Here is a 114,161-nt window from a genome sequence, read left to right on the forward strand (position 1 = left end):
CCGGGTTCACCGTCGCCCACCGCGCCGGCCTGGTGAACGTCGGCGGCGAGGGCCAGCTCTGCGCCGGCGGGGTCGCGGGCGCGGCGGCCGGCCTCGCACTGCCCGCGGGGACGCCCCCGGTGCTCGGGGTCACGGCCGTGCTGGCCGCGGGCTGCGCGGCGGGCGCCCTGTGGGCCTGGGCGGCCGGACTGCTGCTGGTGCGGCGCGGCACCAGCGAGGTCATCACCACGCTGCTCCTGAACTTCGTCGGCATCGGGCTCGTCTCGCTCGCCGTGCACGAGGAGGCCCTGCTGCGGCAGCCCGCCACCTCCACCGAGACGCTCCCGCAGTCGGCGCCGCTGCCCGAAGCCGGCCGGCTGCCGCTGCTCGGACCGGCGGACTCGCCCGCCACCGCGATCGTGGCCGTCGCCCTGCTGGCCGCCGTGGTGACCGCGCTCGTCCTGCACCACTCCCCGACCGGACTCCGGCTGCGCGCCGTCGGGCACTCGCGCCCGGCCTCGCTGCGGCTGGGCGCCCCGGTCGACCGGCTGCGGGCCGGCTCACTGGCCGTCGCGGGCGGCCTCGCCGGGCTGGCGGGCGCCGCGCTCATGGCGACCGCGCCCTTCGTGCTGGCCGAACACTTCTCGTCCGGGTACGGCTTCTCGGGACTGGTGGTCGGCCTGCTGGCCCGGGGCTCGCTCACCGCCGTCGTGGGCGTCTCGCTGCTCTTCGGCTTCCTGACGAACGGCGGCATCAACCTCCAGCTGGCCTCCCAGGTGCCCGCCTCCTCCGTGCAGATCGTGCAGAGCCTGCTGGTGCTGTTCATCGCCGCCTCGATGCTGTGGAAGGAGAAGCGCCCATGAGCACCGAGCAGGTCCTCACCGAACTCGCCTCGGGCGGGGTGCGGCTCGCCGTGCCGCTGCTGCTCGCCTCGTCCGGGGAGCTGGTCAGCGAACGGGCCGGCGTCCTGAACCTGAGCGTCGAGGGCATGATGCTCACCGGCGCCTTCGCGGGCGCGGCCGGCTCGTACACCACGGGCAGCGCGGCCGCCGGGGTGCTGTGCGCGCTGATCGCCGGCCTCCTCTTCGCCGCCGTCCAGGCGCTGCTGAGCGTGACCCTGCGCGCCGACCAGATCGTCACCGGCATCACGGCCAACGCGCTGGCCCTCGGCGCGACCACCTACGGGGCGCGGCTGCTGTTCCCGGAGGGCACCGGGGACTCGGTGGCGGGCTTCGACCCCGTCGCCGTGCCGCTCCTCCACGAGCTGCCGGTCCTCGGTCCTGCCCTGTTCGAGCAGACCGCCCTCGGCTATCTGGCGTTCGCGGTGGCCGGGGCCCTGGCCCTGCTGCTGAGCCGCCGCACCGGCCCGGGGCTGATGGCCGACGCGATCGGCGAGGACGCCACCGCCGCCGACCGCAGCGGCCTGCCGGTGGCGGCGGTCCGGTACGCGGCGGTGCTCCTGACCGGAGTGACCGCCGGGCTCGCCGGGGCGCAGCTCTCGCTGGCCGAGGTGCACGCGTTCAGCGACAACATGACCGGCGGGATCGGCTACCTCGCCGTCATCGCGGTGATCGCGGGCCGCTGGCGGGGCGGTCCGACGATCGTGGCGTGCCTCTTCTTCGGCCTCGCGCAGGCGCTCCAGTTCGTCGCTCCCACGCTGGGTCTGCACCTGCCGTCGCCACTGCTGGTGACGCTGCCGTACGTCATCGCGCTGCTCGCGGTGAGCGGTCTGGTGGGACGCAGCCGGGCCCCGTCGGGCCTGACCGTCCCGTTCGTCCGCGGCGCCCGCTGACCGCCCCCTCCGACCGCTCGCAGAACGGATTCCGTATGACTCTGGTCCTGACCCGCTCCGACATCCTCGCGATGCTCGACCACGAGGAGACCGTGGCGGCGGTGGAGGAGGCGCACACCGATCTCGCCCGGGGGACGGCGGTGCTGCCGGTGCCCCCGGTGATGCGGCTGCCCGGCGGGGAGGGCGGGGCGTTCCTCGCGATGGCCGCCGCCTCCGCCCGGGCGGAGCTGGCGACGGTGAAGCTGCTGGCCGATCTGCCGGCGAACCGGGAACGCGCCCTGCCCGTGCAGCGCTCGGCGATCCTTGCGGTGTCGACGGCGGACGGCGGGTGCGCGGCGCTGCTGGACGGCGGGGCGGTGACCCGTTTCCGTACGGCGGCGGCCTCGGCGGTGGCGACCCGGGCGCTGATGCGGCCGGATGCCCGGGTGCTCGGCCTGATCGGCACCGGCCCGCTCGCGCCGGCCCACGCCCGCGCGCTGCGGACGGTGTGGTCGTACGAGCGGGTGGTCCTCTGGGGACGTACCCGCGACCGGGCGCTGGAGCTGGCCCGGCGGCTCACCGACGAGCTGGGGGTGGCCGTCGAGGTGGCGGCGGGGCCGCGCGAGGTGACCGTGGCCGCCGATGTGCTGTGCACGCTCACTCCGTCCCGGGAGCCGCTGGTGCGGGGGGCGTGGTTCCGGCCGGGTCTGCACGTGAACGCGGTGGGGGCGCCGCCCCGGCCGGACCACCGGGAGATCGACACCGAGGGGATGCGGCGCTCGGTGGTGGTCGTGGACGCGTACGACACGGCGGTGACCAAGTCAGGCGAGGTGGTGATCGCGCTGGCGGAGGGAGCGCTGCGCGAGCAGGACGTCCGTCGTGAGCTGGGGGACGTGCTGACGGGGGCGTGCGCGGGACGCACCTCCCCCGAGGACATCACCCTGTTCGGCTCGGTGGGCATCGGCCTCCAGGACCTGGCCGCCGCACGGCTGCTCATCGACCGTGCGGGGGAACGGGGGCTCGGCACCCGGATCGATCTGACGGCCTGAGCGTCCGCCCCGAGGCCCGGGCGGTCCGACCGCCCGGTCGCGGCCTCCGGGCCGCCCGGCGGACAACGAACTGAGCGGTTGCTTAGAAAAGAGGCCCGCATCACACGCCCCGTCGGGTGACCTCGGCCGTACGTCCGGGTAACTTCCAGAGCAGTCCTGCCCGACAGCCTTCCAGCCCTCATGGAGCCGCGTGATGCCCGAAGCCGTGATCGTCTCTGCTGCCCGTTCGCCCATCGGCCGGGCCTTCAAGGGTTCGCTGAAGGACCTGCGCGCGGACGACCTGACCGCCACGATCATCCAGACCGCCCTCGCCAAGGTGCCCGAGCTGGACCCCCGGGACATCGACGACCTGATGCTCGGCTGCGGCCTCCCCGGCGGCGAGCAGGGCAACAACCTGGGCCGCATCATCGCCGTGCAGATGGGGATGGACCACCTTCCCGGCTGTACGGTCACCCGCTACTGCTCGTCCTCCCTGCAGACCAGCCGCATGGCGCTGCACGCCATCAAGGCCGGCGAGGGCGACGTCTTCATCTCGGCCGGTGTCGAGATGGTGTCCCGCTTCGCCAAGGGCAACTCCGACAGCCTGCCCGACACCCGCAACCCGCTGTTCGCCGACGCCGAGGCGCGCACCGCGGCCCGTGCCGCGGAGTCGGGCGCGAGCTGGCACGACCCGCGCGAGGACGGCCTGGTCCCGGACGCGTACATCGCGATGGGGCAGACGGCGGAGAACCTGGCCCGGATCAAGGGCGTCACCCGTCAGGACATGGACGAGTTCGGCGTCCGCTCGCAGAACCTCGCCGAGGAAGCCCTGAAGAACGGCTTCTGGGAGCGCGAGATCACCCCGGTGACGACCCCGGACGGCACCGTGGTCTCCAAGGACGACGGCCCCCGCGCGGGCGTCTCCCTGGAGGGCGTGCAGGGCCTGAAGCCGGTCTTCCGCCCCGACGGTCTGGTCACCGCGGCCAACTGCTGCCCGCTCAACGACGGCGCCGCGGCGCTCGTGATCATGTCCGACACCAAGGCGCGCGAGCTGGGCCTGACCCCGCTGGCCCGGATCGTCTCCACCGGCGTCTCCGGCCTCTCCCCCGAGATCATGGGCTACGGACCGGTCGAGGCGAGCAAGCAGGCGCTGAAGCGGGCCGGGCTGACGGTCGACGACATCGACCTGGCCGAGATCAACGAGGCGTTCGCCGCCCAGGTGATCCCGTCCTACCGCGACCTGGGCCTGCCGCTGGACAAGGTCAACGTCAACGGCGGCGCCATCGCCGTCGGCCACCCCTTCGGCATGACCGGCGCGCGGATCACCGGCACGCTGATCAACAGCCTGCAGTTCCACGACAAGCAGTTCGGCCTGGAGACCATGTGCGTGGGCGGCGGCCAGGGCATGGCGATGGTCATCGAGCGGCTGAGCTGAACCGAGCCGAACTGAACTGAGAACCGAACTGAACTGAACCGAGCCGGTCCGGGTCCGATCGACCGGAGCGAAGGGCCGGGGCGGCACATCGCCCCGGCCCTTCGCAACTCCCCGGATTTCCGTCACCCTCCGGATGCGCCGGATCACCCGCCTGCGGCGTCCGCCGGGCCCACGCCGCGTTCCGGGCTCTCCGGCCGGACGAAGTGGCCGGTTCCGAGCCCCGACCGTGACCGAATCTCCCCCAGGATGTGACCTATCTCCCCTGGAAGAGACATACCCGCAGGTCACACCCGCATCAGGGTTAAACCCCAGGCACAAAGACCTGTCCAATTCGTGACGTAATGCACTGACACAGGGTGCCGGTACAGGACAAGCTGATGTAGGAAGTCGGGGGATCGATTGAAACCGGGAGTATGTCAGTGAGCGCCATGCCTCTTGCCCTGTTGCTGACCACCGCCGCTGCCACGGCCGTGGGCGCTGCTGCTCTGCACGCCGCTCACGGGCTGCGTCACCAGGTAGCCGCCCTGCGAAGGGAGCTGGCCGACGGCCGCGCCCGTACCGCTGCCGTACCGGCCCAGAGCCGCAACGACGCCACCCCTGCCGCCGAAATACGCGCGGCTGTCGCCGAGGCGCTGGCCGAGGAGCGGGAGCGCGAGCTCGCCGAGGCCCGCGCCTTCTGGGCGACTCAGGAGGCGCGCGACGCCGCCGACGCCCCGTCCCTGCTGGGCGGGCTGGCCGGGCTCGGCGAGGACGCCCCCTTCTTCGTGCCGCGCCAGAGCGACTTCGTCGGTCTGGAGTCGATGGACCTGGACGCCACCGAGGCGTTCGAGGAACTGTCGGAGCTGGCCGAGCTGACGGAACTGGCCGACATGGCCGAGCTGCCGGAGACCGCCGAGTTCGCCGAGGACTCCCCCGAGCTCGCCGCGGCCCGCCGCCGGCACCCCTCGCACCCCGACTTCGTGCCGGTGCAGACGCCCGTCGTCACCGACCACGAGCGCACGGTGAACCGCCTGGAGGAGCTGGCCGACAGCCGGACCGAGCTCTCCGACGTGCGCCCCGGCCCGCTCGGCACGCTCGACGTGTACGTCTTCGCCGACGGCACCACGCTCTGTATGACCCCCGGCCACCGCGAGACGGCCGAGCGTCTGGCCACCTCACTGCGGGACGGCGAGCACCCGGTACTGCTGGGCGGCTCCGGTGTCTCCGGCGCGTACGCGCTGACGTTCTCGTGCGGCAGGGAGAACGTCTACATACTGGCCGACCGGGTCATCGCGAGCTTCTAGCCCGCGGACCGGTCTCCGGCCCCACCCCCGGTACAGCGGCTCTCGCCGGCCGCTGCCCCAGGACCGCGCGCACGGTGATCCGGCGCGCACCGGCTGCGCGTACCGCCTAGGCGAACGCCCGTACCGCCGCTTCCTCGACGAACTGCACGGCCTCGTCCAGCTCCGCGGACGGGGCCATTTCCAGTGCCACGGCCAGATCGCGCCCCGCGACGGCGAGTTGGTCCCCGATCGCGAAGATCCCGGCGTCCGGCATGGTCCGCGGTTCCCGGCCCGGCGCCTCGGCCCGCTGGGCCCGCACCGCCAATTCCCTGGCCGCGGCCAGCCCTTCGGCCGCCGCTCCCCGCTGCAGCCTGCTCTGCGGGGCGGCGCGCAGCCGGTCGGCGAATCGGTCCACGGCGGTGATCAAAGGCGTCGTATCGAGCACTCCGCGACCCTACGCGCCCCTCCCGAGTGGTTGCCAACGAGCCGTTGCTCGGGCACGGTGTCGGGAAGGACCAGCAACGCGCACAACGCGTCGGAGGCGCCGATGTCCCAAGTCTTGTCCGAAGAGACCCACCGCAATCTGCTCTCCAGAATTCCGCACTGCACCGGTCGTGAGATCTCCGACTGGCTCCGCACCGTCGAGGACGGACCCGCTCTCCGCTTCGAGGAGAAGGTCAGCTGGCTGCGGAGTGAACACGACCTCGCCTATGGCCACGCGAAGGCACTCGTCCACGAGTGCGACCTGAGAAGAGCCGCTCGCAAGCTCCTCTAGGGCGTGTTTCGAAAGTCCCGCCCGGCCAGGGCCCCGTCGCCCGGCCCCGTCCCCGCGTCAACGGAAACGGCCCGCAGGCTCCGTCCGGAGCCTGCGGGCCGTTCACCTGACCGACGGCGGTGACTAGTCGTCGCCGCTGAGGATGGAGAGCAGGCGCAGCATCTCCAGGTAGATCCACACCAGGGTCATGGTGAGGCCGAAGGCCGCCAGCCAGGACTCCTCGCGCGGAGCGCCGTACGCGATGCCGTCCTCGACCTGCTTGAAGTCCAGGGCCAGGAAGCACGCGCCGAGAACGATGCCGATGACACCGAAGAGGATGCCGAGGCCGCCGCTGCGGAAGCCCAGGCCGTCGCCGCCGCCGAACGCCGCGAACAGCAGGTTGACCACCATCAGGAGCATGAAGCCCATGGCGGCGGCCATCACGAAGCCGTAGAAGCGGCGGGTGACGCGGATCCAGCGCATCTTGTACGCGAGCAGCACACCGGCGAAGACACACATGGTGCCCATCACCGCCTGCATCACGACGCCCGGTCCGATGTAGGTGCTGACCGCGCTCGAGATGACCCCGAGGAACACGCCCTCGAAGGCCGCGTACGAGATGATCAGCGCCGGGACGGGCTTGCGCTTGAAGGACTGGACGAGCGACAGCACGAAGGCGATGATCGCGGCGCCGATGGCGATCCCGTACGACTTGCCCAGGTTGGCCTCGTCGACCGGCAGCAGGGCCCAGGCGAGCGCGGCACCGAGCACGACCGTGCCCAGTGTCAGCGCCGTGCGGGTGACGACGTCGTCGATCGTCATCGCCCCGGTGCGCGCCGGCGCCTGCGGGGCGCCGTACTGGGTGTCCTGCTGGGCGTAGGGGTTGGTGGCGTACGGGTTCGGGGCGGTGCCCTGCGCGTACGGGTTGGCACCCGCTGCGGGGGCCCCGGCCTGCGGTGACGCGTTGAAGCCCGCGTAACCGTTGTCGCGGCTGAAGCCCCGTCGCGAGAAGACCGGGTTGCTGCTCCTCATCTCACTCCTCCATGGCCACCCAGCGTGGCCTTGGAACAAGAGTAATGGGTAGGCAAAACAATCTGCCTAGTGCCAGGGGAGGATCTTTCCTCACACTCCGTCCGCCCCGCCCCCGGCTCTCCGCAGCCTCCCGCCCCCTTCAGCCCGCCGCCGCCTCCCGCGCCGCCCGCTCCACCCGGGCCCGGTGGTCCGCCCACCGTGCGGCGTCTCCGGGGGCCATGTTGCGCCCCTTCTCCCGCTGCCCCGTGGCCCCGTCGATCAGCTCCCGCACCACGTCGGCGTGCCCGGCGTGGCGCTGGGTCTCGGCGACCATGTGGACGAGGGCCCGGTGGAGGGTGATCTCCCTGCCCTCTCCGCCGGGGAGCCGGCCCGTCGTGTCGAGGTCCAGCGCCTCGATCGTCTCGTCGGAGTGGGCCCACACCCGGCGGTACTGCGCGACGATCCCGTCACGGGTCTCGTCGGCCGTCGCCCAGAGGTCCGCGTCCGGTTCGGCGTCACCGGCGATCCAGAGCTCCGGCGCGTCGACCGGGCGCCCGAAGACGCCGCCGAAGTAGAACCCCTCGGCTCCGGTGACGTGCTTGACCAGCCCCAGCAGGTTGGTGCCGGTAGGAGTCAGGGGGCGCCGGATGTCGTACTCCGACAGCCCCTCCAGCTTCCACAGGAACACGTCGCGGGCATCCTGCAGGTACAGCCGCAGGTCCTGCTTGTGTTCCGCCCCGTGCGCTGTCCCGTGCGCTGCCCTGTGCTCTGTCCCAGCATCTGTTCCGGTCATGGCACCAACGTGCCGGTCGCGCGCTCCGCGATCAACGGCTTATCCACCCGCGGTCGGCTCCCATCAGACTGGAGAGGTACACCAAGTACCGCTGTGGAGCGATGTGTTGGGACCGGCCGGCGGCCTAGCGTCGACTGCGTGAACACCAGACGCCACAGAGCCGCATCGGCCATCCTGCTCGCCCTCGCCCTGTCCGCCCCGCTGCTGGGCGCCGCACCCGCCGCCTCCGCCCACCAGGGCACGCGGGCTTCCTCCCCGGTTCCGCACACGAGCGGGCCGGCGCTGCCGGTCCCCACCGGTCCGTACGCGGTGGGCCGCCACACCCTGCACCTGGTCGACAGGCACCGCACCGACCCGTGGGTGCCTGCGGCGGGGAACCGGGAGCTGATGGTGTCGGTGTTCTACCCGGCGCGCGGGACGAGCGGTTCACCGGCCGCGTACATGACCGCCGCCGAGGCGGAGCTCCTGCTGGAGGCCAGAGGGGTCGGTGGTGCGGTGCCCGCCGCGACGGTCGCGGGGACGCGTACACATGCCCGGGACGGCGCGCACCCGGCGGCGGGGCGGTTCCCCCTGGTGCTGCTCTCGCCGGGGTTCTCGATGCCGCGCTCCACCCTCACGTCGCTGGCCGTCGAACTCGCCGGTCGCGGCTATGTCGTCGCCGCCGTGGACCACGCGTACGAGTCCGTCGGGACGGTGTTCCCCGGAGGGCGCATGCTGCCCTGCGTGGCCTGCGAGCAGGCCGGCACGAAAGAGGAGCTGGCAGGTGTCGTACGCGGCCGGGCGAAGGACCTGTCCTTCGTGATCGACGAGCTGACGAAGGGCCGGCGGGCGGGGGCGCTGTCGCGCGCGATCGACCCGGGCCGGATCGGAATCGCCGGGCATTCGATCGGGGGCGCGAGCGCCGCGGCGACCATGGCCGCCGATCGCCGGGTACGGGCCGGGGCCGACCTGGACGGTGACTTCTTCGTGGACCCCGCCGCCACGGGGCTCGGCCGGCGCCCGTTCATGATGCTCGGCGCCGAGTCGACGCACGGCCCCGGCAGCGCGGACAGCGACTGGCCCGCGGCATGGCGGCATCTGGACGGCTGGAAGCGCTGGCTGACGGTGACCGGCGCCGAGCACTTCTCGTTCACCGATCTGCCGTGGCTCGCCGCCCGGCTGGGCCTGGAGGATCCCGCCGCACCGCTCTCCGGGGAGCGCAGCTGGTTCCTCACCCGCGACTACGTGGCCGCCTTCTTCGACCTCCACCTGCGGGGCCTGCCTCAGCCGGTACTCGACGGGCCGGCGGCCGCGTATCCCGAGGTCGTGTTCCGGCAGCCGTGAGGCGCTACTCCACCACCGCCGACGCCGCCGTCTCCGACGCCTCGGCCAGGCGCTCGAACGTCGCGTTCAGCACCTTCCGGCGCTCATCCTTGTATGCCTCGTCCGGCTCCAGGCCGTCGATCGTCCGCTCCCACACCCCCAGGAACGTCTCCTGCCAGGACCGGATCACCCCGGCCGGCGGGAGGGTGACGCCCACCCAGCCCTGCCGGTCCAGGAGGAGCAGCAGTTCCAGGTTGCAGGGGACGGTCACGCCCCAGTACTCGTCCGGTTCCAGCTCGACCGGGTCCCCGGCCATCGCCTCCGTCACCTCGGCGACCAGCCGGGCGGCCAGGTCCCCGAGGTGGTCCGCCGCCGTGTCGCTGTCGAAGTTGCCCGCGCCCCACGTGCCCACTGTTCCGCCTCCGCGCTGTGCGTCGTCGTCGCTTCTCCGCGTCATCACAGCAGGAGGCACTGACAACCGGGCCGGTCCGCCCGGGAATCCGGGCGTCAGCGGAACAGGTTCTCCGGGAAGTCCGTGAGGAACATCAGCAGCACCAGTCCCATCAGCAGCAGGGAGACCGCCCCCTCGGCCAGGGCGGCCCGCGGGCTGCCCGCCAGGGTGGCCGTCCGGTGCGGGTCCGCGGGGTCGTAGCGCACCGTGACCCGCGCGCCCTCGACGAAGCGCTTGTTGCCGCCGTTGCGGAACTCGACCCATTCCCCGCTCTGCGCGGTGAACGCGAAGACGTACCAGGACCGCCGGTCGCCCGAGGAGCCCGTGGCCGTGTCGCGCTCGTGCACCCGGACGCAGCGCGCCGGAGCGGAGACGCCGGAGCGTGTGCCGCGCAGCTGCTGGGCGGTCCGGCCCAGGGATCTGAGCGCCACCAGCCCGACCACACCGGTGATGACGAGCGACGTGTCCATGGAGAACCTTCTAACCGTTGCGCAGCCTGTCGACGAGGAAGCCCACCGCACAGCCAACCACCAGGACCACCAGCTGCACCAGGAACGTGAGCACGGTGAGGTCGCTGCCCTGGGAGAAGAAGATCAGCAGCTGCAGGGCGACGGCCGGGGTGAACGCGGCGATGCAGTGCCGGACCAGGGACTCCCTCGACGCGCCCTGGTGCACGGCCGCCGACGCCCAGGTGGCGAGGGCGATACAGGCGGCCGACGGCAGGTGCAGCAGCAGGATCGTGCGGACCGGTGAGGCCATGGTGGACACGTCGTCGCCGGTGATCACGTCCCAGACGAGTATCGCCAGGGCCAGCTCCGTCATCAGCATCACGACGATGCCCGCCGCCCACGGCAGCATGAAGTTCATCAGCCGCGGCCGGTCCTGGCCGGGCGCGGGGGCGGGGGCGTACCCGCGGGGTGCGTCATATCGGGACATGGGGCTGCCTCTTCGTCGTCGCCCGGCGTACGGGAGCTACTTCACCTGGATGCTGTCGACGATCTTCGTCCGGTCCGCCTCGGTGAGCTTGCCCTCCTGGGCGTCGATGCGGACGGAGTAGATCTTTCCCTCGGAGTCGACGCCCGTGATGACCACGCCGTCGACCGTCGCACCCTTCGGGGGCGACTGCGGCACACCCGTACCGGTGTAGGTGAAGTCGATGCGCCTGGCATCCTCCGCACCCTTGATGTCCGCCTTCTTCGTGCCCTTGACCTCGGTGGTCGCCATCAGGAGCGCCCGGCCGACCGAGGCGGCGTCGTCGCCCGTCGAGGCGTCGGCGAAGCCGCTCTGGATCGACACCTTCACGGTCGGCCGGCCGCCCTCGCTGCGCAGGGCCGAGGCGTCGTTGAGCTTGCCGCGCTCCGCCGCGCTCTGCTCCGTGAGATCGGACGGGTAGGCCAGCGACACCGTGGGCCCGGTGAGCTTCTTCCAGCCGCTGGGCGTGGCGGACTCGGCCTTGTCCGCGCCCTCCTCGCCACCGCACGCGGCGAGCATCAGACCGGCGGTGAGCACAGCGGTCGTGACGGCGACAGTCCGCACCGTCCGCCGGACGGAAAGCTTGGTCATGATCACGTCTCCTTGTACCTGTGGATCACTTGGCACAGTAGCTGTACGGGAAGAACGAACGCTGGCCGCCGGAGGGAGCCCCCAGGAACTCGGCCTTCGTCAGGCTCTTCTGCGACTCCGAGCTGGTGTAGGCGCCGTTGATGCCGGCGACCTCCAGGTTGATGTCGAGACCGATCTCCTCGGACGAGGACGAGCCGTCGTACTCCTGCTTGCTGACCTGGCCGTGGTTGAACGCGTAGTGGCCGAACGGGTCGCCGGCGCCGGGGTCCTCGGTCGGTACCGGCGTCCCGGTGAAGAGGTAGTTGAAGGCACTGTTCATGCCCTGGCCGGAGAACATCTGGGCCTTGATGGCATCGGACTCGGCCTTGGACATGTTCTTGTCGTCCAGCGGGACGGTCGTGGTGATGACCTGGGTGGTCGTCCCGCCGCCCTTCTCGTTGCCGTTCACATCGCCCTTGAGACCGGCGCTGGCCTCCGCCTTGCCCTCCAGGGTCCGCGTCATCGTGATGCTCTTCACCTTGCCGGTCTTGCTGTCGACCGTGACGGTGATGGCGCCCGCCGCCGAGCCGGAGGCCTCCGCACCGGCCTTGGCCGGTCCCGCCTCGCCCTTCGCGTACGCCCCGCCGGTGGCCTTGGCCTGGTAGGTGTACGCGTCGGTGTTGTTGATGTGGTTCTGCGTGAGCGTGACTTCCTGGGCCTCGGAGATCTTGAGGCCGGCCTCGACGGTGGCGCCGGGCTTGGGGGCCGGGGTGGTCGTGCCGTCCGCGTTGGTGGTGTCCGGGGCGTTCATCCCCGCGCCGAACTGGAAACCGGCCTGGGCGGCGACTTCGAGGCTGACCTTCTGGGTGGTGATGTGCTTGTTGCCGAGCCGGTCCTCGATGTTCTGCTTGAGGCGGCTCTCCTTGGCCTTGGGCCCTTTGCCGAACCAGCTGGCCACCTCGGTGGAACCGCCCACGATCGGGCTCAGGTTGGAGAGCTTGTTCAGCCGGCTGAGCTTCTTGTACTCCTGGAGGTCCTTGCGGAACTGGTCCGCCTCCTCCTGGCTGTCGAAGACCCAGGTGTCGCCCGTGGTGACGGTGAGACCGGCGGCGATCTCCACCTTGTCCTTGCCCACGTCACCGATCTTGATACGGCCCTTGGGCTTCTCCGTGCCCTTGACCGAGCCGGCGTCCGTGAAGGTCAGCGAGACCTGCTCGTCGTTGTCATCGATCTTGCCGTCCTTGTTGACGTCCGTCTTGGCCTTGGACGTCGTCTCCTCGAAACCGAACTCGCCACCGAACTCGATCCCGAGCGTCTCGAACGAGACCCCGAACTTCCCGCCCTGCGTTCCGGACTTCGTCACCGTGGCGCAGGTCAGCGGCTCGAACTCGGCGTTGGGGTCGCCGCCCGCATCGTTCCCGGCGCCGCCGGTGCAGCCCCCGCCGCCCATGACGGACGAGATCGCGCACGAGAACCTCTCGCTGACCTTGCCGCCGAGACCGGTCACCAGCAGGGCACCCACGATGGCCACCGCGACCATGACCATGCCGACGTACTCCAGGGCGGTCCCGCCCCTGTCACCCCATCCACTGCGCGAGGATATGGGCCCCCGATACCTCGTCCGCGGCATGATTGTCGTCCTCCCCGATGGCCTTAGGGGTCGGAGGTTACGAGAGGTGCGCACGTTCCGGCACGGGCCCGTGGGCCCAAATGCAGGGCCTCATTCCGGACGTACGGGCGAACGGCGGTGGGCCCAGTGGGTCCGGGCGGGGCCTGCGGAGATTTCGCGGAGCCGGGCCGCGCGCCGGCGGCCGCTCACTACACTCCCCCGATGAACAACATACGGTGCACCCAGTGCGGTGCGGTGGGGCTGGAACCCGGCTTCGTCGAGGACTCCGGGCAGGGGTCCCGGGGTTACGCACGGTGGATCGCCGGCGCGCTCGAACGCGGCCTGTTCGGCGGCGCGCGAAGGATGGGCCGCCCGCACTGGCAGATCGACGCCTACCGCTGCCCCACCTGCTCGCATCTGGAACTCTTCGCCACCGAGCGCGTCAACTGACGGCGCACCGACGGGGGCCGGTCCTACGGTGCCCGGTGCGGGGCACGGCGTACCGCGAGGACCGCCAGGTCATCCTGTTGCACCCCGGCGGTGAAGTCCCTCACGTCGTCGACCAGTGAACCGATCAGCCGGCCGGCGGTGATGTCGACGCGGCCACCGAGGCGCTCCTCGAGCGGATAGAAGGCGCCGTCGCGCGAACGGGCCTCGGTCAGGCCGTCGGTGCACAGCAGCAGCGTCGCCCCGGCGGGGAAGGCGAACCATGACACCGTGCGTGGTTCGTCGACCAGATTCGCCAGGCCCAGCGGTACGTGCTCCTCCCCCGCGCCGACGGCGGTGGCGACGCCGTCGTGCAGCAGGTAGGGCGGGATGTGGCCGCAGCCGACGACCTGGGTGTCGGTCCCCGCGTCCACCACCAGGACGAGCGCGGTGACGAACCGTTCGGGCTCACCGCGCTGTCCGGCGTAGTCGTTGTGCCGGACGACCGCAGCCTCCAGCGCGTCGACGAGGGCGGTCGCCGTCGGCTCACGGTGGGCTGCTTCCCTGAACGCCCCCACCACGTCGATGGCCATCCCGATGGCGGCCAGCCCCTTCCCCTGGACATCACCGATCAGGACCCGGGTGCCCCACGGAGTGGCGACCACGTCGTAGATGTCGCCCCCGACGAGCTTGTCCTCCTGCAGGGGCTCGTACACACCGTCCACCAGGACATCGTCGGTGAGCAGCGGCAACGGCCGCAGGATCTGCCTCTGCATCGCCGCGGCGGTGGACCGCAGCCGCACCAGGGCGCCCTCGCGCGCGATGCGCATCCGGGCACCGTAGACGGCCAGGGTGCCGAAGCCGACGGCGAACAGCGCCAGGATCACCCGGTCGAGGATCCGCTCCCCGGACTGGAGGACGACCGGCGCGATGACGACGAGGCTCACCCAGGCGGAGACCATCGCCGTCTGGCGCGGGCTGCACAGGGCGGCGGCGAACGCCGGCAGGAACACCAGCAGCCCGAGAAGGAGCACCGCGGTCCCGGTCAGCAGACCGAGGACGACCACCGCGGCCGTCGTCGCCAAGGTGGCCAGGACTACGTCGCGGGTGGCGGGCGTGCGGATGGCCGTGATGTCGTCGTGGTCCGTCGAACCGTGTGCCGAGGACATCGCCGCACGCAGCGGACGGAACATGCGGGCACCTCCGTCGGCGATGTGGTCGCGCCTGCGCGTGCCGCCCGTGGTGGCGGACCCGGGGCATCGATCATCCACTCCCGTCGGGGGTCCGCAGGGAGGCTGGCCGCCACCCCGCCGAAGTGCGCCCGTACGAGTACGGCACCCGGGTCGTTCCTGCGTCCGCACACGGAAGACCGGGCGGTCCCCTGTCGAGGGGACCGCCCGGCCGGGGCAGTGCGGTTACCGCACGTCGTAGGCGCGGGTGATGGTCTGCGTGACTGGGTTGTGGCGGGAGTCGGTGAGGCCGCGTGGGAGACCCGTCGGCGAGGAGGCGGCCCAGCGAGAACGGCCGGCCGGAAACGGCAGGCGAACCGCCACGGACATGCACTGCAGGGCCGGACGCCCCCGGCGGATCCGGACGCCTACAGACGGGGCTGTTGCTGCTGATTGCTGCGCGCCGCCATGGCCAGCGCGACGATCCAGCCCACCACGGTCCAGCCCAGGAAGAGATTGATCACGAACACGGATCCCTTGTTCGGCACGCCTCGCGAAAAGGCGACAAAGGCCGGCACGAAATAGGCCAACAGCAGAACTATCAGCCCTAACACTCCGAGCAGAGCACCACCACTCACAAGATCCCCCCAAGCCCCTGGATGTGAAGGCCCATTCTCCCTGCGGGTGAATGGATGTCCACAGGGCGTCGGCCGGGACCGCCGCGCCGCTCCGCCCGACCTGCCGGGCCGCACCACTACCGTCCGTGACGTCGCATCCGTGGCCCTTCGCCCGGCCCCTCCGTCACCGCCGGCCGCCGGCCCCGTTCACCGCGTTCCCGAAGGCCTCGGCAGAGGGCTCGTCCTCGAATGGGGTACCCGGGCGAACCGGTCGATTCGGCCGGTCGGGCCGGTGAGCGCGATGGTGCCCGGAACCGGACTCGAACCGGTACGCCCCCGAGGGGCAGCGAGGTTTAAGCTCGCCGTGTCTGCATTCCACCATCCGGGCTTCGCGCGGCTCCGCGTTGGCACATGACCCTATCCGGGGGCACCCGCCGAGCAGACGGACAGTGGCTCGATGTTGTCTTATTTTATTGATCGCTTGAGGGTCCGTCAGCACACGCAGAAGGCATAGTCACATGCCTGGGCGGGGTGTCGGGCACGGCGGCCGGGTATCCGAATTGACGGAAAGTCGCCGCACCCGCACAGCCGATCCGCCAGGCGCGCGCCACTGATCGCCAGGGGCGCGCCACCCCCGCCGCAACTACCGCGTCGCGACGCCGTCGTTGACGCACCGCAGCACCGGCCGGGAGCCCAGCGCGTCCGGGTCCGGGAGCACCGCCCCTGTGATCATGAACACGGCGCTCTCGCCGGGCAGCAGCGTGACGAGCATCTCGTCCGCCACGGCCGCCGGGTCCAGCCGGTCGGGGAAGAGCGCGAGGTCCCGCAGCAGCGTGCGGGCGGTCACCTCGACGCGGTATCCGGGCGCCTCGCCCTCGCTCTCCGTCACCGTGACGTCGTAGCGGGCCGGCGGCAGCGCGAGACGGGTGTCCTCCTCGTAGAACTCCACCGCCCTGGTGTCGCCGAGGCGCGCGACCAGGACCTCACGGGTGGGGTCGGCCGGTTCGGCCACCGACCGCGGCAGCGGGACCCGGGTGACCGAGCGCGCGGCCGTGCTCACCGCCACCTCCTCCTCGGCCAGCACCGCCCCGTCCAGGCCGTACCGGGTCAGCCGCAACGTGCCGGCCCAGGGTGCGGGGGCGTCGTTGACGAGGTGCGCGGACCCGTCGCGCACGGCGATCAGACGGTCGGCGTACACGGCCCGCAGGGCGTACCAGAGGGGTTTGCGGCGGCCGTCGCCGTCGACGGCCGCCCAGGAGACGACCGGCCAGCAGTCGTTGAGCTGCCACACGATCGTGCCCATGCAGTACGGGGTGTGGGAGCGGAAGTGGCGGATGCCGAAGGCGACGGCCCGGGCCTGGTTGAGCTGGGTGAGCCAGTGCCAGTCGTCGAAGTCCGCGCCCGGCAGCGGCAGGTGGTCGCCCAGGCCGCGGAGCAGTTTCGCGTTGCCGTCCTCGGCCTTCTGGTGGTGGGCCAGGAGCGGGGCGTCGGGGGTGAGCGGGCCGCTGACGGCGCGGCGCAGGGTGGCGTACGCGGGCGGGCCCTGGAAGCCGAACTCGGCGACGAAGCGCGGCACCCGGTCCGCGTAGGCGCGGTAGTCGGCCCGGTTCCACACGTCCCAGATGTGGATGGTGCCGTGGGCCGGGTCCTGCGGGTGGATGTCCTCGGTGCCGGAGTAGGGCGAGCCGGGCCAGTAGGGGCGGGTGGGGTCCGTCTCCGCGACGACGGCGGGGAGCAGCTCGTGGTAGTAGCCGTGGCCCCAGGTGCGGTCGCCCAGCTCCTTCTGCCAGCCCCAGTCGGCGTGGCCCTCCAGGTTCTCGTTGTTGCCGCACCACAGGACGAGGGAGGGGTGCGGGGCGAGGCGGGTGACGTTCTCCCGGGCCTCGGCCGCGACCTCGTCCCACAGCGGCTGCTCCTCCGGGTAGGCGGCACAGGCGAAGGGGAAGTCCTGCCAGACCAGCAGTCCCTTCTCGTCGCACAGTTCGTAGAAGTCGTCGCTCTCGTAGAGGCCGCCGCCCCAGACCCTGATCAGGTTCACTCCGGCCGCGACCGCCTGGTCCAGGCGGTCGGAGATCCGCTGCCGGGTGAGGCGGGCGGGGAAGCAGTCCTCGGGGATCCAGTTCACGCCCCGTACGAAGACGGGTTCGCCGTTCACCGAGATGCGGAACGCCTCGCGTTCCAGGGTGACGGCGCGGAATCCGGTCCTGAGCCTGCGGACGTCGTCGCCCACCCGGACCGTCACGTCGTACAGCGGCTGTTCGCCGTGGCTGTGCGGCCACCAGGGCTCGGCGTCGGGGACGGAGAGGGTGACCGAGACGCGGTGCTCGTCCTGCGTGGCGATGAAGACGGTGCCCGCCCCGACCACCCCGACCTCGCCCGACAGCGCCTTCAGACCGTCGTGCTCGACCTCCAGCTCGGCGGTCAGGCGCGGTACGCCGTCCGCGTCCAGGTCCGGGAGCAGTCTCACGGACGCGATCCGCGGACCGCTCCACGTCTCCAGGGCCACCGGCCGCCAGATGCCGGACGTGACCAGCGTCGGCCCCCAGTCCCAGCCGAAGTTGCACGCCATCTTGCGGATGAAGGCGTACGGCTCCGCATAGGCGCCGGGCCGGTCGCCGAGCCGCTCGCGCAGCTCCTCGGCGTAGGTGTACGGGGCGGTGAAGCGTACGGCGAGGGTGTTGGTGCCCTCGACGAGGAGCGGGCGGACGGGGAAGCGGTGGCTGCGGTGCTGGTTGGCGGTCCGGCCCACCTCGGTGCCGTTGAGCAGGACGGTGGCGACGGTGTCGAGGCCGTCGAAGCACAGGGCGGCGTGGTCGTGCCCGTCCGGAGTCCAGTCGAACGTGGTGCGGTACGTCCAGTCGGTGCGGCCGATCCAGGTCAGCCGGTTCTCGTTGTCGTCCAGGTACGGGTCGTCGATCAGGCCCGCCGCGAGGAGGTCGGTGTGGACGCAGCCGGGCACGGTGGCGGGGACGCCCCCTGGGGGGAGCCCCACGGGCACGTCACCGTCCGCGGTGAGCGTCCAGCCTTCGTGCAGGGGCAGGTGGCGAAGGGTCACGCGGGGGTCCTTCCGCAGTCGGGGAGCTGGGCGCAGGCGACGAAGTGGTCCGGTTCGGTCTCGTACAGGTCGGTGTCCGTGGGACCCGCCTCGTGGAAGGCGCAGTCACGCAGGGGCTCGGGCGGGTCCCACGGGGTGTTGAGCCGGGGCACCGCGGCCAGCAGGGTGCGGGTGTAGGGGTGCAGCGGGTTGCCGAACACCTTCTGGGTGTCGCCCCGTTCGACGACTCTGCCGCGGCGCAGCACCACGGTCTTCTCGGCGAGGTAGGTGCCGAGCGCCAGGTCGTGGGTGATGTAGAGGACGCCGAGGCCGCGTTCCTTGAGGCCGGCCAGGAGGTTGAGGACGTCGATGCGGGTGGAGGCGTCGAGCATGCTGGTGATCTCGTCGGCGACCAGGAAGCTCAGGTCGAGCAGGAGGGCGCGGGCGATGAGGAGGCGTTGCAGCTGGCCGCCGCTGAGCTGGTGCGGGTAGCGGCCGAGCACCTGGCCGGGGTCAAGGCGCACGTCCCGTACCGCCTTCTCGACGCGGTCGGCCCACTCCCTGCCGGGTACGCCCGGGTGGTAGGCGCGGCGGATCAGGTCGAAGACGCGGTCGGCCCGGAAGACCGGGTTGTAGCAGGAGAAGGGGTCCTGGAAGACGCCCTGGACGCGGCGGTAGAAGTCCTTTCCGGGGCGGACCGGCCGGCCGTCCAGGGTGAGGCTGCCGGCGCTGACCCCGGTGAGGCCGAGGATCATCCGGCCGATGGTGGACTTCCCGCTGCCGCTCTCGCCGATGAGGGAGACGACCTCGCCGGGTGCGGCGGTGAAGGACACCCGGTCGACGGCGGTGACGGATCCGCCGCCGAAGGCTCCGGCGCGGTAGGTCTTGGTGACGTGGTCGAGGGTCAGCATCAGGCCTTCCAGCATGCGACGGAGTGACGGGGGGCGATCTCCACGACCGGGGGCTCATCGGCGCACCGCTCGTCCGCGATCGGGCAGCGGTCGCGGAAGCGGCAGCCGGCCGGCGGGTCCAGGAGCGAGGGCGGGGCGCCCGCGATGCCCTTGAGCGGCTTGTCGGCGTACCGCGCGCCGACCTCGGGGAGCGAGCCGAGCAGGAGCTTGGTGTACGGGTGGCGGGGCGCGGTCGTCAGGACCTTCGTGGGCGCTTTCTCGGCGAGCCTGCCCGCGTACATCACCATGATCGAGTCGGCGATGTGCGAGGTGAGGCCGAGGTCGTGCGTCACGAAGATCATGCTGGTGACCAGGCCCTTGTCGCGCAGCCCGGTGAGCGCGCCGACGACGGCTCGCTGGGTGGAGACGTCGAGGGCGGAGGTGACCTCGTCGGCGATGAGGACGGACGGGTCGAGGAGGGTGGAGATCACCATGACGGTGCGCTGCTTCATGCCGCCGGACAGCTCGATCGGGTAGCGGTTCAGGACGTCGTGGTCCAGGCCCACCAGGTCGAGCCTGCGGTGCAGTTCGGCGGTGTCCACGCCGGCGCCGCGCGAGGCGAGCAGTTCGCGGATCATGCGTCCGATGCGCCGGGTCGGGTTGAGTGCGCTCATGGAGTACTGCGGGACGAGCGATATCCGGTGGAAGCGGAAGGCGTTCATCGCACGGTCGTCGGCGACCGGCACGTCGTCGCCGTCGAGGGTGACGGTGCCGCCCGCGTGCCGCATCCGGCCGTCGAGGCGGATCAGCGACTTGCCGAGCGTCGTCTTGCCGCAGCCGGACTCGCCGGCCAGGCCCAGGATCTCCCCGTCGGCCAGGTCGAAGGAGACGCCGTCCAGGGCCCGGACCTCGCCGCGCAGGGTGCGGTAGTGGACCCGTAGGTCGGTCACGGTCAGGGTCATGTGCGCGGGCCTCCGGGAAGAGCGGTCGGGGTCATGTGCTCAGGCCTCCCGGAGTTTCGGGTTGAAGACCTCGTCGAGGCCGACGTTGGCGACGTACAGCGCGCCGACGATCGCGGTGATCCCGGCGCCCGGCGGGACGAACCACCACCACATGCCGAGTTGGAGCGCGCTCCACTGCTGGGCGCTCTGCAGCATCATCCCGAGCGAGACGCCCTCGGTGGGGCCGAGCCCGATGAAGTCGAGCGAGGAGGCGATCAGGACGGAGCCGCCGAAGAGCAGGATGAACATCATGAAGAGGTACGAGCTCATGTTGGGCGCGATCTCGCGGAAGACGATCCGCCAGGTGCCGCTGCCGCTGAGCCGGGCCAGGTCCACGAACTCCCGGGTGCGCAGCGAGAAGGTCTGGGCCCGGATGGCGCGCGCCGCCCAGGGCCAGGAGGTGAGCCCGATGAACAGGCCCTGCACGGGTACCGAGCGGACGCCGAGGTAGGCGTTGATGATCAGCAGGACGGCCAGGGCGGGCAGCACCAGGACCACGTTGGTGAGCATGTTGAGGATCTCGTCGACGACACCGCCGCGGTAGCCGGCCAGGAAGCCGACGAGCATGGCGATGACGGCGGCGATGGCCCCGCCGACGACGCCGACCAGGAAGGTGGCGCGCAGCCCGTGCACGAACTGGGCGTACACGTCCTGCCCGAAGGTGGTGGTGCCCATCCAGTAGGTGCCGTCGGGCGCCGCGGCCTGCGGGCCCACGTATTCGTTCGGGTCGGCGTTGTCGAGCAGCGGCGGTCCCGCGATGCCGACGAGCAGGAGCAGCACGACGACGGTGAACCCGATGATGAGCTTCGGGTTGCGCACGGCGTAGTGGAGGGTCTCCCGGCCGGGGCGGGCGGCGGCGGCCGGTGCCGTCGTGTCGGTGGGGGCGGTGGCCGGTTCGGGCACGGTGCTCATGACTGGCCTCCTGCCATGCCGGTACGGGTCCGGGGGTCGACGACGACGTACACGATGTCGATGAGGAAGTTGGCGATGAGTACGCCGATGACGATGAACAGGAACGCGCCCTGGAGCAGGAAGAAGTCCTGGTTCTGGATCGCGGCCAGGATCAGCGAGCCGAGCCCGGGGTAGGCGAAGACGATCTCGGTGACGAGGGCTCCGGCCACCAGGACTCCGAGTTGCAGGGCGAGTCCGGTGATCTGGGGCAGGACGGCGTTGCGGAAGGCGTAGCGGCGGATGAGCCGCTGCGGTGCGCCGAGGGCCGACAGGTAGGAGGAGTAGTCGGACTCCAGCTCGTAGATGATCATGTTGCGCATGCCGATGGCCCAGCCGCCGAGTGCGACCAGGAACAGCGAGAGGAACGGCAGCACCCAGTGCTGGAGCAGGTCCACGGCGAAGTCCACGGACCAGTTCGGCTGGATGTCGAGGCTGTAGCCGCCGGAGATCGGGAACCAGCCCGCCTTGGAGCCGAGCGCCCAGGCGAGGATGACGGCGATCCACATGTACGGCATCGCGGTGAGCAGGTAGCCGGCGGGCAGCACGGTGTTGTCGAGCACCTTGCGGCGGGCGGCCAGCGCCCCGGCCCAGTTGCCGACGAACCAGCTGAGCAGGACCGCCGGGATCATCAGTCCCAGGGTGTAGGGGAGCGCGTCGAGCAGGACGTCGGCGACGGGCTTCGGGAACACCCAGATGGACAGCCCGAAGTCGCCCTGGAGCAGGGCGCCCCAGAAGTGCAGGTACTGCTGCCAGACGGGTTCGTCGAAGCCGAAGAGGTTGTTGTAGTAGGCGCGCATCGCGTCGACGGCCTCGGGCTGCGAGACGCGGGCCCGGGCCACCATCGCGGCGACCGGGTCGCCGGGCATGAAGCGTGGGATCATCCAGTTCACGGTGACGGCGACGACGAAGGTCAGTGCGTAGATCAGAAGTTTGCGGGCGAAGTAGCGGCGCAAGGGAGCTCCCCGGAGAGAGCCCCGCCGTGCGGGCAGCGGTCAGGGCGCCACGCACGGCGGGGCGGTCATGGAAGGAGAGGGGCCGGCGCGGGGCCGGTCCTTCTCAGAACGGCCGTGTCACTTGGCGGGCTTGAGCTGGGTGAGGGCCTCGAAGCCGCCCATCTCCAGCCAGTTGCGCCACAGCGCGGGGGCGTACTTGGGCGCGCCCGCGGCGTCCGACGGCCAGTTCGTCCAGCTCCCGGTGGTGGACTGGGCCCACAGGCCGTTGTACCAGAGGGGGATGACGGGCATCTCCTTGAGCTGGATCTCCTGGATCCTCGAAATGACCTTCTTCATGCCCTCGGTGTCGTCCGTCCTGACCCCGCCGAGCTCCTGGACGAGTTTCCAGGCCTCCTTGTTCTCGTAGCGGCCGAAGTTGACCGTGTTCTGCTGCTTCTGGACCGGCAGCTGGAACATGTACTCGTAGTACGTCCACGGGGTGTTGGACAGCTGGCGTTCGTTGTTGACGACGAGGTCGAAGTTGCCCTTGCCGCGCTGCTCGTTGAGGGCGTTCGCGTCGGGGAACTCGGTGGTGATGCCGATGCCCGCGGCCTTGGCGGACGAGGCGATGACCTTGGCGGCCTCCATCCAGTCGGTCCAGCCGGTGGGCACGGCCAGCTTCAGGCTGATCTTCGAGCCGTCCTTGTTCTCCACCAGTCCGTCGCCGTCGGTGTCCTTGTACCCGGCGTCGGCGAGGGTCTGCTTGGCCTTCGCGGTGTCGAAGGCGAAGCCCTCACGGGCCACCAGGTCCTGATCGACGAACTGGTTCCACTGCGGGAGCAGACCGGTCGGGTCGGCGGGCTTGACCAGCTCCCCGTACACCCCCTTGACGATCTTCCCGACGTCGACGGAGTCGGCGAGCGCCCTGCGGAACGCCGCGTCGTTCATCGGCTTCCTCGTGGTGTTGGGCACCAGCCAGGCGGTGTTGGCGGAGAGCATGTAGGGCGGCTTGTCGTAGTACGAGACGACCTTCTTGCTCTTGATCAGCGAGGAGGCGCCGGGCAGGAAGTTGTTGCTGAGGTCCAGCTGGCCCTGGCCCAGCTGGCCGATGACGACCTCGTTGCTGGGGTTGGACACGTCGACGATGTAGCGCGGTGCGGGCTTCATGGAGAGCGCCTTGACGCCCCACCAGTCGTCGCGGCGCTGCCAGACGACCCGGTCCTGGGTGTGGCTCTTGAGCGTGTACGCGCCGGAGCCGACCGGCTTGTCGTTGACGCCGTCGAGGATCTCCTTCTCGGAGCGCTTGCTCCAGATGTGCTCGGGGACGACCGGCTGCCCGTAGAGGGTGTAGTCCCACTCCTGGTAGCGGGCCTGCTCGAAGGTGAAGCGGACGGTGGTGGCGTCCACCGCCTTCGCGTCCGAGAGCCAGCTCCACAGGGTGTGGAAGGACGAGGCCTCGATCTTGCCGAGCCCGTAGGAGTACGCGACGTCCTTCGCGGTCAGCGGCTTGCCGTCGGACCAGGTGATGCCCGGACGGAGCTTCAGCTCGTACGTCTTGTCGCCGGTCCAGCTGCCCGACTCCGCCAGCCAGGGCGTCAGCTTGCCCTCGTTGGGGTCGAAGTGGAACAGCGTCTCGTAGACCAGCCCCTTGGTGCCGGTGGCGTGGTCCCAGTTGTGCAGCGGGTTGTAGTTCGCCGGCGGTCCCCACTGCGTGCCGGTGGTGTAGAGCGTCTCGTTGCGCGGGAGCGCGCCGCCGCCCTTCCCGCCCGGACCGCCTGCCGAGGAGCCGCCCCCCGTGCACGCGGTGGCGGCGAGTGCGATCACGGCGAGCGTGGCCGCGATCCGTCGTCCCCGGAATCCCGTGCCCATCGTCCCTCCTTCTCCCCGCCGTCCCTGCCGAGCGGAGTTACTGAACCGGGTAAGTGCCGTGAAGTTAAGGCCGCCGGGAAACCGTGTCAAGGGTGCGGGAGCGCTCCCATTCCGTTACTTTCCAACGGAGTTGAGCGATCATGCTTCTTCGGGAGGGGCCGCGTACGAGGGACGTGTCGGCTAGGATTCCCGTGCAACAGGAACCGGTTAAGCGAGGTCACATGCCCAGACACCGCCCCACGATCGCGGACATCGCACGCCGCGCCGGGGTCTCCAAGGTCGCGGTGTCCTACGCGCTGAACGACCGGCCGGGCGTCTCCCCCGCGACCCGCGCCGCCATCAAGGCCATCGCCGAGGAGATCGGCTGGCGGCCCAACAGCGCGGCCCGCGCCCTGACCCGCGCCCGGGCCGACGCGGTCGGCCTCGCCCTGTGCCGGCCCGCCCGGCTGCTCGGCATGGAGCCGTTCTTCATGGAGCTGATCAGCGGCATCGAGAGCGAACTCTCGCCCCGCGGCTGCGCCCTGCTCCTCCAGGTCGTCACCGATCCGGCGCAGGAGCTGGAGGTCTACCGCCGCTGGTGGGGCGAGGGCCGGGTGGACGGCGTGTTCCTCGCCGATCTGCGCGTCCCCGACCCGCGGATCGAGGGCGTCGCCGAACTGGGCCTGCCCGCCGTGGTGATCGGCCACCCCTCGGCGGCCGGCCCGCTGCCCGCCGTGTGGTCCGACGACCACGCGGCGGTCCGCGACACCCTCACGTATCTGGCCGCGCTGGGCCACCGGTCGGTCGCCCGGGTCGCGGGCCTGCCCGGCCTCAACCACACCGAGCTGCGCGACCGGGCCCAGCGCGAGATCTGCGCCGGACTCGGCCTCGGCGAACCGGTCATCGTCCACACCGACTACTCCGGCGAGGACGGGGCGCACGCAACCCGGCGGCTGATCAGCTCCCCCGAGCGGCCCACCGCCGTCATCTACGACAACGACATCATGGCCGTCGCCGGACTCTCGGTCGCCCAGGAGATGGGACTCGACGTGCCGGGCGACCTCTCCCTGATCGCCTGGGACGACTCCCAGCTCTCCCGGGTGGTCCGGCCGCCGCTGACCGCGCTGAGCCGCGACATCCCGGCGTACGGGAGCCACGCCGCCCGCACCCTGCTGTCCCTGATCACCGACGGTACGGCGACGGGCTTCGAGGACGCGGCGGCCCGGCTGGTCCCGCGCGGGTCGACGGCCCCGCCGCGGTAGCGGACCGGGGCCTTCGGGTCCACCCCGCTCAGGGTCCATGTCATACCGCAGGAGGACGCCGGGGCCCCCGCGGTGCGACTCAAGAGGGCCCCGGGAACGGGCACCGGGAGTGACGACCGGCGGCGGAACGGCGGAGACGATGGAGCAGTGCCCATCCCCCGGCCGCCGCCCCGGCGGGGCCGGCGGGGAACGGGCCCCCGTCCCGCACCAACCCGACCCTGGAGTCTCCCGTGACCACCATGTCCACCGCTCACCGCGCCACCGCGGTGGCCGCCCGCGCCACGGAACTCTCCAAGGTCTACGGGGAGGGCGAGACCAAGGTGACCGCCCTGGACCGGGTCACCGTCGACTTCCCGCAGGGCGAGTTCACCGCGATCATGGGCCCGTCGGGATCCGGCAAGTCCACGCTGATGCACTGCGTGGCCGGCCTCGACAGCTTCAGCGCCGGCTCGGTGCGCATCGGCGAGACGGAGCTGGGGTCCCTCAAGGACAAGCAGCTCACCCAGCTGCGCCGGGACAAGATCGGCTTCATCTTCCAGGCGTTCAACCTGCTGCCGACCCTGTCGGCACTGGAGAACATCACGCTGCCGATGGACATCGCGGGCCGCAAGCCCGACCAGGACTGGCTGCGCAAGGTCATCGACATGGTGGGCCTCGCCGACCGGCTGAAGCACCGCCCCACCGAGCTCTCCGGCGGCCAGCAGCAGCGCGTCGCCGTCGCCCGCGCCCTGGCCTCGCAGCCCGAGATCATCTTCGGTGACGAGCCGACCGGAAACCTGGACTCCCGCTCCGGCGCCGAGGTCCTCGGCTTCCTCCGCAACTCGGTGCGCGAGCTGGGCCAGACCGTGGTGATGGTGACCCACGACCCGGCCGCCGCCTCCTACGCGGACCGGGTGATCTTCCTCGCGGACGGGGCGATCGTGGACCAGATGATGCACCCCACCGCGGACGGGGTGCTGGACCGGATGAAGGCGTTCGACGCGAAGGGCCGCACCAGCTGAGCCCCGGCTCCTCCCGCGCCCCCCCTTCCGGACCCCCTCCCCCAGGACTGACAGACATGTTCCGTACCGCCCTGCGCAATGTGCTCTCGCACAAGGCCAGGCTGCTGATGACCGTCCTCGCCGTGATGCTCGGCGTGGCCTTCGTCTCCGGCACCCTGGTCTTCACCGACACCCTCGGCAACGCCTTCCGCAACCAGTCGGCGAAGAACTACGACGACGTCGCCGTCGCCGTCACCACACACGCCGACCAGCGCGACCCGAAGTCGCACGGCATCGACGCCGCCACCCTGAAGAAGATCCGGGCGCTGGACGGCGTCGGCACCGCCACCGGCCGGGTCGACGGCTTCGCCGGGGTCGCCGACCCCGACGGCAAGCTGATCGGCAACGGCTGGTCCAACACCGGCGCCAACTTCGCCCCCGGCAAGGACGGCAAGGACCCCCAGTACGCCTTCACCGACGGCACCGGGCCCACCGCGGCCGGCACCATCGCCCTGGACGAGGACACCGCGAAGAAGGGTGAGTACGAGGTCGGCGACACGGTACGGGTCGCCACCAACGGGCCGGTGAAGGAGTACACCCTGTCCGGGGTCTTCACCACCGAGGACGGTGCGGTCAACGCGGGCGGCAGCCTGGTCCTCTTCGACACCCCCGTCGCCCAGCAGCTCTTCCTGCGCCCCGGCGAGTTCAAGGACGCCTCCGTCACCGCCGCGTCCGGCGCCTCCGACCAGCAGCTGCTGACCGCGGTGAAGCCGCTGCTCCCCGAGGACGCCGAGGCCAGGACCGGCAAGGCACTCGCCGACGAGCAGGCCGAGCAGATCGAGTCCGGACTCGGCAGCCTCAACAAGCTGCTGCTCGCCTTCGCCGGCATCGCCCTGTTCGTCGGCATCTTCCTGATCGCCAACACCTTCACCATGCTGGTCGCCCAGCGCACCAAGGAACTGGCGCTGCTGCGCGCCGTCGGCGCCTCGCGCCGCCAGGTCAAGCGCTCGGTCCTGCTCGAAGCGGCCGTCGTCGGCCTGATCGCGTCCGTCATCGGCTTCGCCCTGGGCCTCGGCCTCGCGACCGGGCTGCGTTCCGCGATGAGCCTGATCGGAGGGAAGATCCCGGCCGGACCGCTCGTGGTCGCACCGCTCACCGTCGTCGCCGCCTTCGGCGTCGGCGTCCTGATCACCGTCCTCGCCGCCTGGCTGCCCGCCCGCCGGGCCGCGAAGATCCCGCCGGTCGCGGCGATGAACAGCCTCTACGCGGTGGCCACGGTCAAGTCCCTGGTGCTGCGCAACTCCGTCGGCGCCGTCATCACCCTGCTCGGCGGGGCCGCCATCGTGTCCGGCGCGGCGCAGGCCGGTTCGGACGGCCAGCTCCTCATCGCGGGCGGCGCCTTCCTGGCGCTGATCGGCGTCATCGTCCTCATCCCGCTGCTGTCCCGCCCGGCGATCGCCCTGGTGCGCCCGATGCTGCGCAGGATGTTCGGGGTCTCCGGCAAGCTGGCCGCGCAGAACGCGGTCCGCAACCCCCGGCGCACCGGCGCGACCGCCTCCGCACTGGCGATCGGCCTCACCCTGGTCACCGGCATCTCGGTGCTCGGCGTCACCCTCGGCCAGGCGGTCGACAAGATGACGACGGACAACATCAAGGCCGACTACATGGTCTCGATGGCCAGCGGGGACGCGCTCGACGAGTCGGCGCTCACCGCCCTGGAGAAGGCCGACGGCGTGACCGCCGTCTCGCCCCAGCAGGCCGTCTGGCTGGACATCGGCAACACCTCGCTCTCGGCCTCCGGTGTCACCCCCGGCGCTGTGCAGAAGGTCCTGACCGTCGACACCGTCGCGGGTTCGATGGACGCCCTGGAGAAGGGCGAGATCGCCGTCTCGGACAAGACCGCGAAGTCGCACGGCTGGAAGACCGGGGACAGCGTCCCGGTCACGTACGACGACGACAAGAAGGGCAGCCTGAAGGTCGGCGCGCTCTACAAGGACAACGAGTTCCTGTCGCCCGTCCTGATCCCCCGCGACGTCGTGGCCCCGCACGAGGGCCGTGCGGACATCCGCGAGATCTGGGTGAAGACGGACGGTGGTGCGAGCAAGGCCAACGAGCAGGCGCTGGTGGACGCGCTGGGCGACAACCCCGGCATGAGCGTCATGGACCGCCAGGACATCCGTGACATGTTCGGCGGCTCCATCAACCTCGCGATGAACATCATGTACGGCCTGCTGGCGATGGCCCTGATCATCGCGGTGCTCGGGGTCGTCAACACCCTGGCCATGTCGGTCTTCGAGCGGCAGCAGGAGATCGGCATGCTGCGGGCGATCGGCCTGGACCGCCGCAAGGTCAAGCGGATGATCCGGCTGGAGGCCGTCGTCATCTCGCTGTTCGGCGCGGTCGTCGGCATCGGGCTCGGACTGTTCCTCGGCTGGGCGATCGGACAGACGGTGGCGTCCCAGATCCCGCAGTACGTCCTGGTCGTGCCGTGGGGCCGGATCGCGGTCTTCCTGCTGCTGGCCGGACTGGTGGGCGTACTGGCCGCGCTGTGGCCGGCCCGCAGCGCCGCGAAGCTGAACATGCTGACGGCGATCAAGACGGAGTAGTACGCCGCCACGACGGCCGAGGGCCGGTACCCGCGTCAGCGGGTACCGGCCCTCCGTCATGTCCGCGTACCGGGCTCAGCCGGTCGCGGACGCCTTCCAGTCCCGGGCACGCAGCGGCATGCCCGCGCCCCCGCCGTCCGCCGGGCGGACCACCAGGATCTGGTTCACACCGATCTTGTTGTGCTCGAAGGAGAGTGCGGAGGCGGCCATGTAGAGCCGCCAGACTCTCGCCCGGCCGGGAGAGGTCATCCGGACCGCGCTGTCCCAGTCCCGTTCCAGGTTGGCGACCCAGGTGCGCAGGGTCAGGGCGTAGTGCTCGCGGAGCGACTCGACGTCGCGGGCCTCGAAACCGGCTTCCTCCAAAGTGGCGACCGTGCGGCCCACCGGGGCGAGTTCGCCGTCCGGGAAGACGTAGGCGTCGATGAACTCGTCCACGTGGTAGGCGGACTCGTCCTTCTCCGGGCGGCGGGCGATCTGGTGGTTGAGGAGCCGCCCGCCGGGCCTGAGGAGTGCGTAGAGGTCGTCGGCGTACTCGCGGTAGCGGACGGAGCCGACGTGCTCGGCCATGCCGATCGAGGAGATGGCGTCGTACGGGCCGTCCCTGACGTCCCGGTAGTCCTGGACCCGGATCTCGATCCGGTCGGTCAGCCCTTCCTCCGCGATGCGCTTCCTGGCGAAGGCGGCCTGCTCCACGGAGAGGGTCACTCCGGTGACCCGGGCGCCGTACTCGCGGGCGGCGTGGATGGCCATGGAGCCCCAGCCGCAGCCGACGTCCAGGAGGCGGTCGCCCTCCTTCAGGGCGAGCTTGCGGCAGACCAGGTCGAGCTTGTCGCGCTGGGCGTCCTCAAGGGTCCCGCCGTCCTCCCAGTAGGCGCAGGAGTAGACCATGGACGGGCCGAGGACCAGTGCGTAGAAGTCATTGCCCACGTCGTAGTGGTGGCTGATGGCCTCCTTGTCGCGGCGCTTGGTGTGCAGGGTGCCGGTGCGGCGCCGTACCTCCTCGGGCGGCGGCGGGGGCGGCGGCCAGGGGCCGGCCAGTTGCACCAGCCCCTTGGCGGCGGCCCGCAGCTTCGGGTCGCGGACGGGGTGGACGCTGTCCTTGGCGTCGGCCCCGCGGTCCCAGATCAGCCCGGCCATCAGGTCCAGGGCCGCGTACAGATCGCCTTCGATGTCGAGCTCGCCGGCCACCCAGGCGCGGGCCAGGCCCAGTTCGCCCGGCTTCCACAGCAGGCGGCGCAGGGCACGGCGGTTCCTGATGACGAGGACGGGGGCACCGGGCGGTCCGGATTCGCTGCCGTCCCAGGCCCGGATGCGGACCGGTAGGGGTTCTCCCAGCAACTCCTGGGCGAGAGCGGTCAGCCGCGACGCGGCGTCTGCCATGGCGCACACCTCCGTGATGGTGTTTCCCGACGTGCCCGGACATGCCCACACATGTCTCGGACCACGCCCCGGCACCCTTGGCGCCAAGGCGAGGTACACCCCCCACAACAGTTTCCGGCGGCCGGGCCATCCCGCTACCGCGCAATGGAACGGCAAAATACTTGTACGGCACATGCATCCGCCGGGGGTCCGGCCCGCACCCCTTCCCGCTGACCACCGTGCCGACCTGCGCCGATACGCCGAAGGGGCCGTCCGCACCACGGATGGCGGACGGCCCCTTCGGGCGTTGTGCGACGTACCTGAAACGAATCCGGGAGCTAGGAGGCCTTGGCCTTCTCGCCCACGGGCTTGGCGGCGGCGGGGGCCGGGGCGGGCTTGGCGGCCTCGTAGAACTCCTCGCGGGGAGTCTCCATGGCGCCGAGCGAGACGACCTCGCGCTTGAGGAACATCGCCAGGGTCCAGTCGGCGAAGATCCGGATCTTGCGGTTCCAGGTCGGCATCGCCATGCCGTGGTAGCCACGGTGCATGTACCAGGCGAGACGGCCCTTGAGCTTGATCTTCACCTTGCCCATGACGATCATCGCGACGCCCTTGTGCAGGCCGAGACCGGCGACCGCACCCTTGTTGGCGTGGCTGTAGTCGCCCTGCGGGAAGCCGCGCATCCCGGAGATGACGTTGTCACCGAGGACCTTGGCCTGACGCAGCGCGTGCTGGGCGTTCGGCGGGCACCAGGCGTTCGGGTTGCCGGCCTTGCGGCCGACCATGTCCGGAACCTGGGCGTTGTCGCCCGCGGCCCAGATGTAGTCGGTGCCCTGCACCTGGAGCTTCTCGGTGGTGTCGACGTGACCACGCGGACCGAGCGGCAGGCCGAAGCGGGCCAGCGCCGGGTTCGGCTTCACACCGGCCGTCCACACGATGGTGTTGGAGTCGACCTCCAGACCGTTCTTCAGCACCACGTGACCGTCGACGCAGGAGTCCATGGAGGTCGAGAGGAAGACCTCGACACCGCGGGACTCCAGGTGCTCCCGGCCCCAGGTGCCCAGCTTCGGGCCGACCTCGGGAAGGATCTTGTCGGCGGCGTCGACGAGGATGAAGCGCATGTCCTCGCGCTTCACGTTCGTGTAGTACTTCGCCGCGTCGCGGGCCATGTCCTCGACCTCGCCGATGGTCTCCGCGCCGGCGAAGCCGCCGCCCACGAAGACGAACGTCAGCGCCCTGCGGCGGACGTCCTCGTCGGTCGTGGAGTCGGCCTTGTCCAGCTGCTCCAGGACGTGGTTGCGCAGACCGATGGCCTCCTCGATGCCCTTCATGCCGATGCCCTGCTCGGCAAGGCCGGGGATCGGGAAGGTACGGGAGACGGCGCCCATCGCGATGACCAGGTAGTCGAAGGGCAGCTCGTAGGCCTCGCCGACGAGCGGCGCAACCGTGGCGACCTTGCGGTCCTGGTCGATGGTCGTGACTCGGCCGGTGAGGACCTCAGCCTTGGGCAGCACGCGTCGCAGCGGGACGACGACATGCCGAGGCGAGATGCTGCCGGCAGCAGCTTCGGGGAGGAAGGGCTGGTACGTCATGTACGACCGGGGGTCGACGACCGTGACGGTCGCCTCTCCATAGCGCATCTTCTTCAGGATGCGCCGAGCTGCGTACAGGCCTACGTACCCACCGCCTACTACGAGGATCCTGGGACGCTCCGTGGTGCTCATGCCATCGAGTATCCACCCCCCTCGGGGGGCACGCTCGTGAGCCCCTTCACAAGGTATGGCCCACCCTCTGCTACACTTCGCCGCCCACGTGACCCAGGTCATGACCCAGCAGGGGAACCACGACACCCCGGCGAACGTTGTTCACCGCTTGTGAGCTGGCCCTTGAGCCGCCGGGCACGGTGGACCACCACGCGGATTCACATACCCGCAACGCGCCCGGAACCCTCCCGCATCCGGGGCGCGGGACCCCGCACACCCTCCCGCAGGCCCGTTCGGAGCAGAAGTCCGCCCCCAGGGACCGAATTCCTTGTGAAGAAGTTCACGAACTTCGTCGCGCCGTGTCCCCGAAGGCACCCCCCGGGTGGCCCCGGGCCTCTCAAAAGTGCAGGCCGGAGTGCGTATGAGCAAGGCCCCCCGACGCCCCCGAAGGGCCCCTAACGGGCCGCGTAGAAGGCGATGCCGTCCAGAATGTCGTGCTCACTGACCACGACCTCACGGGCCCCGGCCCGCTCCATCAGGGCCAGCAGGATCAGCGCCCCGGAGGTGATCACGTCGACCCGCCCCGGGTGCATCGCGCCGATCGCCGCACGCTCGGCGTGGGTCGAGGCGAGGAGCCGCCCGGTGATCTCCCGGACCTGCTCCAGCGAGATCCGGGAGTGGTGGATCGCCCCGGAGTCGTACGCGTCGAGACCCAGCGCGATGGCGGCCACCGTGGTGACCGTCCCGGCGAGGCCGACGAGCGTGCCCGCCGAACCGAGCGGAACGGTCTCCTCGGCCAGGTCCAGAGCGGCCTCGACGTCCGCCCGGATCGCGTCGGCCTGCGCGGCCGTGGGCGGGTCGACGACCGCACCGTCCCGCACGAGGTGCCGCTCCGTCATCCGGACGCAGCCGATGTCCACGGACCGCGCGGCCCGCACCCGGTCATCGCCGACGACGAACTCGGTGGAGCCGCCGCCGATGTCCACGACGAGATACGGCTTCGCGAGGTCGTCGCGCCCGGCGAGCTCCTTGGTGGCCCCGTCGAACGAGAACGCGGCCTCCTGGTCACCACTGATCACCTCGGGCTCGACGCCCAGGATGTCCAGCACCCCGCGGACGAAGTCGTCCCTGTTCTCGGCATCCCGGGAGGCGGAGGTGGCGACGAAACGGATCCGCTCCGCACCGTGCTCCTTGATCACCTCCGCGTACCGCCGGCACGCGGCGAAGGTCCGCTCCAGCGCCTCGGGGGCGAGCCGGCCGGTCCGGTCGACGCCCTGGCCCAGCCGGACGATCTCCATCCGCCGGTCCAGCTCGACGAGCTCCCCCGTACCGGGGTCGGCGTCCGCGACCAGCAGACGGATCGAGTTGGTACCGCAGTCGATGGCAGCTACACGCGTCATGAGAACTCCAGAATCCAGCGAGCGGGGCCCGAGAGCGGAGCCCCCGTCCAGGCCCCTCCGGCGATTGAGGAACGGAGGGGCCAGGGGCAGCGCCACCATCCAAGCCCCTCCGGCGATTGAGGAGCGGGGGTCCGGGGGCAGCGCCCCCGGGTACGGACCGTCAGCCCTCGTCCGGCGCGCCGCACGGCGAGACGCACGGCCCCTTGCGCCACCACTCCGGCAGCATCGCGATCGCCTCGTCCCCGAGCGGGTTCACCCCCGGCCCGGCGGCCAGCGAGTGCCCCACGAGCACGTGCAGACACTTCACCCGGTCCGGCATGCCACCCGCGCTCGGGAAGCCCTCCAGCACCTCGATCGCGTCACGCCGCGCGATGTAGTCCTCGTGCGCGACCCGGTAGGCCGCAGCCAGCTCGGGGTCCGTACCGAGGCGCTCGGTCATCTCCTTCATGACCCCGTTCGCCTCCAGCGTGCCGATCGCGGACGCCGCACGCGGACACGTCAGGTAGAACGTCGTCGGGAACGGCGTGCCGTCCTCCAGCCGGGGCTGCGTCTCGACCACGTCCGGATTGCCGCACGGGCAGCGGTGCGCGATCGCGCGCAGGCCGCGCGGCGGGCGCCCCAGCTGCTGCTGGAACGCGGCGATGTCCGCGTCCGTGGGCGCGGTGGACTCGGTCTGGGGAGGGGGCGTTTCCATGCCTGCCTAGGGTCTGATCGGACTGCTCGAACTGCGGTTCTGCAGATGTACGGAAGGGGGCGCGGCTCAGCCGCGGTCGGCGCTGTCGACGCCGTCCCAGAGGTTGGAGTGCCAGGGCCGGTCGGTCTCCTCCGGCTTCCCGTTGCGCTCCTTGACCGAGTCGGGGTCGACCACGGTGTAGCCGGTCTCCCCGGGAAGAAGGTAGTGCAGGTGCTCGCGGGCCAGCCGCTTGACGTAGGCATCGTCCTGGAGCCGCGCCTTCTCGTCGCGCAGCTCCTCGGTTCGGGCCTCGGCCTCCTGCGCCAGCCGCTCCTGGTCGGCGATCTCGTCGCGCTGCGACACGTACTGACGCATCGGGTACGCGAGCGCGACGACCAGTGAGCACACCACCAGGGCCAGGAAGGCCGCCCGGCCGGTGAGCCGGGAGCGGCGTGCCTGGCGGCGGTTCTGGGACCGGTAGACGCGGGCCGCGGTCTGCTCGCCGAGCAGCCGCAGCCGGGTCGCGGTGGAGAACCGGTCCCGGTCCTTCGCGGCCATGTCTCCGCCTCCCCATTACGCACGTCCGTCCCCGCACACGGTACGGGACCGAGTGCGGGGACGGACGGAGGCCGGGGCACTTGACCCCGCCGGGCTTTACCGGGCCTGCTGTGCGGTCAGCCCTTGAAGCGCGGGAACGCCGAGCGGCCGGCGTACACCGCGGCGTCGTCGAGGATCTCCTCGATGCGCAGCAGCTGGTTGTACTTGGCGACACGGTCCGAGCGGGCCGGGGCGCCGGTCTTGATCTGGCCGCAGTTCACGGCGACCGCGAGGTCGGCGATGGTGACGTCCTCGGTCTCGCCGGAGCGGTGCGACATCATGCACTTGAAGCCGTTGCGCTGGGCCAGCTCGACGGCGTCCAGGGTCTCGGTCAGCGAACCGATCTGGTTGACCTTGACGAGCAGGGCGTTGGCGGAGCCCTCCTCGATGCCGCGGGCCAGGCGCTCCGGGTTGGTGACGAAGAGGTCGTCGCCGACGATCTGCACCTTGGCGCCGAGCTTGTCGGTGATGACCTTCCAGCCGGCCCAGTCGTCCTCGTACAGCGGGTCCTCGATGGAGACCAGCGGGTACGCGGAGACGAGCTCCTCGTAGTACTCGGTCATCTCGGCGGCCGAGCGGGACTTGCCCTCGAACTCGTACTTGCCGTCCTTGTAGAACTCCGAGGCGGCGACGTCGAGCGCGAGCGCGATGTCCTTGCCCGGGGCGTAACCGGCCTCCTTGATGGCCTCGACGATGAGGTCGAGGGCCGCGCGGTTCGACTCCAGGTTCGGCGCGAAGCCGCCCTCGTCGCCGAGGCCGGTGGACAGGCCCTTGGTCTTCAGGACCTTCTTCAGCGTGTGGTAGACCTCGGCGCCCCAGCGCAGGGCCTCGGAGAAGGACTCCGCGCCGATCGGCGCGATCATGAACTCCTGGATGTCCACGTTGGAGTCGGCGTGCGACCCACCGTTGAGGATGTTCATCATCGGGACGGGCAGCAGGTGCGCGTTCGGGCCACCGAGGTAGCGGAACAGCGGCAGGTCCGAGGCCTCGGAGGCGGCGTGGGCGACGGCGAGCGAGACGCCGAGGATGGCGTTGGCGCCGAGCGAGCCCTTGTTCTCGGTGGCGTCCAGGTCGAACATCGCCTGGTCGATCAGCCGCTGCTCGGTCGCGTCGTAGCCGACGAGCTCCGGGCCGATCTGCTCGATCACGGCGAGGACGGCCTTCTCGACGCCCTTGCCCTGGTAGCGGTTGGGGTCTCCGTCGCGAAGCTCAATGGCCTCGAACGCACCGGTGGAGGCGCCGGACGGGACGGCAGCACGGCCCGTGCTGCCGTCGTCGAGGCCAACCTCGACCTCGACCGTGGGGTTTCCGCGGGAGTCGAGGATTTCCCGGGCTACGACGACGTCGATGGACGGCACGAGGCATCTCCTTCTGGGATATGACGCTGGTTGTGCAGGGTCACTTTGGCCTTGCGACAAGAGCCTAACCGGCCCGGCCGCCTCAGTCGGCCGACCGCCCGTCCCCTGGGACGAAAAAGGACCCAAGGGCAGGCATAGCAGGGCAAAGCTCCAGAAATTTACTGGCAAGTAACTACAACAGTTGAACGATCAGCGCCGAAACCGGCCGACCCCGGCCCGGCACGCACGGGGGGAAGGTGCGCGCCGGGCCGGGGCGGCCGGAGTGTTCAGCGAGGAGAGATCGCGACTACTTCGTCAGGTGGAGCTGCTGGCCCGGGTAGATCAGGTCGGCGTCCTTGACGATGTCCTTGTTCAGCTCGAAGAGGTGCTTCCAGCCACCCTCGACCTTGTGGTCGGCGGCGATCTCGCTCAGGGAGTCACCGGTGACGACCTTGTACTCGCCGTCACCCTTCTTGACCTTCTTGCCGGTCGGGGTGGTGACCGTCTTCGACTCGGCCTTGGGGGCGGTCGAACGGTCCGAGCGGTTGGTGGCGGGGGCCTCGGTGCGCTCGGCCTTCTTCGGCTCGGCCTGCTTCGGCGCGGCCTCGGTCTTCGGCGCGGCCTCCGTCTTGGCGGCGGAGGAGCCGGTGTCGACGCCCGGGTCGACACCGTCGTTGCTCAGGTTGCCGGCACCGGCGCAGGACCAGGCGCCCGGGCCCTGCATGTCGAGGAGCTTCTCGGCGACAGCGATCTGCTGCGACTTGGTCGCCAGGTCGGCGCGGGCCGCGTACTGCGTACCGCCGGCGGCCGCCCAGCTGGACTGCGAGAACTGCAGGCCGCCGTAGTAGCCGTTGCCGGTGTTGATGGACCAGTTGCCACCGGACTCGCACTGGGCGACGGCGTCCCACGTGGACACGGAGGCGGCGGAGGCGCCGGTGGCACCCATCAGGGGCACGGCGATGGCGGCACCGGTGACACCGGCGAGCGTGGCGATACGGACGGCCTTGGACGGGCGACGGTGCTTGTTGCCCTTGCTGTTGAGCAGCATCGAGACTTCTCCTCACCGACGCCTACGAGGTGAGCTGTCGGGTTCGGGCCAAGTGAGTTGCCCGGTCGTGCGTCCTAGCGCACGACTTAACCCCTAGCCGTTCCCGATGCGTCGCGTTCGACGACCGGGCCCGGCGCCTACCTGGGTCCCCCGCTCCTGCCTACGGCGCTTTACGCGTCTGTTCCCTTCGACCGACGGCAGGATTCGGCGTGACGGTCGACGGGGCCCGCGGTGCGAGCGGTTCCGACCGTAAACACACGCAACCCCCACATTCAAAGATGGACATACCGGATAAACAGCCCTTACTTGCATCCGAAGAACGACTGTTTCCGCAGGTGGGAACGGATGCGGGCGGACCTCCCGGACAAGACACGCCAGTTCACGCAAAGAGACCCATGTCTCACTTAGTCGAAAGTGGGACATAGGCCTCTTAACTACCCCAGTTTTCAGGGTGTTTTCAGCTGATCATCAGACTGCGCTCATTCGGCCTTCACGCCGAGATCGAGGCTCTGGCCAGGCAGGATGAGGTCCGGATCGGACCCCACCTCGGCCTTGTTGGCCTCGTACAGCGCGGCCCAGCCGCCGGACAGCTTCTGTGCATCAGCAATGGCCCACAGGTTGTCGCCGGCGCGGACGGTGTACGTCCCGTCGGCGGCCGGGGCGCCCGTGTCGCGTGCGTCACCACTGCCGCGCGAGGCATGCCGCCCCGAGTCCCGGTCACTGCCGCCACCGGTCTGCCGCGTCTCCTCGGGGGCCGGAGCGCCGCGGTGCTTGCCGCTCTTCTCCTTCGCCGGGTCCGAGGCGTCGTCCGAGGGCGTGGTGGACGGCGTGGCGGACGGGGACGCCGAGGCGTCCGCCTTCCCGCCGCCGTCCGTCGCGTCGTCGGTCGCGTCGTCCGCCGAGTCCGACGGGTTCATCGCATCACCGGCCGCGTCACCGGCCGCGTCGTCCGACGCACCGGTCCCCGCGGACGGGTCCGTGTCCGCGGACGGGTCGGTGCTGCCGGACGGCTCGGGGGAGGGCGTGGTGCCCGGGTCCACACCCGGCAGGCCGCTGTCCGCGACGAGACCGGAGATGACCGCACAGCTGGGCCACGCCTTCGGCCCCTGGTCCTCCAGGACCTTCTCCGCCACGGCGATCTGCTGCGAGCGGCTGGCGAGGTCGGCACGCTCGGCGTACGACTCGCCGCCGTACGACTTCCAGACCTCCTGCGAGAACTGCAGGCCGCCGTAGTAGCCGTTGCCGAGGTCGGCGCTCCACATGCCGCCGCTCTCGCACTCGGCCACCCGGTCCCAGGTCGAGGCGTCTGCGGCGTGCGCGCCCGCCGCGCCGAGCAGCGGGATGGCGATGGCGGAACCGGTCACGCCTGCGGCGACGATGATCGCGGGTGCCTGCCGAGGGCGACGGTGTCTGCCGTTCGCGGAGCCCATGGGAATGCCTTCCGTGTGACTGACAAGTGACTGGTGAGTCGAACGGTGAACCTAGCGGGACTCGAACGTGTGTCACAAGTCGATGCAGCAGAGATCACGTGAAAGTCACAGAGTTGACAGAGTGTCACCTTGCCCGCGCGCCGGGCCGGGGGTGAACTCCACCGGCAAGGTGCGCAGTCCACGCATGATGAGCCCACCACGCCACCGCAAATCGGCAGGTTCCCCCGCAAGTCGCAGATCCGGAAGGCGCTTCAGGAGCGTGGCGAGCGCGGCCTGCCCCTCCAGCCGGGCGAGCGGCGCTCCCAGGCAGTAGTGGATTCCGTGACCGTAACCGAGGTGCTGATTGTCACGCCGCGCAAGGTCCAGCGTGTCCGGCCCGTCGAAGCGTTCGGGGTCCCGGTCGGCGGCGGCGAGCACAACGAGGACGGGGTCGCCCTCGACCGGCTAGGACTGAAGCCTCCGGAATATTCATGGCGCCCCCCTGCCCTTGGGGGCTTCACTCCGTGCCGACAGCAGGCTGCCACGGAGCTCTCCTGTGACCGTGAGCTGGGGCAGAGTCGGACGCCGATACGCCTCAACGCCCCTGCGGTCCGCACCCAGAACCGCCATGACCTCGGGCCAGGCACCTCTCTTCCACCAGAAGAGCTGACGTTCCCGCATGGGGTCGATGGGCCCCCATGCCTGAGGCATGTCGACCCATGACAGCCCTTGCCGGAGCCGGTGGAGCATGCCGCAGAACTGCGCGCGGATGTCGTACTTCGAGGTGAAGTGCTTCTTCGACTTTCCGGACAGGAGCCTGTGAAGCACCGTGAGGACGGCCTCCCACTCCTCGTCCGTCGGGTCGGGAGGCACGAGGGTGGCCGTTTCGTGGTGCCATCGGGTGATCTCGCACTTGACGCCCGGCTTCGCCGTGTTCTCCATCGTCCCGGGCGTGACACGGATGTTGAACATGTCGAAGACTTCCTTGCGCTCCGCCGGCGTCATGATGTCGAAGCGCTCGCGGGGATTGTTCACGAGGTCGACAAGGTTGCGTGCCTGACGCTCGGACTTCGCGTACGTCTGCAACCACTCTTCAGCGATGCGCTTCTGCTTCCGGTACTCGTCCAGCTCCCGCTGCATCTCTTTCAGCCCCGCCTTGAGCACGAGGGGGTCGATGTCAGCCTTCATGTACGCGGGGACCTGCTGGTGGATGAGGTCCTCCTGCTTCGCGATTCTGTCGCCGAAGTCGGTAACACGCTTCTCGTACTTCCGCTTGTCCCCCGGGAAGCTGCTGACCCACTCGGCCGCCATCACCTGGAGTTGGGATTCTTCCTTGATGAGCTTGGCCATTTCGGCCCAGGCGACACCTTCGATCTCTGCCGCGTTGAAGCACGGCTCTCCGCAGTGCTCCCCCTTCTTCGCCATACCCTTGCAGCGGTAGGCGCGCGCCTTCTCGCGCCGACCGGCGCCGATGTAGACCGAACCGCACAGGCTGTCGATCCGTCCGCTCAAGGGGTAGATCTGGGCGTGGATGCGGCCGTTCTTGAAGCCAATCTTCTTGAGCGTCTCCATAAGACGTCCGGCACGTTCCTGGGGCAGGATGGGCGGCACGCCGATTCTGGCCTGGTCACCGTGGACGGGGGTGCCGTCTTCACGGCACTGGGTGGTGCTCCTGCCGGTGCCTCGGGTGGTCTTTCGGTAGGTGACGTAGCCACTGTGGATGGTTTCGCCGTGGAGGCGGCTGCGGAGGTTCGCAGGCCCCCACGGCACACCGCTTCGGGTGTAGAGCCTGCGCTGGTTGAGCTCGTCGCAGGCCTCGGAGATGTTCATACCGTGGTCGACGATGAGTTCGACAGCGACGAAGAGCACCTTGGATTCGTACTCATCGGTGACCAGCACACTGAACTTCTTCCGGCGGTCGCCCACCACGTAGGTGTCCTGCGCAATCTTGTAGCCGTAGGGGGCTGGGCCGCCGGGCCAGCCCCCGTAACTGATCTTCAGCTCGCGGCCCGCGAAGGTCCGCTCCTTGATGCGACGCCACTCCATCTCGGAGAAGCTGACGTGCTGCATGAACCGGGACCAGCCGGACTCCGTGCTGGTGTCGATGTTCTCGCTGACCGAAATGAAGTGGACGCCGAGGTCCGCCATGTCCCAAGCCCACTGGTACACAGCACGGGCCGTCCGGCCGATGCGGTCCACCTTGGGGACAAGGATGCGGTTGAAGCGTCGTTTACGCGCGTCGAGGACGAGCCGGTCCCTCTCCGGGCGGCTGTCCAGCGCACCGGACACCGCTTCGTCCACGTACGCGTCATAGACGTCGGCCTCCGGATGGCGGGCAAGCCACCCATCGGAGATGGCGTTCTGGTCTTCGAGACCGAATCCGTCGAGCTGGTCGCGGGTGGAAACGCGCGTGTACTTCGCCACCACGATCGTGGCAGATTCAGGCCGGCGCGGGCGTGCCACAATGGGCATGTTCAGTCCTCCGAGACTGTTCCGTCCCCGGGGTGTTGACGCACCGCCGGGAAGGTTCCGGCCTCATAGCGCTCTACCAAGCGTTCTGGGGCCGGTGCCGTTTTTCGGGCAGCCTACCCGTGCCTGATGCCTCAGCGGAGCAGAGTCACCAGGGCCACTGATGTTCGACAGCGAGCCCGCGGGGCACTTCGGAACGGACAGTGTGGAACACCGGCAGCGGCGGCTCACCCGCAGACAGACGCCCGATACCGTCGTCATGTGAACGACACCCCGCCGCCCGAACTCTTCACCTGGGAGTTCGCCACCGACCCGTACCCCGCCTACGCCTGGCTGAGGGAACAGAACCCCGTACACCGGACGACATTGCCCAGCGGCGTCGAGGCATGGCTGGTTACCCGGTACGCGGAGGCACGACAGGCCCTCGCCGACAGCCGTCTTTCGAAGAACCCGGCGCACCACGCCGAGGACGCCCAGGGAAAGAGCAGGACCGGCATCCCTGGGGAGCGCAGCGCCAACCTCATGACGCACCTGCTGAACATCGACCCGCCCGACCACACACGGCTTCGCCGGCTGGTGTCCAAGGCGTTCACGCCCCGGACGATCGCCGCGTTCGGGCCCCGCGTGCAGGAGCTGGCGGATCGGCTCATCGACGATTTCGCGGAGAAGGGGGAGGCCGACCTCATCCATGAATTCGCCTTCCCGCTGCCCATCTACGCCATCTGTGATCTGCTCGGCGTACCCGAGGAGGACCAGAAAGACTTCCGCGACTGGGCGGGCATGATGATCCGGCACGGCGGCGGTCCGCGCGGCGGGGTCGCACGGTCCGTGAAGAAGATCCGCGCCTACCTCGCCGAGCTGATTCACAGGAAGCGGGAGAACCCCGGCGACGACCTGATCTCCGGCCTGATCCGGGCGAGCGACCACGGCGAGCACCTCACCGAGAACGAGGCCGCCGCGATGTGCTTCGTGATCCTCTTCGCGGGTTTCGAGACGACCATCAACCTGATCGGCAACAGCGCCCACGCGTTCTTCCGCAACCCCCCGCAGCGTGCCGTGTTCCAGAGTGCCGTCCAGCGAGGCGACAACCGTCTCCTGGACACGGCCATCGAGGAGCTGCTGCGCTTCGACGGCCCGGTGGAACTGGCCACCTGGCGCTACGCCACGGAACCTCTCGAGATCGGGGGAAAGCTGATCCGCGAAGGCGATCCCGTACTCGTCGTACTCGCAGCGGCCGACCGTGATCCGGACCGATTCGCGGAGCCCGACACACTCGATCTGTCCCGCCGGGACAACCAGCATCTGGGGTACGGGCACGGCATCCACTACTGCCTGGGTGCCCCCCTGGCGCGCCTGGAGGGCCGCACCGCCCTGGAGACCCTGTTCCGCCGCCTGCCGGACCTTCAGCTCGCGGTGGACCCCTCCGACCTGCGGTGGCGGGGCGGACTCATCATGCGCGGTCTGCGCACACTCCCGGTCGAGTTCACACCGCGGTGAGGCCGACCGCTCGTGACGACGACAGCGTGAGCCGGACGGTTCCTCACCCGAGCCTGTCCGCCGCTACCCGACGCCCTCCGCCGCCCTGATGGCGTCCCGGTACGCCCGCCCCGCGGCCCTCAGTGCCGCTTCCGGGTCGATGCCGTCCTCCTGGGCGCGGACGGCGAGGGCGAGGAGCCGGTAGCCGATGTCGTCGCTCTCGTCCTTCCCCTCTGGCAGGGGTACGTCGAGTCCGGCGGTGCGCACCCGGCTCGCGAGCTTCGCGGCGAGTGCCAGGCCGGGCTGGCCGAGCGGCACCCCGTCGGTGACGGACTCGCGCTGCTTCTCGATGGCCTTGGTGCGCAGCCAGTGCGCGTGGACGTCCTCCGGCGTCTCGGCGGTCTCGTCGCCGAAGACGTGCGGGTGGCGGTGGATCAGCTTCTCGACGAGCGTGGCCGCGACGTCGTCGACGGAGAACGGCTCGGTCTCGTCCTCCTCGGCGATGCGCGCGTGGAAGACGACCTGGAGCAGTACGTCCCCGAGCTCCTCGCGGAGTTCCTCGCGGTTGCCGTCCTCGATCGCCTCGACGAGTTCGTACGCCTCCTCGATGGCGTACTTGGCGAGGCCCTCGTGGGTCTTCTGCGAGGTCCAGGGGCATTCGAGGCGGATCCGGTCCATGACCTGGACGAGGTCGAGGAGCCGGGCGCCGGGGAGGTCGTACGAACCGGGCAGCAGCTCAAGGTTCGGCATCCGGACCCGGCCCGAACCGGCCAGCCTGGCCAGTCCGTCGGTCAGCGGCTGGTTGCCCTCGCCGCCGGTGAGGATCACGACGGTCCGGCCGCCGGCGCAGGCGTCCACGAGGTCCTGCGCGTCGGGGACGCCGGGTGTGACGGTGATGCCGGCCTCGCGCAGATACGGCAGCTGCGGCTGGTCCTGCTCCCCGCAGTGCACCCGCTCGGCGGCGTGCAGGGTCTGCCAGGCGGGCCAGGACAGCAGTCCGGGCGCGACGCGGTGGCTGGCGGTGAGCAGGACGATGCGGCCGGGGTCTTCAGCGTTCACGATGCGAATCTACCCCGGCCGTCGGACAGTCCTCAGGCCCCGGCCTCCGCCGCCGCCTGGGCCGGCTTGGTGACCTGGGTGATCCAGGGGGCCTTGAACTCACCGAGCTGGATCTGCTGGTTGTTCCAGGTGCCGAAGCGCGGGTTGACGTCGACCTTCAGCGACTTGGACGCCTTGGTGAGCGCGTCGCCGAGGATCTTCGTGCCGGCCGGGGTCGTCGGGTCGGCGCCGAGTGCCTGGCCGAGCTTGGTCAGCTGGATCTGCTCGCGGAGGAAGGCGTCGATCTGGTCGGGGGCGATCCAGCGCTCCTGGAGGACCGCGGCGCGCAGTCCGGCCTCCCCCTTGTACTGGGCGACGGCCGACTGCCGCATCTGCTGGATCTCGGCGCGGGTGACGGTGACCCCCGCGTCCGCGGACGCCTTGTCCAGGACCCGGTCCAGGATCAGCCCGTGCAGCTTGGCGCGGACGAGCTGGCCGGACTGGTTGGTGATCTGGGCGGCCTGCTTGGAGGTGTCCTGCGCCTGGCGCACGTCCGCGACCTGGCCCTGCACGGTGGCCACCGTGATCCGGTCCCCGCCCACGACGGCCGCGGCGCCCGGGTGGGCCTGGCTGCCGCAGGCGGCGAGGAGCGGCGCTGCGGTGAGCAGGGCGGCGGAGACGGCGAGCGTGGTGCGACGGCGGCGGTGCAAAGGAGCCTCCCGAGGAGATTGTGCGGCGGTGCACAAGGCCTTGCGGTGATCGATGCTAGAGCATCCGGCACTTGGGAGGCGGGTAAAGGAGCGGGTCCGGGTGCGTGCAGCTGCAAGGCGGAGGATTGAGGCATGGCGGAGCCATGGTGATTGACGACAACGCCGCAGATGCGCGGGCCCGGACCCGCGACGCCGCCTCCCAAGTGCCGGATGCTCTAGGGACAGTGGAGGTGGTGCGGGCCACTGATTCGACCAACGATTCGGGAGGAGTTGGGGATGCGGTCGTCCGTCGGCGCGGCTCAGCCGACGCGTTCGGCTGTTTTCGGCGGGGTGTCCGGGCGCAGCATGATCGTGCGCGAGACGGCGAAGGTGATGGGGATGGCGGCCGCGGCGGCGACGAGCGGGGCGTACCTGCTGCTGAATCCGGCCAGGTCGACCAGGAGGTAGACGCCGCCGGTGGTGATGACGAAGTTGGCCGCGTTGGTGAGCGGGAAGAGGAGGAACTTCCGCCAGGTGGGCCGGGTGCGGTACGTGAAGTAGGAGTTGAGGAAGAACGATCCGGTCATGCTGAGGGCGAAGGCCAGTACGTGCGCGGCGATGTACGGCAGCCGGTGCAGCAGGACGAGGTAGCAGCCGTAGTACGTGCCGGTGTTCACGGCGCCCACGAGGGCGAACCGGGCCATCTGTGCCTTGACCGTCATCGGCGTACGAACTCCAGGGGTTCCGGCTCCTGGGCGGGCCGGTGGATCCGGGTGTTGGTGGCCTTCACCAGGAAGTGGGGGCGGCGCTTCACCTCGTAGTAGATACGGCCGACGTACTCCCCCACCACTCCGACCATCACCATCTGGACTCCGGCGAGGGCGGTGAGCACCACGAGGAGGGTGACGTATCCGGGGGTGTCGACGCCCTTCACCAGGGCGACGCCGACGATCCAGGCGGCGTAGACGAAGGCCACGGACATCAGGAGCATGCCGAGGTAGAGCGCGGCGCGCAGCGGTTTGTTGTTGAAGGAGAGGAGTCCGTCGAGGCCGTAGTTCAGCAGCTTGCCGAAGGTCCAGGCGGAGCGGCCCTGTTCCCGGACGGCGTTCTCGTAGCTGAACGTGGTGGTGGGGAAGCCGACCCAGGCGAAGAGGCCCTTGGAGAAGCGGTTGTACTCGGTGAGTTCGAGTACGGCGTCGGCGGCCCGGCGAGAGAGCAGGCGGAAGTCGCCGACTCCGTCGACGAGTTCCACGTCGACGAGGCGGTTGATGAGCCAGTAGTAGGCGCGGGCGGTGAGGGTGCGGGTGACGCGGTCGCCCTTGCGGGTGCGGCGGGCGATGACCTGGTCGTAGCCGCGGGCGTGTTCCTGGAGCATGCGGCCGACGAGCTCGGGCGGGTGCTGGAGGTCGGCGTCCATGATGACGACGGCGTCGCCCTCGGCGTGCTGGAGGCCGGCGAGCATGGCGGCTTCCTTGCCGAAGTTGCGGCTGAAGGAGACGTAGTGGGCGCGGGGGTCGGCGGCGGCCAGTTCCTGGAGGATCGGCAGGGTCCGGTCCGCGCTTCCGTCGTCCACGTACACGAGCTGGAAGGCATGGCCCAGGCGGGTCATCTCATCCGTCACGCGTTCATGGAAGCGTTCGAGGATGTCTTCCTCGTTGTAGCAGGGCACCACCAGCGAGATCAGCACGAAAGTACATCAGCCGGTCAATGTGTCGGGGGCGGATGGCGGGTGTGGCCTGGGGGCGACGATTGGGTGAACTGGCTCCGGGCGCCGCGGTCTCCGTGCGTGTGGCCACCCCATGGCGGTGCGGTCGTGCGGTGGTGTGCGGGCGATGGGGCGGGGTTGATCGCGGCCTGGCCTGCCGATTGGATGAGGCCCCATGACCCACGACAGACTCTCGCGCCCCAGCCGCCGTTCCCTGCTCGCGTGGAGCGGCGCCGGTGCGCTGACGGCGGCAGGCGTGTCCGCAGGCACCGGGACGGCTTCCGCCGCCGTCCACCCCACGCCGGGTTCGGCGCTTCTGGTGCCCTCGCCGCGGCTCGATCTGAACAGTGCTTCGGACAACTGGATACGTCAGAAGCCGACCCGTGACACGACGATCATCCAGTCCTTCGGCTACGACAACGCCAACGGTCACATCTACCTGGCCCAGGTGACGCAGAGCGGCCTGAAGCTCCCGGGCGAACCGGCCCCGGTGAGCAGTGCCGACCGCAACCGGCACGGCGACCTGACGATCACCAAGTGGGACATGTCCGGCAACACCCTGGGCTACATGTATCTGCGCGGCTTCGGGCACGGCATGAGCATCGGGGTCGAGCCGGTCGGCTCCAAGGCCTATCTGTGGACGGAGACCGACGGGCAGGAAGTGCAGGACCCGGTGCACCCGTCGGACCCGACGAAGGTGACCAGCCGCGGCCGGCGGCTGGCCCGTTTCCCGTTCGTCGACGCGCAGGTGCTCGACTACGGATCGGCCGGGCTCACCACGTATCAGCCGGTCCCGGGCACCTCGACGTACACCGCGTCCGTCGACCCGGTCTACGGCCGGCTCGCCATCCGCTTCCGGGACACGGACGGGGTGATGGTCTTCCAGGTCCACGACCTGGACCTGGCCCGCCTCGGCATCTGGAGCCAGCCGCTGGCGAACGTCCGGGAACCGGACATCACGGCGGTGCCCGGCTGGCCGCTCACCACCTACGGCCGGCCGTTCCTCCAGGGGTACGCGGTCGTGGGCCGGTATCTCTACCTGCTGCACGGCAACAGCTACGGCTCCACGCAGAACATCGGCGGGCAGGACCTGGTGGTCTCGCCGCCCGGTGTCGGCAACACGTTCATCACCTCGGTGAACCTCGCCACCGGCGCCCTCGACCCGGCTCCGCCGTCGCCCTTCAAGGAGACCGTCAACCCCGCTCACACGGCGGCCGCGTACTCGCTGGACTACCGGGAGCCGGAGGGCCTGGGCGTCCTCGTCCCGGACCCGGACCGGCCCGGCGACTTCCGCATCGGCATGGGCTTCGCCTCGGGCGTGGCGGGCGCGCGGGTGGCGACGGTCTACGGCAAGGCGGGGCTCGTTCAGCCGTCGTGAGCCGGTGGCGGCGGGACCGGGAGGACCGTCACCGCGGCGTTGTCCCGGTTCTCAGCCGCCCCTGACCTTCAGCCTGCGCTCCAGCTGGCCGCGCAGTTCGACGGGCAGGGGGTGGTGCGGGCCGTACATGCGCTCGGTGTCGTACAGCAGTGCGCGGAGCTGGCCGAGGGCTCCGGCGTGGTCGCCGAGTGCCATCAGCAGGTGGCTGATGCGGTGGCGGATCTCGTAGGAGCGTGCCGGATCGTTGTTCGTCGCGTACTGGTTCTCGTAGTACGGGAGGACGGCCCGGTACTCGGCGAGTGCGGCGGCGGGTTCGCCGAGCTGTTCCAGGCACTGTGCGGCGTCGTAGCGGTACTGGAGGGTCTGCGGGTCGGCCGGTCCGGTCTCCGCGGCGCGGTCGTCGGCCAGCCGGCGCAGTTCGGGCAGGGCGCGGCGGTACTGGCCGTCGTCCATCAGCGTCGCGGCGTACTGCTTGCGCAGGATGCGGACGACCGGGGAGCCCTCGCCGTGCTGTTCGGCGGCGGCCGGGAGGATGCCGCCGAGCATGTCGACGGCCTGGGTGATCCGGCCTTCGCCCAGCAGCCTCTTGACCTCGTCGACGGCGGCCGCGACGTCCGGCCGGGCGGGCATCGGCGCGGGCTGGGCGGGGGGCGGGGTCGTGGCCCGGTCGGGCCACGGGGCGTGCGGGCGCAGGAAGGGGCGGGTCGGGTCGAGGGGGCCCGAGGGCAGGCCGGAGTTGCGGGTGGGCAGCAGCGGGGCGAGGTGTTCGTACACCTCCTGGGCGCTGGAGGGGCGGTGCTGCGGGTCCTTGGCGAGCAGCCGCAGGACGAGTGCTTCGAGGGGTTCGGGGATGTCGGGGCGGATCTGCCGGACGGGCACCGGTGGTTCGTAGAGGTGGCGGTGCAGGACGCCGAGGGCGGTGGAGCCGGCGAACGGCACGTCGCCGCTGAGGAGTTCGTGCAGGAGGACGCCGAGGGCGTACAGGTCGGTGTACGGGCCGACGGCGCCGCCCATGGCCTGTTCGGGGGCCATGTAGGCCGGGGAGCCGATCGGTGAGCCGGTGTGGGTGAGGCGGGTGGTGTCGGTGTCCAGCACGGAGGCGACGCCGAGGTCGAGGACGACGACCGTGCCGTCCGGGCGCACCATCAGGTTGCGGGGCTTGAGGTCGCGGTGGACGATCGGCACGGCGTGCACGGCGCTCAGGACGGCGCAGAGCTGGGCGGCGACGGAGACGGACCACTGCCAGGGGTACGGGTCGTGTTCGGCGAGGTGGTCGCCGAGGTCGGCGCCCTCGACGTACTGCATGACGAGGAACAGTTCGTCGCCGTCGCTGCCCGCGTCGTGGACGGTGACGAGGCCGGGGTGGTCGACCTGGGCGGTGACCCGGCACTCGCGGACGAAGCGGCGGCGCAGCTCGCCCGCGGCGTCACTGCCGATGGGGCCGGTGACCCGGTCGGGGCGCAGCAGCTTGACCGCGACGCGGCGGTCCAGGCGCTGGTCGTAGGCCGTCCAGACCTGGCCCATGCCGCCCTGGCCGAGGATCGTCGCCAGTTCGTACCGCCCGCCGACGAGGCGACCGCTCACCGGCCCTCCTCCTTGCGGAGGTAGTCGCTCAGTTCGTCGAGCTCGGCGCGGACCTGGTCGAGGCGCTGGGGCTGGGGTGCGGTGTGCGGCTGCCGGTCCGGGGGCGGTGTGGGGTTCGGCCCGGGGTACGGGTGCGGCGGGTAGGGCTGCGGCGCCGGGGCCGGGCCGGGCGTCTGGATCGGCACGGTGGGGGCGTATCCGTAACCGGGGACCGGCGGCACGGGTCCGCCGGGCATGCCGGGCCCGCCCATGGTGTGCTGCCGGGTCAGTTCCGCGTAGTGGCGGATGTCGGCGACCAGGTAGTGCGTGGGGGCCGCCACCATCGCCAGCAGCAGCAGCGGGATGAGGACGTAGTCGACGCCGTGGGCGTCGGTGTCGCTGCCGTCCCTGCCGATGACCGGCAGCAGGACGCAGATGAGCACGAATCCGGCCCCGGTCAGCCACCAGTCGGACGTCCTGCGCCGCACGATCGCCAGACGCAGCAGCGGAGCCCACAGGAGCAGGCCGCAGGAGAACACCGAGAGCACGGTGAACAGCACGCGCATCGACACGATCCAGGCCCTCGTGGGGATCCTGCGCGGCGCCGTCGGCGGATAGCCCGGGGCGTTCATGGCTGCTCCTGGATACCTGGTCGGGGGGCGTCCGCGCGCACATGGGCGTACGCGCTGGACCGAGCGTAAAGGGCGACACCGACAAGGGCCCCCGGGTTGTACGGAACTGTTGTGGTTCCGCTCACTCCGGCGTGACCGTACCGTCCGTCAGCCCGTCGTACATCCCCTGGACGAGCCGGCCGCCGAGGCGTCCGGTGAGGCGCAGCGCGTCCTCGAACGCGGCCAGGGCGCGGAAGCGTTCGCCGTACCGCTGCTGCTCGGCCAGGGGCAGCCGGGGCAGTTGGAGGCGGCGGGCGTCGAGCCGGGTGGCGGTGGAGGCGTGGCTGCTGGCCTGGCGGTTGTTGGCGGTGCCGCGCAGGAAACCGGCGAGGAACCAGGGGTCGAGCGCGGCCGGATCGGGGCGCAGCAGCTGGAGGTTGCGGCCGAGCGCGGCTCCCGCGGTGGCGTCGTCGATGACACGGGCGACGGAGCCGCCGCCGAGCACGGGGACGACGACGTCGCCCGGTTCGACGAGCACCGGATCCTCGTGCGGTCCTGCGGCGGGCAGGTTCCCCGACGGGGCGGCGGCGCCGAGGACGTCGTGCTCGGTGAGCACGGGGCCCGTGCCGGTGCCGGTGCCGCCGGTGCGGAGCAGGAGGGCGCCGGCCCTGGCGAGTTCGCCGACGGTGGTGAGCGGCCAGTGGGCGGGGGCGGAGACGTCCACGGGCGGCGGGATGAGGCCGCCGGCGAGCTCCAGGGTCTGCGTCAGCCGTTCCCGTACGCGGATCAGCTCGGCCGATCCGCCCGCGGCGGCCGGGGACGGCAGGTGGCGGGCGGGGGCCAGATCGACGTCGTCGTCGAGGAGTTCGATGACGGGCACGACGCGGCTGACGCCGGGCCGGGCGTCCGTGCCCGTACCCGTGCCTGCGCCCGTTCCGGTACCCGCGGCCGGGTCCTTGGCCGTACGCGCATTCGTGTCCGTTCCGCCGTCCGCGCGGCCCTGATCGCTCTCGTCGCCGAACCGTTGCCAGGCGTCGAGCACCGCGGCGTGCAGGGCCGGCCAGTCGAGGCGGTCGCGGCCGCTCCGGTCGGAGGCGGGTTCGGCGGGCTCGGCGGTGTCGACCAGGAGCAGTTCGGGCGAGGGATGCGGTGCGGTGCCCGGCTTGCGCAGGACCCAGAGGTGGAGGGGGATGCCGTACGGGGGCGCGGCGCCTGCCGGGAGCGCGATGACGGCCCGCAGGGCGCCGCGGCGCAGCAGGTCGGCGCGGATACGGCGGCCTGAGCGGCGGGACGCGGCGGCGGGCGGCATCAGCAGGACGGCGGTGCCGCCCTCGCGCAGCCGGGCCAGCGCGTGCTGCACCCAGGCGAGTTCGGACTCGGTGCGGGCGGGGAAGCCGTACTCCCAGCGCGGGTCGTAGGCGAGCTCGTCGTGGCCCCAGTTGCGCTCGTTGAAGGGCGGGTGGCAGAGCACCGCGTCGACGGTGAGGCCGGGGAAGGCGTCGGCGCGCAGGGTGTCGCCGGTCCGGGCCGCGAGGGTGCACTCGGCGGGGTCGGTGTGCAGGGCGAGGCGGAGGGCGGTGAGAGCGGCGAGGTCCGGGTCGCTCTCCTGCGCGTACAGCGCGGCGGGGCGGGTGACCGCGCCGAGCAGCGCTCCGGTGCCGGACGCCGGGTCGAGGACCGTGCGCGGGGACCGGCCGGCGGTGCCCGCCAGTGCGGCCATCAGCCCGGCGAGGCCGGGCGGGGTGAGGGTGTACTGGCGGGGGTTGGCGTCGAGCTGACGGCCGAGCAGGAACTCGAAGGTCTCCCGCACCCCGGCCTCGGCTGCGAGTTCGGCGGCGCCGCGCAGCAGGGGGACGGACGGCAGGAGTTCGGAGCGGTCCGGGCCGTGAACCGCGCGCCCGGTCCCGTCGGCCGGTCCGAACCGGGCGGTGAGCACCTCGTTCAGCGCGAGGGAGAGCACGCCCGCCATCCGCTCGTCGGACACCCCCGTGATCTCCCGCCAGGCGGAGGGCCGCTCCCGCACGAGGAGCAGCGCGCATCCGACGTGGAACAGTGCGGGGACGGCGCCTGCGGGGTGTCCGGCCAGCTGCTGCCAGACGCGCTCGCGGAGGGGGACCTCGGCGAGCTTCCCCTGGTCGCGCAGCCACTGCTCGATTTCGGGCAGGGCGAAGGACGGGCTTGTCTCGGTACCGCCGACGGGCTTGGGGAAGTCGGCGTGCCGGCGGCGCCAGTTGCTGACGGCGGCGCGCCCCACCCCGGCCAGCCGGGCGATCCCCGCGGCGGTCACCTCTGTCGCGTTCTCCGGCACTTGCTGTCTCCCTGGTGCTCGTACCGCTGCTGGCGCGTCCGTGTTCACTGCTGCGTCCGTGTTCACTGCTGTGCCGGCGAGCATACCGACCTGTTCACAGCACACGATTCACAGCGTGCACCACCCAATCAATCGTGAACAGTGTTGACTCGGTTCACAGGAGATGGTGTGATTGACCTGTCGCTGCAAGAGGCGACATGTGGAACCGCTCACCACTCCTCTCCGCACTTGCCGAAGGGCACAGCCATGTCCCAGTTCACGCAGCCGCCCCAGTCCCCTCAGCACCAGCCGCAGCACCCGTCGCAGCACCAGCCCCAGCAGCCGTACGCCCCCGCCCAGACGCCGGGACTGCGGCCCGCGCGCAACGGGCTCGGTGTCGCGGCCCTGATCCTGGGTCTCATCGGCGCGGTGTCCGGTCTGGTCCCGTTCCTCTTCTGGCTGGCGGGCGTCCTCGGCCTGATCGCGCTGATCCTGGGCCTGGCCGGCCGGGGGCGTGCCAAGCGGGGCGAGGCGACGAACAAGAGCATGGCCACGTTCGGCGCCGTGCTCGGCCTGATCGCGCTGATCCTCTCGGTGGTCGGCGCCGTGATCACGTTCAAGGCGGTCGACGACGCGGTGAGCGACCTCAACAAGGCGGTGTCGGACACGACGGCCTCCGCGAAGCCGAAGGCGGGCGGGGACGGAAGCACCGGTAAGAACGCCGGCAAGAACAACGAGAAGGCCACCGACAAGGCCCTGGAGGCCGGGGACTCGGCGGTCTACGACGACGACCTCACGATCACGGTCGGCGACGCGAGTGCGTACACCCCCGACCCGTACGCCGCCGGGCACACCAAGGGCAACAAGGCCTACCGCGTCGCCGTCGTCATCGAGAACGCGGGCAAGGCCAAGTTCGACGCCGCGCTCGTCACCGTCGGCGCCCGGGCCGGCAAGGACGGTGTCGACGCCGAGCAGATCTTCGACGGCAAGGTCGGCGAGGGCTTCAGCGGCACGGTCCTGCCGGGCAGGAAGGTCACCGTCCTCTACGCCTTCGACGCCCCCGCGGGCGCCAAGGACCTGACCGTCGAGGTCGGCCCCGGCTTCACGTACGACGCGACACTGTGGGACCTGAAGCTCTGACCCGCGCGCAAGCGGCCGCGGAAGTGACCCGCCGACGCGAAGGGGACCCGCCTGGAGGCGGGTCCCCTTCGCGCGTCCGGTCCGCCGGTCAGCCGCCGCACAGCTCCAGCATGACCTTCTTGTCCGCGGTGGTGACCGGGAGTTCGTACTTCAGCGAGACCTGCGCGAACCGCAGCGCGTACGAGCAGCGCACCGGCTTGTACGGCGGCAGCCAGGACGCGGGACCCGAGTCGCGCTTGGCGTTGTTGGCCGGGCCGTCGACCGGGATGAGGTTGAGGGGGTCGTTCGCGATCTGCTGCCGCTTGGCCTCGTTCCAGCGGGCCGCGCCCATCTGCCAGTCGTACGACAGCGGCATGACGTGGTCGATCTGGACCTTGGTGGCCTGCTGCTTGCGCCACTCGATGGTCTCGCCGGTGTAGGGGTCCTTGAGCGTCATGGAGACGACCACGCAGTCCGAGCCGGAGCGCAGTGCGACGTCCTTGCCGTCGCGGGCCAGCAGGTCGTTGCGGGTGTCGCAGCCGTTGTGCGAGAGCGGGACGCTGTCGACGGAGTCCTTCCACGCGTAGCCGAACTTGTCCCGTTCGTAGCCGGTCTTGGGGCCGCGGCCCTTGGTCGCCACCTTCTCGATGACCTTCCGGGCCGCCGCCCGGTCCGCATCGGACGTGAGGGGCGCCAGGCCCGGCTTCGTACCGTCGGCGTTGTCCAGCGGGCTGGCGCCGAAACCGGTGGCGGACTGGCCGCCGCCGTTCGAACTGCCGCCGGAGCGGTCCGTACCGGAGGTCACCTGTTCGGGGTCGCAGCCGGTCAGGGCCAGTACGGCCACCACGCCCAGCGCGGGCACGATCATTCGACAATCGCGGGGAGATATCACTCGAAGCCGTCCTGACGGGGAGAAAGCCGAACCAACCCGGGAATCCTACGGACGTGTTCCCCGTCAGGACGCGTTCATGGCCCGCCTTCACCCCGATGCGGCTCGAATCACACCTTCCCGATGCCCAGCGTCGTCTCCGACGGCAGCAGCCCGGAGCCGATCGCCGCCACCCACAACGGGCCGAGCAGTTCCACGAGCCGCTCCCGCTCCGCGTCGCCGAGCACCCGCCACGGGGCGGCCGCCGCCTCGTCGGTCCCTCGCTCGACCTCGGCGCGCAGCACCCGGCCCGCGTCCGTCGCCGTACCGTCGTCCGCCAACAGCCCGCGCTTCAGCAGCCGTTCGCGGGCGTTCGACCATTCCTCGTCGCCCCATCCCCGGCTCGCGAACACCTCAGGGCGCGCCGCGCCGACGGCGGCGAACGAGACCAGCGCCTCGACCGGGTCGAGCTCCGCGCGGGCGAGCGCCGCGAGATGGCCGTCGCCCCGGTGTTCGCGCAGGACGGTCGCCGCCTGCCAGAGCGCGAGGTGCGGCGCGTCCGGCCAGGGCAGTGCGGCGTTGGCCGCGGCGAGCGGACGGCCCGTCGTGTCGGCCGCCTCCGCGACGCGCCGCAGGAGCGCGGCCGCCTCGGCCGTCCCCGGAGCGGCGACCGCCTCCCCCAGCACGGTCCGGTACGCCCGGTCGACCGCTCGGGTCCGGGCGGCCAGGACCGCCCCCGGCGAGGCGACGGCCCAGCCGGCGGGGACGTACGCACCCACCATCCGCGGGCTGAAGCTGTAGAACGTCTCCGCGACCCGGTCGGCCCCGGCCTCCCCGAGCGGCGCCGCCCGCCAGGCGAAGTAGCTCGGCCACCGCTCGCCGACCTCGTATCCGAGCGCCGCCGCCTCCTCGAAGGCCTCCGGCGCGTAGTAGAGAACAGCGTGCAGGGGCTCCAGCAGGTGCCACATCTGCCGTACGCGACCCAGCTCTTCGGACATGTCTCCGCCTTCCGCAGCGCCTCTATCTAGTCACTGACTAGATATCTCTCGGCCGCCAGAGTGCACCCAGCCCCGCGAACTTGTCAATGACTAGATTCTGCGTAGGGTGCTGTTCATGAGCAGCGACCGCACCTACCACCACGGCGATCTGCGGCGGGCCGTCCTCTCCGCCGCGCTCGACGTCATCCGCACCGAGGGCCCCGCCGCGCTCAGCCTGCGCGATCTGGCCCGCCGGGCCGGCGTCTCCCACGCCGCGCCCGCCCACCACTTCAAGGACCGCACGGGTCTGCTCACCGCCATCGCCACCGAGGGCTACGGGCTCTTCGCCGACGCTCTCGCCGACGCGCCGGACCTGCGGGAGCGGGGCGTGCGGTACGTACGGTTCGCCACCGAGCACCCCGCCCACTTCCAGGTGATGTTCCAGCCGGACCTGTACCGCGCCGACGACCCGGAGCTGCTCGCAGCGAAGGACCGGGCGTCGGGGGAACTGCGCGCGGGAGTCGCCCGGCTCCCCGACGCCGGACGCGGCGACGACCCCCGGCTCGCGGGCGTGGCCGCCTGGTCCCTGGCCCACGGCTTCGCCGGTCTGCTGCTCAGCGGCAACCTCAACGAGGCGGTGGGGGGCCGGGATCCGGAGGAGGTGTTCCGGGCCCTCGCCGCGCTGATCTTCACACCGGCCGGGCCCAACTGACGCCCACCCGGCGGGAATAGCCGGGGCATCCGCGTGATTGGCCATGTCGTGCGCACGTGATCCACGGAACAGGCATCCAGGACAACGAGGGTGGGAACCATGAGAACCACGAACGCGACCCGGCGTGCGGGTGTCGCACTGTTATCGGCACTGACACTGGTGGCGCTGCCGGTCGTCGGCGCAGACGTCACCGGCACGCCCGCGCACGCCGCCTCGGCCGGGCACGGCACCGCGCCCGGGACCGGCCACGGGGGCTGGCAGGGCGGCTGGGCGGCCTCGCCGCAGGCACCGACCGAGATCTTCACGCCGAACTGGTCGCGACAGGGCTTCGCGGACCAGACGGTCCGCCAGGTGATCCGGGTCAGCACCGGCGGCACCCGGGCCCGTGTCGAACTGTCCAACCGCTACGGCACCGGCCCGCTGCGGATCACCGGAGCGACGGTGGCCCGCACGGACGCCGGGGCGTCGGTCGAGAAGGGTTCGGTGCGGCAGCTGTCCTTCGGCGGCAGCCGCTCGACGACCGTCCCGGCGGGCGCCGACGCGACCAGTGACGCGCTGGCGTACCGGACCGGGGCCCTGGAGTCGCTGACCGTCACGCTGTATCTCGCCGCGCCGACCGGTCCCGCCACCTTCCACATGATGTCGTCGGCCACGAGCTACCGGGCCCGGGGCGATCACCGGGCCGACCGCGGCGGCGCCGCGTTCACGGAGACCAGCGAGTCCTGGTACTACCTCACCGGCGTCGAGGTCGGCGGCGGCGCCCCGCGCCGGAACGGGGTGGTGGCCTTCGGCGACTCCATCACCGACGGCGTCGGATCCACCCCGGACACCGACAGCCGCTACCCCGACGAACTGGCGGAGCGCTTCGCGGCCACCGGGCATCCGCGCAGCGTCCTCAACCACGGGATCGGCGGCAACCAGGTCACCAACGACACGGACTGGGCCGGGGAGAAGGGCGTGACCCGGTTCGCGAAGGACGTGCTCGACGAGCCGGGCGTGGGCACGGTCATCGTGCTGGAAGGCATCAACGACATCGGGGCGAGCAGCGCGGGCGGCGTCGGCACCCCCACCCCGGAGGTGTCCGTCGCTCAACTGATCGCCGGGCACCGGTCGTTGATCCGTCAGGCGCACGCACGGGGCATCAAGGCGGTCGGTGCGACGCTGACACCCATCAAGGGCTCGTTCTACGACAGCGCCGTCAACGAGGCGAAGCGCGACGCGGTCAACGACTGGATCCGCACCTCCGGCGCGTACGACGCGGTGGTCGACCTGGACCGTGCGGTGGCCGACCCCGGCGACCCGGACAGCATCGCCCCGGCCTACGACTCGGGCGACCGTCTGCACCCGAACGACGCGGGCTACCGGGCGATGGCCCGGGCGATGGATCTGCGCATTCTCTGATCCGCGCGGGCGCCCCGGACAGCGGCCCGCGGCCGCCCGTCTGGGGCACCCGTCCGCTCATCCGCGTACCGGCCGCTTGCCGTCGTCCGCATCCTCCGCGCCTCCCGCCCTGTCCGCGGTGCCGGCCGGGGCCAGGGAGCGGATGCGGGGCACCGGTGACGGCAGGAGCCACAGCACGGACAGCGCTCCGCCGACCGCGGCGATGAGCAGGGTCCCGCGCAGTCCGAGGAACGTGGCGAGCAGGCCTCCGACGACGGCGCCGGCGGGCCGCATCCCGTAGTTGACCGTGCTGTACGCGCCCGCGACGCGGCTGCGCATGCCGTCCGGGATGACCGACGCCTGGAGCGAGTTGAGGTTGACGTCGAACAGCATGACGCCGAAGCCGGAGAGGAACTCGGCCGCGGCCAGCGCCCCGGCGCGGAGCCAGAGCGGACCGCCCGCGGCGGCGGCGAGCGCGATCGGGGCGGGGAACAGCACGGCGCCCGCCACGATGCTCCGCCCGACACCGAGCCGCCGCGAGAGCGCGGGTGCGCACACCGCGCCGAGCAGGGCGCCGGTAGCGCCGGCCCCCAGCGCGGCGCCGATCACCCCCGCGGACAGCCCGAGGCCCCGGCTGGCGAAGAGCACGATCAGCCCGCTGCCCGCGACGAAGGTGAAGAAGTTGACGGTGGCCGCGCAGCCGAGCGTGGCCCGCAGCACCGGGTGGCGTACGACGAAGACCAGGCCCTCCCGGGCACGTCGGGCCAGGGACGGCGCGGCCGGGTCGGCCGTGGCAGCCTTCGGTTCGTCGACCCCGACCCGGCCGATCAGGACCGCTGACACCAGGAAGGTCAGGGCGTCCACCACGACGGCCACCGGTGCGGTGAGGGCCTGGATCAGCGCGCCGCCGATCGCGGGGCCCGCCACCTGGGAGACCGAACGGCTGGCGCTGAGCTTGCTGTTCGCGTCCACGAAGGAGGCGCGCGGCACCAGGCGCACGAAGAACGGCGGATAGGCGGTGTTGAACAGCACTCCGGCGGCGCCCGTCAGGATCGCCACGGCGTACAGATGCGTGAGCGTCACCGTGCCCAGCGCGTAGGCCGCCGGCAGGCTCAGCAGCACGGCGGCGCGCACGAGGTCGGCGATGATCATCAGCCGGCGCTTGCGGGGCCGCTGGTCGACCCAGGCTCCCAGCAGGATCGCGAGCAGGTTGGGCGTCCAGACCAGTGCGGTCAGCCAGGCGACTTGGTTGGCCGAGGCGTTCAGCGCGCCGACCGCGATCAGGGGCAGGGCCAGCTCGGTGATCCGGTCGCCGAACTGCGAGACCGAATGGCCCGCCCAGAAGCGGGAGAAGCGCCCGTCCCGCCACAGCGATGCGGCAGGGGGTATGTCGCCCTCCCGGCCGGTCACGAGGACCGCCCCGCCCGCTCCCCGCCCGGCTCCTCGTCCCGTCCGTCCCGCTGCCCCCCGTCGCCCTCCGGCAGGACGTAGCGCATCAGCCGGACGCCGCGGCTGCCGGCGGGGCGGTCGGCCGGGTCCCGGGTGACGTACGGCGCGAGGACGCGCTCGATCCCGTCCTCGATGGCCGCGAGTTCCTCGGCGGAGACCATGACGCGGGTGTGGGCCAGCCCGGCGGACCTGCGCCAGGCCGGGTCGAGCCCGGGTTCGACCTCGGCGGCCCAGTGGGCCGGGGCGTCCGCGTAGCGCAGGAACATCTGCCGCGAGAGCTCCCGCGCGGCCGTCCGGCCCTCCTCGTCCGCCGGGTTCCGCGGCTCCTCGAACCGGAAGCCGCGCGCCACCGCCTCCCACCGCCTGCGGCGGCGGTCCGGTCCGGGCTCGCTGTCCCGGACCAGGCCGAAGCCCGCCAGATGGCGCAGGTGCCAGCTGGTCACCGAGGGCGTCGCCCCCACGTCCGGGGCGAGCTCGGTCGCGGTCGCCGGCCCGTTCCGGCGCAGGTGGTCGAGGATCGCCAGCCGTACGGGATGCGCCAGGGCGCGCATCGCCTGCGGATCGGTGATCTCGATATCGCCCAGGCGATTACTGGAGTCCATGACGTGAGAGCATGCTCTCACAATTCATGAGAGTCAACTCTCACGTTCCTGGACTCCGCGGCGGCCGTCCGCTCACGACCCGAGGATCGTCGTCAGGAACTCCCCCGTCCAGGACAGCAGTTCGCGTCCCACGACCGGCTTTCCGCCGATCCTGCCGCCGGTGGGCCGGGGCACCAGGATCTGGTGCAGAGCCGGCTTGATGATCGTCTTCGGGTACAGGCGCTTCAGACGCAGCTCCTGCGACTCGCGCAGCTCCACCGGCGCGAAGCGGATGTTCGACCCCTGGAGCACGATGTCGCCGACGCCGCAGGCGCGGGCCAGCATGCGCAGACCGGCCACCAGGAGGAGGTTCTCGACCGGCTCCGGAAGCTTGCCGTAGCGGTCGGTGAGCTCCTCGCGGACCGCCCTGATGTCCTCCTCCGACGAGGCCGAGGCGATGGAGCGGTAGGCCTGGAGGCGCAGCCGCTCGCCCGGGGCGTAGTCGTGCGGGACGTGCGCGTCGACCGGGAGCTCGATCTTGACCTCCAGCGGCGGCTCCTCCTCGACGCCGCCTTCGAGGGAGGCCCGGTAGTCCGCGACCGCCTCGCCGACCATGCGCACGTAGAGGTCGAAGCCGACGCCCGCGATGTGACCGGACTGCTCGCCGCCCAGGAGGTTGCCCGCGCCGCGGATCTCCAGGTCCTTCATGGCGACGTACATGCCGGCGCCCATCTCGGTGTGCTGGGCGATCGTGGCGAGGCGTTCGTGCGCGGTCTCGGTGAGCGGCTTCTCCGGCGGGTAGAGGAAGTAGGCGTAGCCGCGGTCGCGGCCGCGGCCGACGCGGCCGCGCAGCTGGTGGAGCTGGGAGAGGCCGAAGTTGTCGCCGCGCTCCACGATCAGGGTGTTGGCGTTGGAGATGTCGATGCCGGACTCGACGATCGTGGTGGAGACCAGCACGTCGAACTTCTTCTCCCAGAAGTCCACCACGACCTGTTCCAGGGCCTGTTCGGACATCTGGCCGTGGGCGGTCGCGATCCGGGCCTCCGGGACGATCTCGCGCAGGCGGGCGGCGGCGCGGTCGATCGACTCGACGCGGTTGTGGATGTAGAACGCCTGGCCCTCGCGGAGCAGTTCGCGGCGGATGGCCGCGCCGATCTGCTTCTCCTCGTACGGTCCGACGAAGGTGAGGACCGGGTGGCGCTCCTCGGGCGGGGTGGTGATGGTCGACATCTCGCGGATGCCGGTGACCGCCATTTCGAGCGTACGGGGGATGGGCGTCGCGGACATGGTGAGGACGTCCACGTTGGCGCGGAGCTTCTTCAGCTGCTCCTTGTGCTCGACGCCGAAACGCTGTTCCTCGTCGACGATGACCAGGCCCAGGTCCTTGAACTTCGTCTCGGAGGAGAAGAGCCGGTGGGTGCCGATGACCAGGTCGACGGAGCCCTCGCGCAGGCCCTCGATCGTCGCCTTCGACTCGGACTCGGACTGGAAGCGGCTCAGCGCCCGTACGTTGACGGGGAACTGGGAGTAGCGCTCGGTGAACGTGCCGAAGTGCTGCTGGACGAGGAGCGTCGTGGGGACCAGGACGGCGACCTGCTTGCCGTCCTGGACCGCCTTGAAGGCCGCCCGGACCGCGATCTCCGTCTTGCCGTAGCCGACGTCGCCGCAGATCAGCCGGTCCATGGGGACGGACTTCTCCATGTCCTCCTTGACCTCGGCGATGGTGGTGAGCTGGTCGGGCGTCTCCGCGTACGGGAAGGCGTCCTCCAGTTCGCGCTGCCAGGGGGTGTCCGGGCCGAAGACGTGGCCGGGGGCCGCCATCCGGGCCGAGTAGAGCTTGATCAGGTCGGCGGCGATCTCCTTGACGGCCTTCTTGGCGCGCGCCTTCGTCTTCGTCCAGTCGGCGCCGCCGAGCCGGTGCAGGGTGGGGGCCTCGCCGCCGACGTACTTGGTGACCTGTTCCAGCTGGTCGGTCGGGATGTACAGCCGGTCGCCGGGCTGGCCGCGCTTGGCGGGGGCGTACTCGACGAGGAGGTACTCGCGGGTGGCGCCCTGCACCGTGCGCTGCACCATCTCGATGTAGCGGCCCACGCCGTGCTGCTCGTGGACGATGTAGTCGCCCGTCTCCAGCGTCAGCGGGTCGATGGTCTTCCTGCGGCGGGCCGGCATCCGGCCCAGGTCCTTGGTGGCGGTGCGCTGGCCGGTGAGGTCGGTCTCGGTGAGGACGGCGAGCTTCAGCTCCGCGTCGACGAAGCCGTGGTCGATGGCGCCGCAGGAGACGTGGACGAGGGACGGGGAGATCTCGCCGAGGTCCGCGTCGAGCCGGGCCGGGATGCCTTCACCGCTCAGCACCTCGACGGTGCGGGAGGCGAGCCCCTGCCCCTCGGTGACGTACACCGTGCGCCAGCCGTCGGACAGCCAGCCCTTGGTGTCGGCGAGCGCGCGGGCGGTGTCGCCGCGGTACGCCTCCGGGGCGTGCATCCGGAGCTTGAGGGTGTCGTCGTCGAGCTCCTCGTCCGCGGCGAACGGGGAGACCGACCACCACATCATCTCCAGCTCGCGCGCGTGGTCGCGGACGTCCGCGATGCCGCGCAGCGAGGCCGCGCCGACGTCGATCGGGGCCTCGCCGCCGCCTGCGGTGGCCGCCCAGGACGCCTCCAGGAACTCCTGGCTGGTGGCGACCAGGTCGGCGGCCCGGGTACGGACCCGCTCGGGGTCGCAGACCACGGCCATGGACCCCTTGGGCAGGACGTCGATCAGCAGTTCCATGTCGTCGACGAGGACCGGGGCGAGGGACTCCATGCCCTCGACCGCGATGCCCTCGGCGATCTTGTTGAGGAGTTCGCCCAGCTCGGGGTGGGCCTCGGCGAGTGCGGCGGCCCGCTCGCGGACGTCGTCGGTCAGCAGCAGCTCGCGGCAGGGCGGCGCCCACAGCCCGTGCTCGGCGATCTCCAGCGACCGCTGGTCGGCGATCTTGAAGTAGCGGATCTCCTCGACGTCGTCGCCCCAGAACTCCACCCGCAGCGGGTGCTCCTCGGTCGGCGGGAAGACGTCCAGGATGCCGCCGCGGACGGCGAACTCGCCGCGCTTCTCGACCAGTTCGACCCGGGAGTACGCGGCTGCCGCGAGCGCCTCGACGGTCCTGCCGAGGTCCGCGCTCTGCCCGATCCGCAGCGCCACGGGCTCCAGGTCGCCGAGCCCCTTGACCTGCGGCTGAAGCACGGAACGGATCGGCGCGACGACGACGGAGACCGGCCCGGTCTCGGGGTCGTCCTGCCGCGGGTGCGCCAGGCGCCGCAGCACGGCCAGCCGACGGCCCACGGTGTCGGAGCGGGGCGAGAGCCGCTCGTGCGGCAGCGTCTCCCAGGACGGGAACTCCGCGATCGTGTCCGGTGGCAGCAGGGTGCGCAGCGCGGCGGCCAGGTCCTCGGCCTCGCGCCCGGTCGCGGTGACGGCGAGCACGGTCCGGCCGGCGTCCCGGGCGAGCGCGGCCACGGCGAAGGGCCGGGCGGCGGGCGGACCCACCAGGTCGATGTGCATCCGGTGGCCGTCCCCGGCGGCCTTCACCGCTTCGGACAGCGCCGGGTCATGTACGACGACATCCAGCAGACCGTGCAGGCTCATGAAGGGCTTCCGTCCGGGTAAGGAGGGCGAGGGCTGACAGCCGGCTGCTGCCAGGGGCAACGCGAAGGGCCCGACACGTCAGACGGGCCGGGGGTGTCTCCAGCGTACGACTCCGAGGAGGCGGCCGCGCCCGCAACCGGGGCGCGCGCCGCGCCGCGGCGGGCGCACGAACGAAATCCGGCTCCGGGGCGTTTGGAGGAACGCCCCGGAGCCGGAACCGTCATTCTATGCGGACCGCCCGTCTCACCCGTCCGTGGCGATGGCGTTCAGGACGTTCATCCGTCCTGCCCGGAAGGCCGGGACCAGGGCCGCGAAGAGTCCGACGAAGGCCGAGGCGACGAACACCGTGATGATCGTCGGCCACGGGATCTCCAGGACGCCGAGACCCTCCAGGGCCAGCAGCTTCTGGGCCGAGGTGCCCCAGCCCATGCCCAGGCCGAGGCCGAGCAAAGCGCCGAACAGGGCGATGACCACGGACTCCAGCCGGATCATCCGGCGCAGCTGGCGGCGGGAGAGGCCGATGGCGCGCATCAGTCCGATCTCGCGGGTCCGCTCGACGACCGAGAGAGCCAGGGTGTTCACGACGCCGAGGACGGCGACGATGATCGCCAGCGCGAGCAGGCCGTAGACGATGTTCAGCAGCTGGCCGATCTGGTCCTTCAGCTCCTGCTTGAAGTCGGCCTGATTCTGCACCTTGTACTGCGGGTACTCGGCGAGCGAGCTCTTGAGGGCGGCGTAGGCCTCCTTCTCCTTGCCGTCCTGCGCCTTGGCGAACATGATCATGTTCTTGGGCATCTTGTCGGCGGGGACGTACCGCTCGGCGGTCGAGGTGTTCAGGTACATCGCGCCCTGGTCCACGCTCGTGTCGTCCGAGGTGATCGCGGCGACCTTCAGCTTCGCGGTCTCGCCCGCCTTGAACGCGACGGTGATCGTGTCACCGACCTTGATGCCGTGCGCGGTGGCGTAGTCGCCGCCGACCGACATGGCGTCCTTGCCGTAGGCCGCGGGCAGGTCGCCGGCGACCGTCTTGCGCCGCAGGTCCTGTGGGTAGGTCGGGTCGGCGGCGGTGACGTCCTCGTCCGTCGTCGAGCCGTCGGGGTTGGTGAGCTTCGCGCCGAGGACCTTGTAGTTCGTGACGTGCTCGATGCCGGGTGCCGTCGTCAGCGCCTTCGCGGCCTGCGGCACGATCAGCTGGCCGGTCGACGACTGGACGATGAAGTCCGCGCCCACCGACTTGTCGAGCTCGTCGGTGGCCGAGGCGACCATGGAGGAGCCGACCACCGACAGGCAGGCCACCAGGGCCAGGCCGATCATCAGGGCCGCGCCGGTCGCGCCGGTGCGGCGCGGGTTGCGCAGGGCGTTGCGCTCGGCGAGCCGGCCGACGGGGCCGAAGAACCTGAGGACGACGACGCTGAGCGCCCGGACGACGACGCCGGCGAGCAGCGGGCCGATCACGATGAATCCGACGAGGCTGAGGACCACGCCCAGGCCGAGGAAGAGCGAACCGTCGCTCGCCTCGTCCACCCGCGTCGTCGCCCACAGGGCCACCGCGCCGCCGCCGGTGAGGACGAGGCCGATGCCGGCCCGGATCCAGCCGGACTTGGTGTCCGCCGGGGTTCCGGCGTCGCGCAGGGCGGCCATCGGGGAGACCTTGCCGGCCCGGCGGGCCGGGATGTAGGCGGCCAGGACGGTGACGATGATGCCGAGCGCGAGGCCGATCGCGGGGGTGGTCCAGGCGATGGTGAGGTCGTCGGTGGACAGCTCCATGCCGATGGCGCCCATGAGCTTCATCAGCCCGACGGCCAGGCCGACGCCGGCGGCGACGCCGAGGATCGATCCGACGATGCCGAGGAGTACCGCTTCGAGCAGCACCGACCGGTTGACCTGCTTGCGGCTGGAGCCGATGGCCCGCATCAGGCCGATCTCGCGGGTCCGCTGGGCGACCAGCATCGAGAAGGTGTTGACGATCAGGAAGATGCCGACGAGGAAGGCGATGCCGGCGAAGCCGAGCATGGCGTACTTCATCACGTCGAGGAAGGAGCCCATGGAGTCCTTGTTGGACGCCGCCGCCTCCTTCTGGGTCTGCACCTTGTACGCGGCCGGGCCGTCCAGGGCCGTGGTCACGTTCTGCTTCAACTGGGTGTCGCTGACGCCGGGTTCGGCGGTGACGGAGATCTGGGTGAAGACGCCGGGGCTGCCGAGCAGCTTCTGCTGGGCGGTGGCCGTGTCGAGGTAGACGATGGCCGCGCCCGGGTTGGTGACCTTGAAGGCGGCGATGCCGCTGATCCTCGCCCTGATGTCGCCGGTGACGGCGATGGTGCGCAGTTCGTCACCGATCTTCAGGTGGTGCTTGTCCGCGGTGTCGGCGTCGACCATCACCTCGGTCGGGCCGCGCGGGGCGTGGCCGGAGGTGATCTCCATGGAACGCAGGTCGTTCTGCGTCCAGTTGCCCGCGATCGTGGGGGCTCCGGTCTCGGAGCCCATGTTCTTGTTGTGGCTGTCGACGACCGTGACCGCCATGCTGGAGACGGCGCCCTCGGCCTTCTTCACCCCGGCGGCCTTCTCGACCCGGGCGACGACGGAGGCGGGCAGCGATTCGGGCTTGCCGTTCTCGGGGGTGTCGTCGACCTTGGCCGTCTTCGGGCTGACGGTGACATCGGCCGACGTCGCGGCGAAGAGCTTGTCGAACGTGGTGTTCATCGTGTCGGTGAAGACGAGCGTGCCGCACACGAACGCCACCGACAGCAGGACGGCGACCGCGGAGAGCGCCATGCGTCCCTTGTGCGCGAAGAAGTTGCGCATCGAGGTCTTCCAGACGGTCATGACGTCCGCCCGCGCGCGTCGAAGTCCTTCATGCGGTCCAGCACCTGGTCGGCGGTCGGGTTGAGCATCTCGTCGACGATCCGCCCGTCCGCGAGGTACAGCACACGGTCGGCGTAGGACGCGGCGACCGGGTCGTGGGTGACCATGACGATGGTCTGGCCGAGCTCGTCGACGGACTTGCGCAGGAAGTTCAGCACCTCGGCGCCGGCCCGCGAGTCCAGGTTCCCGGTCGGCTCGTCACCGAAGATGATCTCCGGCTGGGCGGCGAGCGCCCGGGCGACGGCGACGCGCTGCTGCTGGCCGCCGGAGAGCTCGGTCGGCCGGTGCTTGAGGCGCTCGGCGAGACCGACGGTCTCCACGACCTGCCGCAGCCAGGCGGCGTCGGGCTTGCGGCCCGCGATGTCCATCGGCAGCGTGATGTTCTCCAGGGCGTTGAGCGTCGGCAGCAGGTTGAACGCCTGGAAGATGAAGCCGATGCGGTCGCGGCGCAGCTGGGTGAGCTTCTTGTCCTTGAGGCCGGTGATCTCGGTCTCGGCCAGGTGGATCTGACCGGAGGTCACGGTGTCCAGGCCGGCGAGGCAGTGCATCAGCGTCGACTTGCCGGAGCCGGACGGGCCCATGATCGCCGTGAACTGGCCGCGTGCGATGTCGACGTCGACGTGGTCGAGAGCGACGACGCGGGTCTCGCCGACCCCGTACGCCTTGACGACCTGCCGCGCCCGCGCAGCCACGGCCGTACGCCCTCCAGTGCCCCCGTGCCTGGGAATGGTTACAGCCGTTGTCACGGTTTTTCTCCTATGTCGGTCGGCGACGGGTAGTCGCCGTCTGCTGTGAAGTCTGGTCGGTGGAGGGGGTCCGGCGCGCTGGTGCCCAGCGCAGTCTTCGGGTGGGGTTTTCCCCACCCCTCCCCCTGTGGTCCGCCGCAATCGCGGTGCATGACAACGCTACGGAGCGGGCGGGGCCGGGCACGTCCTCCGCCGGGAGGAACGGCCCCTGGCCACAAGTAGGGAGCGCCCCCTAGGGGTCTGGTCCCCCGGGTGGAGGGTCTTCTCGGGGGCTGCGCCCAAGGGTCCACACCCGGGGGTGGAGGACCGGTTCCGGCACATCCGGCGTCCGCGGCGGCTGCCCACCGGGAGCCGCAGGTGAGACAGTGTCCGGCACATACATGCATAGGGAAGGAATCCTGGTGGGCGGCGCGGGCGGCGGCACGGAAGCGATATCGGGGGCCGGGGCGGGCCCCGCCCTCTCCCCCGCGGCGCCCCGCCGGCGCGGTCCCGTCGTCGCGGCGCTGATGCTGTGCATGGCCCTGTCGGCCATCGACGGCACCATCGTGTCCACCGCGGTCCCGCAGATCGTCGGCGATCTGGGCGGGCTCTCGGTCTTCTCCTGGCTCTTCTCCGGCTATCTGCTGGCCGTGACCGTGACCCTGCCGGTGTACGGGAAGCTTTCCGACACCTTCGGCCGCAAGCCGGTCCTGATCGCCGGCGTGATCTTCTTCCTGATCGGTTCGGTGCTGTGCGCCGCCGCGTGGAACATGGCGGCGCTGATCGCCTTCCGGGTCGTCCAGGGCATCGGCGGCGGCGCCCTCCAGGGCACGGTGCAGACCATCGCGGCGGACCTCTACCCGCTGAAGGAACGGCCCAGGATCCAGGCCAGGCTGTCCACCGTCTGGGCCACCTCGGCGGTCGCGGGGCCGGTGGTCGGCGGGCTGTTCGCGGTGTACGCGGACTGGCGCTGGATCTTCCTGGTCAACCTGCCGGTCGGGGCGCTCGCCCTCCTGCTCGTCGTCCGCCATCTCCACGAGCCGTCCCGCACCCGCCGCGCGGCCGGCACACCCCGTCCCCGTATCGACTGGGCGGGCTCCCTCGCCGTCTTCGCGACCGGCGCCCTGCTGCTGACCGCGCTGGTGCAGGGCGGGGTGGCCTGGCCGTGGCTGTCGGCGCCCTCGCTCGGGCTGCTGGGCGCGACCGCCGTGCTGGCCGCGCTGACCGTGTTCATCGAACGGCGGGCCGCCGAACCGGTCATCCCCGGCTGGGTGTGGCGGCGCCGCACGATCGTCTCGGTCAATCTGGCCCTGGGGGCGATGGGGCTGCTGATGGTCGCGCCGACCGTCTTCCTGCCGACGTACGCGCAGTCGGTGCTGGGTCTCGGACCGATCGCCGCCGGGTTCGTGCTCTCGGTGATGACGCTGAGCTGGCCGGTGTCGGCGGCGTTCTCCAACCGGGTCTACAACCGCATCGGCTTCCGCCGCACGGCGATCACCGGCATGAGCGGCGCCCTGCTGGTGCTGCTCGCCTTCCCGCTGCTGCCGTATCCGGGCGAGGCCTGGCAGCCCGCCCTGATCATGCTGCTGCTCGGCGCCGCGCTCGGGCTGTTCCAGCTGCCGCTGATCGTGGGCGTCCAGTCGACGGTCGGCTGGTCCGAGCGCGGTACGACGACGGCCTCCGTGCTCTTCTGCCGCCAGCTGGGCCAGAGCATCGGCGCCGCGCTGTTCGGCGCCGTCGCCAACGGGGTGCTGGCGTCCCGCCTCGCCGACGCCCCGGTGGCGGGGCTGCCGGCCGACGTGGACGCGGTCTCGCACGCGCTGGCGGACCCGGGCGCGCTGACGGACGCGGCGACGGACTACCTGCGGCGGGCCGTCGACGCCGCTGTCGACCAGGTCTACATCGGGGCCGCCGCGGCCGCCGCCGTCGCCCTCCTGGTCCTGGTCTTCGTGGCCCCGCGCCGCTTCCCGATCCTCACCGAGGAGCCCGAGAGCGCTCCCGTACCGCCACTCGACTAGACAACTGGCGCGTTACCCGCGGTAGTTCGGTACGCACTCTCCTCAACCGCCATACCCGCGAGTAACGTTCACGCTCCTACAGCGCACCCGCGCTTCTGCCTTGCAGCCCGTCCCCGGGCCCGAGCCATGCAAGGAGCGGCACCGCCATGTCGTACGACCCCCCGCGCCCACCGACCCACTTCCACCGGCCTTCCTACGCACCCCCGCAGCAGCCCGACTACCTGCTGCCCTGGCAGAGTTCGGCGCCCGCGCCACCGCCCCGCAGGACCGCCCCGCCCACCACGCCCGTACCCGCTCCCGGGCACCACAGCGATCTGCGCCGGCTGCGCACCGCGTACCGCCTGCTGCGGCGCACCGCCGCCCTCACCGCCCTCGGCTACTTCACCCTCTTCCTGCTGCTGTCCGGCTTCGCCCCGGACCTCATGGGCCGCACCATCGGCGGCGGCCTCACCACCGGGCTCGCGCTGGGCCTGTGCCAGCTCCCGGTGACCTTCCTCGCGATCGCCCTGTACGAGCGGATCGCGCGGCGGACCGTCGACCCGATCGCCGCGGAACTGCGCCGGACGGGAGCCCGCCGATGAACGGATTCGACGAGTCGGCCCAGACGATGTCCCTCGTCGCCTTCATCGCGGTGGCCACCGTGACGCTGCTGCTCTGCGTCATGACCGGGCCCGACCGCGACGACCTCGACGAGTTCTACACCGGCTACCGCTCGCTCTCACCGGGCCGCGGCGGCCTCGCCATCGCCGGTGACTACCTCTCCGCCGCCACCGTCCTCGGCACCACCGGAGTCATCGCCCTCACCGGCTACGACGGCCTCGTGCTCGCCCTGAGCACCGCGCTCTCGCTCGTCCTGCTGATGTTCCTGCTGGCCGAACCGCTGCGCAACGCGGGCCGGTTCACCATGGGCGACATGCTCACCCGCCGCGCCCCCGGCCGCGCGGTCCGGATCGCCGCCGGCGCGGTCACCCTCGCCGCACTCGTCCCGCTCATGGTCGTCCAGCTCGCCGGCAGCGGCGACCTGCTCGCGTTCATCCTGGGCTTCGACGGCTCGGGGTTCCGTACCGGATGCATCGTCACGCTCGGCATCGTGATGATCGGTTACGCCGCGATCGGCGGGATGAAGGGCACCGCCCTCATCCACATCGTCAAGACCGTGGTCCTCCTCGGCGCCTGCCTCACGGTCGCCGTGCTGGTCATGAACCGGTTCGACTGGGACACCGGCGCCCTGCTGGCCGCGGCCCGGCGCGGCAGCGGCGCCGGGAGCGCCTATCTGCGCTCCGGGCTCCAGTTCGGGGGCAACGGCGCCGACATGGTCAGCTCCGAACTCACCGTCGTACTCGGTGGCGCCTGTCTGCCCCACATCACCATGCGCATGTCCAGCGCGCGCAGCGCACCGGACGTCCGCCGCTCGATGTCCTGGGCCGTCTCGGTCGTCGTCACGCTGTGCCTGCTGCTCACCGTCATCGGCGTCGGCGCGGCCGCACTCGTCGGCCGTGAACTCATCACCGCCGCGGGCCCCCAGGGCAACAGCGCGATCCTCCAGGCCACCGGGGCGGTCGCCGGCGGCGGCGAGGCCGGGGCGCTCGTCGTCACGGCCATGACCACCGCGATCTTCCTGACCCTGCTCGCCTCCGTCGCCGGCATGATCCTGGCCTGCGCCAACTCCCTGGCCCACGACCTGTTCGCCCATGGACTGCACGGCATGCGCGACCCCGGCAAGGCCCCCGTCAGCGCCCGCACCGAGATCGGCACCGCTCAGGCCGCGGCCGTCGGGGTGGGGCTGCTCACCATCGCCCTCGCCGTACCGGCCCGGCACTGGAACCTCCAGGCCCTGGTCGCGCTCTCGTTCTGCATCGGCGCCTCGGCCCTGGCCCCGGCGCTCGTCTACAGCATGTTCTGGCGGCGCTTCACCCGTACCGGACTGCTCTGCACCCTCATCGGCGGCACCGTGTCGGTCCTGGTCCTGATCACCGGCACCGATCTGGTCTCCGGAACGCCCGCCGCCGTCTTCCCCGCCCACGACTTCAACTGGTTCCCGCTCACCACCACCGGCCTCGTCTCCATCCCGGCCGGCTTCCTGGCCGGGTGGCTGGGCACGGTGCTCGGCCGCCGCACCGCCGCCGAGGAACGCCGGATGTACGAGGCGCAGGAGCCGTGGATCCTGGCGGGCGCGCCCCCGGCGCGGCGCGGCTGAGCCCGGACGCGGAACTGCCCGGTTCCGGCCCCCGCAAGGGCCGGAACCGGGCAGTGCCCGTCCGTGGTCCTGCTCAGCCCTTGGCCGCGGCCACCTCCGGCGATGCGGCCGCGTCGGCCTTCTCGCCGCCGGCGGTGGACCCGCGCACGGCCGGGATGAACGCCGAGATCATCACGGCGATGAGGGCGACACCGCAGCCGAACATCAGGCCGGTACGGAACCCGGCCTCGGAGGTGAAGGTGAAGCCGCCCGACTCCGAGGTCATCTGGGCGAGGATCGCGCCGATGACGGCGGCGCCGATCGACGTGCCGAGCGCGCGCATGAGGGTGTTGAACCCGTTGGCGGCGGCCGTCTCGGACACCGGGACCGAGCTCATGATCAGGGCGGGCATCGCCCCGTAGGCGAGGCCGACACCGCTGCTGCTGACCATGAGGAACAGCATCAGCCCCCAGGCGGAGCCCATGAGGACGATGCCCAGGCCGTAGGCGGCGGCGATGACCAGCACACCGCAGATCAGCGTGAACTTCGGGCCGCGGGCGTCGGTGAGCTTCCCGCCGAACGGGGAGACGATCATCATCATGATGCCGCCGGGAGCCATCCACAGGCCCGCCTGGAGCATCGACTGGCCCAGGCCGTAGCCGGTGGCCTCGGGGAACTGCAGCAGCTGCGGCGCGATCAGCATGCCGGCGTACATGCCGAAGCCGACGAAGAGCGACGCGAGGTTGGTGATGAGCACACGGGGGCGGGCCGTGGTGCGCAGGTCGACCAGCGGGTCCCTGGTCCGCAGCTCCCAGAACCCCCAGGCGACGAGCACGACGACGGAGGCCGCGAACAGGCCGACGGTCGTCGTGGAGCCCCAGCCCCACTCGGCGCCCTTGGAGACGGCGAGGAGCAGGCAGACCAGGCCGGCGGCCAGGCCGAGTGCGCCGGGCACGTCGAAGCGCTGCCCCTTGGCGGCGGCCGGTACGTCCGGGACGAGGAACCAGATCAGGGCGAAGATGACGGCGGCCAGCGCGGCGGAGCCCCAGAAGAGCACCCGCCAGTTCGCGTACTGGGCGACCGCCGACGCGATCGGCAGGCCGAGCGCGCCGCCGATGCCGAGGGAGGCGCTGACGAGCGCGATGGAGGAGCTCAGCTTCTCCTTCGGCACCACGTCCCGCAGCAGGGCGATGCCGAGCGGCACCATGCCCATGCCCATGCCCTGGAGGCCCCGTCCGACGATCATCGGGACGACGGTGGACGAGAGGGCGCACACCACCGAACCCACCATCAGCGGCACCGCGCACACCAGCAGCATCCGGCGCTTGCCCAGCAGGTCACCCAGCCTCCCGGAGACCGGCACGCAGACGGCCGAGACCAGCAGGGTGGCGGTGATCACCCAGGCCGCGTTGGAGGACGTCGTGTCCAGAAGCTGCGGCAGCTCGGCGATGAGCGGCGTGACCAGCGTCTGCATGACCGCCGCCACGGTGCCGGCGAAGGCCAGCGTGGCGACCACACCGCCTGATCTGGCGGTCGGCTGGGGGGCATCCATGAGGAGGAACTCCTTGGGGTCGTGGTCCCGTCCACCGGGACAGCGACGTGCATCGTACATGTCGAATGTGTCATGCATACCATGTGTTCCGTGCACATTGCATGAGAGCATGAGCCGCCGTTTCAGAAACCGATGCGCGACCGACCCCGGCGCGGGAGCAGGAGGCCGCAGACATGGCCAGGCCCACGGAAGAAGTGGAGTACGAGCAGATGCTGCTCGGGCGCCACAGCCTCGCCGACCACCGGGGCGGACGCCACAAGTACGCACTCCTGGACCGCAGCGCCTACATCCTGCTGAGCCGCCTCCGCGTGCAGGGCCCCATGTCCAACGGCGAACTGAGCGACGCCTTCGGCCTCGACGCCTCCACCCTCAACCGCCAGACCGCCGCCGTGACCCGCGCCGGACTGGCCCAGCGCATCGCCGACCCCGACGGCGGCATGGCCCGCAAGTTCCGCATCACCGAACAGGGCGCGGGGCTCCTCGACGCGGAACGCGAACGCGTCGTGCGGTCACTGGACCAGGTCATGCACGACTGGCCGGACGACGACATCGCCGCCTTCGCCGGCTACCTCAAACGCTTCAACAGCAGCATCGAGGAACTCTCCAAGCGCCCCTGGCCCCGCCCCTGACACCCGGCACGGACGCCGACCGGTCCCAGGGCGTGTTTCGAAAGTAGCGCCGTCCGCCCGAAGGGCGGGCTCGGCGGCGTCTGGTGCGTGCCGTCGCAAGGCGGAGGGTCGCCCCGATACTGGGTGTATCGGGGTGATCCCGACAACGCGGCGAGGGCGCGTGCCAGACGCCGCCGAGCAGGCGAGACTTTCGAAACACGCCCTAGTCCTCCGCCGGGGCCACCCGCCCGGTGAGCGCCGCGAGGGAATGGCGTACGTGCGCCATGTGCGCCTGCACGTCCTCGCGGCCCTCCTCGTGCTCCCGCAGGATCCGCTCCGTCTCCCGCACCACACGCTCCTCGCGCACCCGGGCCTCGGCGATCAGCTCCCCGCCCCGCGCCTCGGCGTCCTCCTGCCGGTGCCGCGCGGCCTCCTCCGCCTCCGCCAGCGCGCGCCGCGCGGCCGCCAGGCCGGCCTCCGCCCGCCCGGTCAGCTCCGCGTGCTCCGCCGACTGCGCCGCATCGGCGTCCGCCAGCTCCTGCCCGGCACCCTTCCAGCGCTCGCTGTGCTCCTGCTCCTGATGGGCCAGCACACTCGCGGTACGGCTCCGGGTCGCCGCCATCGCGGCCTCCGCGTCCTCGCGCGCCTGCGCCGCCTCCAGCCGGGCCGCCGCCAGCTCCTCACCGGCCGCACCCTCGGCCTCGGCCAGCACCCGCGCCGCGTGTTCCTCGGCGGCCGAACGCATCGCCTCCGCGTCCGTCCGGGCGGACTCCCGCAGCGCCCGCGCCGCCGCGTCCACCTCGTCCCGCAGCGCCTGCGACTCGTCCTGGGCCGCGGACCGGACGGTCTCCGACTCGCCCTCGGCGAGCGCCAGGATCTGCTGCGCCCGCTCCCCCAACGACGCGTAGTCCTGCGGCGCCAGCGCGGCGACGGCCTCGTCCAGCCGGGCCGACTCGGCCACCAGCCGCTCCGCCAGCTCCGTCAGCCGCGCCACCTGCTCGATGGCCCCGTCCCGCTCCGCCGACAGCGCGGCCACCGTGCGGTCCACCTGCTCCGGGCGGTAACCACGGCCGCGCACACCGACGAAGCCGTGCGCGGACACCGGTGCAGAACTCATCCTTGACGCCTCTTTCCGACTCTCCGACCAACGAGCATTACGTCAAGGATGCGGCAATTGGCCAAGAAGTCTGAATCGATTCGCTGCTTTCAGGACGGAAGCGACCGGCATCACAGACCGCACAAGAGGCGTGGCGCCCCTTCCCCCACAGGGAAGGAGCGCCACGCCCCGGAGTACCTCGCCCGACCGGAAGGTCAGATCAGCCCGTCCCACATCTGCTCCAGCAGCACCGACCACCAGCTCTCCGGCGACGCCAGCGCCGCCGGGTCCAGCGCCACCAACTGCGCCTGGAAGTCGACCGTCCAACGGCCCGCCTGCTCAGGATTCAGCCCGAACCGCAGCCGCCACATCCGGCCCAGCAGCGCCATCGACCGGGTGAACTCCGGCAGCCCCGTGTTCACGAACTGCGGCGGCACCGGCTGCCCGCCCGGACCCGCCTCCACCGGCACGGCCACGATGTGCGCCGTCCCGTACTGCACACAGATCGCCCGGCCGAAGTCGGAGCCCATCACGAGGTACGACCCCGCGTCGGAAGCCGGCTGCACCTGCCGCTGCGCGGCCAGCTCCGCCAGCGTCGGCACCACCGGCTGACCCGGCTGCGCCCAGAAGAACGGCCCGAAGTCGGCGGGCAGACCCGCCCACACCAGCGTCCGCGCCACGATCTCCGGCACACCCTGCCGGGACACGGCACGCTGGTCGAAGCGCAGCACGCCCTGCGGCCCGAAGGTCTGCAGCATCTCCTCGGCCAGCACCTCCGGCGGCACCGCCATCGCCGGCGGCATCTGCGGCAGCGGGGCACGCACCGGCGCCGGCCGCGCCGGCCCGTCCGCGACCTGGTGCAGCTCGCCCTGATGCGTCAGCAGATGCTGCATGCCCTGCTGCCGGCTCGCGTGATCGGTGCCGTACGGAGCGACACTCGTGATCCGCACCTGCGGCCAGGTCTCCCGGATCATCCGGGCACAGTAACCACCCGGCAGCTCGCACGACTCCAGCTCCGTGTGCAGCTCGATGACCTGCTGCGGCGGCACGTTCATCGCCCGCAGCTCGTGCAGCATCTGCCACTCGGGGTGCGGCGTACCGGGCGCCGAGCGGCGGATCAGCTGCTGCTCACTGCCGTCCGGCGCGCGGTAGCGCAGCACCGCCTGGTACCCGGGACCGACGGTCGGCTGACCGGCCGGAGCCTGCGGATACCCGTACGCCGCGGGCGGCGGGGTGTGGCCGGGCGGCGGCACCGGACCGGGCCGACCGCCCATCGGCGCACCGGGCGGACCCGGCGGCCCGGGCGGCTGCGGAGCCGAGGGACCGGACTGAGCGGGACCCGCGAGCATCGTCGCCGCATGGTGCACACCACCGCCGGGCGGACCGGGAGGCGGCGTCGAACCGGGCGGCGGGGGCGGCTGCGGCGCACCCGGGGCCCCGGGCGGACCGGGCGGCTGCGGAGCACCGGGAACCCCGGGCGGACCGGGCGGCTGCGGGGCCACCGGCCCGATCGAGCCCGAGTCGGCGAACATCGTCGCCGCATGGTGCACATCGCCACCGGGCGGAGGCGTCGGCGCACCGGGCGGCTGCGGGGCCCCGGGCGGGCCCAGCTGCGACACCAGCTGCGTCGGCACATAGCCGCCCGCCGGAGCACCGGGCGCACCCGGACCCGACGGCGGCGGCAGCGGCGCACCCGGCCGGGCACCCGGCGTACCGGGAGCACCCGGCGGCGGAGGGGTCGTCGAACCGCCACCGCGCGCACCACGCGGCGGCACGACGGCCTTGCTGGTCGCCTCGTCCGAGATGTCACCCGACCCACGGCCACCGGTGCTGTGCTGCGGAGGGCCGTTCGGCCCCGGGACCGGCGCCGGCGCGGACGGCGCGGACGGCGCCGCGTGACCCTGCGGGCGCAGCCCCGGCGCGATCGCCGTCGCGGGCAGCTGGCTGCCCCCGGACATCAGCGCGGTCGGAGCGTCCGCCGCCACCACGCGCGGCGGCTCGCCCTCGTCGTCCGCACCCGAGAGCGGCGGCGCGAACACCGTCGCCGGCAGCCCCACCTCACCCTCGTCGGAACCCGCGTTGGTGTCGGTGCCCGCCCACGGCGTGGCCCCGACGGGCGGCTGCGGCGCGGACGCCGGAACCGCCGCACGGGACGTCGGCTCGTACCCGGCGGGCGGGGCCGGCGGTACGGGAGCGGCCGGCGGAGGCGTCTGCCCGGCCCCCTCCGCACGCCGGTCCGGAATACCGAGCTTGTCCGCCGCCTCCTGGAGCCACTCCGGCGGGCTCAACAGGAACGACGTCTGATTCAGATCGATGCGCTGCGGCGGCTCCGGAGCGGACGGCGCCCCGTCAGGAGCCCCGTACTCCTCCTCGTACCGCCGTATCACCTCACCCACCGGCAGCCCCGGCCACAACGTCGCCTCGCCACTGTCCCGGGCGATCACCAGCCGCTGCCGGCCACCGTCCGACACCGGACCCTCGGCACGGTCCTCGGCCCACACCACGAAACCCAGCTCGAACTCACGCACCCGCACCTCCCGGTGCTGGTACGCCGGAACGTCACCGTTGACCCACTCGTCCGCACGCTCCTGCGCCTGCGCAAAGGTCACCATCGCGCTCACCCCTCCACCGGGACGGCACGCGCGAAGCCACCGTCCACCATCAGGTTCGCCACCGTCTCCAGCTCCGGCGGATTGCCCGCAAGACGCTGCAGGAACGCGTCGAAGTCCGCACCGCACGGCAGCAGCAGCCGCTCCACGCGCTCCTGGACACTCCAGCCGTCCCGGTCACGCGCGTCGTCGTACGCGCAGAACCACACCGAACCGATGCCCTCGCCCCGGACCTTCACCGCGAGAATGCCGCCCTGGACGAAACCGACCCCCAGGTAGTCCTTGGTCAGATGGTCCCGCAAGCACTTGTTGACGTACACCAGGTCATTGACCGCGGCCTCTTCACGCACCGTGAAGAACGGCTGGTCGACCAGCAGCCCCAGCTCCGCGTCGAGCGCCGCACCCACCGGGGCCGAACCGCCCGCCGCCTTCAGGAACGCACGGTACGCACCGGGCAGCCGGTAGCCGAGATCCTCCTCGACCCCCTGGATCTGCTGCTCGCTCACCGACACGGCGCCCTTCGGCAGCCGGAAGTGCGCGGGCCGGGTCTCCTGCAGCGGACGCGTACCCCGCTTGTCCTGGTCCACCGCGGTCGTCGCCAGACCACCGTGATGCCGCAGCAGCGCCTTCACCTCGACCGGGACCAGCTCCATCCGCCGGCCGCCCGGCACGTGGTGCCACGTCCAGCCGTGCGGGGTGGCCACCGCCGGAATCGTGTCCCACAGCTCGTGGCCACTGGCCGCCAGCGCCGCGTTCGCCGACACGTAGTCCGTGAGCCGCAGCTCGTCCACACCGAAGCCCTGCGGAGGCTCGGCGATCTCGGCGGCGGCGCGCGCGTACGGCGCGAACTCCGGACAGCCGTTCCCGTCCATACGCACACCTCTGGGGTGGCGGGACGCCCGGACCGGATCCGGGAAGTGCACGAGCTGCCCGGCGTAGGCCGCGTTCGGTGGCGCGGCTTGCTGCCCGAGCCGACCTGTCGTCATGGCGGTTGCCCCCTGCTGCGTCTGGCTGATGAGGACCGACCTGCCCAAGGGGGCGGTCCAGGCACAGCCTATGCGGTGACCCCGGAACGGGTCCCGCCGCTGGCCCCCACAGCCACAACCGTCACCAACCGTCACAACGGAGTGACGGACGAGCGACAACAGGGCCACTGTCGCGCGACACGCAGACACGTTTCACCGACCCAGCTTTCACAGGACCCGACACATTTGGCAGGCTGTCACCCGCATACACGGGGGCGTGCACATTCGGCAGCAGCCGCTGCGGGCACGGGAGGGACACAGCACCATGCACACCGCACACTCTGCACAGACCGTCACCACCGGGGACCCACGACTCAGCTGGAGCAGCACCGAAGCCGGCCACACCCCCCGGCTGACCCACCGCCGCGACGGCATCCTGCCCGCGGTGGCCGCGGCGCTGTCCGTACGCGGCGAAACGCTCACCTGCACCGCCGGCAAGGGCGACCAGCCGCCCGTCCTGCACCACCTCGTCCAGGACTTCCTCGACACCCTCCCCAGCGGTCAGCGCGAACGCTTCACCGGCCGCTGCCCCGAAGCCATACTGCTCTCCCGCCACCTCACCGCCGCCGAATCCGGCCGGTCCAAGCGGGCCCAGCGCAAGCCCCTCACCAACGGCGAGGCCCGGCGGGCCCTCAAGCACGCCCGCCTCACCGCACGCCGCATCCGCGAGGACGGCGACCCGCTGCACGGCAGCTACGCGGCACCCTGCCGCTCCTGCTCCGTCATGCTCGCCCACTTCGGCGTACGTCCCGTCGACCTCACCACGGGCGGCACGACCACCACCGCCGAGAAGGGCTGACCGCCCCCATGCACGACCGCACCGACCTACCCGGACAGGCGGGCCCGGCCGACCGGGACCGCCACGCCACCACCCGCTTCCCCGTCGCCGTCGACGCCGCCCTGCGCACCGCCGGCTGGCAGCCCGGACGCTGGGACATCCGCCAGGCCGAGGAATGGGCCGACGCCCTGCGCTCGCACGCCTCCCCCGCCGGACACCAGCACGCCGTCTTCCCCGCGGCCGTCGAGGCCTGGGCCGAATTCGGCGGCCTCCACATCACCGCCACCGCACCCGGCCGGCAGATCGCACCGGCGGCGGTCCGCATCGACCCCCTCAGCGGCCTCCACCTCGCCCGCACCCTCGGCGACCTGGGCCGCGCCCTGGAAACCGAAGTCGCCCCCCTCGGCGAGGAGGGCGACGGACAGGCGGTGCTCGCCATCGACACCGAAGGACGCGTCTACAGCGTCGACCACACCGGCGACTGGTACCTCGGCCCGGACATCGACAGCGCCCTCGCCACCCTCGTCACCGGCGTCCAGCCGGAACGCCTGGTCTCGGGCTGAGACGTCGAGGCGCTGGGACATCGAGGCGCCAGGACTCCGGGACCGGCCGGGCCCCAACGCCGCGCCGGGGCCCGGCCCAGGCCCGTCACTCCCTACTACGCCGCACCGACGTCGGGCAGCACCGCCGACACCCGGAAACCGCCCGCGTCGGTCGGACCCGACACGAAGACACCCCCCAGACCGAGCACCCGCTCCCGCATGCCGATCAGCCCGTTGCCCCCGCTGGGCAGCCCGGCATCGGCCGTCCCCGCGTCCGAAGGACCGTTCTCCACCTGCATCGCGACCTCGGAGCCCCGGTGCGCGAGACGCACCCACGTCTTCGCGCCCGCCGCGTGCTTGTGCACGTTCGTCAGGGCCTCCTGCACCACCCGGTAGGCGGTCTGCTCGACCTCCGGCGCATACGGACGCGCCTCGCCCTCCACCGAAAGCTCCACCGTCATCCCCGCCGCCCGCGACTCCCCCACGAGCGTCTCCATCTCGTCCAGCCGCGGCCCGTCCTCCGGCTGGACCGGGGCCACCCGGCCCACCGAGGCCAGCGGCACCTTCGTCACCCGGGCCACCATCGGCTCCCCGGTGCGCAGCACACCGAGCATCTCGCGCAGCTCCGTCAGCGCCTGCCGCCCCATGTCCCCGACCAGCGCGGCATTGCGCACCGCCTTCGCCGGATCCTTCGGCGCCACCGCCTGCAGCGCCGCCGCGTGGACCACCATCAGGCTCACCCGGTGCGCCACCACGTCGTGCATCTCCCGCGCGATCCGGGTCCGCTCCTCCGTACGCGCCCACTCGGCCCGCTCCTCGGCCCGGTCCGCGAGCAGCGACAGCTCCCGCTCCAGCGAGTCCGCCCGCTCCCGCAGGCTCTCCATCAGCCGGCGTCTGGCCCCTATGTACAGGCCGAACAGCACCGGCGGCGCGGTGAGCCCGACCGCCATGAAGAGGGACAGCATCGGCACGTACCAGTCGCCGGGACCGAAGTCCGCGTTGGCGTTGACCCCCTGCCGCAGCCGTACGTAGGTGACGATGAACGTCCCCACCAGCGACATGCTCATCAGTACGGCGGTGATCCGGCGCGGCACCTCGGACGCGGCCAGCGTGTACAGACCGACCAGGCCCATCAGGAAGCCCATCTCGGCCGGCGTCGTCGCGATCGACACCAGCACCACGGCGATCGGCCACTTCCGGCGCACCAGCAGCACGGAACCGGCGAACAGCCCGAACACCACCCCCAGCGGCACCGGCAGCCCGGTGTCCCCCGCGAAATCCACCCCTTCCAACGCACACTCCAGCGCCGATACCAGCGCCAGTCCCACATCCAGTGCGACACTCCGTCGCCGTTCCCACCACCAGTAGCCGCGGGTGGTCGGTCCCGCCGCTTCCCGGTCTGCCCCCGTTGCGGTCATGGCATCCAGCGTACGGGCGGGCGCACCTCATTTTCGGGTGACCTGCGCAGCACGTCGGACTGTCGAACGGATTCGAATCATGTGCTCATCACCCGATCCGGTGAGTGCGCACCGATCCCTCGGCGGACGTCCGCATTCCGGACGACGATCACCGTATGACGGATGAACTCATGAAATGCACCGACTTCGAGGCCCTGCGAGAGCAGGCCGTCGCCCTGCGCCGGGACGGCCTCAGCCGCCGCCAGATCCGCGATCGGCTCAAGGTCCACAACAACGTCCTCCTGAACCGCCTACTGGAGGGCGAGCCCGCACCGGAGTGGACGAAGCGCCCCAACGCCAAGGACGAACTGCGAGCCAGGGCGCGGGAGCTGCGGCAGGAGGGGATGACGTACGACCGGATCCAGGTGGAGCTGGGGTGCTCGAAGAGCTCGATCTCGCTGTGGGTGCGGGACCTCCCCAGGCCACCGCGGCGCAGCCGGGAGGAAGCCTCCGCCATCGCCCGGCGCGGCTGGGACGCAACACTGCACAGGCGCGAGACCGAGCGCCGACGGACGAGGGAGGCGGCCCGTCAGGAGACCGCCTCCCTGACCGACCGCGAGCTGTTCCTGGCAGGCGTGGCGCTCTACTGGGCGGAGGGGTCCAAATCCAAGCCCCACCGCCGGTCGGAGCGCGTCTCCTTCATCAACAGTGATCCCGATGTGATCGGGGTCTTCCTCGCCTGGCTGCGCCTGCTCGACGTCACGCCCGAGCGGCTCAAGTTCCATGTGAACATCCATGAGACCGCGGACGTCGCCGAAGCCGAACGCTTCTGGGTGGAGCACACGGGCGCCGACCGCTCACGGTTCGGCAAGACGACGCTGAAGAAGCACCGCCCCGCCACCGTCCGGAAGAACATCGGTGAAAACTACCGAGGTTGCCTTGCGATCCATGTACTACAAAGTGCTGATCTTTACCGTCGCATTGAGGGCTGGTGGTACGGCATAGTAGGTGCTGCACTTTCGCCCGAACCGAAAATTCGGACATAAAGACAAAACTATCCCGGGTCGTCTAAAGGCAGGACAAATGGTTTTGGTCCATTGAATGAGGGTTCGATTCCTTCCCCGGGAGCCCTTGTCGCGGGCCCCGACCTCACCGGTCGGGGCCCGCACTCATGTCCGGCTCGGCACCCCCCGGTATCCTGCGGATGTCCACCACCCGAAGCCGAAGGGCATATCCGTGAGCTCCGTACGCCCGGCAGCCGTCGTCGTCCTCGCAGCGGGTGAGGGCACCCGCATGAAGTCGAAGACCCCCAAGGTCCTGCACGAGATCTCCGGGCGTTCGCTCGTCGGACATGTCGTCGCGGCCTCCCGCGAGCTGGAACCGCAGCACCTCGTCGTGGTCGTCGGCCACGCGAGCGAGCAGGTCACCGCTCACCTCACCGCCGCGGACGCCCAGGTGCGCACCGCCTACCAGGCCGAGCAGAAGGGCACCGGGAACGCGGTGCGCGTCGCGCTCGACGAGCTGGGCGGGACCGTCGAGGGCACCGTGATCGTCGTCTGCGGCGACACCCCGCTGCTGTCCGGCGAGACGCTGTCCGCGCTCGCCGCCACCCACACCGCCGACGGCAACGCCGTCACCGTGCTGAGCGCCGAGGTCCCCGACTCCACCGGCTACGGCCGGATCGTGCGCGACGCGGCGACCGGCTCGGTCACCGAGATCGTCGAGCACAAGGACGCCACCGACGCGCAGCGCGCGATCCGGGAGATCAACTCCGGGGTGTTCGCGTTCGACGGGCAGCTGCTCACGGACGCGCTCGGCAAGGTCCGCACCGACAACAGCCAGGGCGAGGAGTACCTCACCGATGTGCTGTCGATCCTGCGCGAGGCGGGGCACCGGGTCGGCGCCTCGGTCGCCGGGGACCACCGGGAGATCCTCGGGATCAACAACCGGGTACAGCTGGCCGAGGCCCGCCGGCTGCTGAACCAGCGGCTGCTGGAGCGGGCGATGACCGCCGGGGTGACCGTCGTGGATCCGGCGTCGACGCTGATCGACGTGACCGTGACGTTCGAGCGGGACGCGATCGTGCACCCGGGTACGCAGCTGCTGGGTGCCACGCACCTCGCGGAGGACGCCGAGGTCGGCCCGAACACCCGGCTGACGGACACCGTCGTGCACGCGGGTGCGCGGGTGGACAACGCGGTGGCGTACAGCGCCGAGATCGGCCCGGGCGCCTCGGTCGGCCCGTTCGCGTATCTGCGGCCGGGGACGCGGATGGGCGCGAAGTCCAAGGCCGGTACGTACGTGGAGATGAAGAACGCGACGATCGGCGAGGGCACGAAGGTTCCCCACCTGTCGTACGTCGGCGACGCGACCATCGGCGACCACACCAACATCGGTGCCGCGAGCGTCTTCGTGAACTACGACGGCGTGGCCAAGCACCACACGACGATCGGCTCGCACTGCCGGACCGGTTCGGACAATATGTTTGTGGCGCCCGTCACGGTCGGGGACGGTGTCTACACCGCGGCCGGCTCGGTCATCACCAAGGACGTGCCCTCCGGTTCGCTGGCCGTGGCCCGTGGCCAGCAAAGGAATATCGAGGGTTGGGTGGCCCGGAAGCGTCCGGGCAGCGCGGCCGCGCAGGCGGCTCAGGCCGCGGTGGAGGACACCGCCGGCGAAAGCTGACCGGAAACAGGTGCGTCGCGCACGGCGTACCGTGATAGATGCTCACCCCATTTCGGCTGGCTCGTTGCACATCGGGACATCTGCGTGCAGCGCCAGGAACACGTCTGAGGAGACTGTGCTGTGACCGGGATCAAGACGACCGGCGAGAAGAAACTGATGTTCTTCTCCGGCCGCGCCCACCCCGAGCTGGCCGAGGAGGTTGCGCACCAGCTGGGTGTCGGCCTCGTGCCGACGAAGGCCTTCGATTTCGCCAACGGTGAGATCTACGTCCGCTTCCAGGAGTCCGCCCGCGGCGCCGACTGCTTCCTGATCCAGAGCCACACGGCTCCGATCAACAAGTGGATCATGGAGCAGCTCATCATGCTGGACGCGCTGAAGCGCGCGTCGGCCCGCTCCATCACGGTGATCGTGCCGTTCTACGGCTACGCCCGCCAGGACAAGAAGCACCGCGGTCGCGAGCCGATCTCGGCGCGGCTGATCGCGGACCTGATGAAGACGGCGGGTGCGGACCGCATCCTCACCGTCGACCTGCACACGGACCAGATCCAGGGCTTCTTCGACGGTCCGGTCGACCATCTCTTCGCGCTGCCGATCCTGGCCGACTACGTCGGCGCGAAGGTCGACCGCTCGAAGCTGACGATCGTCTCGCCGGACGCCGGCCGGGTCCGTGTCGCCGACCGCTGGTGCGACCGTCTGGACGCGCCGCTGGCGATCGTGCACAAGCGCCGCGACAAGGACGTCCCGAACCAGGTCAGCGTCCACGAGGTCGTGGGCAACGTCGAGGGCCGGGTCTGTGTCCTGGTCGACGACATGATCGACACGGGTGGCACGATCTGTGCCGCCGCGGACGCCCTGTTCGCGCACGGTGCCGAGGACGTCATAGTGACGGCGACGCACGGTGTGCTCTCGGGTCCGGCCGCGGACCGGCTGAAGAACTCGAAGGTCAGTGAGTTCGTGTTCACGGACACCCTGCCGACCCCGGGCGAGCTGGAGCTCGACAAGATCACGGTGCTGTCGATCGCGCCGACGATCGCGCGTGCGGTGCGCGAGGTCTTCGAGGACGGTTCGGTCACGAGCCTCTTCGAGGAGCAGTAGGCACTTCCCCGTAGGCCTCTCCCCTCCGGGGAAGGTCACGGAAGATCCACTTTGGGCGCGGCCTCCCCGCCGGGTAGACTCAGCGAGTTGCTCGGCGAGGGAGGCCGTACTCATAGGTACGGCGGTCCGTTATCGACGCGCTCTTCGTAGCAGGCCTGTCGTGGGCCGGGTGACCTTCCGCAGTTTTGTCACCTTACGAGGAGTGCAGTCATGGCCGAGATCAAGCTCAACGCCGCGGTCCGTTCGGAGTTCGGCAAGGGCGCTGCCCGTCGTACCCGTCGTGCCAACCTGGTTCCCGCGGTCGTCTACGGCCACGGCGCCGACGCGGTCCACATCACGCTGCCGGCCCACGAGCTGCAGCTCGCGCTCCGTACGGCCAACGTCCTCATCGGTCTCGAGATCGACGGCAAGGACGCCCTGGTCATCCCGAAGGCCGTGCAGCGCAACGCCCTCAAGGGCAACATCGAGCACGTCGACCTGCTGACCGTGAAGCGCGGCGAGAAGGTCGAGGTCGAGATCGCGGTGCACGTCGAGGGCGAGCTGGCCCCGGGCGGCAACCTGCTCGAGTACGTGCAGAACACCCTGCTCGTCGAGGCCGAGGCCACGCACATCCCCGAGTCCGTCACGGTCTCCATCGCGGGCCTGGACGCCGGCGCCTCCATCCTCGCCAAGGACATCCCGCTGCCCAAGGGCTCCGTGCTGGCCGGTGACGAGGACGCCGTCGTGCTCCAGGTCGTCACCGCTCAGGTCGAGGAGCCGACCGCCGAGGCCGCCGAGGCCGAGGGCGCCGACGCCTAGAGGGTTCGTCCCACCTGCTTGACTGACGGGGTGGCGGATCTCCGTACCGGAGGCCGCCGCCCCGTTCTGCTGTCCGCCACCCGCTCGTACCCGAGGAGACCCAGCGCGATGTCCGACGCCAATGACCCCTGGCTGATCGTGGGCCTGGGCAATCCCGGTCCCGAGTACGCGGCGAACCGGCACAACGTCGGTTTCATGGTCGCCGATCTGCTCGCGGAGCGGATCGGGGGGAAGTTCAAGCGGGCGCCGAAGGCGCAGGCGCAGGTGCTGGAGGGCCGGATCGGTCCGCCCGGTCCGTCGAGCCGCCGGGTGGTGGTGGCGAAGCCGATGTCGTACATGAACCTGTCGGGCGGTCCGGTCGCGGGGCTGCGCGATTTCTACAAGGTGCCGCTGGATCATGTCGTGGCCGTCCACGACGAGCTGGACATCGACTACGGGACGCTGCGGCTGAAGCTGGGCGGTGGCGACAACGGTCACAACGGGCTGAAGTCGATGACGAAGTCGATGGGTGCGGACTATCACCGGATCCGGTTCGGGATCGGGCGTCCGCCGGGCCGGATGCAGGTCGCGGACTTCGTGCTGAAGGACTTCTCGTCCACGGAGCGCAAGGAGCTGGCGTTCCTGGTGGACCGGGCGGCGGACTCGGTGGAGTGCCTGCTCGCGGAGGGTCTGGAGCGCGCGCAGGGCGCGTACAACTCCTGACATACGCGTCGGTAACCGGGCTGTTTTCGGCCACGGCTTGACCGACCGCAGGGCCCTGGCCAAGGATCGGCCACCATGAACCGCAGCTCCTCCCACCGTGCCCTGCAGTACGGCCGCAGCGCGGCGCTGGGCTGTGTCGTCCTGCTGCTGCTCGTCGCGGGTGTGCTGTCCTCGTGGGACTCGGCGCAGCACATCGTGCTGGCCAAGGGGCGTGAGCACGGCACGCTGACGGTCACGGGGTGCGGCGACGATGTCTGCACGGGGCCGTTCGCGGCGTCGGAGGATGCGCAGCCGCGGGCCCGGGTGTCGGTCGACAAGTCCGTGGCGGCCCGCAAGGGTGACCGGTTTCCCGTGGTGGTGAAGCCCGGGACGGCCGAGGTGGTGCGGACCGGGACGCCGGGTTTCCTGCATGCGTGGGTGCCGTTGGGCGGGGCGCTGCTGCTGGCCGCGCTGGTGATCGGCGGCGGTCTGCGGCTGACCCGGACCGCCTGGTTCACCGGGATCGCGGGTGGGGTCCTGCTCGTGGCGGCTTTCGTCGCCCTGTGAGCCGGACCCCGCCCGCGTCGGGGTGGGTCAGCCGGTGTTGCGCAGTCCGGCCGCGACACCGTTGACGGTGAGCAGCAGGGCCCGGGCGAGCAGCGGGTCGGCTTCCTCGCCGCGCTCGGCCGCCTGGCGCTGGCGGGCCAGCAGCGAGACCTGGAGGTAGGAGATCGGGTCCAGGTAGGCGTCGCGGATGGCGAAGGTCTGCTGGAGCACCGGGCTGGTGCCGAGCAGTTCGCTGTTGCCGGTGATCCGGAGGACCTCGCTGACGGTCAGCGCGTGCTCGGCCTCGATGACGTCGAAGACGTGCTTCAGCTCGTCGGGGACGAGGGTGTCGACGTAGTGCCGGGCGATGCGCAGGTCGGTCTTGGCGAGGGTCATCTCCACGTTGGAGAGGAAGTTCCGGAAGAAGTGCCAGTGCTCGTGCATCTCGTCGAGGACGGTGTCGAGACCGGCTTCGCGCAGGGCCTTGAGGCCGGAGCCGACGCCGAACCAGCCGGGCACGATCTGCCGGGACTGGGTCCAGCCGAACACCCACGGGATGGCGCGCAGTCCGTCGAGCGAGACGCCCGAGCCGGGGCGGCGGGAGGGCCGCGAGCCCAGGTGCAGGTCGGCGAGCTGGTCCACCGGGGTGGAGGCGAGGAAGTACGTCGGCAGGTCGGGGTCCTCGACCAGCTTGCGGTACGCGGCGTGCGCGGCGTCGGAGACGGTGTCCATGGCCGCGTCCCAGCGGGCCAGGGCCTCGTCCGACTGGCGGGGCGCGGTGTGCAGCGCGGAGGCCTGGAGGGTGGCCGCGACGGTCAGTTCCAGGTTCTCCCGGGCGAGCGCGGGGATGAGGTACTTGTCGGAGATGACCTCGCCCTGCTCGGTCACCTTGATCTCGCCCTCCAGGGTGCCCCAGGGCTGCGCGAGGATCGCGTCGTGCGAGGGGCCGCCGCCGCGGCCGACGGTGCCGCCGCGGCCGTGGAAGAGGCGCAGCCGCACGCCGTAGCGGTGGGCGACGTCGCGGAGCCGGCGCTGGGCGCGGTGGATCTCCCACTGGGAGGTGGTGATGCCGCCGAACTTGGAGGAGTCGGAGTAGCCGAGCATGACCTCCTGGACGTCGCCGCGGAGCGATACGAGGCGGCGGTAGGAGGGGTCGGCGAGCATCTCGTCGAGGATGACGTCGGCGGCCTTGAGCTCGTCGGTGGTCTCCAGGAGCGGGACGATGCCGATCTTGGCCCAGCCGCCGTGCAGGTCGAGGAGGCCTGCCTCGCGGGCGAGGACGGCGGCGGCGAAGACGTCGTCGGCGCCCTGGCACATCGAGATGATGTAGGACTCGATGACTTCGGGGCCGAAGCGCTCGAAGGCCTGGCTGATGGTGTGGAAGACGCCGAGGGTCTTCTCGCCCGCGGCGTCGAGCGGGGCCGGGGTCGGGGCGAGCGGCCGGCGGGAGCGGAGCTCCTTGGCGAGGAGCTTCTGCCGGTAGTCGCGCGGCATGTCGGCGTAGCGCCAGGACTCCTCGCCGAGGCGGTCGAAGAGCTGGCCGAGGGCGTGGTGGTGGGCGTCGGCGTGTTCGCGGACGTCCATGGTGGCGAGCTGGAGGCCGAAGGCGTTCAGCGTGCGGATGGTGCGGTCCATCCGGCCGTCGGCGACGATGCCGGCCTTGTGCTTGCGCAGCGAGGTCTGGATGAGGGCCAGGTCGGCGATGAGCTCGGCGGTGCCGAGGTAGTCGCAGCCGGGGCGGTGCGGGGTGCCGGAGGCGAGGCGCTCGCGGGTGTTGACGAGCTTCTGCCGGATGCAGGTGGCCTTGAGCCGGTAGGGCTCCTCGGCGTTCAGCCGCTTGTAGCGGGGGCTGATCTCGGGGAGCTGTTCCAGATCGGTCTGGAGGGAGGTGAGGAGCTCGTCGGTGGCTCCGGTGTAGCGGATGGAGTTGGAGAGGAGTCCGCGCAGCTGGTCGACGAGTTCGAGGGCGTCGGTGATGCCGTGCTCGTGCTGGAGGATCAGCACCTCCCAGGTGACGGCGGGCGTCACGTTGGGGTTGCCGTCGCGGTCGCCGCCGATCCAGGTGCCGAAGGTGAGCGGGCGGGTGCCGGCGGGCAGTTCGACGCCGACGCGCTCCAGCTCGGCGGCCAGGTCCTCCAGGACGTCGCCCACGGCGTTGGCGTGGAGTTCGTCGAGGTAGTAGATGGCGTTGCGGGCCTCGTCGGCGGGCTCCGGGCGGACCACGCGCAGCTCGTCGGTCTGCCAGATGAGGTCGATGTTCTCGGCGAGCCGGATGTCCTGGCGGCGCCGGTCGGCCTCGATGACCGGGGTCTCCAGGAGTGCGGCGATGCGGCGGAGCTTGTTGAGTACGGAGCGCCGCGCGGCTTCGGTGGGGTGCGCGGTGAAGACGGGCCGTACGTTGAGGTTCTTGACGGTGGCCCGCAGGTGCTCGGGGTCGGCGTCCTTGAGGCGGTCGGCGGTGCGGGCGAGGAGCCCGCCCTCGGCGGCGCGCCGGTCGCGCATCTCGTGGGCGCGGTGCACCTGCTCGGTGACGTTGGCGAGGTGGAAGTAGGTGGAGAAGGCGCGCACGAGCTGTGCGGCGGTCTCCAGGTCCGTGTCGCCGAGGAGTTCGGCGGCGGCCTCGCCGTCGGTGCGGGTCAGGGCGCGGACGCGCTCGACGAGGTCGAGGAGCTCCTGGCCTTCCTGGCGTACCAGGGTCTCGCCCAGCAGGTCACCGAGGCGGCGGATGTCGGCGCGCAGCTCGGGGCTGGCGGCAGGGGTCTTGTCGGCACTGCTCACAGTGTGCGGCTCCTTGCAGTGGTTGAGCACGGGATCCGGGGCCCGCGGCCGGCTGCGGTGCCGACGCGACCCCCCGGGTGGCAGGGTGCGGACCGCGCTGTCCGACCTCTCCAGGATAGGTGTCCGTGCTGTCGGTGCTGTTCGCGCCCCGACGGGTACCCGCTGTTCATGGGGGTACGTGATGGGTGCGCCGTGTGTCCCCCTACCCCGTATGGCGCCCGTCCGTGCCTGCTCCGCCGTCCTCTCGTGTGGCGGGCCTTCGCGCTGCCATACTTACGACGCCGTAGGTTACGGGTGCGTAGCCCCGACTGTCCGCTGCTTTCCTACCCACAGGGGACTCCCCATGAAGTCCAGCCCCGAAGTGATCGAGGCCGCACAGGCGGCCGACGGTCAGGATCTTCCCCTCGCCACGCTCGGCGGGGACAACAAGCGGTCGATCGAGCAGATCGCGCTCCTGCTGTTCATCGTCGTGCCGTTCGTGGCGCTGGTCGCGGCGGTGCCGCTGGCCTGGGGCCGCGGTGTGAGCTGGCTCGATGTGGGTCTGCTGGTGGCGATGTACTTCATCGGCTGCCATGGCATCACGATCGGTTTCCACCGCTACTTCACGCATGGTTCGTTCAAGGCGAAGCGTCCGCTCCGTATCGCCCTGGCCGTGGCGGGTTCGCTGGCCGTGGAGGGCCCGGTGGTCCGCTGGGTCGCCGATCACCGCAAGCATCACCGTTTCTCGGACGCCGAGGGCGACCCGCATTCGCCGTGGCGTTTCGGCGAGACGCTGCCGGCCCTGATGAAGGGCCTCTGGTGGGCGCACATCGCCTGGATGTTCGACGAGGAGAGGACGCCGCAGCAGAAGTACGCCCCCGATCTGATCCGGGACCCGGCGATCCGCTGGATCTCCCGCCACTTCCTCTCCTTCACGATCGTCTCGCTGGCCATTCCGCCGCTGGTGGGCGGTCTGGTCACGATGTCCTGGTGGGGTGCGGCGACCGCGTTCTTCTGGGGCTCGCTGGTGCGGGTGGCCCTGCTGCACCATGTGACCTGGTCGATCAACTCGATCTGTCACGCGGTCGGCAAGCGCCCGTTCAGGTCCCGCGACAAGTCGGGCAACGTGTGGTGGCTGGCGGTCCTGTCGTGCGGTGAGTCCTGGCACAACCTGCACCACGCCGACCCGACGAGTGCGCGGCACGGCGTGATGCGGGGTCAGATCGATTCGAGTGCGCGACTGATCCGGTGGTTCGAGAAGCTGGGCTGGGCGACCGATGTGCGCTGGCCCGACTCCGCGCGTATCGAGTCCCGGCGCCACCCCGCGCGGGCCGACGCGGCATGATTGACGACGTGGCGACCGATGGAAGCACAAGCAGCGAGAACACCCGTGCACCCTCTGCCCGGCGGACCCGCCGGGTGCGGATGACCGGGAAGGAACGCCGCGAGCAGCTGCTGGACATCGGTCGCACGCTCTTCGCCGACAAGGGGTTCGAGGGCACGTCCGTGGAGGAGATCGCGGCGCGTGCCGGGGTCTCCAAGCCGGTGGTGTACGAGCACTTCGGCGGCAAGGAGGGGCTGTACGCGGTGGTGGTGGACCGGGAGATGCGTCAGCTCCTGGAGATGGTGAACACCGCGCTGACCGCCGGCCATCCGCGTGAGCTGCTGGAGCAGGCGGCGTTCGCGCTGCTGGACTACATCGAGACGTATACGGACGGTTTCCGCATCCTGGTCCGTGACTCGCCGGTCGCCCAGTCGACGGGCACGTTCGCCTCGCTGATCAGTGACATCGCCACGCAGGTGGAGGACATCCTGGGTCTGGAGTTCAAGGCCCGGGGCTTCGACGCGAAGCTGGCGCCGCTGTACGCGCAGGCGCTGGTGGGCATGGTGGCTCTGACGGGCCAGTGGTGGGTGAACGCCCGCAAGCCGAAGAAGGCGGAGGTCGCGGCCCATCTGGTGAATCTGGCCTGGCACGGCCTGGAGAACCTGGAGTCGAAGCCGCGGCTGATAGGGCATCGCAAGAGCTGAGGGGAAGTGTCCGGATTGCGGCCCGGCGCATGTCCGACGTGTGTCCGATCCGAGACATCGTTCATCCATAAAGCACTTCAGTCCCGCTGGTCACAGTTGTAGAGTCTGTGACCATCCCGGGAATGCTTCACCCTGCATGTAATGCACCTGTGAAGGCGTTTCTCCCGGTTCCACCACTTACCCCTGGGGGGGCTTTGTCTTCTGTGGAACCCGGCCGTCGTGCCCTGCCCGCGCGCTCGAAGCGCGCGGGGCGGATCGCGGCCTGCACCGCCCTCGTCCTCTCGGCCGGCATGCTGCTGGCCGCTCCGGCCTCGGCCGATGACACCGCACCGCACCGCACCGCGGCCGAGCAGTCCGCACCGGCTCTCGGCTCGCTTCCGTCCCTCACGCTCCCTGAGCACCCGGCGCACAAGCCGGCCGCCAAGGGTGTCGCCGGCGCGGCGGCCGCGGTGGTGCCCGCCAAGCCGCGTCTCGACGTGGACGGCGACGGTTACAGCGACACCATGTACCGCGCGATCGACGGCAGTGTGTACGTCGAGCCGTCGACCGGCGCGGCCTCGCACGAGTACACGATCAACGGCGACTACGAGGAGCAGTACAAGGACCTCGTCGCCCCCGGCGACCTGGACGGCGGCGGCGGCCCCGAGTTCCTGGCGCTGTCCGCCACCGGCACGCTCTCGCTCTTCCAGAGCTGGGGCGACAGCAGCACCGGATACGCCACCTGGTCCGGCAAGGGCTGGCAGATCTACAACAAGCTGGTCGGCCCCGGCGACCTGAACGGCGACGGCCGCGGCGACCTGCTGGCCCGTACGCCTTCGGGCGAGCTGTACCTGTACGTCACCAACGGGGCGGTCGACAGCAACCCGTTCAAGTCCCGGATCAAGGTCGGCAGCGGCTGGGGCGCCTATGACCAGCTGGTCGGCGCGAACGACGTGACCGGCGACGGCATCGCGGACCTCTTCACCCGCACGCCCGCCGGTGAGCTCTACTTCTACGCCGGCACCGGCAGCACGGCCAAGCCGTTCGCGGGGCGCGTGAAGGTCGGCAACGGCTGGAACGGCTACAACCAGATCATCGGCGTCGACGACGCCAACGGCGACGGCCTCGGCGACCTCATCGCCCGGACGACGGCCGGCGCGATGTACTACTACGAGTCCACCGGGGCGGGCAGCTTCTTCACCCGTTCCGGCGGCGGCACCGGCTGGAACGTGGCGTCGCTGTTCATCGGGGCGGGCGGAAACCCGGACTTCGGCAAGAACGAGCTCCTCGGTCTCGACACCAAGGGCAGCCTGTACTGGTACTACCCGAAGAACAACGGTCTGTTCGCCGACCGGCAGTTCGTCGCCAAGGACTGGGGCGGGGCCAACATCACGTTCCCGTCGTCCCTCGACAAGGACGGCCGCGCCGAGCTGATGGAGCTGTACGCCGGCACGCTGTACATCGGCGGCTCCCCCATCGGCAACGGCTGGGGCGTCTACAACAGCCTCGTCGGCCCCGGTGACCTGAGCGGCGACGGCAAGGGCGACCTGCTGGCCCGCGACAAGTCCGGCAACCTCTACCTGTACCGGGGCAACGGCACGGGCAGCGCCTTCGCCTCCCGCATCAAGGTGGGCAGCGGCTGGAGCGCGTACAACAAGCTCGTCGGTGCCGGTGACTACAACGGCGACGGTCTCACCGACCTGCTCGCCCGCACCTCCGGCGGCACGCTCTACCTCTACCCGGGCACGGGCGTCGCGTCGAAGCCGTTCAAGTCCCGCGTCAGCATCGGCGGGGGCTGGAACACGTACAAGAAGCTGGCCGCGCCCGGCGACATCAACGGGGACGGCAAGGCCGACCTCGTGGGCGTCGACGGCAAGGGCGACCTCTACCGCTACACCTCGACCGGCACCGGCAAGTTCGGCGCCCGCGCGAGGATCGGCGGCGGCTGGGGCACGTACGCCAACCTGTACTGAGCCATGACCTGGCCGGGAGGCCCCGCCACGTACCTGGTTGCGTGGCGGGGCCTCCCGTCTTCATCACGTACCCCTGGGGGGCTATGACTTCCGTGCGCTCCACGCGTGCGCGCCGCATCGCGGCCTGCACGGCACTCGTTCTCTCGGCCGGCATGCTGCTGGCCGCCCCGGCCTCGGCCGATGACACCGCACCGCACCACACCGTGGCCGAGCGGCAGACGTCCTCGGCGGACCTGCGGCCGGCTCTGAACCTTCCGGAGCACACCGCACAACGGCAGGCTGCCGCCGCACCGGCCGCGAAGCCCCGTGCGGACTTCGACGACGACGGCTACTCCGACCTCGTCTACCGGAACTACGCGTCCGACCTCCGCACCTTGCCGAGCAGCTCGGACAAGGAGTACGGCTTCGAGATCCCCGGCAACGTCCCCTCGGCGTTCAAGGACATCATTCCCGTCGGCGACCAGACGGGGGACGGGTTCGCCGACCTCCTGACGCTGTCGCCGTACGGCTCGCTCACCTTCCGCGCGGGCATGTCGGGCGCCGGCACCGGCAACGCCGGCTGGACCGGCAAGGGCTGGCAGATCTACAACAAGGTCCTCTCGCCCGGTGACCTCACCGGCGACGGGCGCGCCGACCTGCTGGCCCGCACGCCCGCGGGCGAGCTGTACCTGTACCCGGCCACCGGCAACACGTCCACGGCGCCCTTCGGCGCCCGGGTCCTGGTCGGCAAGGGCTGGGGCACCTACGACCAGCTCATCGGGGCGAACGACGTCACCGGGGACGGCATCGCCGACCTCTACGGGCGCACCGTCTCCGGCGACCTGTACTTCTACCCGGGCACCGGCTCGGCCAAGGGCCCGTTCGAGGCCGCCACCCGGGTCGGTCACGGCTGGAAGATCTACAACCAGGTGATCGGCGCCGACGACCTGGACGGCGACGGCCGCGGCGACCTGCTCGCCCGCGCACTGAACGGCGACGTCTTCGTCTACCTCTCCACCGGCGACAGCGGCGAGCTCGCGGGCCGCGTCGCGGGCGGCACCGGCCTCAACACGGCCTCGCTCCTCGCCGGTGCGGGCGGCAGCCCGGACTTCGGGAAGAACGACCTGCTCGGACTCGACACCAAGGGCACGCTCTGGGCCTACTGGTCGCTGAACAACGGCAAGCTGGGCGCGCGCGACCAGCTGAGCGATGCCGGCGGATGGAAGGGCGCCAAGCCCTTCTACGCCTCCTCGCTGAACGAGAACGCCCTCGTCGACCTGATGGAGGTGTCCGGCGGCGGGCTCTACAACTACAGCTACGCACCGGGCACCCCGCCCCGCGTCAGCAGCGGCTGGGGCAGCTACAACCTCACGGTCGGCCCCGGCGACCTCACCGGCGACGGCAAGGGCGACCTGCTGACCCGCGACACGGGCGGCACGCTGTACCTCCACCCCGGCAACGGCACGGGCAGCGGCTTCGCCGCCCGGATCCGGATCGGCGGCGGCTGGAACGCGTACAACGTGATCGCCGGCGCCGGTGACTTCACCGGCGACGGCCTCACCGACCTGCTGGCCCGCACGTCCGACGGGGCGCTCAGGATGTACCGGGGCACGGGCGACAAGTACCGGCCGTTCCAGTCCCCGTTCACCGTGGGCCGGGGCTGGAACACGTACCAGAAGCTGGCCGCGCCCGGTGACCTCACCGGGGACGGCAAGGCCGACCTGGTCGGCGTCGACCGCAACGGCAGCCTCTACCTGTACGTCTCGAACGGCTCCGGTCAGTTCGCCGTCCCGGTCCGGCTCGGCGGCGGCTGGAACACGTACGGCATCCTGAACTGAGCCACGGCACGCGCCCGGCGGGGCCCCGTCACCGGTCTTCCGGGGACGGGGCCCCGTCCGGTTCCAGGAACTCCAGCCGGTTGCCCACCGGGTCGTGGCTGAAGAAGCGGCGGTGGCCCGGCAGGTCCGCGTCCCAGCGGACCTCGGCGCCGCGTTCCGTCAGCCGGGCCGCGTACGCCTCGATGCCGGTGACGCGCAGGCCGGGGTGGGCCTTGCGGGCCGGGCGGAAGTCCGCCTCGATGCCCAGGTGGAGCTGGACCGGGCCGGCCTGGAACCAGCAGCCGCCGCGGGCGGCCAGGACCGGGGGCTTGGCGATCTCCGTCATGCCGAGGATGTGGACGTAGTACGCGCGCAGCGCCTCCTCCGAGCCCTCGGGGGCGGCCAGCTGGACGTGGTCGACGGTAGCGATCATCACTTCTCCCGGTGGGTGACGGCGAAGATACGGCGGAACGGGAAGACCGTGCCTTGCGGGGCCGCGGGGTAGGCGGTGCGCAGCAGGTCGCGGTAGTCGGCGAGGAAGGCGTTCCGGGCCTCCTCGTCGTCGGCGAGGGCGGTGAGGACCGGGCGCAGTCCGGTGCCCTTCACCCAGTCCAGGACGGCGTCCTCGCCGGGCAGGAGGTGGAGGTAGGTGGTCTCCCAGACGTCGGCCGTGCGGCCGGGGCCGGTGAGGCGGTCCAGGTAGCCGGCGGGGCTCAGCACCGCGTCCGCGTGGCGCAGCAGGCCGCCCAGGCGGGGGCGCCAGCGCGGGGACTCGGCGAGTTCGCGCATCAGGGCGTGGCTGGGCTGGTCGAAGTTGTCCGGGACCTGGAGGGCGAAGGTGCCGCCGGGGGTGAGCGCGTCCAGCCAGTCGGGGAAGCGGTCGGCGTGGCCGGGGACCCACTGGAACAGGGCGTTGGAGATGATCAGGTCGTGCGGCTGCCCGGGGGTCCAGGTCGCGGCGTCGGCCTCGGCGAAGTCCAGCAGGGCGGTGGCGTGGGCGCGGGCCCGCTCCAGCATCTGCGGGGAGTTGTCGTAGCCGGTGATACGGGCCGTGGGCCAGCGTGCGGCGAGCAGGGCGGTCACGTTGCCCGCGCCGCAGCCCAGGTCGGCGATCCGGGGGGCGGGGTCGCCCGGCGGATCGGGGACGCGGGCCAGCAGGTCGTGGAAGGGGCGGGTGCGATGGTCCGCATGGCGCAGGTACTGCTGCGGATCCCAGGTGGGTGCGGTCATGTGCTCCAGGATCAACCCAGAAGTATCTTGATGTCAAGACACTTGAATTCAAGAGACTTCATGTCGACAGACCCTCTACACTGATCCACATGGAGGACGAGGTCGACCGACTGGTCGCTGCATGGCGCCGCGAGCGCCCCGACCTCGACGTGGAACCACTCGAGGTCCTCAGCCGCGTCTCCCGCCTGGCCCGTCACCTCGACCGGGCCCGCCGGATCGCCTTCGCCGAGCACCATCTGGAGCCGTGGGAGTTCGACGTCCTCACGTCGCTGCGCCGCGCCGGCGACCCGTACCAGCTCTCCCCCGGCCAGCTCCTCACCCAGACGCTGGTCACCTCGGGCACCATGACCAACCGCATCGACCGGCTGACCAAGAAGAACCTCGTCGAGCGGCTCCCCGACCCCAGCGACCGCCGCGGCGTGCTGGTCCGGCTCACCGCCGAGGGCCGCGACAAGGCCGACCAGTCGCTGGCCGGCCTGCTCGCCCAGGAGCGCGCCATCCTGGGCGAACTCTCCCGTCAGCAGCGGGGCGAACTGGCCGGTCTGCTACGCCAGCTGACCGCCCCGTTCGACAACATCCCCGGCTAGCGCCGGTACCTCCAGGTCGACCGGGCCGACGCCCGCCCGCCTCGCCAGCGCGACGGCGGCCAGCGTCGAGTGCACGCCCAGCTTCCCCAGCACGTTCTGCATGTGCGTACGCACCGTGTGCGGGGAGAGGAAGAGCCGCTCCGCGACCGCCTTGCGGCCCAGGCCCGCCACCATGCAGCGCAGCACCTCGCGCTCGCGCGGGGTCAGGGACTCGACGAGTTCCTCGCTCTCGGTGCGGTGCTTGCGGTCCGCCATCAGCTCCCGCAGCACACCGGTGAGCAGCGCGGCCGGCAGGTGCGTCTCGTCGCGCAGCACCCCGCGGATCACCGCGAGCAGCCGTTGCAGCGAGCTGTCCTTGGCGACCCAGCCGCAGGCGCCCGCCTGGAGCGCGAGCGCGGCCCGGCGCGGGTCGTCCTTCTCGGCGAGCACCACCGTGCGCACCGACGGCTGGCCCGAACGGACCCCGGCCACCAGGGAGATGCCGTCGACCAGGCCGTTCTCCCCGGTGTTCGGGGCGGGCACCGGCACCGGGCCCGCGGCCTGGCGGCCGTGCGGGCCCAGGATGCCCAGTTCGGCGTCGACGAGCATCACGTCGTAGCCGCGCCCCTCGGCCGCCGCGCGTTCCAGACAGCGCAGGGCGGCCGGGCCGCTGCCCGCCGCCGCCACGTCGACATCCGGTTCGGCGGCGAGCGCCGCGGCGAGCGACTCGGCGAAGATACGGTGGTCGTCGACCACGAGAACCCGGATACGGACCACAGGCACCCCCATGCTGTGCGTTCTGGGGCGCCCGAAGCGTGCAACCCCCGTCAGGGACGGACCGGCGCGGGTACGACGCCCGGAACGGGGAGTTGAACCGCAGTCCCACGGCCGCCGCCGTGCACCGACTGCCACCCCGGCCGGGCGTCGCACCCGGCTGTCTCGTACCCCTGAATCAGCACCGGCCCCCACCGGTGCTGTGCATCAGCGTACGGGCGGCGGCCGGGAGCGGAAGCCGATTGGCAGAACTGACCGCCAGTCCGGTCCTAGGGTGTTGTTCATGTTCCGTCTTGAGACAGAAGTGGACAAAGAACGACGTCAGCTGCTGAACAGGCGGCTGCGTGACGACAACACGGCGCGCTCGGCGCGGATCCGCGCCCTGCGCGACACCCCCGCCGCACACGAAGTCCCGCTGGAGGTATGGGCGCTGGACGCGGAGGGGAACCTCGCCGCCGGGCTGAGCGGACGCACCTGGGCGTACTGGCTCCATGTGGACGTGCTCTGGGTCGACGCCCGCCACCGCGGCCACGGCCTCGGCTCGCGGCTGCTCGCCGAGGCGGAACGGGTGGCCGGGAGGGACCGGTCCTGCACCCGCTCCCGGGTGGAGACCTGGGACTTCCAGGCCCCGGACTTCTACCGGAAGCAGGGTTACGAGGAGCGGGGGCGGGTCGAGGACTACCCGCCCGGCGTCACCGAGTTCACGTTCACCAAGGAGCTCGGCTGACCGGCTCCCGGCCGGCTCAGACGAGCCGGCGGGCTCCCGCCGACGGCACGGCCGGGAAGACGCCCGGCGCCGCGTGACCCGCCGAGGCGAACGCCTCCTGCACGGCCTTGGTGACCGTGTCCGCCTGCGTCTCCTCCACCAGCACGATCGCCGAACCGCCGAAGCCGCCGCCGGTCATCCGGGCACCGAGCGCACCGGCCGCGTTCGCCGCCTCGACCACCAGGTCCAACTCCGCGCAGGAGACCCGCAGATCGTCCCGGAGCGAGACATGGCCGGCGTTGAGGACCGGGCCGGCCGCGCGCACGTCGCCGGAGTCGAGCAGCGCGATGACCTGCTCGACGCGCTGGTTGTCGCCGACCACATGGCGTACGTAGCGCACCACGGACTCGTCCGCGCCGGCCTCGGCCAGCGTGTCGAGCGCGGCGCCAAGTCCGGCGTACGGGATCTCGCGCAGGGTGCCTATGCCGAGGAGGCGCGCCCCCTCCTCGCAGCCCGCGCGCCGCTCCGCGTACGCGCCGTCGCCCAGCGCGTGCTTGACGCGGGTGTCGACGACCAGGAGCCGCAGACCGCGGGCGGCCAGGTCGAAGGGGACCTGGCGCTGGGTGAGGTCGCGGGTGTCCAGGTGCAGGGCGTGGCCGTCGGTGCAGCAGGCCGATGCCATCTGGTCCATGACGCCGCAGGGGACGCCGACGAACGCGTTCTCGGCGCGCTGGGCGAGGACCGCCAGCTCGGCGAGGCCGAGACCGAACCCGAACAGGTCGTTCAGCGCGAGCCCGGTCACCACTTCGAGGGCGGCGGACGAGGAGAGCCCGGCGCCGGTGGGAACGGTGGAGGTCAGCTGGATGTCGGCGCCGGTGACCTGGTGGCCCGCCTCGCGCAGCGCCCAGACGACCCCGGCCGGGTAGGCGGCCCAGCCGTGGCCGGAGTGCGGGGCCAGTTCGTCGACGCGGAGCTGGACGACACCGCCCGGAACGTCGGTGGAGTGCAGCCGCAGCACGCCGTCGGTGCGGCGGGAGACGGCGGCCCGTGCGACGTGCGGCAGCGCGAGCGGCATCACGAAGCCGTCGTTGAAGTCGGTGTACTCGCCGATCAGGTTGACCCGGCCGGGGGCGGCCCAGACCCCCTCGGGTGCGGTCCCGTAGAGCTCGGTGAAGGAGGCGGTCAGCTCAGCGTGGTCGGTCATGGTGCGGTGGGCTCCTCTCGGCGGGCGAACGTCCAGGCGTCGGAGACGATTCCGGCCAGGTCGGCGCGGGACGGCTGCCAGCCGAGGCGCTCCCTGGCGGTGGTGGCGGAGGCGACGAGGACGGCCGGGTCGCCGGCGCGGCGCGGGGCCGCGGTCTCGGGGACCGGGTGGCCGGTGACCTCGCGGACCGTCTCGATGACCTCGCGGACCGAGAAGCCGTTGCCGTTGCCGAGGTTGCAGATCAGGTGCTCGCCCGCGGTGGCGGCGTCGAGGGCCAGCAGGTGGGCCTCGGCGAGGTCGGCGACGTGGATGTAGTCGCGGACGCAGGTGCCGTCGGGGGTGGGGTAGTCGTCGCCGTAGACCGAGATCGACTCCCGCTGCCCGAGGGCGACCTGGAGGACCAGCGGGATGAGGTGGGACTCGGGGGTGTGCCGCTCGCCGCAGCTGCCGTGGGCGCCCGCCACGTTGAAGTAGCGCAGCGAGACGGCGGCGAGTCCGTGCGCGGCCGCCTCGCCGGTGATCATGTGGTCGACGGCCAGCTTGGTGGCGCCGTACGGGCTGGTCGGGGCGGTGGGGTCGGTCTCGGTGATGGGGCTGGAGACCGGTTCGCCGTAGGTGGCGGCGGTGGAGGAGAAGACCAGGGTGCGCACCCCGGCGTCGCGCATCGCGGCGAGCAGGGCGGTGGAGCCGCCGACGTTGTTGACCCAGTACTTCTCGGGGTCGGTGACGGACTCGCCGACCTGGGAGTACGCGGCGAAGTGCAGCACTCCGTCGTAGGAGGGGTCCAGCCATTTGGCGGCGTCCTGGATACGGCCCTCGATGAACTCGGCGCCGGCCGGGACGCCCGCGCGGAAGCCGGTGGAGAGGTCGTCGAGGACGGTGACGGCGTGCCCGGCCTCCAGCAGGTGCTGGGCGACGACGCTGCCCACGTATCCCGCGCCGCCGGTCACCAGGTACTTCTTCGGGGACTTGCTCACTCGCTCGCTACCTCTCGCAGTCGCTGGGCCGCGGTCTCCGGCGGCACGTCGTTGATGAACACGCTCATGCCGGATTCGGAACCCGCGAGGAACTTCAGCTTGCCGGAGGTACGTCGAATGGTGAAAAGCTCCAGATGGAGCCCGAAGTCATCCCGTCCCTCGACCCCGAACGGTGCCTGGTGCCAGGCGGAGATGTACGGGGTCGGTGGCTCGCCGGGGCCGAAGATCCGGTCGAATCGCCTCAAGAGTTCCAGATAGACCTGTGGGAACTCACGCCGTGCGGCCTCGTCGAGGTCCCGCAGGTCGGGGACGCGGCGGCGCGGGTGGAGATGGACCTCGTAGGGCCAGTGCGCCGCGTACGGCACGAAGGCGATCCAGTGCTCGGCGGCGAGGACGATCCGCGAGCCGTCGGCCTCCTCGCGGGCCACCACGTCGTCGAAGAGGTTGCCGCCGGTCTCCGCGCGGTGGGCCGCCGCGGAGCGCAGCATCAGCTCGGTGCGGGGGGTGACGAAGGGGTAACCGTAGATCTGCCCGTGCGGGTGCCCGAGCGTGACGCCGATCTCGGCGCCCCGGTTCTCGAAGCAGAACACCTGCCGGACCTGCGGGAGCTCGGCGAGCTCGGCGGTGCGGTCGGTCCACGCCTCCAGGACGAGGGCGGCCTGCTCCTCGGTGAGGTCGGCGAAGGAGGCGTCGTGGTCGGAGGTGAAGCAGACGACCTCGCAGCGGCCCGAGTCACCGGCCAGGGAGGGGAAGCGGTTCTCGAAGACGGCGACGTCGTAGTCCGGCTCCGGGAGCTCGCTCTGCCGGCCGTCCACCGAGGGGCAGAGCGGGCACTCGTCGGCCGGCGGGTGGTAGATGCGGCCCTGGCGGTGCGAGGCGATGGCGACGCTGTCGCCGAGGAGCGGGTCACGGCGGACCTCGGAGGAGGTCGAGACGGGGTCGAGCGGCCGCCGGTCGACGGCCTCGCGGACGATGTCGTCGCGGCTGTCGTAGTAGATCAGCTCCCGGCCGTCGGCGAGCGTCGTAACCGTCTTCTTCACCAGACTCCTCCCAAACAGAACCGCACACAATGAACCACAAATCAACAGACTCGTCAATGAGTCGGAGCCCCCGACGTGACGGGAATCTCGCAGGGCCGAGCAGGGTTGAGGCGGCCGTTTTCGGCAATACGATCACAATCCAACAAAGAACCTCATTGGAACTGTTCAGTTTTTGAACACAAGAGCGTAGTTTCCTTCGGGTTCAGTTCGCGCAACGAAGCGAGTACCCCCACATGCAAAATCTGGCTGCAGGGCTCCGGCTCCCCACGAACGGGCTCGACTACACGATCCTGGCGATCTACTTCGTCGTCGTTCTCGGCATCGGCTTCGCCGCCCGGGCGAGCGTGAAGACGAGCCTCGACTTCTTCCTGTCCGGCCGGTCACTGCCCGCATGGGTGACCGGGCTGGCCTTCGTGGCGGCGAATCTCGGCGCCACCGAGATCCTCGGCATGGCGGCGACCGGCGCGCAGTACGGCGTCGCGGTCGTCCACTGGTACTGGATCGGCGCCATCCCGGCGATGGTCTTCCTGGGCCTCGTGATGATGCCCTTCTACTACCGCTCGAAGGTGCGCTCCGTACCGGAGTTCCTGCTGCACCGCTTCGACAAGTCGGCGCATCTGCTCAGTTCCATACTCTTCGCGTTCTCGGCGGTGCTGATCGCGGGCGTCAACCTGTACGCCCTGTCGATCGTCGTCGAGGCGCTGCTCGGCTGGCCGCAGTGGGTCGCGATCGTCGTCGCGGGCCTCTTCGTCCTGATCTACATCACCATCGGCGGCCTCTCCTCCGCGATCTACAACGAGGTGCTGCAGTTCTTCGTCATCCTCGCCGCGCTGATCCCGCTGACCATCCTGGGCCTCAAGCGCGTCGGCGGCTGGGACGGGCTGAGCGACTCGCTGGAGTCCAGCCACGGGGCGAACTTCATGACCGCCTGGGGCGGCACCGGCATCGGTGACGCCAACCCGCTCGGCGCCAACTGGCTGACGATCATCCTCGGCCTGGGCTTCGTGCTCTCCTTCGGCTACTGGACGACCAACTTCGCCGAGGTACAGCGCGCCCTGTCCGCGAAGAACCTCTCGGCCGCCCAGCGCACCCCGCTGATCGCCGCGTTCCCGAAGATGTTCATCGTCTTCCTCGTGATGATCCCGGGCCTGGTGGCCGCCGTGGTCGTGCCCAACATCGGCACCGCGGGCTCGGACACGACGTACAACGACGCCATCCCGCTGCTGATGCGGGAGCTGCTGCCCAACGGTGTGCTCGGCATCGCCGTGACCGGTCTGCTGGCCGCGTTCATGGCCGGCATGGCGGCCAACGTCTCCTCGTTCAACACGGTGTTCACCACGGACATCTGGGCGCGGTACGTGAAGAAGGACCAGCCGGACGCGTACTACCTGAGCTTCGGCCGCAAGATCACGGTGCTCGGGGTGCTGGCCTCCATCGGAACGGCGTTCATCGCCTCCAGCTTCTCCAACATCATGAGCTACCTCCAGACGCTGTTCTCCTTCTTCAACGTCCCGCTGTTCGTGGTCTTCATCATCGGCATGTTCTGGAAGCGCGCCTCGATGAAGTCGGGCGTCTGGGGCCTGCTGGCGGGCACCACCGCCGCGATGGTGAACTACTTCGTGATCTACAAGCAGGGTGTCATCGACATCCCCACCGACCAGGGCGCCAACTTCGTCTCCGCGATCGTCGGCTTCGTCGCCGGTGCGGTGGTCATGGTCGTCGTCACGCTGTTCACGGCTCCCAAGCCGGAGGCCGAACTGGCCGGTCTGGTCTACGGAACCGAGTCGCCGGAAGCGCCCGAGGTGCCCGAGGAGGGCGACAGCGCCTGGTACCGCAGGCCCGCGCTGCTGGGCTGGGGCGCGATCGTGCTCGCCGCCCTGTGCTACGTCCCCTACTCGTTCTGAGCGGAGTAACTCACCATGTCCGACCTGCACAAGGAAGTCGCCGACCTGGAGCGGAAGTCCGCCACGGCCGCCCGGCTGTTCGACATCCGGACGATCATCGGCGGTCTCTTCGTGGTCTACGGAGTCATCGTCACCATCGCCGGGATCAACCCGTCCGACGCCGACCTGAAGAAGGCCGAGGGCGTCCACATCAACCTGTGGACCGGCCTCGCCATGCTGGCCCTGGGGCTGTTCTTCCTGGTCTGGCTGAAGCTGCGCCCGGCCCAGCCGCCGGCCGTCGCCCCGGACACCACCGACGCGCCCGGCAACTGAGGCGCCGTCATCACCGGCAGGGGCCGGACACCGTCAGCCGACGGTGTCCGGCCCCTGCCGCGTCACCGGTGCCGCCCGGTCCAGCAGGCCGGTACGGGCGGCGAGCGCCGCCGCCTCCAGCCGGGAGCCGACGCCCAGCTTCATCAGCACCCGCTGCACATGGGTGCGGGCCGTGCTCGGCGCGATCCGCATGCCCGCCGCGATCAGCCGGGTGTCCTCGCCCTCGGCGACCCGGACCAGAACCTCGACCTCGCGCGGCGTGAGCATCTGCAGCAGCCGCCGGCCCTCGTCGTCCGGCTGCGCCGCCGGGTTGAGCAGTTCGGCGAAGGCGCCCTGGAGCAGTTGCGGCGCGATCGCCGCCTCACCGGCCCGCGCCTTGGCCATCGCCCGCTCCACGCCCTCGATGCGCTCGTCGTGCCGGACGTACCCGGCGGCGCCTGCCGCGAAGGCGGCCGCGATGCCGCGCGGGCTGGGCACCGGGCCGAGGACCACCACGGCGATCTGCGGGCGCTCGCGTCTGATCCGGACGATCGGGTCGAAGGTGCCCGGTTCGGCGGGCGCGGCCGTGCCGAACAGACAGACCTCCGGGGCTCTGCTGACGACGAGTTCGGCCGCACCGGAGGTCGGCGCGGCTGCGGCGAGCACCCGGTGCCCGCGCAGTTTCAGGGCCGAGGCGAGCGCCTCGGCGAGCAGTCGGTGGTCATCGATCACCATGAGCCGCACGCCCATCGACCAACCCCCCATAGCACCGGCAGGCCCCCCGGCCCCCTCTAGACCCGGCAAGTTACACGCTTGTTCGATGCCGCGGGCGTCTTAGCGGCCAGAACGATCGAGATCGCCGACTTCGGGTGCTTTGAGAGCGAGTTGATGGCCCATCATGGCTGAATTCAGGCTGTTGTAATCTGCATGCTGACCATGCCGGATCACATTTCTGGGGGAACCTTGCGTCTCAAAAGGGCTCTGCTCGTATCCGCGGCCACGTGTGCCGTGCTGGCGGGACCGGCGTTCACCGGGACTGCCGCCGCCGCGTCCAACGTCACCACCGAGGACGTCTCGACGTCGTGGGGGTACGCGGAGGTGAAGGCCGCCTGGCGGCTGAACCCGTACAAGCTCGACCCGCTCTACCTGTACGTGAAGGACAAGGCCGCCGACGGTCACTCGGTGGGCGTGCGCCTGATCACCACCGGCGACGCCGGCACGCACTACTTCCCGATGCACCGGGTCTCCACCGGCGCCGGCACCGCGTGGGGTGCGACCAGCTACGCCAACCCCGGTGGCTGGATCAGCACCGCGCGGATCGAGCTGTGCCAGATGGAGGGCAGCACGGTCCTGAAGTGCGTCTCGTCCGGCATCATGTACCCGGCGTTCGACGACAGCACCAACTCCTGACCCGCCACGACGGGCGGGCATGCGTGAGGGGGTGGAGCCGGCCGGCTCCACCCCCTCACCCGTGTCCGGTGGTCAGCTCGCGTGGAACGAGACGACGAGGTACTCCTTGTCGCCCAGCGAACTCTCCCTCGGCGCGCTGATCATCGTCTCCGAGATGTACAGCTTGCCGCTGCCGTAGAGGTACTCGGCGTAGTCCGAGGAGAAGCTGGTCTCCGCGTCCCGGATGGCCTCGTCGCCCGGGTTGTCCATCAGCACGGTCTGCTTGAAGGTGCCGCCGTCGATGGAGACGACCTGGCCGCCCTTGTCGTACGGGGGCTCCTTGTACGCGATGAGGTTCCCGCCGTCCATGCGCAGCGGGAACATCGTGTAGCGGTCGCCCGCGTCGGCCCGGTCGCTGGTGGGCTTGCCGGTGGTCAGGTCGAACGACACGATCTCGTTGGTGTTGCCGTACTCGCCGGTGCCCTCGTGCTCCTCGGTCGGCACGTAGATGCGGTTGTTGCCGACGGCGAGGTGCTGGCAGCTCTCGACCTTGGTGGAGCGGCAGCTCGCCGCGTACTTCTCGCCGTCCACCGCGATCTTGGTGAGCAGCTTGCCGCTGGCCGGGTCGATCGAGAAGAAGTCCGAGATCCCGCTGCCGTCGCCCGCGGTGTCGCCGACGTCGGCGGCGACGACCAGCGGCTTGGTGGAGACGATGCTCGCGTACTCGACGCCGGGCGGCATCTTGAACGAGGAGAGCGGCGCCCCCGTCGTCGGGTTCAGGGCCTGGATGACGAGCTGCGGGTCGTCGTACGAACCGCACTTGCGGACCACGGCGAGGGCCTCGCCGCCGCCGTACCCCTTGTCGTAGCAGCCGTCGGTGCTGGGCTTCGGCCGCCAGAGCTCGGCTCCGTCCGCCAGCTTGAAGGCGGCACCGCCCTCGGTGCCGCCCGCGGCGACGGTGTCGCCGCTCAGGGTGACCTCGTCGAAGCGTGCGGCGTTGTCACTGCTGGTGGTGACGGTGACCGACTTGCTCCACATGAGCTTGCCGGTGGCGAGGTCGAGCGCGCCGATCTGCGTGCAGGCCTGGTACTTCTTCGCGGCGGTCCGCTTGCCCGCCTCGAAGGCGATGGCCGTCTTGAAGTCCTTGGTGAGGTGCTGGGTGGCGGCGCAGACCTGGCCGCCCAGCGGGATCGACCAGAGCTTGGTGCCCTTGACCAGGTCGTAGGCGACGATCTCGTTGACGCCCGTCTTCACGTACGCCTTGTCGGTCATCCAGGAGCCGGCGACCGTGGTGACGTCGGTGACCTTGGGCTGCGGGAGCTGGAAGCCGACCTCGGCCTTGATGTTGGCCGGGGCCTTCTCCTTGCCGCCGCCGAGGCCGGTCTCCGAACCGCCCTTGCCCTCGCCCTTGGTGCCGGAGGAGGTGGACGCCTCGTCCTTCTTCTTGTCGCCGTCGCCCGAGGCGAACCAGACGCCGCCGCCGATGATCAGCGCCACGGCGACCACCGCGGCGACGATGATCCGGGACTGGGTGGAGAACTTCTTCGGCCCGTCACCGCCGGGCTGCTGCGGCTGCTGCATCGGGGTGGTCGGGTAGCCGTAGCCCTGCTGCGGCGGCTGGGGCGGGAACCCGTACCCCGGCTGCGGGGCCTGGCCGGGCGGGAATCCGTGGCCCTGCGGCGCCTGCGGCGGGAACCCGTACCCGGGCTGCTGCGGCGGCTGGCCCTGCGGGTAGCCGTAGCCGGGCTGCTGCTGGGGCGGGCCCGCGGGCGGCGGGGAGCCGTACCCGCCGGGCGGCGGTGCCTGGGGTGCCTGGGGGGCGGCCGGCGGCTTGCCGTACGGGTCGGCGGGCGGCGGCGTCGGGGCGCCGAAACCACCGGGCGGCGGGTCCTGCGGGGCGCCGAAACCACCGGGCGGGGGGTCCTGCGGCGCGCCGAACCCGCCCTGGGAGGGGTCGTTGGGCGGCGGCTGGGGCGGCTGCGTCATGGCGTTGCGTACCTCTGGAGAAGGGGAGTCGGTCGGGGGGCCGGAGCCGGTCGCGGACGGATCTGCCGTCGTCCGCGACCGGTGGTGTTCCTGCGGGTGCCGTGCGGTGCCGTTACTTGCCGAAGGCCATCATGGTCTTCGTCTCCAGCTCTTCCTCGTCGTTGGTGGCGCTGACCCGTCCGCTGGCGATGAACGACCGGCCGTTCGCGTACAGGACCCTCTCGCTCCAGAACGAGCTCTCGATCTCGGCCGTCGACGCCGGGTGCTGGAGCAGCATCTTCGGGGTGCCGCCGGCCGGGCCCAGGCTGGCGATGCCGCCGCCCTTGTTGTAGCCCGCGTCCACGTAGACCAGCAGGTTGCCGCCCTCCATGCGCAGCGGCTTCATGGTCTGCTCGGCCGGGGACTTCGCCTTCCACTTCGTCCTGCCGGTGTTCAGGTTGAAGGCGACGACCTGGTTGGTGCGGGCGGTACCACTGGTGTCGTCCTGCGTCCGCAGGTAGAGCGTGTTGGCGTCGGCCGCGACACCGTCGCAGCCGTCGACGGGCTTGCCGAAGATGGCGAAGGCGTTGCCGCAGGCCGTCGCGAACTTGTCACCCTTGTCGCTGACGATCTGGGAGCGGAGCGTGCCGTTCTCGCGGAGCGCGAGGATGCTCCACTTCTTGTCCTTGCTGCTGCTGCCCTTGGTCAGCGACACGACGAGCGGGCTCACCGAGTAGATGTTGTCGACCTCCCAGCCGCGGGCCGGCTTGTAGGTCCACTTCGGCTTGCCGGTGTTCGGGTCGAGCTCCTCGATCTGGTGCTGCGGGTTGTAGGGGTCGTCGGTACGGCAGTTGGTGGCGGCGATCAGCTTGGGTCCGCCCGCGAAGGCGAACGGCTGGCAGATCCCGTCCCGCTTGCCGAACAGGTCCTTGCCGTCGCTGACCCGGTACGCGTTGGAGGAGCCGGAGCGGCCGACCGTCAGGGTGTCGCCGCTGATGGCGAGGGAGAGGTCCGACATCAGGTCGAAGAGCCCGCTCTTCTTGACCTCCTTCTTCCACCCCGCCTTCCCCGTGTTGAGGTCGATCAGCTGGAGCGACGAGCAGTCGGCCTTGTCCGTCGTGCCGTTCTTCACCGCGATGACGATCTTGCCGTCCGCGGTGGCCTGCGACGGGGCGGAGCAGATGTCGGCGGGCAGCTTCAGCGTCCACTTCTGCTTGCCGTCGGCCACCGAGAAACCGGCGACCGTGCGGTACATGCCCCTGACGATGGTGTCGCCGACGATCCACGGGCCGTACACGTCCGCGCCGTTGCGCGGCAGGTCGACGTCGTTCTTCTGGAGCCAGAGGACCTTCGCCTCGCCGGGCTTGCGCCCGCCGTTCAGGTCGTCGCTGCCCTCGCGGCCGGTGCCGTTGCCGTCGCCCTCGTCGACGGAGGGCGAGGTGGTCGGCTTCTGGACCTCACCGCTCTCCTTGGCGACGGGCTTCTTGTCGTCGTCGCCGCCGCTCGCCAGCAGGTAGACACCGCCTCCGACGACCAGGAGCGCGGCGACCGCGGCCGCGATGATCGCCCCGGGCTTGCCCTTGAAGGGGCCACCGCCGCCGGGCGCCGCGGGGACCGGTGCGCCGGGGTACTGCTGCTGCGGATAGCCGTATCCGGGCTGCTGCGGCTGCTGGCCGTAGGGGCCGGACTGCTGGGTGTACGGGCCCGGCTGCTGCTGACCGTAGGGGCCGGGCTGCTGCGGCTGGCCGTAGGGACCGGGCTGCTGGGCGTACGGGCCCGGCTGCTGCGGATAGCCGTAGCCCTCCTGCGGCTGCTGCCCCGGCTGCTGCGGGTAGCCGTAACCGGCTCCGGCGGGCGGCGCCTGGGGCGGCTGGGCGGGCGGCGGCGTCTGCGGCGGGCCCTGGGGCGGCTGCGGAACCCCCTGCGACGGCTCCTGCGGAGCGCCGAAGCCTCCCTGCGGCGGTTGCTGGCTGGGCGGCTGGGTCATCAGCGCGTCCCCCTTCATGCGGTCCGGTGCCCGGTCCGGACTCCCCCGCGATCACGCCGGGGCTCCGAGGGTCGGTCAAGACCCCTGAATCCCCGGCGAAATGGAGCGAATCGGGCATGGATCCCGCAGTGTCACGACAGTCGAGCGGGGCTTCTTTCTACCACCCGGCCCACCACGGGCTCCGGTTCGGTCCACCCCTTGTTCCCAAGGGAGAACCGCCCCGTGATGCCGCCGTTACGCCTAAGGAGCCGTCAGACGTGCCGCTCGCGACAACCCGCGGTCACGGGCCGAACGCCACCATCGACCGCATCTCGATCTCGTCCCCGTCGGTGATGCCGCTGATCCTCGTCTGCATGAGGAGGGTGCGGCCGCCCGTGTAGAGGACGCGTGGATCGAAGAACCCGCGCTCCATGGAGGATCCCGCCGCGGGGTGGCGCTGCACCGTCCGCGGGGTGCCGCCGGTGGCCGGGAGGGAGAGGATGGCGCCGCCCTTGTTCCTGGCCGGCGCCGCGTACATCAGCAGCTTGCCGGCCTCCGTCCGCATCGGCATGACCGGCTGTCCCACGGGGGAGTCGGCCGTCCACCGGGGCTTGCCGGTGGTCAGGTCGAAGGCGACGACCTTGTTGCGGTCCCCCTTCTTGCCCGGGACCACCTTGGTCGGCAGGTAGAACGTGTTCGCGTCGGCGGCGACGCCCATGCAGTTGTCGAGGTTCTTGCCCAGGGTCATCAGGTCGTCGTCGCACTTGGGCCCGTAGTCACCGGGCCCGCCGGAGAGCTGGGTGCGGTAGGTGCCGTCGGAGTTGAGCACGAGGATGGCCCACTTCTCGGGCTGCTTCAGCGAGACGACCAGCGGATCGGCCGAGTAGAACCGGTCGACCTGCCAGCCCTTCTTCACCTTGTACGTCCACCGGACCTTGCCGGTGGCGGGGTCGATCCGCTGCACCTGCTGTTCCTTGTGGTCGTCCGCAGCGGTCTGACAGCTGGTCGCGGCGACCGCGACCGGGCCGCTGGCGAAGCCGAACGGCTGGCAGTTGCCCGGGAGTTTCCCGAACACCACCTTGCCGTCGCTGACCCGGAAGGCATCGGTCCTGCTGGTGCGGCCCACGGTCACGGTGTCCCCGTTGATCGCCATCGCGACGTCGGAGAGCCCGTCCCAGGCGCCCGTGCGGACGAACTCCTTGCGCCAGCCTGCCCTGCCCGTCGTGAGGTCGACCATCTGGACGTTGTCGCAGGACGCGTCGGACGCCGTACTGCCTTCGATACCGAGGACGATCCTGCCGTCGGCGGTCGCCTGCGAGGGGGCCGCGCACACCGTGGCCGGCAGCCGCAGGCTCCACTTCCGGGTGCCGTCGGCGACCGAATAGCCGGACACCGTGCGGTACATCGCCTTGACGACGGTGTCGCCGACGATCCACGGACCGAACACGTCCGAGCCGTTGCGCGGCAGGTCGACGCCGCCCTTCTGGAGCCAGCCGACCTTCGACTCCCCCGGCTTCAGCTGCTCGTTGACGGCTTCCGCCTCGGCGTCGGGGCTGATCCCGGAGTCGCCGTCGGCCGTGCCCTGCTGCCCGCTCCCGGTGGGGGCGGGGGCCGGCGCTGCGGAGCTGTGACCGCCGGCCGCGGGCTTCCCGCTGCCGCCGTCCGGGCCGGTGGCGTACCAGATGCCGCCGCCGGCCAGGAGCACCACCGCGAGCGCGGCACCGACGACCCGGCCGCTCCGGCCGCGGAACCGGCCGCCGGGCCGCGGACCGCCGGGCTGCGGCGGCTGCTGCCCGGTCGGCTGCTGTCCGGGAGGCATCTGGGGCGGGTAGCCGTATCCGTATCCCGGCTGCGGCTGCTGCCCGTAGGGGCCTGGCTGGTGGTACGGACCGGCGGCGGGCGGGTACGCCCCGGGCGGCGGGTCGTAAGGAGCTCCGAACCCGCCCTGCGGCGGCTGCTGTCCGGGCGGCTGGCTCATCGGCCCGTCCCCCTGTTCTGCTGATGTGCTGGTGCGTTGCCGCGTGACGGCCGGTGAGGCGACGCGGTCCGGCTGCCGCGTGGGCGGGGCTACTTTCTACCACCCGCCCCACGGGCCTCACCGGCCGCACCAGTCACATCAGTTGGGCCGGACGGTCAGGCGTCCTCGGCCAGCTCCAGCCAGCGCATCTCCAGCACATCGCGCTCCGAGACCAGTTCGCGCAGTTCGGCGTCGAGCTTCGCGACCTTCTCGAAGTCCGTGGCGTTGTCGGCGATCTGGGCGTGCAGCGTCGTCTCGCGGGTCGACATCTTGTCGAGCTGACGCTCGACCTTCTGCAGCTCCTTCTTCGCCGCGCGCGCCTCCTGCGGCGAGACGGCCGGCACGGCCGGGGTCTCGGCCCGGTTGGAGGCGGCGGGTGCGGCGGGCACGGCGGCGCCGGCCATCTGCAGCCTGCGCTCCAGGTACTCGTCGATGCCGCGCGGCAGCATCCGCAGCGACTTGTCGCCCAGGAGCGCCAGCACCCGGTCCGTGGTCCGCTCGATGAAGAACCGGTCGTGGGAGATCACGATCATCGACCCGGGCCAGCCGTCGAGCAGGTCCTCCAGCTGGGTCAGGGTCTCGATGTCGAGGTCGTTGGTGGGCTCGTCGAGGAAGAGGACGTTCGGCTCGTCCATCAGCAGGCGCAGGATCTGGAGCCGGCGCCGCTCACCACCGGAGAGGTCCCCGACCGGCGTCCACTGCTTCTCCTTGGAGAAGCCGAACTGCTCGCAGAGCTGGCCCGCGGTCATCTCCCGGCCCTTGCCGAGGTCGACCCGGTCGCGCACCTGCTGCACGGCCTCCAGCACCCGGAGGTTCGGGTTGAGCTCCGCGACCTCCTGCGAGAGGTAGGCCAGCTTCACGGTCTTGCCGACGACGATCTTCCCGGCGGCGGGCTGCGCATCGCCCTGGGTGCGGGCCGCCTGTTCCAGCGCCCGCAGCAGCGAGGTCTTGCCCGCGCCGTTGACCCCGACCAGGCCGATGCGGTCGCCGGGACCGAGCTGCCAGGTGAGGTGGGTGAGCAGCGTCTTGGGGCCGGCCTGGACGGTCACGTCCTCCAGGTCGAAGACGGTCTTGCCGAGCCGGGCGTTGGCGAACTTCATCAGCGCACTGGTGTCGCGCGGCGGCGGCACATCGGCGATCAGCTCGTTGGCCGCCTCGATGCGGTAGCGCGGCTTGGACGTACGGGCGGGGGCGCCGCGCCGCAGCCAGGCCAGCTCCTTGCGCATCAGGTTCTGCCGCTTGCCCTCCTCGGTGGCGGCGATCCGCTCGCGCTCGGCTCGGGCGAAGACGTAGTCGCTGTAGCCGCCCTCGTACTCGTGGACCGTGCCGCGCTGGACGTCCCACATGCGGGTGCAGACCTGGTCGAGGAACCACCGGTCGTGGGTGACGCAGACCAGGGCGGAGCGGCGGGCGCGCAGATGGCCGGCCAGCCAGGAGATGCCCTCGACGTCGAGGTGGTTGGTCGGCTCGTCGAGGACGATCAGGTCCTGTTCGGCGATGAGCAGCTTGGCGAGCGCGATCCGGCGGCGTTCGCCACCGGAGAGCGGGGCGATGACGGTGTCCAGGCCCTGCTCGAAGCCGGCCAGGTCGAGACCGCCGAAGAGTCCGGTCAGCACATCGCGGATCTTGGCGCTGCCCGCCCACTCGTGGTCGGCGAGATCGCCGATGACCTCGTGCCGGATGGTGGCCTGCGGGTCGAGCGAGTCGTGCTGGGTCAGGACACCGAGGCGCAGTCCGCCGTTGTGGGTGACGCGGCCGGTGTCCGCCTCCTCCAGCTTGGCGAGCATCCGGATGAGGGTCGTCTTGCCGTCTCCGTTACGGCCGACGACACCGATCCGGTCCCCCTCGGACACACCGAGGGACACACCGTCGAGCAGCGCACGGGTGCCGTACACCTTGCTGACCTGCTCGACATTGACGAGGTTGACGGCCACAAACGCTCCAGCTCGAAGGAGAACACTGACCTCCAGCGTAGTCGCCGTGGCGCGGACTCCCGTACGAGCGGCCTCACGGCCGCCGCTGTGCGGTACCTTGCCCGAAATGATCAAGGCCCGGGGGCGGGCCCGAATTCCACCGGGGTGGGGAACTTCATGACAGGTATGGCGGTACGCGGGCTGGCGCCCGTCCTGCTGGCGGCCGTGGCGCTGACCGGCTGTTCGTCGGAGTCCGGCGGCGGTGCGCGGGTGGACACGAAGCCGGGCGGCACGGCGGCGGGGAAGACGGCCGGGGGCTCCGCGGCCAAGGGGGGCACGGTCGGGGGCTCCGGTTCCGGGTGCGAGCTGCCCGTCGTCTTCGATCTGGCGCAGCACTGGAAGGCGAAGGCCGTGGTGGCGGACGAGCCGGGCTCGGAGTTCGCCGCGTTCAGCCGGCAGGGCCCGGTCGCCATGGTCTGCGAGATCGACGCGAAGCCCGCCGGGCACATCGGGTTCCTGCGGGTGTGGCAGGGCGACGGCAAGGCCGGCACCCCGCGCCAGGCGCTGGAGGGCTTCGTGAAGGCCGACGAGAACGCCTCGAAGATCACGTACAAGGAGACGACGGCCGGGAAGCTCGCCGTGACCGAGGTGGGCTACACCGTCTACAGCAAGGTCATGGAGGAGTCGCGCCCGGCCCGGGCCTTCGCCGTCGCCACCCCGGACGGACCGGTCGTGGTGCATCTGGGCGGGCTGGACGCGCAGGAGCACCAGGGGATGCTGCCGGCCTTCGAGCTGGCGGAGCGGAGCGTGCGGCTCGGCTGAGCCGGACCGCACACCCCGCCGCGCTTCCGGTCAGAGGATCGTGGCGCCCGGGGCCGGGGACGCGGCGATCCGGGCGGTGCGGCAGGTCCCGGAGGCGGTCAGCGCGTCGGCGACCTTACGGGCCGACGCCTCGTCCTCGGTGAGGAACGCGGTGGTCGGGCCGGAGCCCGAGACCAGCGCGGCCAGGGCGCCCGCGGTGGTGCCCGCGGCCAGGGTGCCTGCCAGCGAGGGCCGCAGCGACAGGGCCGGGGCCTGGAGGTCGTTGCTCAGCGCCCCGGCCAGGGTGGCGGCGTCACCGGTCCGCAGCGCCTCCAGCAGCGCGGGCGACGCGGCGGGCACGGGCACCTGCGTGCCGGCCGTGAGCCGGTCGAACTCGCGGTAGACGGCCGGGGTGGAGAGGCCGCCGTCGGCGACCGCGAACACCCAGTGGAAGGTGCCGCCGACCTCGACCGGCGTCAGCCGCTCACCGCGGCCGACCCCGAGGGCCGCCCCGCCGACCAGGCTGAACGGCACGTCGCTGCCCAGCTCGGCGCAGATCGCGAGGAGCTCGTCGCGCGAGGCGCCGGTGGACCAGAGCGCGTCGCAGGCCAGCAGGGCGCCGGCGCCGTCGGCGCTGCCGCCCGCCATGCCGCCCGCGACGGGGATGTCCTTGGCGATGTGGATGTGCACATCGGGCGTGATGCCGTGCCGCCCGGCCAGCGCGGCCGCGGCACGGGCGGCGAGGTTGGTGGCGTCCAGGGGGACCTGGGCGGCGTCGGGCCCCGAGCAGGTGATGCGCAGCCCCTCGGCCGGGGTGACGGTGACCTCGTCGTACAGACCGACGGCGAGGAAGAGGTTGGCCAGGTCGTGGAAGCCGTCGGGGCGCGCGGCACCGACCGCGAGCTGGACGTTGACCTTGGCGGGTACCCGGACGGTGACGCTCACTCGGCACTCCCGGCGGACTCGTTGGCGGCGGGGGCGTCCCCGGTGGGCTTGTTCTCGGCGATGGCGGCGAACTCCTCGACCGTCAGTGCCTCGCCGCGGGCCTGCGGCGAGATGCCGGCCGCGACCAGGGCGGCTTCGGCGGCGGGCGCGGAGCCCGCCCAGCCGGCCAGGGCGGCCCGCAGCGTCTTGCGGCGCTGGGCGAAGGCGGCGTCGACGACCGCGAAGACCTCGGCCTTGCTCGCCGTCGTCGCGACGGGCTCGCTCCGGCGCACCAGCGAGACGAGCCCGGAGTCGACGTTCGGCGCGGGCCAGAAGACCTTGCGGCCGATGGAGCCGGCGCGCTTGACGTCGGTGTACCAGTTGGCCTTCACCGACGGCACTCCGTAGACCTTGTTGCCGGGCCTGGCGGCCAGCCGGTCGGCGACCTCGGCCTGCACCATGACGAGGGTCCGCTCGATGCTGGGGAAGCGGTCGAGCATGGTGAGCAGCACGGGCACGGCGACGTTGTACGGAAGGTTGGCGACCAGCGCGGTCGGCGGCGGTCCCGGCAGCTCCCGTACGAGCATCGCGTCGGAGTGGACGAGGGCGAACCGGTCGGCGCGCTCCGGCATCCGGGCCGCGACCGTGGCCGGCAGGGCACTC

At 71.1% G+C, this 114,161-nt stretch carries 96 protein-coding genes, 2 tRNA genes, 1 pseudogene and 1 riboswitch (2 of these 100 running past the window's edge); of the genes and pseudogenes, 39 read left to right on the top strand and 60 right to left on the bottom strand.

Annotated elements, in window-relative coordinates:
- From OG408_RS15715 to OG408_RS15735, 5 genes are all read left to right on the top strand, one after another.
- A protein-coding gene (locus tag OG408_RS15715) for an ABC transporter permease subunit (RefSeq protein WP_266779656.1) crosses the window boundary here: on the top strand, positions 1 to 842 show its 3' portion. 211 nt of this gene lie to the left of the window's left edge; 842 of the gene's 1,053 nt are visible here — the last part of the coding sequence; its start codon lies off the left edge, out of view; it ends in the stop codon at positions 840 to 842.
- On the top strand, positions 839 to 1,771 hold the full coding sequence (locus tag OG408_RS15720; RefSeq protein WP_326670412.1) for an ABC transporter permease: 933 nt from the start codon (positions 839 to 841) through the stop codon (positions 1,769 to 1,771). Before OG408_RS15715 ends, OG408_RS15720 begins: the two co-directional genes overlap by 4 nt.
- 35 nt (positions 1,772 to 1,806) lie before the next feature.
- Entirely contained in the window at positions 1,807 to 2,799 is a 993-nt protein-coding gene (locus tag OG408_RS15725) for an ornithine cyclodeaminase family protein (RefSeq protein WP_326670413.1), read from the top strand.
- A 193-nt stretch (positions 2,800 to 2,992) separates the two neighbouring features.
- The gene (locus OG408_RS15730) at positions 2,993 to 4,213 is read left to right on the top strand and encodes an acetyl-CoA C-acetyltransferase (protein WP_266779662.1); all 1,221 of its coding nucleotides are present in this window, start codon (positions 2,993 to 2,995) and stop codon (positions 4,211 to 4,213) included.
- A gap of 413 nt (positions 4,214 to 4,626) precedes the next feature.
- A complete protein-coding gene (locus OG408_RS15735) occupies positions 4,627 to 5,496 on the top strand; it encodes a hypothetical protein (RefSeq protein WP_266779664.1) in 870 nt (289 codons plus the stop codon).
- A gap of 106 nt (positions 5,497 to 5,602) precedes the next feature.
- Here the strand turns inward: OG408_RS15735 and OG408_RS15740 are convergent, their stop codons facing one another.
- Positions 5,603 to 5,920 carry a hypothetical protein gene (locus OG408_RS15740; RefSeq protein WP_266779666.1) on the bottom strand — a complete coding sequence of 106 codons (318 nt, stop codon included), beginning with the start codon at positions 5,918 to 5,920 and terminating at the stop codon, positions 5,603 to 5,605.
- 102 nt (positions 5,921 to 6,022) lie between these two features.
- Here OG408_RS15740 and OG408_RS15745 point away from each other — a divergent pair, with 102 nt between their 5' ends.
- Positions 6,023 to 6,250 carry a DUF4287 domain-containing protein gene (locus OG408_RS15745; protein WP_266779668.1) on the top strand — a complete coding sequence of 76 codons (228 nt, stop codon included), beginning with the start codon at positions 6,023 to 6,025 and terminating at the stop codon, positions 6,248 to 6,250.
- A 123-nt stretch (positions 6,251 to 6,373) separates the two neighbouring features.
- Here the strand turns inward: OG408_RS15745 and OG408_RS15750 are convergent, their stop codons facing one another.
- Together OG408_RS15750 and OG408_RS15755 are read right to left on the bottom strand one after the other, a co-directional pair.
- A complete protein-coding gene (locus OG408_RS15750) occupies positions 6,374 to 7,261 on the bottom strand; it encodes a Bax inhibitor-1/YccA family protein (RefSeq protein WP_266779670.1) in 888 nt (295 codons plus the stop codon).
- 139 nt (positions 7,262 to 7,400) lie between these two features.
- Positions 7,401 to 8,033, bottom strand: a complete 633-nt coding sequence (locus OG408_RS15755) for a DinB family protein (protein WP_326670415.1) — start codon at positions 8,031 to 8,033, stop codon at positions 7,401 to 7,403.
- Between the two features lie 138 nt (positions 8,034 to 8,171).
- Here OG408_RS15755 and OG408_RS15760 point away from each other — a divergent pair, with 138 nt between their 5' ends.
- The gene (locus OG408_RS15760; RefSeq protein WP_285564931.1) at positions 8,172 to 9,356 is read left to right on the top strand and encodes an alpha/beta hydrolase family protein; all 1,185 of its coding nucleotides are present in this window, start codon (positions 8,172 to 8,174) and stop codon (positions 9,354 to 9,356) included.
- A gap of 4 nt (positions 9,357 to 9,360) precedes the next feature.
- Here OG408_RS15760 and OG408_RS15765 read toward each other — a convergent pair whose 3' ends face one another.
- The 5 genes from OG408_RS15765 to OG408_RS15785 all read right to left on the bottom strand — a co-directional run bounded on the left by OG408_RS15765 (position 9,361) and on the right by OG408_RS15785 (position 12,874).
- The gene (locus tag OG408_RS15765; RefSeq protein ID WP_266786213.1) at positions 9,361 to 9,747 is read right to left on the bottom strand and encodes a DUF4259 domain-containing protein; all 387 of its coding nucleotides are present in this window, start codon (positions 9,745 to 9,747) and stop codon (positions 9,361 to 9,363) included.
- A 95-nt stretch (positions 9,748 to 9,842) separates the two neighbouring features.
- Complete coding sequence (locus OG408_RS15770; RefSeq protein WP_326670418.1) at positions 9,843 to 10,256, bottom strand: DUF3592 domain-containing protein; 414 nt, start codon at positions 10,254 to 10,256, stop codon at positions 9,843 to 9,845.
- Between the two features lie 10 nt (positions 10,257 to 10,266).
- Positions 10,267 to 10,722 carry a hypothetical protein gene (locus OG408_RS15775; protein ID WP_266779678.1) on the bottom strand — a complete coding sequence of 152 codons (456 nt, stop codon included), beginning with the start codon at positions 10,720 to 10,722 and terminating at the stop codon, positions 10,267 to 10,269.
- A 36-nt stretch (positions 10,723 to 10,758) separates the two neighbouring features.
- Positions 10,759 to 11,349: a hypothetical protein gene (locus OG408_RS15780; protein ID WP_266779680.1), complete on the bottom strand. Its 591-nt coding sequence runs from the start codon at positions 11,347 to 11,349 to the stop codon at positions 10,759 to 10,761.
- A 25-nt stretch (positions 11,350 to 11,374) separates the two neighbouring features.
- Positions 11,375 to 12,874, bottom strand: coding sequence for a hypothetical protein (locus OG408_RS15785; protein ID WP_285564935.1), 1,500 nt, complete (start codon positions 12,872 to 12,874; stop codon positions 11,375 to 11,377).
- A 285-nt stretch (positions 12,875 to 13,159) separates the two neighbouring features.
- Between OG408_RS15785 and OG408_RS15790 the strand changes: the two genes are divergently transcribed.
- A complete protein-coding gene (locus tag OG408_RS15790) occupies positions 13,160 to 13,387 on the top strand; it encodes a hypothetical protein (RefSeq protein WP_266779684.1) in 228 nt (75 codons plus the stop codon).
- Between the two features lie 23 nt (positions 13,388 to 13,410).
- Here the strand turns inward: OG408_RS15790 and OG408_RS15795 are convergent, their stop codons facing one another.
- The 9 genes from OG408_RS15795 to OG408_RS15835 all read right to left on the bottom strand — a co-directional run bounded on the left by OG408_RS15795 (position 13,411) and on the right by OG408_RS15835 (position 23,826).
- Positions 13,411 to 14,556 carry a PP2C family protein-serine/threonine phosphatase gene (locus tag OG408_RS15795; RefSeq protein WP_266779686.1) on the bottom strand — a complete coding sequence of 382 codons (1,146 nt, stop codon included), beginning with the start codon at positions 14,554 to 14,556 and terminating at the stop codon, positions 13,411 to 13,413.
- 404 nt (positions 14,557 to 14,960) lie between these two features.
- A complete protein-coding gene (locus OG408_RS15800) occupies positions 14,961 to 15,122 on the bottom strand; it encodes a superinfection immunity protein (RefSeq protein ID WP_285564941.1) in 162 nt (53 codons plus the stop codon).
- A 329-nt stretch (positions 15,123 to 15,451) separates the two neighbouring features.
- Positions 15,452 to 15,537 (bottom strand) — tRNA-Leu (locus OG408_RS15805).
- Positions 15,538 to 15,792: 255 nt separating this feature from the next.
- Positions 15,793 to 18,204: a glycoside hydrolase family 2 protein gene (locus OG408_RS15810; protein ID WP_326670422.1), complete on the bottom strand. Its 2,412-nt coding sequence runs from the start codon at positions 18,202 to 18,204 to the stop codon at positions 15,793 to 15,795.
- On the bottom strand, positions 18,201 to 19,109 hold the full coding sequence (locus tag OG408_RS15815; protein ID WP_326670424.1) for an ATP-binding cassette domain-containing protein: 909 nt from the start codon (positions 19,107 to 19,109) through the stop codon (positions 18,201 to 18,203). The genes OG408_RS15810 and OG408_RS15815 overlap by 4 nt, the downstream gene beginning before the upstream one ends.
- On the bottom strand, positions 19,094 to 20,035 hold the full coding sequence (locus OG408_RS15820) for an ABC transporter ATP-binding protein (protein ID WP_326670426.1): 942 nt from the start codon (positions 20,033 to 20,035) through the stop codon (positions 19,094 to 19,096). Before OG408_RS15820 ends, OG408_RS15815 begins: the two co-directional genes overlap by 16 nt.
- Positions 20,036 to 20,074: 39 nt before the next feature.
- The gene (locus OG408_RS15825) at positions 20,075 to 20,986 is read right to left on the bottom strand and encodes an ABC transporter permease (protein WP_266779696.1); all 912 of its coding nucleotides are present in this window, start codon (positions 20,984 to 20,986) and stop codon (positions 20,075 to 20,077) included.
- The gene (locus OG408_RS15830; RefSeq protein WP_266779698.1) at positions 20,983 to 21,978 is read right to left on the bottom strand and encodes an ABC transporter permease; all 996 of its coding nucleotides are present in this window, start codon (positions 21,976 to 21,978) and stop codon (positions 20,983 to 20,985) included. Before OG408_RS15830 ends, OG408_RS15825 begins: the two co-directional genes overlap by 4 nt.
- Positions 21,979 to 22,095: 117 nt before the next feature.
- Complete coding sequence (locus OG408_RS15835; protein ID WP_285564945.1) at positions 22,096 to 23,826, bottom strand: ABC transporter substrate-binding protein; 1,731 nt, start codon at positions 23,824 to 23,826, stop codon at positions 22,096 to 22,098.
- Between the two features lie 221 nt (positions 23,827 to 24,047).
- Here OG408_RS15835 and OG408_RS15840 point away from each other — a divergent pair, with 221 nt between their 5' ends.
- From OG408_RS15840 to OG408_RS15850, 3 genes are all read left to right on the top strand, one after another.
- Positions 24,048 to 25,067, top strand: coding sequence for a LacI family DNA-binding transcriptional regulator (locus tag OG408_RS15840; RefSeq protein ID WP_266779702.1), 1,020 nt, complete (start codon positions 24,048 to 24,050; stop codon positions 25,065 to 25,067).
- Between the two features lie 230 nt (positions 25,068 to 25,297).
- Entirely contained in the window at positions 25,298 to 26,068 is a 771-nt protein-coding gene (locus OG408_RS15845; RefSeq protein ID WP_266779704.1) for an ABC transporter ATP-binding protein, read from the top strand.
- Between the two features lie 56 nt (positions 26,069 to 26,124).
- On the top strand, positions 26,125 to 28,653 hold the full coding sequence (locus tag OG408_RS15850; protein ID WP_326670430.1) for an ABC transporter permease: 2,529 nt from the start codon (positions 26,125 to 26,127) through the stop codon (positions 28,651 to 28,653).
- 75 nt (positions 28,654 to 28,728) lie between these two features.
- On the opposite strand, the gene OG408_RS15855 is transcribed toward OG408_RS15850, so the two are convergent.
- From OG408_RS15855 to OG408_RS15900, 10 genes and pseudogenes are all read right to left on the bottom strand, one after another.
- On the bottom strand, positions 28,729 to 30,033 hold the full coding sequence (locus OG408_RS15855) for a cyclopropane-fatty-acyl-phospholipid synthase family protein (RefSeq protein WP_326670431.1): 1,305 nt from the start codon (positions 30,031 to 30,033) through the stop codon (positions 28,729 to 28,731).
- Between the two features lie 317 nt (positions 30,034 to 30,350).
- On the bottom strand, positions 30,351 to 31,736 hold the full coding sequence (locus OG408_RS15860; RefSeq protein ID WP_219572832.1) for an NAD(P)/FAD-dependent oxidoreductase: 1,386 nt from the start codon (positions 31,734 to 31,736) through the stop codon (positions 30,351 to 30,353).
- Positions 31,737 to 32,170: 434 nt separating this feature from the next.
- The gene (locus OG408_RS15865) at positions 32,171 to 33,115 is read right to left on the bottom strand and encodes a Ppx/GppA phosphatase family protein (RefSeq protein WP_266779711.1); all 945 of its coding nucleotides are present in this window, start codon (positions 33,113 to 33,115) and stop codon (positions 32,171 to 32,173) included.
- A 160-nt stretch (positions 33,116 to 33,275) separates the two neighbouring features.
- The gene (locus OG408_RS15870) at positions 33,276 to 33,809 is read right to left on the bottom strand and encodes a DUF501 domain-containing protein (protein ID WP_266779713.1); all 534 of its coding nucleotides are present in this window, start codon (positions 33,807 to 33,809) and stop codon (positions 33,276 to 33,278) included.
- A 66-nt stretch (positions 33,810 to 33,875) separates the two neighbouring features.
- A complete protein-coding gene (locus OG408_RS15875) occupies positions 33,876 to 34,346 on the bottom strand; it encodes an FtsB family cell division protein (RefSeq protein ID WP_266779715.1) in 471 nt (156 codons plus the stop codon).
- Between the two features lie 116 nt (positions 34,347 to 34,462).
- Positions 34,463 to 35,743 (bottom strand): phosphopyruvate hydratase, encoded by a 1,281-nt coding sequence (eno, locus tag OG408_RS15880; RefSeq protein WP_266418369.1) that lies wholly within the window; start codon positions 35,741 to 35,743, stop codon positions 34,463 to 34,465.
- Between the two features lie 286 nt (positions 35,744 to 36,029).
- A complete protein-coding gene (locus OG408_RS15885) occupies positions 36,030 to 36,770 on the bottom strand; it encodes a transglycosylase family protein (RefSeq protein WP_326670436.1) in 741 nt (246 codons plus the stop codon).
- Positions 36,771 to 36,774: 4 nt separating this feature from the next.
- A riboswitch (cyclic di-AMP (ydaO/yuaA leader) is annotated at positions 36,775 to 36,948 on the bottom strand.
- A 301-nt stretch (positions 36,949 to 37,249) separates the two neighbouring features.
- Positions 37,250 to 38,200 (bottom strand): transglycosylase family protein, encoded by a 951-nt coding sequence (locus OG408_RS15890; RefSeq protein ID WP_326670437.1) that lies wholly within the window; start codon positions 38,198 to 38,200, stop codon positions 37,250 to 37,252.
- A gap of 105 nt (positions 38,201 to 38,305) precedes the next feature.
- Positions 38,306 to 38,635, bottom strand: a pseudogene (locus OG408_RS15895) (cytochrome P450); the annotation flags it as partial.
- Positions 38,636 to 38,668: 33 nt separating this feature from the next.
- A complete protein-coding gene (locus OG408_RS15900) occupies positions 38,669 to 40,651 on the bottom strand; it encodes a recombinase family protein (RefSeq protein ID WP_326670439.1) in 1,983 nt (660 codons plus the stop codon).
- A gap of 126 nt (positions 40,652 to 40,777) precedes the next feature.
- On the opposite strand from OG408_RS15900, the gene OG408_RS15905 reads away from it, so the two are divergent.
- On the top strand, positions 40,778 to 42,145 hold the full coding sequence (locus OG408_RS15905) for a cytochrome P450 family protein (RefSeq protein ID WP_442806032.1): 1,368 nt from the start codon (positions 40,778 to 40,780) through the stop codon (positions 42,143 to 42,145).
- Between the two features lie 63 nt (positions 42,146 to 42,208).
- Here OG408_RS15905 and OG408_RS15910 read toward each other — a convergent pair whose 3' ends face one another.
- From OG408_RS15910 to OG408_RS15925, 4 genes are all read right to left on the bottom strand, one after another.
- Positions 42,209 to 43,183 carry a nucleoside triphosphate pyrophosphohydrolase gene (locus OG408_RS15910; RefSeq protein ID WP_326670442.1) on the bottom strand — a complete coding sequence of 325 codons (975 nt, stop codon included), beginning with the start codon at positions 43,181 to 43,183 and terminating at the stop codon, positions 42,209 to 42,211.
- Between the two features lie 32 nt (positions 43,184 to 43,215).
- Positions 43,216 to 43,872, bottom strand: coding sequence for a SurA N-terminal domain-containing protein (locus OG408_RS15915; RefSeq protein ID WP_285564953.1), 657 nt, complete (start codon positions 43,870 to 43,872; stop codon positions 43,216 to 43,218).
- A 299-nt stretch (positions 43,873 to 44,171) separates the two neighbouring features.
- Entirely contained in the window at positions 44,172 to 44,573 is a 402-nt protein-coding gene (locus OG408_RS15920; protein ID WP_266779722.1) for a GtrA family protein, read from the bottom strand.
- Entirely contained in the window at positions 44,570 to 45,538 is a 969-nt protein-coding gene (locus OG408_RS15925; RefSeq protein ID WP_266779723.1) for a glycosyltransferase family 2 protein, read from the bottom strand. The genes OG408_RS15920 and OG408_RS15925 overlap by 4 nt, the downstream gene beginning before the upstream one ends.
- Before the next feature lie 193 nt (positions 45,539 to 45,731).
- Between OG408_RS15925 and OG408_RS15930 the strand changes: the two genes are divergently transcribed.
- Positions 45,732 to 46,934 carry a phage baseplate protein gene (locus tag OG408_RS15930; RefSeq protein ID WP_326670446.1) on the top strand — a complete coding sequence of 401 codons (1,203 nt, stop codon included), beginning with the start codon at positions 45,732 to 45,734 and terminating at the stop codon, positions 46,932 to 46,934.
- A 51-nt stretch (positions 46,935 to 46,985) separates the two neighbouring features.
- On the opposite strand, the gene OG408_RS15935 is transcribed toward OG408_RS15930, so the two are convergent.
- The 3 genes from OG408_RS15935 to OG408_RS15945 all read right to left on the bottom strand — a co-directional run bounded on the left by OG408_RS15935 (position 46,986) and on the right by OG408_RS15945 (position 51,416).
- Entirely contained in the window at positions 46,986 to 48,518 is a 1,533-nt protein-coding gene (locus tag OG408_RS15935) for a serine/threonine-protein kinase (RefSeq protein ID WP_266779725.1), read from the bottom strand.
- Positions 48,515 to 49,129 carry a hypothetical protein gene (locus tag OG408_RS15940; protein ID WP_266779726.1) on the bottom strand — a complete coding sequence of 205 codons (615 nt, stop codon included), beginning with the start codon at positions 49,127 to 49,129 and terminating at the stop codon, positions 48,515 to 48,517. The genes OG408_RS15935 and OG408_RS15940 overlap by 4 nt, the downstream gene beginning before the upstream one ends.
- 121 nt (positions 49,130 to 49,250) lie before the next feature.
- Positions 49,251 to 51,416, bottom strand: a complete 2,166-nt coding sequence (locus OG408_RS15945) for an N-6 DNA methylase (protein WP_326670449.1) — start codon at positions 51,414 to 51,416, stop codon at positions 49,251 to 49,253.
- 246 nt (positions 51,417 to 51,662) lie between these two features.
- Here OG408_RS15945 and OG408_RS15950 point away from each other — a divergent pair, with 246 nt between their 5' ends.
- Positions 51,663 to 52,535 carry a DUF4352 domain-containing protein gene (locus OG408_RS15950; RefSeq protein WP_266779728.1) on the top strand — a complete coding sequence of 291 codons (873 nt, stop codon included), beginning with the start codon at positions 51,663 to 51,665 and terminating at the stop codon, positions 52,533 to 52,535.
- Positions 52,536 to 52,623: 88 nt separating this feature from the next.
- Here OG408_RS15950 and OG408_RS15955 read toward each other — a convergent pair whose 3' ends face one another.
- Both OG408_RS15955 and OG408_RS15960 read right to left on the bottom strand, forming a co-directional pair.
- A complete protein-coding gene (locus tag OG408_RS15955) occupies positions 52,624 to 53,382 on the bottom strand; it encodes an HNH endonuclease family protein (protein WP_266779729.1) in 759 nt (252 codons plus the stop codon).
- A 131-nt stretch (positions 53,383 to 53,513) separates the two neighbouring features.
- On the bottom strand, positions 53,514 to 54,380 hold the full coding sequence (locus tag OG408_RS15960; protein ID WP_326670451.1) for an SCO6745 family protein: 867 nt from the start codon (positions 54,378 to 54,380) through the stop codon (positions 53,514 to 53,516).
- A 115-nt stretch (positions 54,381 to 54,495) separates the two neighbouring features.
- Between OG408_RS15960 and OG408_RS15965 the strand changes: the two genes are divergently transcribed.
- Positions 54,496 to 55,071 (top strand): TetR/AcrR family transcriptional regulator, encoded by a 576-nt coding sequence (locus OG408_RS15965; protein ID WP_326670453.1) that lies wholly within the window; start codon positions 54,496 to 54,498, stop codon positions 55,069 to 55,071.
- A gap of 99 nt (positions 55,072 to 55,170) precedes the next feature.
- Positions 55,171 to 56,472, top strand: a complete 1,302-nt coding sequence (locus OG408_RS15970; RefSeq protein WP_326670455.1) for an SGNH/GDSL hydrolase family protein — start codon at positions 55,171 to 55,173, stop codon at positions 56,470 to 56,472.
- 57 nt (positions 56,473 to 56,529) lie between these two features.
- On the opposite strand, the gene OG408_RS15975 is transcribed toward OG408_RS15970, so the two are convergent.
- From OG408_RS15975 to OG408_RS15995, 5 genes are all read right to left on the bottom strand, one after another.
- Complete coding sequence (locus OG408_RS15975) at positions 56,530 to 57,861, bottom strand: MFS transporter (RefSeq protein WP_266779733.1); 1,332 nt, start codon at positions 57,859 to 57,861, stop codon at positions 56,530 to 56,532.
- A complete protein-coding gene (locus OG408_RS15980; RefSeq protein WP_326670457.1) occupies positions 57,858 to 58,502 on the bottom strand; it encodes an ArsR/SmtB family transcription factor in 645 nt (214 codons plus the stop codon). Before OG408_RS15980 ends, OG408_RS15975 begins: the two co-directional genes overlap by 4 nt.
- A 72-nt stretch (positions 58,503 to 58,574) precedes the next feature.
- Positions 58,575 to 62,105 (bottom strand): transcription-repair coupling factor, encoded by a 3,531-nt coding sequence (gene mfd / locus OG408_RS15985; RefSeq protein WP_285564960.1) that lies wholly within the window; start codon positions 62,103 to 62,105, stop codon positions 58,575 to 58,577.
- Between the two features lie 243 nt (positions 62,106 to 62,348).
- The gene (locus OG408_RS15990; RefSeq protein WP_326670460.1) at positions 62,349 to 64,928 is read right to left on the bottom strand and encodes an ABC transporter permease; all 2,580 of its coding nucleotides are present in this window, start codon (positions 64,926 to 64,928) and stop codon (positions 62,349 to 62,351) included.
- Positions 64,925 to 65,713: an ABC transporter ATP-binding protein gene (locus OG408_RS15995; protein ID WP_148019058.1), complete on the bottom strand. Its 789-nt coding sequence runs from the start codon at positions 65,711 to 65,713 to the stop codon at positions 64,925 to 64,927. Before OG408_RS15995 ends, OG408_RS15990 begins: the two co-directional genes overlap by 4 nt.
- 380 nt (positions 65,714 to 66,093) lie before the next feature.
- On the opposite strand from OG408_RS15995, the gene OG408_RS16000 reads away from it, so the two are divergent.
- The 3 genes from OG408_RS16000 to OG408_RS16010 all read left to right on the top strand — a co-directional run bounded on the left by OG408_RS16000 (position 66,094) and on the right by OG408_RS16010 (position 69,907).
- Entirely contained in the window at positions 66,094 to 67,710 is a 1,617-nt protein-coding gene (locus tag OG408_RS16000; RefSeq protein ID WP_326670462.1) for an MFS transporter, read from the top strand.
- A gap of 146 nt (positions 67,711 to 67,856) precedes the next feature.
- Positions 67,857 to 68,291: a DUF485 domain-containing protein gene (locus tag OG408_RS16005; protein ID WP_266779740.1), complete on the top strand. Its 435-nt coding sequence runs from the start codon at positions 67,857 to 67,859 to the stop codon at positions 68,289 to 68,291.
- Positions 68,288 to 69,907: a sodium/solute symporter gene (locus tag OG408_RS16010; protein ID WP_285564963.1), complete on the top strand. Its 1,620-nt coding sequence runs from the start codon at positions 68,288 to 68,290 to the stop codon at positions 69,905 to 69,907. Before OG408_RS16005 ends, OG408_RS16010 begins: the two co-directional genes overlap by 4 nt.
- A 73-nt stretch (positions 69,908 to 69,980) precedes the next feature.
- Here OG408_RS16010 and OG408_RS16015 read toward each other — a convergent pair whose 3' ends face one another.
- The gene (locus OG408_RS16015; RefSeq protein ID WP_285564964.1) at positions 69,981 to 71,438 is read right to left on the bottom strand and encodes an MFS transporter; all 1,458 of its coding nucleotides are present in this window, start codon (positions 71,436 to 71,438) and stop codon (positions 69,981 to 69,983) included.
- Positions 71,439 to 71,611: 173 nt separating this feature from the next.
- Here OG408_RS16015 and OG408_RS16020 point away from each other — a divergent pair, with 173 nt between their 5' ends.
- Complete coding sequence (locus tag OG408_RS16020) at positions 71,612 to 72,067, top strand: MarR family winged helix-turn-helix transcriptional regulator (RefSeq protein WP_266779745.1); 456 nt, start codon at positions 71,612 to 71,614, stop codon at positions 72,065 to 72,067.
- 202 nt (positions 72,068 to 72,269) lie between these two features.
- On the opposite strand, the gene OG408_RS16025 is transcribed toward OG408_RS16020, so the two are convergent.
- The 3 genes from OG408_RS16025 to OG408_RS16035 all read right to left on the bottom strand — a co-directional run bounded on the left by OG408_RS16025 (position 72,270) and on the right by OG408_RS16035 (position 76,737).
- Positions 72,270 to 73,163 (bottom strand): cellulose-binding protein, encoded by an 894-nt coding sequence (locus OG408_RS16025; RefSeq protein ID WP_266779747.1) that lies wholly within the window; start codon positions 73,161 to 73,163, stop codon positions 72,270 to 72,272.
- A gap of 194 nt (positions 73,164 to 73,357) precedes the next feature.
- Positions 73,358 to 75,754: an SUKH-4 family immunity protein gene (locus OG408_RS16030; protein WP_266779749.1), complete on the bottom strand. Its 2,397-nt coding sequence runs from the start codon at positions 75,752 to 75,754 to the stop codon at positions 73,358 to 73,360.
- A 5-nt stretch (positions 75,755 to 75,759) separates the two neighbouring features.
- Positions 75,760 to 76,737: an SMI1/KNR4 family protein gene (locus tag OG408_RS16035; RefSeq protein WP_266779751.1), complete on the bottom strand. Its 978-nt coding sequence runs from the start codon at positions 76,735 to 76,737 to the stop codon at positions 75,760 to 75,762.
- A 304-nt stretch (positions 76,738 to 77,041) separates the two neighbouring features.
- Between OG408_RS16035 and OG408_RS16040 the strand changes: the two genes are divergently transcribed.
- Positions 77,042 to 77,575: a YwqJ-related putative deaminase gene (locus tag OG408_RS16040; protein ID WP_266779753.1), complete on the top strand. Its 534-nt coding sequence runs from the start codon at positions 77,042 to 77,044 to the stop codon at positions 77,573 to 77,575.
- 8 nt (positions 77,576 to 77,583) lie between these two features.
- Entirely contained in the window at positions 77,584 to 78,117 is a 534-nt protein-coding gene (locus OG408_RS16045) for an SUKH-3 domain-containing protein (RefSeq protein WP_266779755.1), read from the top strand.
- Positions 78,118 to 78,212: 95 nt separating this feature from the next.
- On the opposite strand, the gene OG408_RS16050 is transcribed toward OG408_RS16045, so the two are convergent.
- Positions 78,213 to 79,514: a sensor histidine kinase gene (locus OG408_RS16050; RefSeq protein ID WP_266779757.1), complete on the bottom strand. Its 1,302-nt coding sequence runs from the start codon at positions 79,512 to 79,514 to the stop codon at positions 78,213 to 78,215.
- 155 nt (positions 79,515 to 79,669) lie between these two features.
- Here OG408_RS16050 and OG408_RS16055 point away from each other — a divergent pair, with 155 nt between their 5' ends.
- The 7 genes from OG408_RS16055 to OG408_RS16085 all read left to right on the top strand — a co-directional run bounded on the left by OG408_RS16055 (position 79,670) and on the right by OG408_RS16085 (position 85,319).
- Positions 79,670 to 80,539, top strand: coding sequence for a hypothetical protein (locus OG408_RS16055; RefSeq protein ID WP_285565028.1), 870 nt, complete (start codon positions 79,670 to 79,672; stop codon positions 80,537 to 80,539).
- Positions 80,540 to 80,550: 11 nt separating this feature from the next.
- A tRNA-Gln gene (locus OG408_RS16060) sits at positions 80,551 to 80,621 on the top strand.
- Positions 80,622 to 80,729: 108 nt separating this feature from the next.
- Complete coding sequence (gene glmU / locus OG408_RS16065) at positions 80,730 to 82,178, top strand: bifunctional UDP-N-acetylglucosamine diphosphorylase/glucosamine-1-phosphate N-acetyltransferase GlmU (protein ID WP_266779759.1); 1,449 nt, start codon at positions 80,730 to 80,732, stop codon at positions 82,176 to 82,178.
- 120 nt (positions 82,179 to 82,298) lie between these two features.
- Positions 82,299 to 83,273: a ribose-phosphate diphosphokinase gene (locus OG408_RS16070; RefSeq protein WP_024490433.1), complete on the top strand. Its 975-nt coding sequence runs from the start codon at positions 82,299 to 82,301 to the stop codon at positions 83,271 to 83,273.
- A 210-nt stretch (positions 83,274 to 83,483) separates the two neighbouring features.
- Entirely contained in the window at positions 83,484 to 84,071 is a 588-nt protein-coding gene (locus OG408_RS16075) for a 50S ribosomal protein L25/general stress protein Ctc (RefSeq protein WP_266779761.1), read from the top strand.
- A gap of 108 nt (positions 84,072 to 84,179) precedes the next feature.
- On the top strand, positions 84,180 to 84,773 hold the full coding sequence (gene pth / locus OG408_RS16080; protein WP_266779763.1) for an aminoacyl-tRNA hydrolase: 594 nt from the start codon (positions 84,180 to 84,182) through the stop codon (positions 84,771 to 84,773).
- 75 nt (positions 84,774 to 84,848) lie between these two features.
- Positions 84,849 to 85,319 carry a hypothetical protein gene (locus tag OG408_RS16085; RefSeq protein ID WP_266779765.1) on the top strand — a complete coding sequence of 157 codons (471 nt, stop codon included), beginning with the start codon at positions 84,849 to 84,851 and terminating at the stop codon, positions 85,317 to 85,319.
- A 27-nt stretch (positions 85,320 to 85,346) separates the two neighbouring features.
- Here the strand turns inward: OG408_RS16085 and ppc are convergent, their stop codons facing one another.
- Positions 85,347 to 88,076 carry a phosphoenolpyruvate carboxylase gene (gene ppc, locus OG408_RS16090; RefSeq protein WP_326670471.1) on the bottom strand — a complete coding sequence of 910 codons (2,730 nt, stop codon included), beginning with the start codon at positions 88,074 to 88,076 and terminating at the stop codon, positions 85,347 to 85,349.
- 343 nt (positions 88,077 to 88,419) lie between these two features.
- Between ppc and OG408_RS16095 the strand changes: the two genes are divergently transcribed.
- The 4 genes from OG408_RS16095 (at position 88,420) to OG408_RS16110 (ending at position 93,852) form a co-directional block, all read left to right on the top strand.
- Positions 88,420 to 89,400 (top strand): acyl-CoA desaturase, encoded by a 981-nt coding sequence (locus OG408_RS16095; protein ID WP_266779769.1) that lies wholly within the window; start codon positions 88,420 to 88,422, stop codon positions 89,398 to 89,400.
- Positions 89,397 to 90,083, top strand: a complete 687-nt coding sequence (locus tag OG408_RS16100) for a TetR/AcrR family transcriptional regulator (protein WP_266779771.1) — start codon at positions 89,397 to 89,399, stop codon at positions 90,081 to 90,083. Before OG408_RS16095 ends, OG408_RS16100 begins: the two co-directional genes overlap by 4 nt.
- Before the next feature lie 290 nt (positions 90,084 to 90,373).
- Positions 90,374 to 92,035 (top strand): VCBS repeat-containing protein, encoded by a 1,662-nt coding sequence (locus OG408_RS16105; protein WP_326674549.1) that lies wholly within the window; start codon positions 90,374 to 90,376, stop codon positions 92,033 to 92,035.
- Positions 92,036 to 92,118: 83 nt separating this feature from the next.
- Positions 92,119 to 93,852, top strand: coding sequence for an FG-GAP repeat domain-containing protein (locus OG408_RS16110; RefSeq protein ID WP_326670474.1), 1,734 nt, complete (start codon positions 92,119 to 92,121; stop codon positions 93,850 to 93,852).
- Between the two features lie 28 nt (positions 93,853 to 93,880).
- Here OG408_RS16110 and OG408_RS16115 read toward each other — a convergent pair whose 3' ends face one another.
- Positions 93,881 to 94,264, bottom strand: a complete 384-nt coding sequence (locus tag OG408_RS16115; RefSeq protein WP_266779775.1) for a VOC family protein — start codon at positions 94,262 to 94,264, stop codon at positions 93,881 to 93,883.
- Positions 94,264 to 95,061, bottom strand: coding sequence for a trans-aconitate 2-methyltransferase (locus OG408_RS16120; protein ID WP_326670477.1), 798 nt, complete (start codon positions 95,059 to 95,061; stop codon positions 94,264 to 94,266). Before OG408_RS16120 ends, OG408_RS16115 begins: the two co-directional genes overlap by 1 nt.
- 89 nt (positions 95,062 to 95,150) lie before the next feature.
- On the opposite strand from OG408_RS16120, the gene OG408_RS16125 reads away from it, so the two are divergent.
- Positions 95,151 to 95,648: a MarR family winged helix-turn-helix transcriptional regulator gene (locus tag OG408_RS16125; RefSeq protein WP_266779779.1), complete on the top strand. Its 498-nt coding sequence runs from the start codon at positions 95,151 to 95,153 to the stop codon at positions 95,646 to 95,648.
- Here OG408_RS16125 and OG408_RS16130 read toward each other — a convergent pair.
- Positions 95,607 to 96,404, bottom strand: coding sequence for a response regulator transcription factor (locus tag OG408_RS16130; protein WP_266786217.1), 798 nt, complete (start codon positions 96,402 to 96,404; stop codon positions 95,607 to 95,609). The genes OG408_RS16125 and OG408_RS16130 overlap by 42 nt on opposite strands.
- 280 nt (positions 96,405 to 96,684) lie before the next feature.
- Between OG408_RS16130 and OG408_RS16135 the strand changes: the two genes are divergently transcribed.
- The gene (locus tag OG408_RS16135) at positions 96,685 to 97,128 is read left to right on the top strand and encodes a GNAT family N-acetyltransferase (RefSeq protein WP_266779781.1); all 444 of its coding nucleotides are present in this window, start codon (positions 96,685 to 96,687) and stop codon (positions 97,126 to 97,128) included.
- Between the two features lie 16 nt (positions 97,129 to 97,144).
- On the opposite strand, the gene galK is transcribed toward OG408_RS16135, so the two are convergent.
- The 3 genes from galK to galT are packed head-to-tail and all read right to left on the bottom strand — an operon-like array spanning position 97,145 to position 100,328.
- A complete protein-coding gene (gene galK / locus OG408_RS16140; protein ID WP_266779783.1) occupies positions 97,145 to 98,311 on the bottom strand; it encodes a galactokinase in 1,167 nt (388 codons plus the stop codon).
- Entirely contained in the window at positions 98,308 to 99,288 is a 981-nt protein-coding gene (galE, locus tag OG408_RS16145; protein WP_285564967.1) for a UDP-glucose 4-epimerase GalE, read from the bottom strand. Before galE ends, galK begins: the two co-directional genes overlap by 4 nt.
- Positions 99,285 to 100,328, bottom strand: a complete 1,044-nt coding sequence (gene galT, locus OG408_RS16150; protein WP_326670480.1) for a galactose-1-phosphate uridylyltransferase — start codon at positions 100,326 to 100,328, stop codon at positions 99,285 to 99,287. Before galT ends, galE begins: the two co-directional genes overlap by 4 nt.
- Positions 100,329 to 100,561: 233 nt before the next feature.
- Here galT and OG408_RS16155 point away from each other — a divergent pair, with 233 nt between their 5' ends.
- Positions 100,562 to 102,232 carry a sodium:solute symporter family protein gene (locus tag OG408_RS16155; RefSeq protein ID WP_266779789.1) on the top strand — a complete coding sequence of 557 codons (1,671 nt, stop codon included), beginning with the start codon at positions 100,562 to 100,564 and terminating at the stop codon, positions 102,230 to 102,232.
- A gap of 15 nt (positions 102,233 to 102,247) precedes the next feature.
- The gene (locus OG408_RS16160) at positions 102,248 to 102,544 is read left to right on the top strand and encodes a hypothetical protein (RefSeq protein ID WP_266779790.1); all 297 of its coding nucleotides are present in this window, start codon (positions 102,248 to 102,250) and stop codon (positions 102,542 to 102,544) included.
- A gap of 33 nt (positions 102,545 to 102,577) precedes the next feature.
- On the opposite strand, the gene OG408_RS16165 is transcribed toward OG408_RS16160, so the two are convergent.
- The gene (locus OG408_RS16165; protein WP_266779791.1) at positions 102,578 to 103,273 is read right to left on the bottom strand and encodes a helix-turn-helix transcriptional regulator; all 696 of its coding nucleotides are present in this window, start codon (positions 103,271 to 103,273) and stop codon (positions 102,578 to 102,580) included.
- Positions 103,274 to 103,486: 213 nt separating this feature from the next.
- Here OG408_RS16165 and OG408_RS16170 point away from each other — a divergent pair, with 213 nt between their 5' ends.
- Positions 103,487 to 103,933 (top strand): hypothetical protein, encoded by a 447-nt coding sequence (locus OG408_RS16170; RefSeq protein WP_266779792.1) that lies wholly within the window; start codon positions 103,487 to 103,489, stop codon positions 103,931 to 103,933.
- 72 nt (positions 103,934 to 104,005) lie between these two features.
- Here the strand turns inward: OG408_RS16170 and OG408_RS16175 are convergent, their stop codons facing one another.
- The 4 genes from OG408_RS16175 to OG408_RS16190 form a co-directional block, all read right to left on the bottom strand.
- Entirely contained in the window at positions 104,006 to 105,898 is a 1,893-nt protein-coding gene (locus OG408_RS16175; RefSeq protein WP_266779793.1) for an outer membrane protein assembly factor BamB family protein, read from the bottom strand.
- Between the two features lie 112 nt (positions 105,899 to 106,010).
- Positions 106,011 to 107,864: an outer membrane protein assembly factor BamB family protein gene (locus OG408_RS16180; protein ID WP_266779794.1), complete on the bottom strand. Its 1,854-nt coding sequence runs from the start codon at positions 107,862 to 107,864 to the stop codon at positions 106,011 to 106,013.
- Between the two features lie 280 nt (positions 107,865 to 108,144).
- Positions 108,145 to 109,821 (bottom strand): outer membrane protein assembly factor BamB family protein, encoded by a 1,677-nt coding sequence (locus tag OG408_RS16185; protein WP_326670484.1) that lies wholly within the window; start codon positions 109,819 to 109,821, stop codon positions 108,145 to 108,147.
- Between the two features lie 155 nt (positions 109,822 to 109,976).
- Complete coding sequence (locus tag OG408_RS16190) at positions 109,977 to 111,794, bottom strand: ABC-F family ATP-binding cassette domain-containing protein (RefSeq protein ID WP_285564971.1); 1,818 nt, start codon at positions 111,792 to 111,794, stop codon at positions 109,977 to 109,979.
- Positions 111,795 to 111,950: 156 nt separating this feature from the next.
- Here OG408_RS16190 and OG408_RS16195 point away from each other — a divergent pair, with 156 nt between their 5' ends.
- Positions 111,951 to 112,595, top strand: coding sequence for a lipoprotein (locus OG408_RS16195; protein ID WP_266779797.1), 645 nt, complete (start codon positions 111,951 to 111,953; stop codon positions 112,593 to 112,595).
- Between the two features lie 30 nt (positions 112,596 to 112,625).
- Here the strand turns inward: OG408_RS16195 and OG408_RS16200 are convergent, their stop codons facing one another.
- The gene (locus OG408_RS16200) at positions 112,626 to 113,519 is read right to left on the bottom strand and encodes a 4-(cytidine 5'-diphospho)-2-C-methyl-D-erythritol kinase (RefSeq protein WP_326670487.1); all 894 of its coding nucleotides are present in this window, start codon (positions 113,517 to 113,519) and stop codon (positions 112,626 to 112,628) included.
- Positions 113,516 to 114,161, bottom strand: the 3' portion of a protein-coding gene (gene rsmA / locus OG408_RS16205) for a 16S rRNA (adenine(1518)-N(6)/adenine(1519)-N(6))-dimethyltransferase RsmA (protein ID WP_326670489.1). It continues 260 nt past the right edge of the window; the window shows 646 of its 906 coding nt (coding positions 261-906); its start codon lies off the right edge, out of view — the gene reads right to left on this strand; its stop codon occupies positions 113,516 to 113,518. Before rsmA ends, OG408_RS16200 begins: the two co-directional genes overlap by 4 nt.

The sequence above is a fragment of the Streptomyces sp. NBC_01257 genome, from assembly GCF_035917255.1.
Taxonomy (GTDB): domain Bacteria; phylum Actinomycetota; class Actinomycetes; order Streptomycetales; family Streptomycetaceae; genus Streptomyces.

Bases quoted from the DNA above. Each gene is read 5' to 3' on its own strand.
- OG408_RS15720 (WP_326670412.1), top strand. From the start codon at position 839: ATGAGCACCGAGCAGGTCCTCACCGAACTCGCCTCGGGCGGGGTGCGG.
- OG408_RS15725 (WP_326670413.1), top strand. From the start codon at position 1,807: ATGACTCTGGTCCTGACCCGCTCCGACATCCTCGCGATGCTCGACCAC.
- OG408_RS15730 (WP_266779662.1), top strand. From the start codon at position 2,993: ATGCCCGAAGCCGTGATCGTCTCTGCTGCCCGTTCGCCCATCGGCCGG.
- OG408_RS15735 (WP_266779664.1), top strand. From the start codon at position 4,627: ATGTCAGTGAGCGCCATGCCTCTTGCCCTGTTGCTGACCACCGCCGCT.
- OG408_RS15745 (WP_266779668.1), top strand. From the start codon at position 6,023: ATGTCCCAAGTCTTGTCCGAAGAGACCCACCGCAATCTGCTCTCCAGA.
- OG408_RS15750 (WP_266779670.1), bottom strand. From the start codon at position 7,261: ATGAGGAGCAGCAACCCGGTCTTCTCGCGACGGGGCTTCAGCCGCGAC.
- OG408_RS15755 (WP_326670415.1), bottom strand. From the start codon at position 8,033: ATGACCGGAACAGATGCTGGGACAGAGCACAGGGCAGCGCACGGGACA.
- OG408_RS15770 (WP_326670418.1), bottom strand. From the start codon at position 10,256: ATGGACACGTCGCTCGTCATCACCGGTGTGGTCGGGCTGGTGGCGCTC.
- OG408_RS15775 (WP_266779678.1), bottom strand. From the start codon at position 10,722: ATGTCCCGATATGACGCACCCCGCGGGTACGCCCCCGCCCCCGCGCCC.
- OG408_RS15780 (WP_266779680.1), bottom strand. From the start codon at position 11,349: ATGACCAAGCTTTCCGTCCGGCGGACGGTGCGGACTGTCGCCGTCACG.
- OG408_RS15785 (WP_285564935.1), bottom strand. From the start codon at position 12,874: ATGGTCATGGTCGCGGTGGCCATCGTGGGTGCCCTGCTGGTGACCGGT.
- OG408_RS15790 (WP_266779684.1), top strand. From the start codon at position 13,160: ATGAACAACATACGGTGCACCCAGTGCGGTGCGGTGGGGCTGGAACCC.
- OG408_RS15795 (WP_266779686.1), bottom strand. From the start codon at position 14,556: ATGTTCCGTCCGCTGCGTGCGGCGATGTCCTCGGCACACGGTTCGACG.
- OG408_RS15815 (WP_326670424.1), bottom strand. From the start codon at position 19,109: ATGCTGGAAGGCCTGATGCTGACCCTCGACCACGTCACCAAGACCTAC.
- OG408_RS15820 (WP_326670426.1), bottom strand. From the start codon at position 20,035: ATGACCCTGACCGTGACCGACCTACGGGTCCACTACCGCACCCTGCGC.
- OG408_RS15825 (WP_266779696.1), bottom strand. From the start codon at position 20,986: ATGAGCACCGTGCCCGAACCGGCCACCGCCCCCACCGACACGACGGCA.
- OG408_RS15835 (WP_285564945.1), bottom strand. From the start codon at position 23,826: ATGGGCACGGGATTCCGGGGACGACGGATCGCGGCCACGCTCGCCGTG.
- OG408_RS15840 (WP_266779702.1), top strand. From the start codon at position 24,048: ATGCCCAGACACCGCCCCACGATCGCGGACATCGCACGCCGCGCCGGG.
- OG408_RS15850 (WP_326670430.1), top strand. From the start codon at position 26,125: ATGTTCCGTACCGCCCTGCGCAATGTGCTCTCGCACAAGGCCAGGCTG.
- OG408_RS15855 (WP_326670431.1), bottom strand. From the start codon at position 30,033: ATGGCAGACGCCGCGTCGCGGCTGACCGCTCTCGCCCAGGAGTTGCTG.
- OG408_RS15860 (WP_219572832.1), bottom strand. From the start codon at position 31,736: ATGAGCACCACGGAGCGTCCCAGGATCCTCGTAGTAGGCGGTGGGTAC.
- OG408_RS15865 (WP_266779711.1), bottom strand. From the start codon at position 33,115: ATGACGCGTGTAGCTGCCATCGACTGCGGTACCAACTCGATCCGTCTG.
- OG408_RS15870 (WP_266779713.1), bottom strand. From the start codon at position 33,809: ATGGAAACGCCCCCTCCCCAGACCGAGTCCACCGCGCCCACGGACGCG.
- OG408_RS15875 (WP_266779715.1), bottom strand. From the start codon at position 34,346: ATGGCCGCGAAGGACCGGGACCGGTTCTCCACCGCGACCCGGCTGCGG.
- OG408_RS15885 (WP_326670436.1), bottom strand. From the start codon at position 36,770: ATGCTGCTCAACAGCAAGGGCAACAAGCACCGTCGCCCGTCCAAGGCC.
- OG408_RS15890 (WP_326670437.1), bottom strand. From the start codon at position 38,200: ATGGGCTCCGCGAACGGCAGACACCGTCGCCCTCGGCAGGCACCCGCG.
- OG408_RS15900 (WP_326670439.1), bottom strand. From the start codon at position 40,651: ATGCCCATTGTGGCACGCCCGCGCCGGCCTGAATCTGCCACGATCGTG.
- OG408_RS15905 (WP_442806032.1), top strand. From the start codon at position 40,778: ATGCCTCAGCGGAGCAGAGTCACCAGGGCCACTGATGTTCGACAGCGA.
- OG408_RS15920 (WP_266779722.1), bottom strand. From the start codon at position 44,573: ATGACGGTCAAGGCACAGATGGCCCGGTTCGCCCTCGTGGGCGCCGTG.
- OG408_RS15930 (WP_326670446.1), top strand. From the start codon at position 45,732: ATGACCCACGACAGACTCTCGCGCCCCAGCCGCCGTTCCCTGCTCGCG.
- OG408_RS15940 (WP_266779726.1), bottom strand. From the start codon at position 49,129: ATGAACGCCCCGGGCTATCCGCCGACGGCGCCGCGCAGGATCCCCACG.
- OG408_RS15950 (WP_266779728.1), top strand. From the start codon at position 51,663: ATGTCCCAGTTCACGCAGCCGCCCCAGTCCCCTCAGCACCAGCCGCAG.
- OG408_RS15955 (WP_266779729.1), bottom strand. From the start codon at position 53,382: ATGATCGTGCCCGCGCTGGGCGTGGTGGCCGTACTGGCCCTGACCGGC.
- OG408_RS15960 (WP_326670451.1), bottom strand. From the start codon at position 54,380: ATGTCCGAAGAGCTGGGTCGCGTACGGCAGATGTGGCACCTGCTGGAG.
- OG408_RS15965 (WP_326670453.1), top strand. From the start codon at position 54,496: ATGAGCAGCGACCGCACCTACCACCACGGCGATCTGCGGCGGGCCGTC.
- OG408_RS15970 (WP_326670455.1), top strand. From the start codon at position 55,171: ATGAGAACCACGAACGCGACCCGGCGTGCGGGTGTCGCACTGTTATCG.
- OG408_RS15980 (WP_326670457.1), bottom strand. From the start codon at position 58,502: ATGGACTCCAGTAATCGCCTGGGCGATATCGAGATCACCGATCCGCAG.
- mfd (WP_285564960.1), bottom strand. From the start codon at position 62,105: ATGAGCCTGCACGGTCTGCTGGATGTCGTCGTACATGACCCGGCGCTG.
- OG408_RS15990 (WP_326670460.1), bottom strand. From the start codon at position 64,928: ATGACCGTCTGGAAGACCTCGATGCGCAACTTCTTCGCGCACAAGGGA.
- OG408_RS16000 (WP_326670462.1), top strand. From the start codon at position 66,094: ATGCATAGGGAAGGAATCCTGGTGGGCGGCGCGGGCGGCGGCACGGAA.
- OG408_RS16005 (WP_266779740.1), top strand. From the start codon at position 67,857: ATGTCGTACGACCCCCCGCGCCCACCGACCCACTTCCACCGGCCTTCC.
- OG408_RS16010 (WP_285564963.1), top strand. From the start codon at position 68,288: ATGAACGGATTCGACGAGTCGGCCCAGACGATGTCCCTCGTCGCCTTC.
- OG408_RS16015 (WP_285564964.1), bottom strand. From the start codon at position 71,438: ATGGATGCCCCCCAGCCGACCGCCAGATCAGGCGGTGTGGTCGCCACG.
- OG408_RS16020 (WP_266779745.1), top strand. From the start codon at position 71,612: ATGGCCAGGCCCACGGAAGAAGTGGAGTACGAGCAGATGCTGCTCGGG.
- OG408_RS16025 (WP_266779747.1), bottom strand. From the start codon at position 73,163: ATGAGTTCTGCACCGGTGTCCGCGCACGGCTTCGTCGGTGTGCGCGGC.
- OG408_RS16030 (WP_266779749.1), bottom strand. From the start codon at position 75,754: ATGGTGACCTTTGCGCAGGCGCAGGAGCGTGCGGACGAGTGGGTCAAC.
- OG408_RS16035 (WP_266779751.1), bottom strand. From the start codon at position 76,737: ATGACGACAGGTCGGCTCGGGCAGCAAGCCGCGCCACCGAACGCGGCC.
- OG408_RS16040 (WP_266779753.1), top strand. From the start codon at position 77,042: ATGCACACCGCACACTCTGCACAGACCGTCACCACCGGGGACCCACGA.
- OG408_RS16045 (WP_266779755.1), top strand. From the start codon at position 77,584: ATGCACGACCGCACCGACCTACCCGGACAGGCGGGCCCGGCCGACCGG.
- OG408_RS16050 (WP_266779757.1), bottom strand. From the start codon at position 79,514: ATGACCGCAACGGGGGCAGACCGGGAAGCGGCGGGACCGACCACCCGC.
- OG408_RS16055 (WP_285565028.1), top strand. From the start codon at position 79,670: ATGACGGATGAACTCATGAAATGCACCGACTTCGAGGCCCTGCGAGAG.
- OG408_RS16075 (WP_266779761.1), top strand. From the start codon at position 83,484: ATGGCCGAGATCAAGCTCAACGCCGCGGTCCGTTCGGAGTTCGGCAAG.
- pth (WP_266779763.1), top strand. From the start codon at position 84,180: ATGTCCGACGCCAATGACCCCTGGCTGATCGTGGGCCTGGGCAATCCC.
- OG408_RS16085 (WP_266779765.1), top strand. From the start codon at position 84,849: ATGAACCGCAGCTCCTCCCACCGTGCCCTGCAGTACGGCCGCAGCGCG.
- OG408_RS16095 (WP_266779769.1), top strand. From the start codon at position 88,420: ATGAAGTCCAGCCCCGAAGTGATCGAGGCCGCACAGGCGGCCGACGGT.
- OG408_RS16100 (WP_266779771.1), top strand. From the start codon at position 89,397: ATGATTGACGACGTGGCGACCGATGGAAGCACAAGCAGCGAGAACACC.
- OG408_RS16105 (WP_326674549.1), top strand. From the start codon at position 90,374: ATGCTGCTGGCCGCTCCGGCCTCGGCCGATGACACCGCACCGCACCGC.
- OG408_RS16110 (WP_326670474.1), top strand. From the start codon at position 92,119: ATGACTTCCGTGCGCTCCACGCGTGCGCGCCGCATCGCGGCCTGCACG.
- OG408_RS16115 (WP_266779775.1), bottom strand. From the start codon at position 94,264: ATGATCGCTACCGTCGACCACGTCCAGCTGGCCGCCCCCGAGGGCTCG.
- OG408_RS16120 (WP_326670477.1), bottom strand. From the start codon at position 95,061: ATGACCGCACCCACCTGGGATCCGCAGCAGTACCTGCGCCATGCGGAC.
- OG408_RS16125 (WP_266779779.1), top strand. From the start codon at position 95,151: ATGGAGGACGAGGTCGACCGACTGGTCGCTGCATGGCGCCGCGAGCGC.
- OG408_RS16135 (WP_266779781.1), top strand. From the start codon at position 96,685: ATGTTCCGTCTTGAGACAGAAGTGGACAAAGAACGACGTCAGCTGCTG.
- galK (WP_266779783.1), bottom strand. From the start codon at position 98,311: ATGACCGACCACGCTGAGCTGACCGCCTCCTTCACCGAGCTCTACGGG.
- OG408_RS16155 (WP_266779789.1), top strand. From the start codon at position 100,562: ATGCAAAATCTGGCTGCAGGGCTCCGGCTCCCCACGAACGGGCTCGAC.
- OG408_RS16160 (WP_266779790.1), top strand. From the start codon at position 102,248: ATGTCCGACCTGCACAAGGAAGTCGCCGACCTGGAGCGGAAGTCCGCC.
- OG408_RS16165 (WP_266779791.1), bottom strand. From the start codon at position 103,273: ATGGGCGTGCGGCTCATGGTGATCGATGACCACCGACTGCTCGCCGAG.
- OG408_RS16175 (WP_266779793.1), bottom strand. From the start codon at position 105,898: ATGACGCAGCCGCCCCAGCCGCCGCCCAACGACCCCTCCCAGGGCGGG.
- OG408_RS16180 (WP_266779794.1), bottom strand. From the start codon at position 107,864: ATGACCCAGCCGCCCAGCCAGCAACCGCCGCAGGGAGGCTTCGGCGCT.
- OG408_RS16185 (WP_326670484.1), bottom strand. From the start codon at position 109,821: ATGAGCCAGCCGCCCGGACAGCAGCCGCCGCAGGGCGGGTTCGGAGCT.
- OG408_RS16195 (WP_266779797.1), top strand. From the start codon at position 111,951: ATGACAGGTATGGCGGTACGCGGGCTGGCGCCCGTCCTGCTGGCGGCC.